At 57.4% G+C, this 113,419-nt stretch carries 108 protein-coding genes, 1 tRNA gene, 2 rRNA genes and 1 pseudogene (1 of these 112 cut by a window edge); 83 read left to right on the top strand and 29 right to left on the bottom strand.

All coding sequences use genetic code 11. The features are described 5' to 3' along the window. The 4 genes and pseudogenes from C4N22_RS00005 to C4N22_RS00020 form a co-directional block, all read left to right on the top strand. Positions 1-123, top strand: a 23S ribosomal RNA gene (locus tag C4N22_RS00005); the annotation flags it as partial. A gap of 126 nt (positions 124-249) precedes the next feature. Then, positions 250-366: ribosomal RNA gene (rrf, locus tag C4N22_RS00010) — 5S ribosomal RNA — on the top strand. Between the two features lie 64 nt (positions 367-430). Continuing rightward, a complete protein-coding gene (locus tag C4N22_RS00015; protein ID WP_112147523.1) occupies positions 431-949 on the top strand; it encodes a GrpB family protein in 519 nt (172 codons plus the stop codon). 108 nt (positions 950-1,057) lie between these two features. Then, positions 1,058-1,207, top strand: a pseudogene (locus C4N22_RS00020) (helix-turn-helix domain-containing protein); the annotation flags it as partial. Positions 1,208-1,271: 64 nt separating this feature from the next. On the opposite strand, the gene C4N22_RS00025 reads toward C4N22_RS00020, so the two are convergent. From C4N22_RS00025 to C4N22_RS00045, 5 genes are all read right to left on the bottom strand, one after another. Continuing rightward, positions 1,272-2,894: a recombinase family protein gene (locus C4N22_RS00025; RefSeq protein WP_097782878.1), complete on the bottom strand. Its 1,623-nt coding sequence runs from the start codon at positions 2,892-2,894 to the stop codon at positions 1,272-1,274. A gap of 96 nt (positions 2,895-2,990) precedes the next feature. Further along, on the bottom strand, positions 2,991-3,284 hold the full coding sequence (locus C4N22_RS00030; RefSeq protein WP_112147525.1) for a hypothetical protein: 294 nt from the start codon (positions 3,282-3,284) through the stop codon (positions 2,991-2,993). 17 nt (positions 3,285-3,301) lie between these two features. Then, positions 3,302-4,567, bottom strand: a complete 1,266-nt coding sequence (locus C4N22_RS00035; protein ID WP_112147526.1) for a plasmid recombination protein — start codon at positions 4,565-4,567, stop codon at positions 3,302-3,304. Positions 4,568-5,034: 467 nt separating this feature from the next. Continuing rightward, positions 5,035-6,351 (bottom strand): DNA primase family protein, encoded by a 1,317-nt coding sequence (locus tag C4N22_RS00040; protein WP_112147527.1) that lies wholly within the window; start codon positions 6,349-6,351, stop codon positions 5,035-5,037. A 73-nt stretch (positions 6,352-6,424) separates the two neighbouring features. Beyond that, positions 6,425-7,033, bottom strand: a complete 609-nt coding sequence (locus C4N22_RS00045; protein WP_112147528.1) for a CHC2 zinc finger domain-containing protein — start codon at positions 7,031-7,033, stop codon at positions 6,425-6,427. 248 nt (positions 7,034-7,281) lie between these two features. Between C4N22_RS00045 and C4N22_RS00050 the strand changes: the two genes are divergently transcribed. Together C4N22_RS00050 and C4N22_RS00055 are read left to right on the top strand one after the other, a co-directional pair. Continuing rightward, positions 7,282-8,112, top strand: coding sequence for a helix-turn-helix domain-containing protein (locus tag C4N22_RS00050; protein WP_112147529.1), 831 nt, complete (start codon positions 7,282-7,284; stop codon positions 8,110-8,112). Further along, entirely contained in the window at positions 8,096-8,761 is a 666-nt protein-coding gene (locus tag C4N22_RS00055) for a sigma-70 family RNA polymerase sigma factor (protein ID WP_112147530.1), read from the top strand. Before C4N22_RS00050 ends, C4N22_RS00055 begins: the two co-directional genes overlap by 17 nt. 51 nt (positions 8,762-8,812) lie before the next feature. Here the strand turns inward: C4N22_RS00055 and C4N22_RS00060 are convergent, their stop codons facing one another. Beyond that, positions 8,813-9,400, bottom strand: a complete 588-nt coding sequence (locus C4N22_RS00060; RefSeq protein ID WP_112147531.1) for a DUF2812 domain-containing protein — start codon at positions 9,398-9,400, stop codon at positions 8,813-8,815. Position 9,401: 1 nt separating this feature from the next. Next, entirely contained in the window at positions 9,402-9,725 is a 324-nt protein-coding gene (locus C4N22_RS00065; RefSeq protein ID WP_097782885.1) for a PadR family transcriptional regulator, read from the bottom strand. A 450-nt stretch (positions 9,726-10,175) separates the two neighbouring features. Between C4N22_RS00065 and C4N22_RS00070 the strand changes: the two genes are divergently transcribed. The 5 genes from C4N22_RS00070 (at position 10,176) to C4N22_RS00090 (ending at position 14,641) form a co-directional block, all read left to right on the top strand. Continuing rightward, entirely contained in the window at positions 10,176-10,772 is a 597-nt protein-coding gene (locus tag C4N22_RS00070) for an XRE family transcriptional regulator (protein WP_146746496.1), read from the top strand. 90 nt (positions 10,773-10,862) lie between these two features. Continuing rightward, complete coding sequence (locus C4N22_RS00075) at positions 10,863-11,600, top strand: YkgJ family cysteine cluster protein (RefSeq protein WP_112147533.1); 738 nt, start codon at positions 10,863-10,865, stop codon at positions 11,598-11,600. A gap of 166 nt (positions 11,601-11,766) precedes the next feature. Then, positions 11,767-12,798, top strand: a complete 1,032-nt coding sequence (locus tag C4N22_RS00080; RefSeq protein WP_112114960.1) for an ABC transporter substrate-binding protein — start codon at positions 11,767-11,769, stop codon at positions 12,796-12,798. 108 nt (positions 12,799-12,906) lie between these two features. Beyond that, positions 12,907-13,854, top strand: coding sequence for an ABC transporter permease (locus C4N22_RS00085; RefSeq protein WP_112147534.1), 948 nt, complete (start codon positions 12,907-12,909; stop codon positions 13,852-13,854). Then, positions 13,847-14,641: an ABC transporter ATP-binding protein gene (locus tag C4N22_RS00090; RefSeq protein ID WP_022256764.1), complete on the top strand. Its 795-nt coding sequence runs from the start codon at positions 13,847-13,849 to the stop codon at positions 14,639-14,641. Before C4N22_RS00085 ends, C4N22_RS00090 begins: the two co-directional genes overlap by 8 nt. Positions 14,642-14,722: 81 nt before the next feature. Here the strand turns inward: C4N22_RS00090 and C4N22_RS00095 are convergent, their stop codons facing one another. Both C4N22_RS00095 and C4N22_RS00100 read right to left on the bottom strand, forming a co-directional pair. Beyond that, on the bottom strand, positions 14,723-15,811 hold the full coding sequence (locus C4N22_RS00095; RefSeq protein WP_112147535.1) for a sugar kinase: 1,089 nt from the start codon (positions 15,809-15,811) through the stop codon (positions 14,723-14,725). Between the two features lie 295 nt (positions 15,812-16,106). Continuing rightward, the gene (locus C4N22_RS00100; protein WP_112147536.1) at positions 16,107-17,027 is read right to left on the bottom strand and encodes a radical SAM protein; all 921 of its coding nucleotides are present in this window, start codon (positions 17,025-17,027) and stop codon (positions 16,107-16,109) included. A gap of 138 nt (positions 17,028-17,165) precedes the next feature. Here C4N22_RS00100 and C4N22_RS00105 point away from each other — a divergent pair, with 138 nt between their 5' ends. The 3 genes from C4N22_RS00105 (at position 17,166) to C4N22_RS00115 (ending at position 21,553) form a co-directional block, all read left to right on the top strand. Next, positions 17,166-19,172: a fructose-1,6-bisphosphatase gene (locus tag C4N22_RS00105; RefSeq protein WP_112147537.1), complete on the top strand. Its 2,007-nt coding sequence runs from the start codon at positions 17,166-17,168 to the stop codon at positions 19,170-19,172. A gap of 302 nt (positions 19,173-19,474) precedes the next feature. After that, complete coding sequence (locus C4N22_RS00110; protein ID WP_112147538.1) at positions 19,475-20,758, top strand: UDP-N-acetylglucosamine 1-carboxyvinyltransferase; 1,284 nt, start codon at positions 19,475-19,477, stop codon at positions 20,756-20,758. Positions 20,759-20,764: 6 nt separating this feature from the next. After that, positions 20,765-21,553: an MBL fold metallo-hydrolase gene (locus C4N22_RS00115; protein WP_022256770.1), complete on the top strand. Its 789-nt coding sequence runs from the start codon at positions 20,765-20,767 to the stop codon at positions 21,551-21,553. An 89-nt stretch (positions 21,554-21,642) separates the two neighbouring features. On the opposite strand, the gene C4N22_RS00120 is transcribed toward C4N22_RS00115, so the two are convergent. The 4 genes from C4N22_RS00120 to C4N22_RS00135 all read right to left on the bottom strand — a co-directional run bounded on the left by C4N22_RS00120 (position 21,643) and on the right by C4N22_RS00135 (position 24,099). After that, positions 21,643-22,617, bottom strand: coding sequence for an ATP-binding protein (locus C4N22_RS00120; protein ID WP_112147539.1), 975 nt, complete (start codon positions 22,615-22,617; stop codon positions 21,643-21,645). Between the two features lie 21 nt (positions 22,618-22,638). Beyond that, a complete protein-coding gene (locus C4N22_RS00125; protein WP_112114954.1) occupies positions 22,639-23,565 on the bottom strand; it encodes a DnaD domain protein in 927 nt (308 codons plus the stop codon). A 16-nt stretch (positions 23,566-23,581) separates the two neighbouring features. Continuing rightward, positions 23,582-23,956, bottom strand: coding sequence for a hypothetical protein (locus tag C4N22_RS00130; RefSeq protein WP_112147540.1), 375 nt, complete (start codon positions 23,954-23,956; stop codon positions 23,582-23,584). Positions 23,957-24,023: 67 nt separating this feature from the next. After that, positions 24,024-24,099: transfer RNA gene (locus C4N22_RS00135), tRNA-Gly, on the bottom strand. A 161-nt stretch (positions 24,100-24,260) separates the two neighbouring features. On the opposite strand from C4N22_RS00135, the gene C4N22_RS00140 reads away from it, so the two are divergent. From C4N22_RS00140 to C4N22_RS00190, 11 genes are all read left to right on the top strand, one after another. After that, positions 24,261-25,112, top strand: a complete 852-nt coding sequence (locus tag C4N22_RS00140; protein ID WP_112147541.1) for a PHP domain-containing protein — start codon at positions 24,261-24,263, stop codon at positions 25,110-25,112. A 254-nt stretch (positions 25,113-25,366) separates the two neighbouring features. Further along, the gene (locus C4N22_RS00145; protein ID WP_112114952.1) at positions 25,367-25,627 is read left to right on the top strand and encodes a TIGR03905 family TSCPD domain-containing protein; all 261 of its coding nucleotides are present in this window, start codon (positions 25,367-25,369) and stop codon (positions 25,625-25,627) included. 143 nt (positions 25,628-25,770) lie between these two features. Next, positions 25,771-28,077: an ATP-dependent Clp protease ATP-binding subunit gene (locus tag C4N22_RS00150; protein ID WP_112147542.1), complete on the top strand. Its 2,307-nt coding sequence runs from the start codon at positions 25,771-25,773 to the stop codon at positions 28,075-28,077. 71 nt (positions 28,078-28,148) lie between these two features. Next, positions 28,149-29,147 (top strand): diacylglycerol/lipid kinase family protein, encoded by a 999-nt coding sequence (locus C4N22_RS00155; protein ID WP_112147543.1) that lies wholly within the window; start codon positions 28,149-28,151, stop codon positions 29,145-29,147. Between the two features lie 276 nt (positions 29,148-29,423). Next, positions 29,424-29,711 (top strand): co-chaperone GroES, encoded by a 288-nt coding sequence (locus C4N22_RS00160; RefSeq protein WP_022256782.1) that lies wholly within the window; start codon positions 29,424-29,426, stop codon positions 29,709-29,711. Positions 29,712-29,768: 57 nt separating this feature from the next. Next, on the top strand, positions 29,769-31,409 hold the full coding sequence (gene groL, locus C4N22_RS00165) for a chaperonin GroEL (RefSeq protein ID WP_022256783.1): 1,641 nt from the start codon (positions 29,769-29,771) through the stop codon (positions 31,407-31,409). A 166-nt stretch (positions 31,410-31,575) separates the two neighbouring features. Next, the gene (locus tag C4N22_RS00170) at positions 31,576-33,174 is read left to right on the top strand and encodes a peptidoglycan D,D-transpeptidase FtsI family protein (protein WP_112147544.1); all 1,599 of its coding nucleotides are present in this window, start codon (positions 31,576-31,578) and stop codon (positions 33,172-33,174) included. A gap of 101 nt (positions 33,175-33,275) precedes the next feature. Continuing rightward, positions 33,276-33,524, top strand: a complete 249-nt coding sequence (gene secG, locus C4N22_RS00175) for a preprotein translocase subunit SecG (protein WP_112147545.1) — start codon at positions 33,276-33,278, stop codon at positions 33,522-33,524. 199 nt (positions 33,525-33,723) lie between these two features. After that, the gene (gene rnr / locus C4N22_RS00180) at positions 33,724-35,841 is read left to right on the top strand and encodes a ribonuclease R (protein ID WP_112147546.1); all 2,118 of its coding nucleotides are present in this window, start codon (positions 33,724-33,726) and stop codon (positions 35,839-35,841) included. Between the two features lie 226 nt (positions 35,842-36,067). Further along, positions 36,068-37,840: an oleate hydratase gene (locus C4N22_RS00185; protein ID WP_112147547.1), complete on the top strand. Its 1,773-nt coding sequence runs from the start codon at positions 36,068-36,070 to the stop codon at positions 37,838-37,840. Positions 37,841-38,105: 265 nt separating this feature from the next. Next, positions 38,106-39,878, top strand: a complete 1,773-nt coding sequence (locus C4N22_RS00190; RefSeq protein WP_112147548.1) for a bifunctional metallophosphatase/5'-nucleotidase — start codon at positions 38,106-38,108, stop codon at positions 39,876-39,878. 94 nt (positions 39,879-39,972) lie between these two features. On the opposite strand, the gene C4N22_RS00195 is transcribed toward C4N22_RS00190, so the two are convergent. The 4 genes from C4N22_RS00195 to rpmB form a co-directional block, all read right to left on the bottom strand. Beyond that, complete coding sequence (locus C4N22_RS00195) at positions 39,973-40,809, bottom strand: sugar phosphate isomerase/epimerase family protein (RefSeq protein ID WP_112147549.1); 837 nt, start codon at positions 40,807-40,809, stop codon at positions 39,973-39,975. Positions 40,810-40,838: 29 nt separating this feature from the next. Next, positions 40,839-41,627: a hypothetical protein gene (locus tag C4N22_RS00200; protein WP_112147550.1), complete on the bottom strand. Its 789-nt coding sequence runs from the start codon at positions 41,625-41,627 to the stop codon at positions 40,839-40,841. 15 nt (positions 41,628-41,642) lie between these two features. Next, on the bottom strand, positions 41,643-41,819 hold the full coding sequence (locus tag C4N22_RS00205) for a DUF4250 domain-containing protein (protein WP_112147551.1): 177 nt from the start codon (positions 41,817-41,819) through the stop codon (positions 41,643-41,645). 74 nt (positions 41,820-41,893) lie between these two features. Then, the gene (gene rpmB / locus C4N22_RS00210; RefSeq protein ID WP_005932647.1) at positions 41,894-42,082 is read right to left on the bottom strand and encodes a 50S ribosomal protein L28; all 189 of its coding nucleotides are present in this window, start codon (positions 42,080-42,082) and stop codon (positions 41,894-41,896) included. Between the two features lie 195 nt (positions 42,083-42,277). On the opposite strand from rpmB, the gene C4N22_RS00215 reads away from it, so the two are divergent. From C4N22_RS00215 to C4N22_RS00255, 9 genes are all read left to right on the top strand, one after another. Further along, a complete protein-coding gene (locus tag C4N22_RS00215; protein ID WP_022257259.1) occupies positions 42,278-42,952 on the top strand; it encodes a site-2 protease family protein in 675 nt (224 codons plus the stop codon). After that, positions 42,952-43,677, top strand: coding sequence for a segregation and condensation protein A (locus C4N22_RS00220; RefSeq protein ID WP_112147552.1), 726 nt, complete (start codon positions 42,952-42,954; stop codon positions 43,675-43,677). Before C4N22_RS00215 ends, C4N22_RS00220 begins: the two co-directional genes overlap by 1 nt. Further along, positions 43,674-44,222 (top strand): SMC-Scp complex subunit ScpB, encoded by a 549-nt coding sequence (scpB, locus tag C4N22_RS00225; RefSeq protein ID WP_022257257.1) that lies wholly within the window; start codon positions 43,674-43,676, stop codon positions 44,220-44,222. The genes C4N22_RS00220 and scpB overlap by 4 nt, the downstream gene beginning before the upstream one ends. Next, positions 44,219-44,953: a DUF2953 domain-containing protein gene (locus C4N22_RS00230; RefSeq protein WP_112147553.1), complete on the top strand. Its 735-nt coding sequence runs from the start codon at positions 44,219-44,221 to the stop codon at positions 44,951-44,953. Before scpB ends, C4N22_RS00230 begins: the two co-directional genes overlap by 4 nt. 113 nt (positions 44,954-45,066) lie before the next feature. Next, positions 45,067-45,477, top strand: a complete 411-nt coding sequence (ytfJ, locus tag C4N22_RS00235) for a GerW family sporulation protein (RefSeq protein WP_112147554.1) — start codon at positions 45,067-45,069, stop codon at positions 45,475-45,477. Between the two features lie 123 nt (positions 45,478-45,600). Continuing rightward, positions 45,601-46,434 carry a pseudouridine synthase gene (locus C4N22_RS00240; RefSeq protein ID WP_022257254.1) on the top strand — a complete coding sequence of 278 codons (834 nt, stop codon included), beginning with the start codon at positions 45,601-45,603 and terminating at the stop codon, positions 46,432-46,434. Between the two features lie 146 nt (positions 46,435-46,580). Then, on the top strand, positions 46,581-47,900 hold the full coding sequence (locus tag C4N22_RS00245; RefSeq protein ID WP_112114929.1) for a carboxyl transferase domain-containing protein: 1,320 nt from the start codon (positions 46,581-46,583) through the stop codon (positions 47,898-47,900). A 57-nt stretch (positions 47,901-47,957) separates the two neighbouring features. Beyond that, a complete protein-coding gene (locus C4N22_RS00250) occupies positions 47,958-48,338 on the top strand; it encodes a biotin/lipoyl-containing protein (RefSeq protein WP_022257252.1) in 381 nt (126 codons plus the stop codon). Between the two features lie 16 nt (positions 48,339-48,354). Then, a complete protein-coding gene (locus C4N22_RS00255; RefSeq protein ID WP_112114928.1) occupies positions 48,355-49,758 on the top strand; it encodes an oxaloacetate decarboxylase subunit alpha in 1,404 nt (467 codons plus the stop codon). 81 nt (positions 49,759-49,839) lie between these two features. Here C4N22_RS00255 and C4N22_RS00260 read toward each other — a convergent pair whose 3' ends face one another. Both C4N22_RS00260 and C4N22_RS00265 read right to left on the bottom strand, forming a co-directional pair. Continuing rightward, positions 49,840-50,514, bottom strand: a complete 675-nt coding sequence (locus tag C4N22_RS00260) for a hypothetical protein (RefSeq protein WP_112147555.1) — start codon at positions 50,512-50,514, stop codon at positions 49,840-49,842. A gap of 74 nt (positions 50,515-50,588) precedes the next feature. After that, positions 50,589-51,152, bottom strand: a complete 564-nt coding sequence (locus C4N22_RS00265; RefSeq protein WP_112147556.1) for a TetR/AcrR family transcriptional regulator — start codon at positions 51,150-51,152, stop codon at positions 50,589-50,591. Between the two features lie 227 nt (positions 51,153-51,379). Between C4N22_RS00265 and C4N22_RS00270 the strand changes: the two genes are divergently transcribed. The 14 genes from C4N22_RS00270 to C4N22_RS00335 all read left to right on the top strand — a co-directional run bounded on the left by C4N22_RS00270 (position 51,380) and on the right by C4N22_RS00335 (position 66,945). Further along, on the top strand, positions 51,380-52,258 hold the full coding sequence (locus C4N22_RS00270) for a YicC/YloC family endoribonuclease (protein WP_112114925.1): 879 nt from the start codon (positions 51,380-51,382) through the stop codon (positions 52,256-52,258). Positions 52,259-52,282: 24 nt separating this feature from the next. Next, entirely contained in the window at positions 52,283-52,549 is a 267-nt protein-coding gene (locus C4N22_RS00275) for a DUF370 domain-containing protein (RefSeq protein WP_022257247.1), read from the top strand. A 4-nt stretch (positions 52,550-52,553) separates the two neighbouring features. After that, complete coding sequence (gene gmk / locus C4N22_RS00280) at positions 52,554-53,126, top strand: guanylate kinase (protein ID WP_022257246.1); 573 nt, start codon at positions 52,554-52,556, stop codon at positions 53,124-53,126. 13 nt (positions 53,127-53,139) lie between these two features. Further along, positions 53,140-55,401: a replication restart helicase PriA gene (priA, locus tag C4N22_RS00285; RefSeq protein ID WP_112147557.1), complete on the top strand. Its 2,262-nt coding sequence runs from the start codon at positions 53,140-53,142 to the stop codon at positions 55,399-55,401. A 36-nt stretch (positions 55,402-55,437) separates the two neighbouring features. Beyond that, positions 55,438-55,974: a peptide deformylase gene (gene def / locus C4N22_RS00290; RefSeq protein WP_022257244.1), complete on the top strand. Its 537-nt coding sequence runs from the start codon at positions 55,438-55,440 to the stop codon at positions 55,972-55,974. Further along, entirely contained in the window at positions 55,974-56,894 is a 921-nt protein-coding gene (gene fmt, locus C4N22_RS00295) for a methionyl-tRNA formyltransferase (protein WP_112114922.1), read from the top strand. Before def ends, fmt begins: the two co-directional genes overlap by 1 nt. Further along, entirely contained in the window at positions 56,894-58,216 is a 1,323-nt protein-coding gene (rsmB, locus tag C4N22_RS00300) for a 16S rRNA (cytosine(967)-C(5))-methyltransferase RsmB (RefSeq protein WP_112147558.1), read from the top strand. Before fmt ends, rsmB begins: the two co-directional genes overlap by 1 nt. Positions 58,217-58,259: 43 nt before the next feature. Beyond that, positions 58,260-59,300 (top strand): 23S rRNA (adenine(2503)-C(2))-methyltransferase RlmN, encoded by a 1,041-nt coding sequence (rlmN, locus tag C4N22_RS00305; RefSeq protein WP_112147559.1) that lies wholly within the window; start codon positions 58,260-58,262, stop codon positions 59,298-59,300. A 10-nt stretch (positions 59,301-59,310) separates the two neighbouring features. Then, the gene (locus C4N22_RS00310) at positions 59,311-60,060 is read left to right on the top strand and encodes a Stp1/IreP family PP2C-type Ser/Thr phosphatase (RefSeq protein WP_112147560.1); all 750 of its coding nucleotides are present in this window, start codon (positions 59,311-59,313) and stop codon (positions 60,058-60,060) included. After that, positions 60,053-61,939, top strand: coding sequence for a Stk1 family PASTA domain-containing Ser/Thr kinase (gene pknB, locus C4N22_RS00315; protein ID WP_112147561.1), 1,887 nt, complete (start codon positions 60,053-60,055; stop codon positions 61,937-61,939). Before C4N22_RS00310 ends, pknB begins: the two co-directional genes overlap by 8 nt. A 12-nt stretch (positions 61,940-61,951) precedes the next feature. After that, positions 61,952-62,830 (top strand): ribosome small subunit-dependent GTPase A, encoded by an 879-nt coding sequence (gene rsgA, locus C4N22_RS00320; protein WP_112114918.1) that lies wholly within the window; start codon positions 61,952-61,954, stop codon positions 62,828-62,830. A gap of 95 nt (positions 62,831-62,925) precedes the next feature. Further along, on the top strand, positions 62,926-63,573 hold the full coding sequence (locus C4N22_RS00325; protein ID WP_112147562.1) for a thiamine diphosphokinase: 648 nt from the start codon (positions 62,926-62,928) through the stop codon (positions 63,571-63,573). 266 nt (positions 63,574-63,839) lie between these two features. Then, positions 63,840-65,366 (top strand): DUF3794 and LysM peptidoglycan-binding domain-containing protein, encoded by a 1,527-nt coding sequence (locus C4N22_RS00330; RefSeq protein WP_112147563.1) that lies wholly within the window; start codon positions 63,840-63,842, stop codon positions 65,364-65,366. A gap of 178 nt (positions 65,367-65,544) precedes the next feature. Then, on the top strand, positions 65,545-66,945 hold the full coding sequence (locus tag C4N22_RS00335) for a uracil-xanthine permease family protein (protein ID WP_112147564.1): 1,401 nt from the start codon (positions 65,545-65,547) through the stop codon (positions 66,943-66,945). On the opposite strand, the gene C4N22_RS00340 is transcribed toward C4N22_RS00335, so the two are convergent. After that, a complete protein-coding gene (locus tag C4N22_RS00340) occupies positions 66,946-67,593 on the bottom strand; it encodes a nucleotidyltransferase family protein (RefSeq protein WP_242980904.1) in 648 nt (215 codons plus the stop codon). A gap of 107 nt (positions 67,594-67,700) precedes the next feature. Between C4N22_RS00340 and C4N22_RS00345 the strand changes: the two genes are divergently transcribed. Genes C4N22_RS00345 through yqeB form a run of 10 tightly spaced genes read left to right on the top strand, consistent with a single transcriptional unit; the run spans position 67,701 to position 76,879 of the window. Further along, on the top strand, positions 67,701-68,480 hold the full coding sequence (locus tag C4N22_RS00345) for an FAD binding domain-containing protein (protein ID WP_112147565.1): 780 nt from the start codon (positions 67,701-67,703) through the stop codon (positions 68,478-68,480). A 19-nt stretch (positions 68,481-68,499) separates the two neighbouring features. After that, a complete protein-coding gene (locus C4N22_RS00350; protein WP_112147566.1) occupies positions 68,500-68,973 on the top strand; it encodes a (2Fe-2S)-binding protein in 474 nt (157 codons plus the stop codon). After that, entirely contained in the window at positions 68,970-71,258 is a 2,289-nt protein-coding gene (locus C4N22_RS00355) for a xanthine dehydrogenase family protein molybdopterin-binding subunit (RefSeq protein WP_112147567.1), read from the top strand. Before C4N22_RS00350 ends, C4N22_RS00355 begins: the two co-directional genes overlap by 4 nt. Position 71,259: 1 nt before the next feature. Further along, a complete protein-coding gene (yqeC, locus tag C4N22_RS00360) occupies positions 71,260-71,961 on the top strand; it encodes a selenium cofactor biosynthesis protein YqeC (RefSeq protein WP_112147568.1) in 702 nt (233 codons plus the stop codon). After that, entirely contained in the window at positions 71,962-73,002 is a 1,041-nt protein-coding gene (selD, locus tag C4N22_RS00365) for a selenide, water dikinase SelD (protein WP_112147569.1), read from the top strand. An 18-nt stretch (positions 73,003-73,020) separates the two neighbouring features. Further along, positions 73,021-73,626 carry a sulfurtransferase-like selenium metabolism protein YedF gene (gene yedF, locus C4N22_RS00370; RefSeq protein ID WP_112147570.1) on the top strand — a complete coding sequence of 202 codons (606 nt, stop codon included), beginning with the start codon at positions 73,021-73,023 and terminating at the stop codon, positions 73,624-73,626. Beyond that, positions 73,623-74,762: an aminotransferase class V-fold PLP-dependent enzyme gene (locus C4N22_RS00375; protein WP_112147571.1), complete on the top strand. Its 1,140-nt coding sequence runs from the start codon at positions 73,623-73,625 to the stop codon at positions 74,760-74,762. Before yedF ends, C4N22_RS00375 begins: the two co-directional genes overlap by 4 nt. A gap of 1 nt (position 74,763) precedes the next feature. Then, on the top strand, positions 74,764-74,994 hold the full coding sequence (locus tag C4N22_RS00380) for a DUF3343 domain-containing protein (protein ID WP_022257225.1): 231 nt from the start codon (positions 74,764-74,766) through the stop codon (positions 74,992-74,994). Between the two features lie 17 nt (positions 74,995-75,011). After that, positions 75,012-76,067: an XdhC family protein gene (locus tag C4N22_RS00385; protein ID WP_112147572.1), complete on the top strand. Its 1,056-nt coding sequence runs from the start codon at positions 75,012-75,014 to the stop codon at positions 76,065-76,067. Then, positions 76,064-76,879, top strand: coding sequence for a selenium-dependent molybdenum cofactor biosynthesis protein YqeB (yqeB, locus tag C4N22_RS00390; RefSeq protein ID WP_112114906.1), 816 nt, complete (start codon positions 76,064-76,066; stop codon positions 76,877-76,879). The genes C4N22_RS00385 and yqeB overlap by 4 nt, the downstream gene beginning before the upstream one ends. A 55-nt stretch (positions 76,880-76,934) precedes the next feature. On the opposite strand, the gene C4N22_RS00395 is transcribed toward yqeB, so the two are convergent. The 5 genes from C4N22_RS00395 to C4N22_RS00415 all read right to left on the bottom strand — a co-directional run bounded on the left by C4N22_RS00395 (position 76,935) and on the right by C4N22_RS00415 (position 79,946). Further along, the gene (locus C4N22_RS00395) at positions 76,935-77,780 is read right to left on the bottom strand and encodes an SDR family oxidoreductase (protein ID WP_112147573.1); all 846 of its coding nucleotides are present in this window, start codon (positions 77,778-77,780) and stop codon (positions 76,935-76,937) included. Between the two features lie 13 nt (positions 77,781-77,793). Then, positions 77,794-78,099, bottom strand: coding sequence for an AzlD domain-containing protein (locus tag C4N22_RS00400; protein ID WP_112147574.1), 306 nt, complete (start codon positions 78,097-78,099; stop codon positions 77,794-77,796). Beyond that, positions 78,096-78,833 (bottom strand): AzlC family ABC transporter permease, encoded by a 738-nt coding sequence (locus C4N22_RS00405; protein WP_022257220.1) that lies wholly within the window; start codon positions 78,831-78,833, stop codon positions 78,096-78,098. The genes C4N22_RS00400 and C4N22_RS00405 overlap by 4 nt, the downstream gene beginning before the upstream one ends. Positions 78,834-78,962: 129 nt before the next feature. After that, entirely contained in the window at positions 78,963-79,202 is a 240-nt protein-coding gene (locus C4N22_RS00410) for a GlsB/YeaQ/YmgE family stress response membrane protein (protein ID WP_112147575.1), read from the bottom strand. Between the two features lie 66 nt (positions 79,203-79,268). Further along, positions 79,269-79,946, bottom strand: a complete 678-nt coding sequence (locus C4N22_RS00415) for an endonuclease III domain-containing protein (RefSeq protein ID WP_112147576.1) — start codon at positions 79,944-79,946, stop codon at positions 79,269-79,271. 189 nt (positions 79,947-80,135) lie between these two features. On the opposite strand from C4N22_RS00415, the gene C4N22_RS00420 reads away from it, so the two are divergent. The 25 genes from C4N22_RS00420 (at position 80,136) to C4N22_RS00540 (ending at position 108,971) form a co-directional block, all read left to right on the top strand. After that, positions 80,136-81,410 carry a replication-associated recombination protein A gene (locus tag C4N22_RS00420; RefSeq protein WP_112147577.1) on the top strand — a complete coding sequence of 425 codons (1,275 nt, stop codon included), beginning with the start codon at positions 80,136-80,138 and terminating at the stop codon, positions 81,408-81,410. Positions 81,411-81,439: 29 nt separating this feature from the next. Next, the gene (locus C4N22_RS00425; RefSeq protein ID WP_112114901.1) at positions 81,440-81,823 is read left to right on the top strand and encodes a Fur family transcriptional regulator; all 384 of its coding nucleotides are present in this window, start codon (positions 81,440-81,442) and stop codon (positions 81,821-81,823) included. Between the two features lie 131 nt (positions 81,824-81,954). Then, complete coding sequence (gene miaB / locus C4N22_RS00430; RefSeq protein WP_112147578.1) at positions 81,955-83,346, top strand: tRNA (N6-isopentenyl adenosine(37)-C2)-methylthiotransferase MiaB; 1,392 nt, start codon at positions 81,955-81,957, stop codon at positions 83,344-83,346. A gap of 40 nt (positions 83,347-83,386) precedes the next feature. After that, on the top strand, positions 83,387-83,794 hold the full coding sequence (locus C4N22_RS00435) for a YlbF family regulator (RefSeq protein WP_022257214.1): 408 nt from the start codon (positions 83,387-83,389) through the stop codon (positions 83,792-83,794). A 132-nt stretch (positions 83,795-83,926) separates the two neighbouring features. Beyond that, positions 83,927-86,542 (top strand): DNA mismatch repair protein MutS, encoded by a 2,616-nt coding sequence (gene mutS / locus C4N22_RS00440; protein WP_112147579.1) that lies wholly within the window; start codon positions 83,927-83,929, stop codon positions 86,540-86,542. Between the two features lie 39 nt (positions 86,543-86,581). Next, positions 86,582-88,777 (top strand): DNA mismatch repair endonuclease MutL, encoded by a 2,196-nt coding sequence (mutL, locus tag C4N22_RS00445; protein ID WP_112147580.1) that lies wholly within the window; start codon positions 86,582-86,584, stop codon positions 88,775-88,777. A gap of 19 nt (positions 88,778-88,796) precedes the next feature. Continuing rightward, on the top strand, positions 88,797-89,717 hold the full coding sequence (miaA, locus tag C4N22_RS00450) for a tRNA (adenosine(37)-N6)-dimethylallyltransferase MiaA (protein ID WP_112148000.1): 921 nt from the start codon (positions 88,797-88,799) through the stop codon (positions 89,715-89,717). A 5-nt stretch (positions 89,718-89,722) separates the two neighbouring features. Further along, positions 89,723-91,036, top strand: coding sequence for an HlyD family efflux transporter periplasmic adaptor subunit (locus tag C4N22_RS00455; RefSeq protein ID WP_112147581.1), 1,314 nt, complete (start codon positions 89,723-89,725; stop codon positions 91,034-91,036). Between the two features lie 108 nt (positions 91,037-91,144). Further along, the gene (locus C4N22_RS00460; RefSeq protein WP_022257209.1) at positions 91,145-91,606 is read left to right on the top strand and encodes a cell division protein SepF; all 462 of its coding nucleotides are present in this window, start codon (positions 91,145-91,147) and stop codon (positions 91,604-91,606) included. Continuing rightward, positions 91,590-92,411 carry an RNA-binding protein gene (locus tag C4N22_RS00465; protein ID WP_112114896.1) on the top strand — a complete coding sequence of 274 codons (822 nt, stop codon included), beginning with the start codon at positions 91,590-91,592 and terminating at the stop codon, positions 92,409-92,411. Before C4N22_RS00460 ends, C4N22_RS00465 begins: the two co-directional genes overlap by 17 nt. Positions 92,412-92,441: 30 nt before the next feature. Next, complete coding sequence (locus C4N22_RS00470) at positions 92,442-93,242, top strand: DivIVA domain-containing protein (protein ID WP_242980907.1); 801 nt, start codon at positions 92,442-92,444, stop codon at positions 93,240-93,242. A 37-nt stretch (positions 93,243-93,279) separates the two neighbouring features. Continuing rightward, positions 93,280-96,075, top strand: coding sequence for an isoleucine--tRNA ligase (gene ileS, locus C4N22_RS00475; RefSeq protein ID WP_112147583.1), 2,796 nt, complete (start codon positions 93,280-93,282; stop codon positions 96,073-96,075). Positions 96,076-96,194: 119 nt separating this feature from the next. Continuing rightward, complete coding sequence (gene lspA, locus C4N22_RS00480; protein ID WP_112147584.1) at positions 96,195-96,665, top strand: signal peptidase II; 471 nt, start codon at positions 96,195-96,197, stop codon at positions 96,663-96,665. 3 nt (positions 96,666-96,668) lie between these two features. Then, complete coding sequence (locus C4N22_RS00485) at positions 96,669-97,604, top strand: RluA family pseudouridine synthase (protein WP_022257204.1); 936 nt, start codon at positions 96,669-96,671, stop codon at positions 97,602-97,604. Beyond that, positions 97,597-98,430 carry an HAD hydrolase family protein gene (locus tag C4N22_RS00490; protein WP_112147585.1) on the top strand — a complete coding sequence of 278 codons (834 nt, stop codon included), beginning with the start codon at positions 97,597-97,599 and terminating at the stop codon, positions 98,428-98,430. The genes C4N22_RS00485 and C4N22_RS00490 overlap by 8 nt, the downstream gene beginning before the upstream one ends. A 66-nt stretch (positions 98,431-98,496) precedes the next feature. Continuing rightward, a complete protein-coding gene (locus C4N22_RS00495) occupies positions 98,497-98,844 on the top strand; it encodes a ComEA family DNA-binding protein (RefSeq protein ID WP_112114892.1) in 348 nt (115 codons plus the stop codon). Between the two features lie 39 nt (positions 98,845-98,883). Continuing rightward, entirely contained in the window at positions 98,884-101,184 is a 2,301-nt protein-coding gene (gene ppk1, locus C4N22_RS00500) for a polyphosphate kinase 1 (RefSeq protein ID WP_112147586.1), read from the top strand. Positions 101,185-101,303: 119 nt separating this feature from the next. Beyond that, positions 101,304-101,858 carry a M23 family metallopeptidase gene (locus C4N22_RS00505; RefSeq protein ID WP_112147587.1) on the top strand — a complete coding sequence of 185 codons (555 nt, stop codon included), beginning with the start codon at positions 101,304-101,306 and terminating at the stop codon, positions 101,856-101,858. Continuing rightward, positions 101,855-102,307, top strand: coding sequence for a site-2 protease family protein (locus C4N22_RS00510; protein ID WP_112147588.1), 453 nt, complete (start codon positions 101,855-101,857; stop codon positions 102,305-102,307). Before C4N22_RS00505 ends, C4N22_RS00510 begins: the two co-directional genes overlap by 4 nt. 120 nt (positions 102,308-102,427) lie before the next feature. Next, positions 102,428-103,390: a PhoH family protein gene (locus C4N22_RS00515; protein ID WP_022257199.1), complete on the top strand. Its 963-nt coding sequence runs from the start codon at positions 102,428-102,430 to the stop codon at positions 103,388-103,390. A 50-nt stretch (positions 103,391-103,440) separates the two neighbouring features. After that, on the top strand, positions 103,441-103,932 hold the full coding sequence (gene ybeY, locus C4N22_RS00520; RefSeq protein WP_022257198.1) for an rRNA maturation RNase YbeY: 492 nt from the start codon (positions 103,441-103,443) through the stop codon (positions 103,930-103,932). Between the two features lie 25 nt (positions 103,933-103,957). Continuing rightward, positions 103,958-104,896: a GTPase Era gene (era, locus tag C4N22_RS00525; protein ID WP_242980909.1), complete on the top strand. Its 939-nt coding sequence runs from the start codon at positions 103,958-103,960 to the stop codon at positions 104,894-104,896. Positions 104,897-104,927: 31 nt separating this feature from the next. Continuing rightward, positions 104,928-105,674, top strand: a complete 747-nt coding sequence (gene recO / locus C4N22_RS00530; RefSeq protein WP_022257196.1) for a DNA repair protein RecO — start codon at positions 104,928-104,930, stop codon at positions 105,672-105,674. A 15-nt stretch (positions 105,675-105,689) separates the two neighbouring features. Further along, a complete protein-coding gene (locus C4N22_RS00535; protein WP_112147589.1) occupies positions 105,690-108,101 on the top strand; it encodes an endonuclease MutS2 in 2,412 nt (803 codons plus the stop codon). 6 nt (positions 108,102-108,107) lie between these two features. After that, positions 108,108-108,971 carry an N-acetylmuramoyl-L-alanine amidase family protein gene (locus C4N22_RS00540; protein ID WP_112147590.1) on the top strand — a complete coding sequence of 288 codons (864 nt, stop codon included), beginning with the start codon at positions 108,108-108,110 and terminating at the stop codon, positions 108,969-108,971. A gap of 618 nt (positions 108,972-109,589) precedes the next feature. On the opposite strand, the gene C4N22_RS00545 is transcribed toward C4N22_RS00540, so the two are convergent. From C4N22_RS00545 to C4N22_RS00560, 4 genes are all read right to left on the bottom strand, one after another. Further along, the gene (locus C4N22_RS00545; RefSeq protein ID WP_112147591.1) at positions 109,590-110,777 is read right to left on the bottom strand and encodes a tyrosine-type recombinase/integrase; all 1,188 of its coding nucleotides are present in this window, start codon (positions 110,775-110,777) and stop codon (positions 109,590-109,592) included. 12 nt (positions 110,778-110,789) lie between these two features. Beyond that, positions 110,790-112,202 carry a DNA repair protein RadA gene (gene radA / locus C4N22_RS00550; RefSeq protein WP_112147592.1) on the bottom strand — a complete coding sequence of 471 codons (1,413 nt, stop codon included), beginning with the start codon at positions 112,200-112,202 and terminating at the stop codon, positions 110,790-110,792. A gap of 76 nt (positions 112,203-112,278) precedes the next feature. Continuing rightward, entirely contained in the window at positions 112,279-113,058 is a 780-nt protein-coding gene (locus C4N22_RS12710; protein ID WP_146746497.1) for a hypothetical protein, read from the bottom strand. 70 nt (positions 113,059-113,128) lie between these two features. After that, positions 113,129-113,419: the 3' portion of a TIGR04086 family membrane protein gene (locus C4N22_RS00560; RefSeq protein ID WP_112147594.1), read on the bottom strand. 111 nt of this gene lie beyond the right edge of the window; the window shows 291 of its 402 coding nt (coding positions 112-402); its start codon lies beyond the right edge, outside the window — the gene reads right to left on this strand; its stop codon occupies positions 113,129-113,131.

Genomic DNA, 113,419 nt, shown 5'->3' on the forward strand with positions numbered 1-113,419 from the left:
ATAAGATATCCCACTGATTAGATCAGGTAAGATCCCTTGAAGACTACAAGGTTGATAGGCACGATGTGTAAGTGGAGCGATCCATTCAGCAAGAGTGTACTAATAGATCGAGGGCTTGACCACAATTCGCTTGAGACTCTGAGAGTCAACGAAAAAATGTAAGCAGTGATTATTCAGTTTTGAAGGCACGTCCTTCTAAGAAACACTGGACAAACAGTAGACCATATGGTATACTGAGCCAGTCATATGGTCGGTGACGATGACGGTGAGGTTCCACCTGTTCCCATTCCGAACACAGAAGTTAAGCTCACTCGTGCCCAAGATAGTTCGCTGGAAACGGCGCGTGAAAATAGGTAGTCGCCGACTTATAGGAAGCCCCTGAGGAAGAAATTCTTCAGGGGTTTGTTTTTGCAGCGAAAGGGATGAAGATATGAGAACGACACATGTTGTGGTACTGCCCTACGACCCTGCGTGGAAGGCGGATTTTGCGGCCATCCGGCAGGAACTCGCGTCTGCCCTTGGCGAGCTGGCCATTGCCATTGAGCACGTGGGCAGCACTTCGGTAGAGGGGCTTTCCGCTAAGCCCTGCATCGACATTGATGTGGTGATGCCGGATCGCGCCGTCTTTCCGCAGATCGTGGAGCGGCTGGCAGCCATCGGTTACACCCATGAGGGAGATCTTGGCATCCCGGGCCGGGAGGCCTTCTGCTACACCGACAAGCCCCATTTGCGGCTGCACCATCTGTACGTTTGCCCGGCAGATTCCGAGGAGCTGCACCGCCATCTGGTGTTTCGGGATTTTCTGCGCACCCACCCGGAGGCTGTGGCGCGCTACAGCGCCTGTAAGGAGGACGCTGCGCGCCGTTTCCCGGAGGATATCGAGGGCTATATGGCGTGCAAGGGCCCCTGCATCGAGGTACTTTACAAGCTGTGCGGCTTGAGCGAGTGACCGTGAAAATCCGGCGTAAGAGAGCGGATTCTACTCCCCGTCGGTTGCGCAATGGGCGGGGGTGCGGTACACTCAGGGTGCCGAAGGGCAGAAAGAGAGGACACCGATATGAGCGAAACGACGGAAGTGAACCGCGCAGCCTTTGGACAGTTTTTGAACCAGCTGCGCCGGGAGAAGGGCTGGACCCAGAAAGACCTTGCCGAGCGGCTCTATGTCTCCGACAAGGCGGTCAGCAAGTGGGAGCGGGGAGAATCCCTCACTTAAAGATATTGGTTATGTACTAGGTGTGCAACCGTTCGATTGCACACCCTTTTATAATGCGTCACTCGACTTTGCCGATAAAACGGTAAAAAATTTCAACTTCCTGTTCTCTGGTGCCATCTTCATGCTTGACAGCTTCGTGAATGAGAATCTTTTCAATCAGAGCATTTAGAAGTTCGGCGGTCAATTGTGTGGGGTTGACGTACTTTTTCATCAACTCAATCCACTTTTCAGCGTCAACAGCGGTCTGAACGGCTGCATCAAGTTCGGCTTGAAGTTCTTGAATCTTTTCGTCCAGTTCATGCTGTTCTGCCTGATACTTTTCGGACAGCATATTGAAATTGTACTCCGTAATGCGTCCAACAGACCAGTCCTCATACATTTTGGCGAACAGGTTGTCCACCTCTGCCTTACGCTTTGTGGCCTTTTTGAGTTCGGCAGTCTGTTTTTTCTTGGCGGTGTTGCGTTCTTTGTCGCTGGCATTCAGTAAACGCTGCAAGAGTTTATCTCCATCCTGCTGTGCTTGCTGCGACCAATACTGCACTCTTGCCAGAATATAGGTGTACAGCACATCATATCGAATATAGTGCATGGAACATTGGTGAAGGCCCTGTCCGTTTTTGCTGCAATGGTAATAGCCGTAGGGCTTTTTGTTCTGCTTATTCATACCATAGGCCATCGACCAGCCGCAATCCGCACATTTTACAAGCCCGGAAAAGATTTGCGTTGTTCCGTCTTTCTGTTTTCTACGGCGATGAGCAATCTGCTCCTGCACCTGTCGGAACACATCCGCAGAGATAATAGCTTCGTGGGTGTTCTCCACACGATACCATTCCTCCTGCGGCTTCCGCACCTTTTTCTTGTTCTTGAAAGAGATGTTGCTCTGCTTATTGTGAACGCTGTGACCGATATAGGTTTCTTCTTTCAGGATACTTTTGACCTGCGCTACCGTCCATGCGTAGGACTTCTCTTCCGACGCTCCTGCATAGATGTTAGCAAATGTGCCATACCGCTGAAAATTCAACCAGCCGGGAGTGGGAACCTTTTCATCTACTAAAATATGGGTGATGCTGGCCGCACCGTGTCCATGCACCGCAAGATCAAAGATTTTCTCAATGATCCACTTCGTTTCCGGGTCTACCAGAAGATGCCCTGACTTGTCGGGGTCTTTGATATATCCCAGAGGAGCGTATGCACCATAGTGCGCACCGTTCGCAAATCTTGTCCGCATAGCGGCCTTGACTTTTTTGCTGGTCTGGCGAGCGTGCATCTCATTCAGGATGTTCAGGAACGGAGCGAGTTCGCTTTCGCCGTTGAGAGTGTCCACATTATCGTTGACAGCAATATAGCGGACACCTTTACTCGGAAAGTAGATCTCCGTGTACTGACCTGTCAGAATATAGTTTCGACCTAAACGGGATAAATCCTTTGTTACAACGCAGTTGATTTTGCCTTCCTCAATATCGTCGATCATCCGTTGAAAGCCCGGTCTGTCAAAGTTGGTGCCAGACCAACCATCATCGATATATTCGCCAACAACGGTCAACCCGTGTTCCTCTGCATACTGACGAAGCATCATGCGCTGGGTCTGGATGCTGCCGCTTTCACCCTGCAATTCATCGTCACGGCTTAGTCTAAGGTACAGTGCAGTGTTATAGATCATCGTATTGTTAGGCTGTTTCATAGTAGAGCCTCCTTCTTAAAAGAAACAGCCCACGCTTACAATACTTCTGCTTCCATTATACCGTAAGTGTGGGCTGGATTCAATTCGTTTTTATCATCAGGCGCATCGGTTAGCTGAATACTGAATCACATCTTCCAGCAGTGTGCCGACTGATTTTCCATTTTCTGCGAAATGTTCGGTCATTTTGATTTTGGTGTTGCCACAGTAAAAATAGAGCGTACCGTCTGGCTCTTTAACATAGTAAGACGTGTTCTCAAGAGTAGGTTCGGGACCCGCGTACTCCGAATCCTGCCATTCTTCGAGTAAATTGACAGGTAGTTCACAAATAGGCTCATAACAGGAGCAAAGGTCAATCGCATCGTTCATCATATCAGTACTTCTATTATCCATTCAGTATCCTCCGAAAATCAAAGTTCCATATCCTGCCCATGCCTGCGGTTTCGCTGTGGCACATTCATGGTGCACTCCTGCTTGGGGGCAAGAATCTTTTCCAGAAAACCGCGCACCAGTTCTGGCGCACGGCGCATAGCATCCAGATAGGGTTTCACGTCGTACCACAGGTCGTGGTACTTGTTGCTCCAACGAACGGCCTCCTTCTTGGCCGTGGAAAGTTCTTCTTTCAGGCGACGGTTCTCCACGTCCATCATATAGCCGTGGTCGGCTTGCTTTTTCAGCTTGGAAAATTCTTCTTCGGTCAGCGAGTAGTTACCGAGAAAGGTGCGCTTGCCGATATAATCCAGATCGCGCGCATGAATGAGGGCTTCTTTCGTGAGCGTGGCCTTTTTCTGCACAGCGGCAAGTTCCTTCTCCTTTTTGGAGAGGGTCTGACTGGTTTTGGCAAGCGACTGCGCCTTTTGGTCGGCTTGGGCGGTCAGGCTGTCCAGCCGCTCCTGCTCCCGTTGGACTTTGAACTGGGTGACGGTTAGGTGTTCTTCGGTGCTGCCACGCTCGCCGCGCTCTACATCCGTGTACCCGGCGTTGCGCATATAGTTGAAGAAATCGTCTTGCAGGACACTGTACGACTTCTTCAGGACGGGCTTGCCATTCTTTTGCAGGACAGGCTTTCCGGCATCGTCCAGCAAGGGCTTGGATGCCCACTTCTTGCTTCGGCTGACCTGCATGACGGTCTCCTTGATTGTGCCGACCAACGCCTTGTCCTTGCAGCGTTTCGACCAGAGGATCTGCTTTTCAACCACAGGCACATAGACCACATGGAGGTGGTAGTGGTAGACCTCCCGGCCTAGTGCTTCGGTCATGGCACGGTTGATCTCATCGGAGTGCATGACTGCCGAAAGGATATACTGCTCACCACCAACGATCTGAACGGCTGCTCTGTAGGCATCCTCATAGAACTGTTTGGCGAACTCATAGCCGCCGTGGTTGTCAAAGTAGGCTGAGTTGACATCAAAGACAAGTTCGCAGTAATGGGTGGCATCCGGCTTCAGGCCGCGCGTGGAGATGGTTCCATCGGCTTCCAGTTGGGCGAACAGGTCAGTATAGCTGGCGGTTGGCTTCTTGAAGTGGACGTTCCATGCAGCGCGCTGGGGGATAATGTCGGGGTTCCGATAGCTGTCCTTTTCGCGCTCGTTGTGCTGCTGGGTGTTGCCAACGGCCTTGTCCGAAACGGCAAGATTTCGGACACTGGTGCGGTCAATACCATCATTTCTTGCCAAAGGGCATCCCTCCTTTCAGGGTTCAGAGGAAGGTGACGGGGGACGGAGGTGCACTTCTTCGGAAGTGTAATAACCCACTATAACACTTTCATCCCTATGGGCTGCAAAGTGTAGTGGGCTCTTCGAGGACTCTCCGAGGGGGAACGTCTCCTGCGGGAGAGTTAATCGAGTTCACGTTTGCGAAGCAATGAAAGCCCCAGTGGGGCTTTTAAGTGACCGAACGGTCTTGCGCCAGCAAGATGGAGGGGCCTCGCCCCGACAAGTTCGCACAATGCGAACTTGATTGCTCCGTACGCATCTGAAAAAATTGCGTACGGACTTCAAATAACCTGTACGGTTCGTACGACGTACGGAAATCCGAAATATAAACGATAATTCGTTTTAATTTACTTCAATCCGCCGTACAGATGCGTACAAGTACAGACCGTACAGGTTGTACGAATTTCTTCCGTGAAAAAATGCACTTTTTACGGACAGGGGTGGACAAGCGGCTCGATGCCTACAAAATCCCGCACCCTGCGGCCACCGGGCAGATAGATGTTGTTGGTGGCTTCAAGATTGTAGCGGCGGTCATTCTGGCGCAGCTCTGCGCTGAAACGGATCGCAGATACGCTGTGACAGGCGTTGTCCTCACACCACTGCTTATAAATGTCGTAGAACTCCTTGGAGCTGATGGAGTAGTCCGCCTTGAAACGGAAGTAGCCCTCGGACTCCATAAAGTCGATGACATTGTTGCTGCTGCGTTTGATGGTGTCCACGTTGGCGGCGGCTCGTTCGCTGACCGTGAAGCGGAAATCGTTCTGCACCAGCCGGTGCAGCCCTTCCAGACACCAGAGCAGGATGCCCTCCAATTCGGCGCACATCTTCTCCACAAGGAAAGGGTCATCCGTGCGGTCGGCAGGCTTGTCCTTGGTGGTCAGGATGAGCTGGCGGCGGAAGAAGCCATCCGAATGGTCGTACAGCGAGGTCAGCGTACCATTGCCGAAGCAGAGGAACCGGGCGTAGATGTCTCGCTGGTAGCTCTGGACACCCTTGCGCTCCAAGTCCAGCTTGGCTTCGGCGGTCACGATGGTCTTGATATAATTCGTCTTGGGCAGGGCGTTCATATCCATATCATCGTCGATCATCAGCAGGCGGCGTTCCAGATCGGCGCGGGCAAAACGGTTATTCTCCACTTTCTGGACGCTGCCGTTGCTGGCGGCATCTCCCATGAGCCGCTTCAGCACCAGCCCGATGCGGGACTTGCCCTCGCCGCCCTTGCCGACAATGAGCATCATCTTCTGCCTCTTGGTGCTGGGGATCAGGCAGTAGCCCAGATACTCCTGCAAGGTGGGAATGTCAGCATCGTCCAGCAGCTCGTGCAGGAAGGTCAGCCAACGGTCAGGGGTGGCGGCTTTGGAGTCATACTTCACAGGCAGGCGGTTCTGGCAGAACAGGCGGCTCTCCTGAAAAGAGCCGTCCGGCAGATGGTACACGCCGTTCTGGAGATGGATGCAGTCCTGCTCGATGGGGAACGGGTCGGAAAAGGCCAGCAGCTTGATGGTCTCCAGAATGTTGGTGACCTTTTTGGACAGGCCGGAGGTGACATATTCCTCGATGTTCTCCAAGATGCGCTGCTTGATCTCGCTTTCGTCCTCTACCGGGCCGTCCAGCGTGTACAGCGTACCGTTGACGCATTTCAGCGGCCACTGTTCCAGAAAGGCACGGCCAAACTGGACTTCATCGATCTTCTTGCCGTTGTACCAGTCCGGCCATAAGGGGTTGCGGGAAATGTTTTTCTTCATAGGGTGGTTCTCCTTTAGAAAAGTGAAGTGGTGGGTCTCACGGTGAGACCCACCACTTCAGGTGAATAAACTATTAGGCGCACTTTGCCAGAGCAAGGCGGTCGGTGCGCTCCTCCAGCATCAGCAGGTACGACCCGGACAGCAGCTGTGCGGCGGCAGCGGCCTTCTGCTGGGGCGTCCCAAATGCAACGCAGTCCGTCAGGTGCTCGATGGTCTCGGTCATGTGGAGGGCTTCCACGAACCGCTCGTCCAGCGGTTCTTCCGGGCTGGCGGGCTTGTAACGCTCTCGCCAGTCGTGCAGCAGGTCGAGATAATCGGTCAGCACCCGCAGGCAGTAGGCGATGTCTGCCCACTGCTCGTCCGTCAGGCCACGCTTGGGCGGCGGCAGGGCGATGGCATTGGCGGGCGGCTTATCCGGGTCAAGCCCGAAGTCACTTGCGAGCTTCTTGGCGGCTTGCCGGGGGTTCAGGTCGAACAGCTTGGCGGTGAGGTCGATGGCATCTCCATTGGCTCCGCAGCCAAAGCAGTAATAATAGGTGTCGTTCAGCATCATACTGGGGTGGTTGTCGGAGTGGAACGGACAGCACACCATGCCATGGCGGTCGGGTCCCATGCCGTACATCTCTCCCACCTGCCGAACGGTGATGGCAGACTTGACAGTTTGATACAGACTCAAGGGCATTCCTCCTTTGTTTCGTGCGCTGCACCAGAGTCCCCAGCGTGGGAAATCTGGTGTTTTTGGCTTCCTGCCTGAATATACGGAGAATTTTGTGGAAAGGGCGAAAAAGCGGCAGAACTGCAACGGAAAAAGAAAAAAGCCCTCACTGGTTGCAGGGCTGCAACAGCAAGGGTGGAGAATAAACCGTATATTGAACAAAACGGCAGAGCGTATTATAATGAGGAAAAAGATCAAAAAGGAGGGCCGACCACATGGCACAGGAATATCTGCCCGCACCGTCCAACGTCCGTCTTGCGGACTTGATGAAAGAGCACAACATCAGCCAACCAGAACTCGCCAAGGAGATCGGCTGCTCCAAGAGCACCATCAACCGTTTTATCAGTGGCGCAAAAGGAACCCTGACCCATGAGCAGTTGCTGAAGATTGCAAGGCTGTTCAACGTGTCTACGGATTTTCTGCTGGGAGAAACCAACATCCCCGACCGCAAGAACTACGACATTGCCGAACTTGGCCTGTCCGTAGAAGCCGCAAAGAGCCTCTACACAGGGCGTGTCAATACAGAGGTGGTCAATCTGCTGCTGGAAAACGCCCGGTTTGCAGAGCTTACTTACCGCATAGCGCAGTATTTTGATGATACCTTTGCTTCCGGCATCGCAGCACAGAACGCCATGCTCACGACATTGAGCACCCTGCTGCGCACAAAGGTCAAGACCCCGGAGGCAGCCAAAGCCGCAAAGGACATCAGCCTTCGGAGAAAGCCGGTGTATCAAGGTGATCTTGATGACATTGAAATGTACTTCATGGCGGCGGTCAAGGAAATCAAAAAGGGTATCGGGAGCCATTACGCCGAACAGGAAGCCATGAGCAAGAAAGTGGCAGAGAAGATGTTCACCGAATTGACTAAAGGGCAGGATGTGCAGCACCCAACGATTACGGCAGAGCAGTTGACAGATGCAATGTTGGACAGTGTTTCGGGCATGGAAGGAGCCACGCCGGAAGCACTGGAACAGCTGCGGAACGGTCTGCTGGGAATCTTGCAGTCTGCCGCAGAGCAGGAAAACGCCCATGAAGCAGACGAATGAACGGCTTTGTGCGCTGGCACAGAAAGGCGATGCTGCCGCGCTGGACAGCCTGATTGAAAACAACAAGTCCTTTATCGGCAAGGTGGCAAATGACCTTTTCCGCAGTATGAATCTGGCACAGTCCGGTCTGAATCTTGACACGGACGATTTGAAACAGGCGGGCAATCTGGGCTTGTGGAAGGCCGTGCCGAAGTTCGATGCAGCGCGCGGCATGAAGTTCCTGACCTATGCGGCTCCTGCCATCCGCAACGCCATGATGGACATGGTGCGGGATGCCTTTGCCGCTTTTGAGCAGCGGATGGTAACGGAGGACAAGGACGGTATCTGCTACCAGCACGTTTCGCTGGACGATGTTCTGCCGGGAGAGGAACAACTGCGGCGCATCGAAGCCATAGCCGACCCTTTTGCCATGCAACCGCAGACTATTATGGAAGAACAGGAATCGCGCCGGGAACTGTACAGCGGTCTGCAACGCCTGACCGACCGGGAGCAGACCTATCTGCTGTACCGCTATGGCTTCACCGATGGCGAGGAACATCCGCTGATCGGCACGGCGATATACTTTCACCTGACAAAAGGCCGCGCCAAAAAGACGGAGGAACAGGCTATGGATAACCTGTGGTTGGAACTGCCGTGGTGGTTTATATGAATAGGCAGAGAGATTGTATTAAATTGAGTGAATTACGATAGAGAACAAAAGCTAATCTTCCCTTGTTCGACGCTCTTTAATAATCTTATAAATTGGAAACCAATAGACAATAACGATGATAAGGCATGTGATTGCTAACGCACTATAGATGAAAGATTTCATAAGCACAGCCATAATCATAAAGATGAAAAAAAAGAATATCCACGGCGACTGTGCTGATTTATACAAAGCTAGTTTATCTTCAAGGGTAGTATATAATTCAAATGGCTTTCCATCATTCTTTTTTTCGACAATCAATAATTCTTTGTTAAGTGTCGTCTTAGGCGTTGATAGCTTTCCACCTGATTCAGCCCACGGACGAAATTGTACTTTGGCAAGAGAGTAGTTTAGATTAATGTTCTTGAAAAAAACAACGTATCCTAAGCTTTGAAGAAATTCAACATACTTGTCTGAGCTTTCACGACTCCTGTGACCAATATAATCAATCTTATATTGATATTCCCCCGGAGTGCATGTTTCAAACTCATAGATAGCCCGTGATGTATTTATTAAGTGATACCCTTGTTGGGACATTCTATTAAGCCATTTCTCTTGTAAGGATAATAGACAACCAAAAAAACGTACCTTTTTGTAGCGCATATTAAATCTCCTTTGAAATCCTTTCCGCTAAGTCGATTAATTGATGAAGTCGATCTATTTCGGTTTGGACAGCCTCCTTTCCAGAAGGTGTTATTAAATATACTTTTTTTCTGCTTGTACTTTCAGTGCTTTGTAATTTAATCCATCCTTTTTGTTCTAACGAGGATAGAGCACCATATAATGTCCCTGCTCCTAATAATACCCTTCCGTTTGTTACTTCCTCAACAAATTGAATGATTGCATATCCATGCCTTGGTTCATAAAGGGACAAAAGTATTAAATCTGTAACTTCTGTAAGGGTTCCCCCTTGCACATAGTCTTTCATAGAACCTCCGCTTCGAATATGTGCCCTTTATCCAAATTGATTGTCACATCGGCTAAATACGCATTACCAAGGTATTCAGTTTCCATGAGAAATCTCCTTTTTTTGTGCGTGAAACTATTCATAGGAAGCAGCTATGCTATGTGGCTTAGTCACTATGAAAGCTCATTTACGATGAGGTTGATGCTTCACGAAACCGTTCGGCATGGAGAATCGTACACATTGATTCGTCCAAGCTAATTATATCGTTAACCGTAATAGTAATCAAGAGTTTATAAAGCGTGTCTTTGAATTTTGTGACATTGAACAGGTTATAGAAAAGCTTTTTGTGAAATATCATGTCAAATATTGTAAGCGTGGGTTACACTTAGTAAGTGGTATCTTTAATTAAGGGAAACGGGCCTCAGTCTGCCGGACGTGGCCTTACTGCTGCCGCTGGCAGGGGCATTGGGCGTGTCGGTGACAGAACTGCTGGAGGGGCGCCGGGCCGTGCAGGAGCAGCGCTACAGTGCCGCAGAGGTGGAGGCGCTCATCCGCAGGGCGCTGGCGTTCCCGGTGGAGCCGCCCGAGCGCCAACAGGCCCGGGTGAAGCGGTATCTGCCCGTATACCTCATCTGCTGCGTGCTGGGCGTGGCAGAGGCGCTGGCGGTCTGGATGCTGGGGCTGGCCCCCACCGAGATGGGGCAGACCTGCCTCGTGCTGGGCGTGGGGTTTGGCGTGATCTACGGGGCGTATGCCTTTTTCTGGATGGCAGAGACCCTGCCCCGCTACTACGACGAAAACCGCATTGCGCAGTTTGCACAGGGGGCCATGCACATCCACATCCCGGGCGTCTACTACAACAACCGCAACTGGCGGTATGTGCTGCGGGCCTTCCGGGCCTGGTCCATGGCATCCATGCTGCTGCTGCCACCCTCTCTGGCGGTGGCGGGGCAGCTGGACCCGCACTTGGGCGGCAAGGCGACCGTTGCAGCATTTGCAGTGTACATCCTGAGCCTGTTCGGATGCATCGTCGTGCCCGCCAAGCGGCATGAAAAAGACGAAGAATGATCCAAAAACGAAGGGAGCGGAAACGCTCTCTTTTTTGCTGGCCTTTTTTGTGCTACAATGGAGCAAAACCATTGGAAAAGAGGAAACACTATGCTCAAGGATTCCCAGATCGACCTGTGCGGACAGGTGGATTTTACCCGCACGCAGCCACTCCTTGGCCGGGACGAGGCGTTTTCCTTTGCCTGCAATGGCTGCGGAAACTGCTGCCGTGGTCGGGAGGACATCGTCCTCTCCGGGTTTGATCTGTGGCGGATCGCGGCCCGTCTCCGTCTGCCGCCCCGCATTGTAGCGCATGGCTACTGCCGGGAGAGCATCGGGCAGGTGAGCCGTCTGCCGGTTCTCCGGTTGGCCCCGTTGAAAGCACAGCACAACAACTGCCCGTTTTTAACGGAGAACCACTGCGCCATCCACGATGCCGAGCCGCTGGTCTGTGCCCTTTATCCGCTGGCGCAGGAGATCAGTGGGGAAGGGGCAGTGAGCTATTTCTTGCAGCCGACCTCCTGCGGCGGGCCGATGTTTTCTGCCAAGGTCGAGGATTATCTTGCCCGATACGATGTCCCTGCCCGGGAGGCTGTGGATGTCTGCTGGGCACAGACCTGCATGACGCTGGAGGACACTGTGGAGGAGCTGAATACGATCCTCTCGCCGGTATTGGCGCGGCGGCTGGAAGCAAAGCTCTGGCAGGCGCTTTATTACGATTATGAATTTGCCCAGCCATTTCTGCCCCAGCTGGAGCGGAATCTCCGCTGGCTGGAGGGTGAGTGCGCCAAACTCCGGGGGTATCAGGAGCAGCTGAGCGCAAAACGCATCGAAAAAAATGATAGATAAATTCACTTTGATTGATAATTGGGGCCGAACACGGGTTGTTTTTGAGAGTAAAGTGTGCTATACTTCACGCATGTGAAGCGGAGCTCGCACAGCCCGCTTCCTCAAACGCAAACAAGCGCGGCAACCTGTTGAGCCGCGGAATTTAAATTGAGGGAGAGAATCTATCATGCGTAAAATTTCTCGTCGTTCGTTCCTGGCTGGCGCTGCGCTCTGCGGCGCGGCTGCTGCCTTGACCGCCTGCGGCGGCTCCTCTGCATCCTCCACGGCTGCTTCTTCTGTGGCCGCCTCCTCCGCGGCAGCTGGTTCTGCTGCTGCCGCTGGCGACAGCTACACCGTTGGCATCTGCCAGCTGGTGGAGCACGCAGCCCTGGATGCCGCTACCCAGGGCTTTGAGGATGCTCTGAGCGCGGAATTCGGCGAGAATGTCACGTTTGATTTCCAGAACGCACAGAACGATTCCGCTACCTGCGCTACCATCGCCAACGGCTTTGTTTCCGCAGGCGTAGACCTCATCATGGCCAATGCAACGCCCGCTCTGCAGGCGGCACAGGCTGCTACCAATGAGATCCCCATTCTGGGCACCTCTGTTACCGAGTACGGCGTGGCGCTGGGCCTGACGGATTTCACCGGCACTGTGGGCGGCAATGTTTCTGGTACTTCTGACCTGGCTCCGCTGGATCAGCAGGCTGAGATGATCACGGAGTGGCTGCCGGAGGCTACCAAGGTCGGCCTGCTGTACTGCTCCGCTGAGGCAAACAGTCAGTATCAGGTAGATGAAGTCAAGAAGTATCTGGAGGACAAGGGCATCACTGCTACCCAATACTCTTTCTCTGACTCCAACGATCTGGCTTCTGTCTGCCAGAAAGCTGCTGACGAGAACGACGCCGTGTATGTTCCCACCGATAATACCGTTGCGGCCAACACCGGCATTGTGGACGGTATCTGCCGCCCGGCCAAGAAGCCTGTCTTCGCGGGCGAGGAGGGCATCTGCTCCGGCTGCGGTGTGGCTACCCTGTCCATCAGCTACTACGATCTGGGCTACACCACCGGTGAGATGGCGGTCAAGATCCTGAAAGGCGAGGCCGATATTGCTACCATGCCCATTGAGTACACCACTGTGACCAAGAAGTACAACAAGACCATCTGCGATGATCTGGGCCTGACGGTTCCCGAGGGATACGAAGCCATCGAGGGCTAACCTCTTACGGAAATGAGAAATATGGCGGAGGAGGGCTGAAAAGGCTCTTCTCCGCCTTTCCCGTATAAAACGGGATGTGAAAAAAGTGCACGTTTAGGAGGAATTATTTTGGAAACACTTGCAAGACTGGCAAACCTGCCCGGTGCGCTGCCCGGCGCCTGTGCGCAGGGCCTTATCTGGGGCATTATGGCCATTGGCGTTTACCTGACCTATCGCATCCTGGATGTGGCTGACCTGACCGTGGATGGCTCCTTTGGCACGGGCGGCGCGGTTTGCGTCATGTGCCTGCTCTCGGGCCAGAACGTCTGGGTCTCTCTGCTGGCGGCTCTGGTAGCAGGCCTGGCAACGGGCTTTGTCACCGGCCTGCTCCACACTTTCATGGGGATCCCGGCCATCCTGGCAGGCATCCTGACCCAGCTGGCCCTCTACTCCATCAACCTGAAGATCATGGGCAAGGCAAACCAGTCCATCAATGTGGATAAATATGGCCTTCTCATCTCCCTGCGCTGGGTCAAAGAGACTGCCCTCCACAACCCCATCATTATGGTGCTCATCGTCACGGCCGTGGTCATCGGCATCCTGTATTGGTTCTTCGGTACCGAGCTGGGCTGCGGCATCCGCGCCACCGGCTCCAACCCCGCAATGTCCCGGGCACAGGGCATCAACACCAACTTTAACATCGTGCTGGGTCTGGCCGTTTCCAATGGTCTGGTGGCCCTGTCCGGCGCGCTGCTGAGCCAGTATCAGGGCTTCTCGGATGTCAGCATGGGTCGTGGTGCCATCGTCATTGGTCTGGCTGCTGTCATCATCGGCGAGGCGCTGTTTGGCCGGATCTTCCACAACTTTGCCCTTAAGCTATTGGCAGTCTCGCTGGGTGCCATCATCTATTACATCGTCATCCAGCTGGTGCTGACCCTTGGCTTTGACGCAAACCTGCTCAAACTGCTCAGCGCTTCCGTCGTTGCCGTCTTCCTGGCGGTGCCGTATTGGAAAGGGAAATACTTTGCAAAACCCGCAGCCAAGAAAGCACAGAAAGAGGGTGCCAAGAATGCTTGAGATCCAGAATGTTTCCAAAACCTTTAATGCCGGGACCGTCAATGAGAAGACTGCACTGAACGGCCTGAACCTGAAACTGAACGAGGGCGATTTTGTCACCGTCATCGGCGGCAATGGCGCCGGTAAATCCACCATGCTGAACGCTGTGGCCGGTGTCTGGCCCGTGGACGAGGGCAAGATCCTCATTGACGGCGTGGACGTCACCAAACTGGGCGAGCATCAGCGCGCTGCCTACATCGGCCGCGTGTTCCAGGACCCCATGACCGGCACGGCGGCCACCATGCAGATCGAAGAGAATCTGGCACTGGCTGCCCGCCGTGGCAAGCACCGCACCCTCCGCATCGGCATCACCAAGGCGGAGCGGGAGCAGTACCGTGAGCTGCTCAAGACGCTGGATCTGGGCCTGGAAGACCGCCTCACGGCCCGCGTAGGCCTGCTGTCCGGCGGCCAGCGTCAGGCGCTGACCCTGCTTATGGCTACGATGAACAATCCCAAGCTCCTGCTGCTGGATGAGCACACCGCTGCACTGGACCCCAAGACGGCCCTCAAAGTGCTGACCCTTTCGGCCAGGATCGTGGAGGAAAACCACCTGACCACCATGATGATCACCCACAACATGAAAGACGCCATCAAGTACGGCAACCGTCTGATCATGATGCATGAGGGTCACATCATCTATGATGTGGCAGGGGAGGAGAAGAAGAATCTGCAGGTCTCTGACCTGCTGGCGAAGTTCCAGATCGCATCCGGTGGCGAGTTTGCCAACGACCGGATGATCCTCTCTTAAAAAATTCTGATGCATAACAGAAAAGCTCCTGTCCGGCCGGACAGGAGCTTTTCTCGTATCAGTTCTTGTACACCAAAAGCATCAGCGTTTGATGTCGTAGTTCATGTTCATCAGGTTGCGGATGGAGCTCACATCGTCGGTGATGTTGGCATCGCCGTGGATGGTGTGCTTGATGGCGCTGCTGGCTACGGCAAAGTTGATCATATCCATGGCACGGTAGTTGTGGAGCATGGCGTAGATCAGGCCGCTGGCAAAAGCGTCACCGCCGCCCACACGGTCCAGGATGTTAAAGGTGAACAGCTTGCTCTCAAAGGTGTGGCCGTCGTACCACATAAAGGCTTTCAGGCTGTTTTCGCTGCCGCTATGGGCATAGCGGACATGGCGGGCGATGCACTTGAGGCTGGGGTAACGCTCAATAAAGTGCTGGAAGATCTCGTCCTGCTGTTCGTAGCTGGGCTGCAGAGGCACGCCGTCTTTCCAGTCGCCCTTGGAGTGGTCGTTCTCGTCTTTCCACAGGTGGTAAGGCTCAATGCCCAGCAGCACGTCCACATAGGGCAGACACTCGGTGCAGAAATCCCGGGCCTCGTCCCAGGTCCACAGGGTGGAGCGGAAGTTGCCATCAAAGCTGACGGTCAGGCCTTTTTTCTTGGCTACTTTCAGCATGTCGATGATGAGGCCGCGGCAGTTGGGGGCCAGTGCCGGGGTAATGCCGCTCAGGTGCAGCCAGTCAAAGCCCTCCAGCAGTGCATCCAGATCCACCTGCGAGAAATCATACTCCGTGATGGCGCTGTGCTTGCGGTCATAGATGACCTTGGAGGGGCGGATGCCGTAGCCCGTCTCCAGATAGTAAGTACCCAGACGGTTCGAGGGAGTCTCGTCCGGCTCGGTGAGGATCATCGGGGTGCAGTGCACATCGTTGGAGCGCAGCCAGCGCACGGCGCTCTTGCCCAGGCTGTTGTTGGGTACCACGCTGAAGAACGTGCTGTCCACGCCCAGGTTTGCCAGTGCCAGCGCGATGTTGGCCTCGCTGCCGCCGTAGCTGGCCTCAAAGTTGGAAGCCATGCGCAGCTTTTCGTAGTTCGGCGGGGTCAGGCGCAGCATGATCTCGCCGCAGGTGATAAACTTCTGTCCGGCGGTCTCCTTGCCAAGGATCGGATTGAAATGTTCCATAACGCTCCTCCTAAAAGACGGTTTTGGATCAAAGGCCCGGACAGCTTCTTCACGGGAAAGCTCCCTGAGCACACATTGTTGTATCCATTATAGTGCGATTCCCGTCGGAATGCAAGGTGAAACCAGAAGTTGCGAGAGAAAATAACAGAGGATTTTTGTGCAGTTTGCTAAAGAACTCCTTCCGGCATCGCTTGCGCGATGCCACCTCCCTCACGGAGGGAGGCTTTTCCTCCCGGAAGCAGCAAAAGGCTCCCTCTTTGAGGGGGCTGTCGAGCGAATGCGAGACTGGGGGAGTTCACACCCCCGTCAAATCAAAGCTGGGTGTATACTCCTCTTTTGCACTGCTCTTCTGCTGCATGTAACCCATTGTGAGGCCTTTGTCCATCGCGTAATTGACCACCCGGCGGTACTCGTAGGTGGTAATGCGCCGCCCGATGCCGTGCTCTGCTGCCTTGTAGAACGGCGTGTACTGGCTCATGACGCTGGGCAGGAAACACCCGGGGTCGGCCTCGTTCCAGGCAGCCATCTGGTCCAGGACGGCAAAGCTGTCGTCCATGTGGCCGGGCAGAGCCAGATGGCGCAGGATGACGCCCTTTTGCAGGATGCCCTCAGCGTCAAATACCGGATGGCCGGCCTGCGCCATCATGGCCTCAATGGCGGGCCTGGCCTGGGCAAAGTAATCCGGTGCAGCGGAAAGCTCTGCCGAGAGGGCGGCGGAGACGTATTTCAGGTCAGCCAGCCAGATGTCAATGGAACCCCGCCAGGCCGCCACACTCTCCACCGTCTCGTAGCCGCCCGTGTTGCAGACGATGGGCAAATGCAGCCCCTGCGCCCGGGCCAGATCCAGCGCGGCAATGATCCAGGGCCGCCATTGCCCGGGGGTGACCAGATTGATGTTGTGGGCTCCCTGGGCCTGTAAGTTGAGGAAAATTTCAGCCAGATGCTCCACGGTGATCTCCTTGCCCAGGCCCTCGGCGCTGATGGGATAGTTCTGGCAGAAGCAGCACTTGAGGGTGCAGCCGGAGAAAAAGACTGTGCCGCTGCCTTTGGTGCCGCTGATGCAGGGCTCTTCCCAGAAATGCAGGGCCGCCCGGGCGACTTTTAAAGTATTGCCTGCCCCACAGAAACCGCACTGTCCGGCGGCGCGGTCAGCTTTGCACCGCCGGGGGCAGAGAGTGCAGACGTCCGGCGGGGTGACAACGATGTTTTTGGGCATATTATCCAAGTCCTTTGCAAAATCTTTTACGCTTTTCTAAACGCTATTATACCATTTCCAGAAGCAAAAGTGGTATACTAAGAAATAATATTGCATGTGATGCAAGAATACTACATATTTGGACATCTGGAGGACATCATGCGCACCGAAACCGAAGAGATCCGGGACAATCTGAAATATTTATCCCTGCTTGCACGGGATTACCCCTCGCAGGCTGCGGCGGCCAGCGAGATCATCAGCACCGAGGCTCTGCTCAAGCTGCCCAAGGGTACCGAGCATTTTATGAGCGATCTGCACGGCGAAAACGAAGCCTTTGTACATATCCTGAACTCTGCCTCCGGTGTCATCCGCGAAAAAGTGGATATCGTGCTGGGGGATACGGTCCCTGAGTCTGACCGCGCCGAGCTGGCAACGCTGATCTATTACCCCAATGAGAAACTGCCCCAGCTCAAGGCCAAGTGCGCGGACGAGGAGACGCTGGAGCAGTGGTATACCGAGACGCTGCTCCGCCTCATTGATCTCTGCCGTCTGGTTTCTTCCAAGCACACCCGGGAGCATGTGCGTGCCTGCCTGCCCTCCAGCTGCGGTTATATTCTGGACGAGCTGCTCCACGCCCATTTTGAGGACCACGATAAAGACCTCTATTATGGCCAGATCGTGGGCAGTATTATTGAAAATGGCCGCGCGGACCGTTTCATTGTCCGCCTGTGTGAGCTCATCAAGCGGCTGGCCGTGGATAAGCTGCACATTGTGGGCGACCTGTTTGACCGCGGCCCCCGCCCGGATATCATCCTGGACCTGCTCATGCGCCACCATAACGTCGATATCCAGTGGGGCAACCATGATGTGGTCTGGATGGGCGCCGCCGCCGGCAGCCCCATCTGCATCTGCACTGTCCTCAAGACCACGCTGGCCTACCACAACCATGCCATGCTGGAGGACTGCTATGGCATCAACCTGCGCCATCTGCAGCGGATGGCCGAGCAGTTCTACGGCAACGATGACCTGACCATCTGGATGCCCCACACCGATTTGGAGCGCGGCCCCTATACACCGGGAATGCTCCACCGGTGCGCGGTCATGCACAAGGCTGTCACCATCCTGATGCTCAAGATGGAGTGCAAGGTCATTGACCGCAACCCGGATTTCAAGATGCAGGGCCGCGATTACCTCCGCTGCATCGACTGGGAGAAGAAGACCGTCCGGATCGGGGATAAGGAGTATCCTCTGCGGGACACTTCGTTCCCCACGGTGGACCCCAAAGACCCCGCCGCCCTCAACGACGATGAGCGGCTGGTGCTGCACAAACTGGTAGAGTCGTTTCGCCAGAGCCAGAAGCTGCAGGAGCATGTGGAGTTCCTCTACGCCAAGGGCAGCGTTTACCACATTGAAAACGGCAACCTGCTCTACCATGGGGTGGTGCCCATGACCCAGAAAGGCACCTTTGCGGTGGAGCGGTTCGAGGGACACACCTATTCCGGCCGGGCCCTCATGGATTACTGCGATGAGCGGGCCCGCCGCGGCTACTTTGCCCCGGAGGGAAGCGTCGCCCGCCGCAGCGGACAGGACTTTTTGTGGTATCTGTGGTGCGGCAAGCTTTCGCCGCTGTTTGGCCGCAGTGCCATGACGACATTCGAGCGGCTGTATGTGGAGGATAAAAGCACCCACACCGAAAAGAAAGACCCCTATTATACATGGTATAATGAGGAAGCCGTCTGCCGCCGCATTCTGGCGGAGTTTGGCCTGCCCGGCACCAGCCACATCGTCAACGGCCATGTCCCCGTGCAGGAGAAAAACGGTGAGAGCCCCATCAAGGGCGGGGGACGTCTCGTGGTCATCGACGGCGGCTTCTGCCGTGCCTATCATGAGAAGACGGGCATTGCGGGCTATACACTGGTCTACTCCAGCCGCACCATGTCCCTGCGTACCCATCAGCCGTTCGTCAGCGCGGAAAAGGCCGTGAATGAGAACATCGACATTATCTCCCAGAAGAACATTCTGGAAACGGAGAATCATCGCATCCTCGTGGAGGAGACCGATGAGGGAGAAAACCTCCGGGAGCGGGTGCACGACCTCAAACAGCTGGTCCGCGCCTACCAGCTGGGCTGGATCAAGGAGACCCGCAGCGAGGATCAGGTCTGGTAAAACACAGTCTCTGTCCGGCGGAACCGGCCCGGGCAATTGTAAAATTTTTGAAAAAAGAGACAAAAAAACGGAATATCTTCATGGATTCTGGGCAAAACAGAAAATAACGGACAGAATGGCGCGGGGGCTTTGCTTTTTCTGTATTCTCGTGTATAATAGGGTAGCTGCAGTTGTTGCGGCTTTATTTTCCTGCCTGAAAACTCGCGGCACGCGGGTCCTCGGAAGAAACTGCGGCATGTACTTTGGAAATGCACCTTATAGGGCCTGTCACGAAGCGGGCCCACGACAAGGAGATCATAAAATTGGAAAAATTTGTTGTTACGGGCGGCAAAGCCCTGCATGGTGAGGTTACCATCTCCGGCGCAAAGAACGCGGCAGTGGGCATCCTGCCCGCCACCATTCTGGCAGCCGATGTCTGCGTCATTGAAAACCTGCCGGATATCAGCGATGTGGCCGTCAGCCTCAAGATCCTGAGCACCCTGGGCGCACAGGTCAAGATGCTGAACAAGAACACCTATGAGATCGACACCACCCACCTGACGAGCACCAATGTCCCGGATGACCTGTCCCGCCAGATGCGCGCCAGCTATTACTTCCTGGGTGCACTGCTGTCCCGTTTCGGCAAGGCACAGGTGGCCATGCCCGGCGGCTGCAACCTGGGCCCCCGCCCCATCGACCAGCACCTGAAAGTTTTCAGCGCCCTGGGCGCAGAGGACAGCGTGGATTACGGCATGATCACCGTCCGCGCCAAGGAGCTCAACGGAGCGCATATCTTCTTTGATAAGGTCAGCGTGGGCGCTACCATGAACGGGATGCTCTCCGCTGTCATGGCCAAGGGCCAGACCATTCTGGAAAACTGCGCCAAGGAGCCCCATGTGGTCGATCTGGCCAACTTCCTGAATATGTGCGGTGCGGATGTCCGTGGCGCCGGTACCGATGTCATCAAGGTGCGCGGCGTGGAGAAGATGCACGGCTGCACCTACAGCATCATCCCGGATCAGATCGAGGCCGGCAGCTATATGGTGGCTGCCGCTGCCACCGGCGGCGATGTCCTCATCAAGAACGTCACTCCCAAGCATCTGGAGCCGATCACCGCAAAGCTCCGCCGTGCAGGCGTGGAAGTGGAGGAATTTGACGATTCCGTCCGCGTCCGCCGCACCGGCGATATCCTGCCTTTGAAGATCAACACCATGCCGCACCCCGGTTTCCCCACCGACATGCAGCCGCTCATGGGCGTGCTGCTCAGCGTGGCGAAGGGAACTTCTACCGTGACGGAAAGTGTCTGGGACAACCGCTTCCGCTATGTGGACGAGCTGCGCAAGATGGGCGCGAATGTCCAGGTGGATGGCCAGGTGGCCGTGTTTGAGGGTGTCGAGAAGCTCAGCCCGGCCCCCCTCCGTGCGACCGACCTGCGCGCGGGCGCTGCCATGGTGGTGGCTGCCCTGATGGCCGACGGCACCAGCGAGGTGGAAGAGATCGGCTATATCGAGCGCGGCTACGAGAATATCGTGGAAAAGCTGCGCGCGCTGGGTGCTGATATCGAGAAAGTGGAGCGGGTGCCCGCTGCACTGGAACAGGCCATGTGATCCGCAATGTCTGAATTTATCTCGTTGTATTCCGGCTCTTCCGGCAACAGCAGCGTGGTGCGCTGCGGCGACCATTACCTTATCATTGATATGGGCAAAGGCGTGCGCACCACCGGCGCTGCCCTCAAATCGCTGGGGCTGAACATTGCGGACTGTGACGGCATCCTCGTCACCCACGAGCACAGTGACCACGTCAAGGGCCTTTCCACGTTCCTCAAAAAGAATCCGCTCCCGGTCTACGGCGGTGCGGATACACTGGATTTTCTGGACGCCAACGGCATCGTCCCGCCTACCTGTGAGCTGAACACCCTGTCCAGCCGGGAAGAGGACATTGGTGCCTTTGGGGTGCAGGCATTCCCCACCAGCCACGATGTGCCCTGTGTGGGCTACCGCATTCATACCCCGGACGGAAAGACCATGACCCTTGCTACCGACCTGGGCGTCCTGACGCCACCGGTGCATGAGGCGCTGTCTGGCTGTGACCTGGTTGCACTGGAGAGCAATTACGATCTCCACATGCTCCGCAGCGGCCCGTATCCCTATTACTTACGCGCCCGGATCGAATCGGCCCGGGGACACCTCTCCAACGATGAGTGCTCCGCCAAGCTGCTGGAGCTCGTTCAGGAGGGCTGTAAAAAGTTTGCCCTGTGTCATCTCTCGCAGGAGAACAACACCCCGATGCTGGCGTTACAGACCGTTTTCAACACCCTTGGTGCCGCGGGTGTCGTGCCCGAGAAAGACTGTGTTGTGCAGGCCCAGCGCCGCAACGAAGTCAGCCCGGTGCTGGAATTTTAAATAGGATCAAAGAACCCCGCCAAAGCAGGTTTTACACTTGCCGTGGCGGGGTTTTCTGCATCTTGTTTGTCCGGGAGTTTGTGCCGGAATTACTCGCTGGCTTTCTGCGCCCGGATGTCTTCGCCCACAAAGTTGAACGGGACAAAGGCGGACAGGCGGCTGGAGATCTTCTCGGTGTAACGCTTTTCCAGCAGGGAACCGTCGGTGATATTGGTCGTCACAATGGTAGGCAGGCCTGCCCCCAGGCGGTTGTTGAGCAGGCTGTAAAATGTGGTGATGAAATAGGGTGTGACAAACTCGGTGCCCAGATCATCCAGGATCAATAAATCGGCAGTGGCGGCGGTGCGCAACAGGGTATCGGCATCGCCGGAGGGGTCAAAGCGGGAAGCCTCCATCTTGCCAAAAAAGTCCGGGCTGGAAACATAAATGACATCGTAGCCCTTGTCCAGCACGATGCCGGCAATGGCAAGGGCCGCATGCGTTTTGCCAAGGCCTGCATTGCCCACCAGCATCAGGCTTTCATTCTCAGCAGGGGAGAAGTCCTCCGCATAATTTTTCAGGCCTGCCAGCAGCTGGCCCATGTAAGTACGGACATTCAGCCCCAGAGCGGGGTCAATGACATTGGGGTAATAGCTTAGCTTCATGGTATCAAAGCTGGAAATAGACAGGCTGGAAAGCCCCTCGATCTCTTTCCGGCGGAGGGTCTGCATCACCTTGTGGACACAGCTGCAGGTGCGCCCGTCTACCACGCCAGTGTCCTGGCACTTTCTGCAGGTGAATTTTGGCTCCAGCGCATCGGCCGGGCGTCCGCTGGCGGCCAGCAAGGCGGCCAGTTTCTGCTTTGCCTCCGTCAGGGCGGCGTTGGCGGCGGTGCGGTCTTTGCCGGAAGCACCGGCCAGCGCACAGCGGATGCCGCGCACCCGCACTTCTTCCTCCGCGTGGCGCAAAGCCGGGATCACGGCCTCCGCCTCCGCGCGGGCGTCTTCCGCCAGTGCCCGGGCGGTCTGCCGCCGGGCTGCAATGGTGCGCAGGGCTTCCTGATACAGTTCGTTTTTGGTACGCATAGAGTGACCTCGTTTCCGCGCTTACGGCGTGGATTTCTTTTTCAGGCGGTTGAGCGACGCGGTGAGGGAAGAATTCTTGAGAAAATCGTTTCCGCTGGGGGCGGTACGGTCCACCCGGATGTTCCGGCTGGCACCGATCTCCGCCACCGGGCCGCGCACATCGTGGATGGTGCGCAGACCTTTGGCATTCCAGGTCTTGAGGATGCTGTTCCAGTACCACAGGTCCCGCTTGGGGCCGGCCTGCACGGCCACTTCCTGCACCATGGCGTCATCGTAGCCGTAGACCTCATACCAGCGGGCAATGGCTTTCCGTCCGCCCAGGGTGAGCTCGCTGTCCGGGATGCCCAGCAATCCGCTGACATACTGCTCCCGCTGGGCCCGGAGGGCCAGCAGTTTCAGGTGGGCATCCGCCTGTTCGCCGGTCTCCACGCCCTCAGCCCGCCAGACTTTCAACTCGTGGGTCACAGCGGCCATAGTCCGCTTGCCCTTGCTGGCCACATAGGCCACGCAGAGCATGACGGTTTCCGGGGCAAAGCCATCCTGCAAATACAGGTGGACGATCTTTTCCATCTCGCTGTGGGTCAGCGGCCGGGCAAAGCCGGTCTGTGCACAGTCGATGAGGCTGGAGATCATCGGGTCGGTGCGGGAAGCCGCGGCGATCTCCTGCCAGGTCATGGGGGCGGGGGCGCTGGGCTCCTCGCCCGGGGCAGCGTTCTCCTCGTACCGTTCCAGCAGGCCGGCACCCGCCCAGAACGAAAGGGCGCTCTCTGCCGTCATCCGGCTGCGGAGTTTCAGGTCTGAACACAGCTTGTCCGGGTCTGTGATACCCGTTGCCAGCACATACAGCGCCACGCGGACGTTATATTCCTCCGCGATGCCCAGCTTGGAAAATACCAGCTGCGGCACCGGAATGGTATCGCCTTTGAGCTCTTTTAAACGATAGATCATGGGTCCCTCACAGTCATCAGGATTGGCCGGAGGCTTCTTCCTCCGGTGTCGGCGGCGTCCAGGGTTCACAGTCCAGCAGAGAGGGGTGCTGTTTCCAGCGCTCCAGGTCGGCTTCGTAAGTCTCTGCCAGATATTTGGCTGCCGCAGCCCGGCCCTCGTCGGAGAGAGGGTAGACCTCCCGGCGGCGGAGGGCAGGGTCGGTGAATTCCAGCGCCCAGGGGTCCGGCCAGACGTCCACCGTGAGGATGCTCTCTTCTTTTTCGGCTCCCTCGCCGCCCTCCGGGTCCGGCACCTTGCGCTTGCCGGGGGTCAGCAGGTAGCGCATCCCATCCTCGTTGCCGCTGAACGAGTTTTTGTTTTTAAAGTAGTGCAGCAGAGGAACAAAAATCATACAAAACGCCTTTCCGCGAAATGCCAAAAAGAAAACCGCGCTGTTCAACACGAATCAGCGCGGTGATTGGAGCAGGATACGGGACTCGAACCCGCCGCCTACTGCTTGGGAAGCAGTCGCTCTACCGGATGAGCTAACCCTGCGAGTGCTTATTTAGTTTAGCAAAGCACAGCGGATTTGTCAACTGTTTTTCTGCTCGATTTTTGTCAGCAGGAAAAACTCTTGCACTTTTGGGTGCAAACGGGTATGATATGGGGTGAACAAACGAACCAAATTTGTAGGCTTCTTTAAAGGAGTGGAAAACATGCCTGGCGATCTTCACAATCATTCAACCTGTTCGGATGGCTCGGTGCCCATCCACTGCCTGCCCCTTATGGCAGCACGGGTGGGGCTGGACACCATGGCTCTTTCGGACCACGATACCCTCCTCAGCGTCCAGTACTGCTATGACCATCCCACACAGGATGGCGTGCGGCTCATCCCGGCCACGGAGCTGACGGGCTACGACTACGAGCGCAGCCACCGGGTGCACCTGTTGGCGTTCTGGCCCGACCCGGAGAGCAAAGCCCTGCGGGAACACTGCGACATCATGCGCCAGCGCCGCAACGAGTGCTGCCTGCAGAGCGCTCGGGAGATCGAGGCGCTTTACCCGCAGTTCCGCACCGAGCAGGCGCTGGAGTATGCCAAGGACAGCGGCGTGCTCTACAAGAGCGGCATCATGCAGGCCCTGCATGAGCTGGGCCTGTGTGACGGGATCTATACCAGCCTGTACCACTATCTCTTCGGGTGGAACCCCCGGGGCATCGTGCTCCACTCGCCGGAATACCGCCCGGTGCGGGATGTACTGGCTACGGCCAAAGCAGCCGGGGCAGTCGTCGTTTTTGCTCACCCGACGGTCTACCAGAGTATGCCGCTGGTGCGGGAGCTGGTCAAAGAGGGGATGATCGATGGCATTGAGGTGGAGCACCCCCGCAACAGCCCGGAGGACAAAGCCGAGTGCGCCGCCCTCTGTGAACAGTACGGTCTCATCCACACCGGCGGCAGCGATTTCCACGGAGCCAACCACGGCCATCCAAACCCTGTGGGGGCCTGCATCACATCCGATGACCAGATAGCCCGCATTGAGGAGCTGGCCCATCAGAGAAAACAGCGATAATCGCTCGGAGAGTTGACTGTTTCTGTGAGTGAGCGGGAGTTTGCCAAAGCAAGTGTCCGGAGGGTGGGGCCCGACTGCCGCAGGCAGTTGGGAGGGGGATGGAATGCCCCTCACTTGCGTGGCAAAGCTCCCCGAACGAACCTGCTTTAAATGTCAGTTGTTGACCTTTTTAGCGGCTTATAGTATACTACTTTGTAAACGACACCATGGCAGGGTCAAGCCATGTGGATTTGAAAAAGAGAGGATATTTTGCAATGAGCAAATCGTTTAGCTTCCCCAACGTGGGCACCTGTTCCAAGCAGACCAACATCGTCCTGAACGACGACCACACCATTGAGTCCATCGAGGTCGTTGGCGGCTGCAACGGCAACCTGAAAGGTATCAGCCGCCTGCTCAAGGGCATGAAAGCAGAAGACGCCATCGCCCGTATGGAGGGCACTACCTGCGGCCCCCGTCCCACCAGCTGCCCGGATCAGATTGCCAAGAATCTGAAAAAGGCTCTGGCCGAGATGTGATCTCAAATTTTCATCAATGGATAAACGCACGGTGCACCTGCTGCATGGTGCGTTTTTTGCTGTTACGACAGGAATGACTGATTTTTTCTCTGGAAATGGGGCTATACTTCTGCTGGATACCAAAATGGAGGCAGAGGGAGCACATGAGCATTTGGGAAGCATTCGGCAAGGGCAGATACAAAGGGTTCTCCCGGGAGGCGGGGCTGCTGCTGGACGAGGCGGTAGAGCTGGCCGGGGGGCTTGGCTGCAAAAAAGCGGATACTGGCCACCTGCTGCTGGCAATGCTCCAGACCGACCACGGCCCGGCGGCGAAGTTCCTGGCCGGGAAAAATATCTCGGAGCTGGCCGTCCGGCGTCAGCTGGGGGCCGACCGGGAGGGCCCGGCGCTGCATCTGGACCGCAAAGCGCTGGCGCCGGACCTCAAACGCGCCATGGATTACGCGCTCATCGGGGCACAGAATGCTCATCTGGCGAAAGCGGAACCGGAGCACCTGCTCTGCGCCATGTTGGAGGATACCGATTGCGCGGCCGGGGTGCTGCTGGCTTCCATGGGGGTCCAGCTTGCGGAGGCGGTGCGGGAATGCCGCCAGCTGTCCGGCCAGTTCATCCTGCCTCTGCAGCCTCGCGCGGCTTCGGCCATGCCGCGGGGCAGCCGCGCCAGCGATAAATACTGCCGTGACCTGACCCGCCGGGCGGCAGATGGGGAGCTGGACCCGGTGTTCTGCCGGGAAAAAGAGCTGGACCGGATGGTGGAGATCCTGTGCCGCCGCCAGAAAAATAACCCCTGCCTCGTGGGGGAGCCCGGCGTGGGGAAGACCGCGCTGGCAGAGGGGCTGGCCCAGCGCATTGCCAACAAAAATGTGCCCCGGATGCTGCAGGGGAGGCGGCTGCTGGCGCTGGATATGGCCAGCCTGGTGGCAGGCACCAAGTACCGGGGCGATTTTGAAGAGCGCTTTAAAAACCTGCTGGAGGAACTTGTCCGGGATGGCAGCGCGATTCTGTTTGTGGACGAGTTCCACACCATCGTTGGGGCAGGAGCTGCCGAGGGAGCCATTGATGCGGCCAGCATCCTGAAACCGGTGCTGGCCCGGGGCGAGCTGCAGCTCATCGGGGCCACCACCAATCAGGAATTTCGCACCCATATCCAGAAAGACGCCGCCCTCGAACGCCGCTTTGGAAAGGTGCAGATCGAAGAGCCTACTCCGGAGCAGGCTGTTGGCATTCTGGAGGGGCTGGCACCCCGCTATGAGCGGTATCACAGTGTCAAGCTGCCGCCTGAGACCCTGCGGGAAGCCGTGGAGCTCTCCGTGCGGTATCTGCCGGGGCGCTGCCTGCCGGATAAGGCCATTGACCTTGTGGATGAGGCCTGCGCTGCCGCCCGCATCCGGGCAGAACGGGAGCACCAGCCCAGCCCGGTGCTTACCCGGGAAGAGGTGGCCCAGGTGGTGGCACGGGCCAGCGGCATCCCCGCCGAGCGGGTGGGCGAGAAAGAACGGGAGCGCCTTGCCCGGCTGGAAGCCCGACTCAATGAGGAGATCGTGGGCCAGCAGCGGGCTGTGGCCGCCGTGGCCGGAGCCATCCGCCGTAGCCGCACCGGGCTGGGGGAGCCGGGCCGCCCCATCGGAGCCATGCTGTTTCTGGGGCCCACCGGCGTGGGCAAAACAGCCCTTGCCAAGGCACTGGCTTCCAGCTGGTTCGGCAGCGAGAAAGCGCTCCTCAAGTTCGATATGTCAGAGTATCAGGAGCAGCACACCGTGGCCCGCCTGCTGGGCGCGCCTCCGGGCTATCTGGGCCACGACGAAGGCGGACAGCTGACCGAGGCCGTCCGCCGACGCCCCTACAGCGTCGTGCTGTTTGATGAGATCGAAAAGGCACACCCGGATATCCAGAATATCCTGCTGCAATTGCTGGAAGATGGCCAGCTGACCGACTCCATGGGCCGCAAGGCGGATTTCCGGAATACCATCGTGCTGCTGACTTCCAACCTTGGTGCACGCTTTCTGGCCGGGCAGAGCGCGCCGCTGGGTTTTGCGGCGGGGAGTGAGGCAGCCTTTGAAAAGCAGTCGGAGCAGGCCGTGGCAGAGGCAAAAAAGTGGCTCCGCCCGGAGCTCATCGGGCGGCTGGATGAGATCATCGTGTTCCGCCCTCTGGGAGAAGACAGTCTGTGCACCATTGCGGAAAAGCTGCTGGGCCAGCTGGAAACCCGTGCGGCCCGCAGCGGCTATCAGTTGACCCATACCGCCCGGGTAGGCCCGGCGCTGGCGGCAAAAGCCCGCTCACCCTACGGAGCGCGAGAGCTGCGGCGGCAGGTGGACCGGGCAGTAGAACAGGCCCTTGCCAACGAGATCGCCTCGGGGACAGCAGCTCCTGGCCAGCACTGGACGGCGGACTGTACCGCTGACGGCTGTGTAACTCTTCAGGAAACGGATCCCGTGAGTGCGGTTTTGTAAAGGCTGCCTCTTGCAATTGTGTGCGGTTTTGGCTATCATAAAAGAAGCTTTTACGCACACAGGAGGAAGCCATGCGTTATCTGTTTATCTTGAATCCTGCCGCTGGGAAGCAGGACTGTACCGTCCAGCTCATTCCGCAATTGCAGCAGGCTGCTGTCCGGGCAGGCATCCCGGTGGATGCGGTTGCCACCTGCAAAACAGAGTATGCAGGCCATGCCAAGGCACTGGCTCGCGCCGCGGCGGAAGAGGCCGCGAAAGCAGGGGAGCAGCTGCACATCTGGACGGCAGGCGGCGATGGTACTCTGGTGGAGGCACTGACAGGCGTGCAGGGCTTTGCCAACGCCGCCGTGGGCTGCCTGCCCTACGGCAGCGGCAACGACTTCCTGCGCACCTACGGCACCCGGGAGGAGTTTACCGACCTCGACGCCCAGCTGGCGGGCGGGGAAGTGACCATCGACACGATGCAGACCAATCTGGGCCTTTCCGCCACCATCTGCGCGGCGGGGCTGGACGCCCAGGTGGCCTATGGCATCCCGAAGTTTCGGCGTATCCCCCTGTGCGGCGGCGAGATGGCCTACGCTCTCTCCATTGTGGAGCAGCTCTGTGGGCAGATTGGCCGCAAGATCGAGTATGATATCGACGGCGAAAAACTGACCGTCGATTGCCTCATGTGCGCGGTCTGCAATGGCAAGGCCTACGGCGGCGGTTTCCTTGCGGCCCCGGAGGCCGTCCCGGACGACGGTTGGATGGATGTCGTCATCATCCGCAAGGTGGGGCGGCTGACCATTGCAAAGCTGCTGGGGATGTATAAGCGGGGCGGGCATTTCGTCCACGGCCAGCTCACCGAGCAGGCAAAGCCCTATTTCATCTACCGCCGGGCAAAACAGGTGGCCCTCCGCCCTGTGGATGGCCGCGGGCCCATCGTTGCCACCGCCGACGGTGAGTGCGCCCCCTGTGACCGGGTGGAGATCGCCCTCCACCCGCAGAGCGCCCGCATCCTGCTGCCCAAAGCAGCGTATGAGCGGTTCTGTGCTCAGAGAGAAAACGCTGCCTCGGCGGGAACGCGGTAAAGCGTTCCGAACGAAAATAGAGAACAGTCCCTGTCCTGCGGAAAAGAACTTTCTGCCAGGACGGGGACTGATTTTTTACGCTGAAAAGAAGCTTTTTGAGAGGACACAAAAACTTAACAAAAAAATGCCCCAAACTACTTGATTTTTACCCCGGAGATGAGTACAATACACTTAGCACTCATAGAAATGGAGTGCTAAAGAGCCGGACGACATGCAAAGAAGCGCCCGGAGTGCTAAATTGTTTTCATTATATTTTACTATAGGAGGGCAAGAACTATGAAGATCATTCCTCTTGCAGACCGCGTTGTTATCAAGACTGTTGAGGCCGAGGAGACCACCAAGAGCGGCATCATCCTGACCGGTAGTGCCAAAGAGAAGCCCCAGGTGGCTGAGGTCGTTGCGGTTGGCCCCGGCGGCGTCGTGGATGGCAAGGAAGTCAAGATGACTGTCAAGGTGGGCGATAAGGTGCTCACCAGCAAGTACTCCGGTACTGAGGTCAAGGTGGACGGTGAGGAGTGCACCATCGTGCGCCAGGGCGATATCCTGGCCGTGGTGGAAGACTGAGCAGTTTCCCCTCATCAATAAAAGAAATTCGAGCTTTATAAAAGGAGCGATTTGATTATGGCTAAGCAGATTAAGCAGGGCGAGGATGCCCGCAAGGCACTGTGCGCTGGCATTGATACGCTGGCAAACACCGTGAAGATCACCCTGGGCCCCAAGGGCCGCAACGTGGTGCTGAGCAAGAAGTTTGGCGCCCCGGTCATCACCAATGATGGCGTGACCATTGCAAAAGAGATCGAGCTGAAAGACGAGTTCGAGAACATGGGTGCACAGCTGGTGCGTGAGGTCGCTACCAAGACCAACGACGCGGCAGGCGACGGTACCACTACTGCAACCGTTCTGGCACAGGCGATGGTCACCGAGGGCATGAAGAATGTCACCGCCGGTGCAAACCCGATGGACATCCGCCGCGGCATGAGCAAGGCTGTTGCCAAGGCTGTTGAGACCATCAAGGCACACAGCCAGAAAGTCAAGGATGCCAACGACATCGCTCGTGTCGGCACCATTTCTGCTGGCGACCCTGAGATCGGCCGCCTGATCGCTGAGGCAATGGAGAAAGTCACCTCTGATGGCGTCATCACCATTGAGGAGAACAAGACCACCGCTGAGACCTACAACGAGATCGTCGAGGGTATGCAGTTTGACCGCGGCTACCTGACCCCGTATATGGTTACCGATACCGAGAAGATGGAGGCTGTCCTGGATGACGCCGCTGTCCTCATCACCGATAAGAAGATCAGCGTCATTCAGGATCTGCTGCCCCTGCTGGAGCAGGTGGTTCAGAACGGCATGAAGCTGCTCATCATTGCAGAGGACATCGAGGGCGAGGCCCTGTCCACCCTGATCGTCAACCGTCTGCGTGGCACCTTTACCGTGGTTGCTGTCAAGGCTCCCGGCTTCGGTGACCGCCGCAAGGAGATGCTGCAGGATATCGCAACCCTGACCGGCGGCACCGTCATCTCCTCTGATTTGGGCTATGAGCTGAAAGATGCAACCCTGCAGATGCTGGGCCATGCACGTCAGGTCAAGGTCACCAAGGAGAACACCACCATTGTCGGCGGTGCAGGCGACAAAGAAGCCATCCACAACCGTGTGGCTCAGATCCGCAACCAGATCGAGGCTTCTACCAGCGATTTCGACCGCGAGAAGCTGCAGGAGCGTCTGGCAAAGCTGGCCGGCGGTGTGGCTGTCATCAAGGTCGGTGCTGCTACCGAAGTCGAGATGAAAGATAAGAAGCTCCGCATTGAGGACGCTCTGAACGCAACCAAGGCTGCTGTTCAGGAAGGCGTTGTGGCCGGCGGCGGTACCGCTCCCATCAACGCCATCCCCGCTGTCCGTGAGCTGTGTGATACCCTGGAGGGTGACGAGCGCACCGGTGCCCGCATCGTCCTCAAGGCTCTGGAAGCTCCTCTGCGCCAGATCGCCAAGAACGCCGGCCTCGAGGGCAGCGTCATCATCGACAAGATCATCACTGCCAACAAGCCCAACTACGGCTTCGACGCTCAGAACGAGGTCTTCGTGGACGATATGATCGCCGCTGGCATTGTGGACCCGACCAAGGTCACTCGTTCCGCTCTGGAGAACGCAGCCTCTGTTGCTGAGATGGTCCTGACCACTGAGAGCCTGGTCGCTGACCTGCCGGAACCCCCGGCACCCGCAGCACCTGCTGGTGATATGGGCGGCATGGGCGGCATGTACTAAGGCGCAGTCGCTCCCTAAAACTGCAAATACGGTTAAGCGCACTTTTGAGGCGGAGTCTCTTCGGAGGCTCCGCCTCTTTTGCGTCTTTCTTTAAGAGCTTGACGAATGCACCCTTTCTTTTTCGTCCATACTGTAACCGGATATGGAACGGGAGAGGGGGCTTTTGATGTCGGGCCGTCGGGTGCTGGTGCTATATGGCTCACTGCTGCTTGGCTTTGCAGTGGTGCTGTGCAGGCTGTTCTGGCTTTGCTCCAACACGGCCTATGCAGCCCGGGCGGAAGCGCAGAGCACAGCCACGCTAACGTTCCCGGCCCGGCGGGGCAATTTTTACGATTGCAATGGTCACCTGCTCACCGGGCTTGGAGAGCAGTGGCTGGCGCTTAGTCTGCCCGGGGAGGGAAGCTACACAAAACTTTACCCGTATGCCAGCAAGGCCGGTCAGGCAATGCTCTACCAGAAACGGAACGCCTCCCGGCCGTTTCTGGTGGAGGTGACGCGGGATGTCTCTGCAATGGGCGCGTGGTGCTATGCCGTCCCGCGCCGCTATGGGGATGCACCTTTGGCGTCGGCCCTGCTGGGCTATCTCGATGGCGAGGGGCACGGCGTCGCAGGGCTGGAGGCAGCGCTGGAGGATCTGCTCTCCGGCACCGGGGCACAGGACAAGTTGGTCTGTGCGGTCAACGCACAGGGAAAGCTCCGGAGCGGGACAGAGCCGGAGCTTGTAAAATCGGACAGCGGCGCAGTGGGGGTTCAACTGACTCTCTCCCGGTCCATCCAGCGCGCGGCAGAAGCCGTGGCGGTTCAGACGATGCAGAGCGGCTGCATTCTGGTACTGGATGCGGCCAGTGCAAAAGTGCGGGCCTGTGCCAGTACACCGGGCTTTGACCCGGAAAATGTCTCCGCCAGCCTGAATGCTCCGGACAGCCCGCTTGTGAACCGGGCATTTCAGGCCTATGCGGTGGGTTCTGTTTTCAAGCCGGTGTTGGCTGCCGCAGCGCTGGAAGCGGGGAAGATGGGCCTTGTGTGGGATTGCCCGGGCTATTGCGTTGTGGATGGGCAGGTGTTCCGCTGTGCCGGAGGTGTCCCTCACGGAGAAGTGGATCTGGCAGCCGCCCTGCAGAAAAGCTGCAACGGATATTTTATCCGGCTGGGGCAGGAGCTTGGCCCGGAGCGGGTGCGGGAAATGGCTGTCCGCCTCGGCTTTGGCCGGGCGCTGAATTTGGCAGACACCCTGAGCACGGCTGCCGGTCAGCTGCCGGAGGCGGAAACACTCACATCCAGCGGGGCTTTTGCCAATTTCTGCTTTGGGCAGGGGGAGCTGTTGGCTACACCGATCCAAATTGCCGCCATGATAAACACCATTGCGGCGGGCGGTATCTGGCGGGAGCCACTCTTTCTGGAATGCACATTGGATGAAACGACCGGTGAACCGCTGACCGCACTGGCTCACCGCGGCGCCCGGCGGGTATTCTCTGCACAGACTGCACGGGCATTGCGGGAGCTGCTGGCAAGTGTTGTCACGGAGGGCACGGGCCATGAGGCGGCCCCCACAGAGGGCAACGCCGCCGGGAAGACGGGCACCGCCCAGACCGGCCAGTTTGCGGCGGGGAAAGAGCTGAAAAATTACTGGTTTGCAGGCTTCTATCCGGCCCGGAACCCACGCTATACCATTGTGGTGCTGCAGGACGGCCAGACAGGCCTATCGCGGACCAGTGCGGCCGTCTTCGCGCGGGTGTGTGACGCTTTGGACGCTGCAGGGAAGTAAAATTCAATTTTGCTTGCAATTTCACACGGAGTATGATACTATATACTTGTATTTGTATGGTTGATCTTAAATTTTTGATAAATCAAAGGAGCGTTTCATCCATGTCTGTCATTGAAATCGTCGGCGGCGTCATCCTGCTCATCGTTTCTGCCGCTATCGTGTTCCTCACTCTGATGCAGCACACCCATGGTCAGGGCCTGTCCGGCGCCATCAACGGGAGTGCCTACGGCGCGAACAATGCTCGCCTGACCCCGGCCGACCAGATGCTGGCAAAGGTGACCCGCATTGCAGGCATCGTCTTCTTTGTGGTGGCGATCCTGGCCTGTGTGTTTGCAAGCCGTCAGGCCTGAGCACGCGTATGCAGCCCCGTGTAGGACGGGGCTGTTTTTCTGCCCGGAAATCCCCAAAATCATTTGATGACTCGTTAGGAGAAGCTGCTGCCTCGGGAATGTGCCGCGGGCGGCAGGAGGGAAGTGCGGGAGTGTGCCCGCTGTGTGAAAAGGCTCGCAGCCCGGTGGAGGCAGAGCCGTTGGAAGTAAGGAGAAAATTATGCCGTTACGCGATAAAATTGAACATGCGATCCAAAACCAGCCCTGCACCGTCAAGGATCTGAAAGCGAAGTTTGGCGGAGACCGCGGTGCGGACCGCAAGGTGATGGAAGCACTGGACCAGCTGGTGCATGAGGCGGTCATCTGCCAGAAGCAGGGCGTGTTCTTCACCGTCCGCTCGGGCCGCGCGGAGAAAGCCCTGCTGTGCAAGGTGGTCAAGCTTGGGAAGAACTTTGCCTTTGTTATGCTGGACGATGGCACCAGTGATATCTTTATTCCGGGCCGCTTTACCCGCGGTGCCATGCCGGGCGATGAGGTGCTGGTGGAAAAGTTTGCCCACCCCCGTGTGGAGGGCAGTGATGAGGGCGAGATCCTTGCCATCCTCACCGAGAAAAATGACCTGGTGGGCACGGCCCGCCGGGTGGATGGCCGTTTGAAATTCGTCCCGGACGACTGCCCGGCCATTTCCATGCAGCTCATGCGGGATTGCGAGGGCGGTGCCAAGGACGGCGACAAGGTCGCTGTGGAGATCCTCATGCGCGGCAACCGTCAGGAAGACCACCGCGTGGGTGTTGCCATGCGGTTTGGCAGCTCGGACGAGGCCAAGCGCTGCGCCAAGGCTCTGCTCTACGCCAAGGACATCCGCAGCCGTTTCCCGGATAAGGTGCGGGAAGAAGCCAAAAAGTTTGAGGACATGGCGGTTTCCGGGGCCGACTGTGAGGGTCGCATGGACCTGCGTGCCCTGCCCATCTTCACCATCGACAGCGCCGAGACCAAGGACATCGACGATGCCATCAGCCTGACCAAGACTTCTGACGGCGGCTTTGAGCTGGGCGTCCACATTGCGGATGTTTCCAATTATGTCAAGCCTGGCAGTGAGCTGGACAATGAAGCATTCAGCCGTGCTACCAGTGTTTACTATGCCGACCAGGTCGTCCCCATGCTGCCGAAGCAGCTCTCCAATGGCATCTGCTCTCTGAATGAGAAAGAGCTGCGTCTGGCGTTCTCCTGCCTCATGCGGCTGGATCAAGAAGGGAACCTGACCGATTACCGTTTTGTCAAGTCCATCATCTGCAGCCGGGTCAAGGGCGTGTACTCTGAGATCAATGCCCTGCTGGCCGGGACCGCGGATGCTGAGATCAAAGCCAAGTATGCCGAGGTGCTGAGCCAGCTGCCTGCCATGAAAGAGCTGTACGGCCACCGTGCCCGCCTGCGCAAGGAGCGCGGATGCATGGACATTGAGAGCGGTGAAGTCAAGCTCATCCTTGACGAGGACGGCCACTGCATCGACGTCAAGAAGCGCACCTCCGGTGAGAGCGAGTCCATGATCGAGGAATTCATGCTGCTGGCCAACCAGTGCGCGGCCCACTTTGCCCGCGTCAAGCAGATCCCCTTTGTCTACCGTGTGCACGAGGAGCCCAACGCCGAGAAGCTGGAGCGTCTGCACGCTCTGCTGCAGGCCTGCGGGATCAATGACCACTTTGCAAAAGAGGTGCCCACCCCCAAGGAGCTGAGCGCCATCCTCGAGGGCGTGCGCGGCACTCCCTATGAGCAGATCATCAACACCGGAATGCTCCGCTGCATGTCCAAGGCTGTGTACGAGGAAAAGCCCAAGGGCCACTATGGTCTGGTCCTCAAGGACTACGCCCACTTTACCAGCCCCATCCGCCGTTACCCTGATCTGGCCATCCATCGCATCATGACGGATCTGCTGCAGGGCACGGACAAAGAGACCATGATCCTCCGCTACAGCGATTTTGCGGAGAAAGCCAGCAAGCAGTCCAGCGAGCGGGAGATCATTGCCATGCAGATCGAGCGCAAGGCCGAGGATTGCTATAAGGCTGAATATGCCCGCCGCCATCTGGGCGAGTGCTATGAGGGCACCATTTCCGGCGTGACCCAGCGCGGCCTGTTTGTGGAGCTGGAAAATGGTGTGGAGGGCTTTGTGCCTGCTTCCAGCCTGACCCCCTCCGGCACCAACCTCACCGAGGGCATCCGCCTCTCGGATCCCGTCTCCGGCAAGAGCTGGAGCCTGGGCGACAGCATGATGATCACCATTGTGCGTGCCGATGTCAACCTGGGCAAGGTCGATTTTGAGGTCGCCCCGGAAAAGAAATAATTACAGAAACCATCAAACACGATCAAGTGGTAAAAGCATCGGTTCCCGGCAGCATGGGAGCCGGTGCTTTTTTACTATCAAAGGCGGCGGAATGTAAAAACTTCTTACACTGCCGCCCTTTTGCTTGTTGTAGGGCGGCCCTGAGCCGGGTATACTAAGGCTACAACGATGGTGCGCGTACCGGAGAAGAGCGCACAGTTCCTACCATGCTCAGGAGGTTGATCTGATGTATTATTCCAGTGGCAATTATGAGGCATTCGCGCATCCCCGCAAACCGGAGGGGGTCGATCATAAATCGGCCTATCTCATTGGCTCGGGCCTGGCCGCTCTGACCGCGGCCTGCTATCTGGTGCGGGATGGCCAGATGAAAGGCGAGCGCATCCACATCTTTGAAAAAGACCCCATCCCCGGCGGTGCCTGCGATGGCTATAAATATGATATCGGCTATGTCATGCGGGGCGGCCGCGAGATGGACAACCACTTTGAGGTCATGTGGGATCTGCTTCGCTCGATCCCGTCGCTGGAAACCGAGGGTGCCAGCGTGCTGGATGAATATTACTGGCTGAACAAGGCAGACCCCAATTCCTCCCTTTGCCGCGCGACGGAGAAACAGGGCCAGGACGCCCACACGGATGGCAAATTTGCCATCTCGGATCAGGGCGCGCTGGAGATCATGAAACTCTTCTTCACCCCGGACGAGCAATTGCAGGATAAAAAGATCACCGATGTTTTTGACGAGGAGGTTTTCTCCTCCAACTTCTGGCTTTACTGGCGCACCATGTTTGCCTTTGAAAACTGGCACAGTGCTCTGGAAATGAAACTCTACCTCAAGCGTTATATCCACCACATCGGCGGTCTGCCGGATTTCACGGCCCTGCGTTTTACCCGGTATAACCAGTATGAGTCCATCATCCTGCCCATGACCTGTTACCTGAAAGACCACGGCGTCCAGTTCTTTTATGAGACAAAGGTAACGGATGTGCAGTTCAACATTGAAATCGGCCGCAAGCAGGCCAGCTCCATCACGGTAGACCATAAGGGCCAGGTGGAGACCATCGACCTGACCGAGAACGACCTGCTTTTCATGACCAACGGCGGCTGTGTGGAGAGCTGTACCGTGGGTGCGCAGGACAAGGCGGCGGGCTTTGACCCCACCATCAAACCGGGCAATGGCTGGGATCTCTGGCGGCGGGTCGCGACGCAGGACCCCTCGTTCGGCAACCCGGATAAGTTCTGCTCCAAACCCGAGGAATCCAACTGGGAGAGTGCGACCATCACCACGCTGGACGATACCATCCCGCAGTATATCGAAAAAATTTGCAAGCGGGATCCGTTCAGCGGCCATACCGTCACGGGCGGCATTGTCACGGTCAAGGATTCCAGCTGGCTCCTCAGCTGGACGCTCAATCGCCAACAGCAGTTCCGGGATCAGCCCAAAAACCAGCTCTGCGTCTGGGTCTACGGCCTGTTCAGCGATAAGCCCGGCGATTATGTCAAGAAATCCATGAGGGATTGCACCGGCAAGGAGATCTGCATGGAGTGGCTGTACCATCTGGGCGTGCCGACGGACAAGATCGAGGAACTGGCCGAGCACAGCGCCAACACAGTGCCGGTCATGATGCCCTATATTGATGCGTTCTTCATGCCCCGCGCTATTGGTGACCGGCCCGACGTGGTGCCGAAAGACGCTGTCAACTTCGCATTTTTGGGCCAGTTTGCCGAGACGCCGCGGGATACCATCTTCACCACGGAGTATTCCATGCGCACCGGTATGGTGGCGGTGTACAGCCTGCTCAGCATTGACCGCGGCGTGCCCGAGGTCTGGGGCAGCACCTACGATGTCCGCTGCCTGATTGATGCCGCGGTCAAGCTCCGGGACGGCAGAAAGCTCACGGATATGGAGCTGCCGTTTGTAAAGAAACTTGCCCTGAAAGAAGCGCTGCGGAAGATCGAGGGCACCGACCTTGAAAAATTCCTCAAGAAATATAACGCGATCTGATGTTTCCCAGACCTGTTTTGGGTCGTTCCTCTTTTCGGAAAAACCGGGTTCTACTCTCCTGAGGCAGGAGGCAGGGCCCGGCTTTTCTTTGTTTTTTCAAGAAAGTTTCTAAAAAGAACGACTTTTTGTGAATGAATTTTACGCATATTTGACATTTTGCTCTTGCCGGAAGCTGCATTTTGTGTTAAGCTTAACTCAACAGTGCAGCGCAGGGGAGAGAGCCCGTCGCTGCCAAAACCGGAAAAACAAAAGGAGGTCGTTCTTCGTGAAACGATTTATCTCTCGCCGCAGCTTTCTGAAAACCGCTGGTGTCACTACGGCTGCCGCCGCTGTGGCCGTAGGAGCTCCCTCGGCGTCTGCCTGCTTTGGCAAAGGCAAGCTGCCGGAAATCACCATCCTTTATACCAACGATGTCCATACTTACATCGACCACAAATCCCCAGAGCTGACCTATGCTTCCATCGCAGCCCTCAAGAAGAGCTATGAGGAGCAGGGCAAGAATGTGCTGCTGGTGGATGCTGGCGACCATATCCAGGGCACGGCATACGGCTCCATGGACGATGGCGCCACCATCATCCGGCTGATGAATGAGGCAGGCTATGATCTGGCCACGCCGGGCAACCATGAGTTTGACTACGGCATGGACCGCGCAAAAATGGTCCTCAAGGAAGCGGATTTTCCGTACGTTTCCTGCAACTGGATCGACCTGCGCAGCGGTCTGCGGGTCCTGCCCAGCATCAAGCTTTTTAATATCAAGGGTGCCTTTGTGGCCTTTGTGGGCATTACCACACCGGAAACCTTTACCAAGTCCACTCCGGCCTACTTCATGAACGCCAAGCAGACCCGTTACATCTACGATATCCTCGGCGGTGACGACGGTGCCAAGCTGTACAATGCCGTCCAGAAAGCCATCGATAAGGCAAAGACCCTTGGCGCGGATTATATCATCGGCCTGGGCCATCTGGGTGTCGATCCCTCGTCCGCTCCCTGGACCAGCAAGGATGTCATTGCCCACACCACCGGCTTCAACGCGTTCATCGACGGCCATTCCCACACGGTGATGGCGGGTGAGACGGTTGCCGATGCCGCAGGTACCCCGGTGTTACTGACCCAGACCGGCTCCTACTTTAAGAATATCGGCTGCATGACCATCAACCCCGAGAGTGCTGTAGGCACCATTACCACCACGCTCCTCTCCACCTATGAGGGCGCGGACCCGGTGGTGGATGCCATTGCCAAAGAGTGGGTCGCCGATGTGGACGATATGCTGGGCGAGGAGATCGCAGTGGGCGACGGCGAGTTCTATATCAGCGATGCAGAGACCGGCAAGCGCCGCATCCGCTCGGCAGAGACCAACCTCGGCGACTTTGTGGCTGACGGCATCTACGCCTACTTCAATGAGATCGAAGAGCTGCACTGCGATATCGCAGTCATGAACGGCGGCGGCATCCGTGCTGATGTCCCGGCAGGTGCCTGGAGCTTCAAGACCTGCAAGATGGTCAGCCCCTTTGGCAACGTGGCCTGTCTGATGTCCGTGACAGGCAAGCAGATCCAGGACGCTCTGGAGTTTGCCGCCCGCTTTGCAGGCTCCGGCCAGGAGAACGGCGGCTTCCTGCATGTGGCAGGCGCGACCTATGAGATCCACACCGAGATCCCCAATACCGTCCTCACCGACGAGAAGAACGTCTGGCTGGGCAGCGCCACCGGCACACCGCGCGTCCAGAACGTCAAGATCTATGACAAGGTCCTGGGTGATTATGTCCCGTTGGATCCGGAGCGGAAATACGCTCTGGCCGGCATGAACTACACTCTGCGCAATCTGGGCGACGGTTTTGCCATGTTCGATGGCGCAGAGCTCATCAAGGACTATGTCTCCGAGGATTATCTGGTCATGTCCAGCTATGCCATGATGTTTGGCGGCGCGGATGGCGATGGTTTGCCGCACCTCACCAGCGCCAACAGCCCGCTGGCCGATTACCCGGGCTACCTGCTGGATTATGAGAATCCCTATGGTGCAGGCCGCATCACGATCCTCTGAGCCTCTGTAAAATCAGAAAATTCAAGATAAGATAGCATAAGGCCCCTGCTTCCGCGAAACCGGAGGCAGGGGCCTTTGCATGTGCAGGTTGGATTTAGGAGACGAACTGTTTCATAAATGCAATATCGCTGGCCGCGCGGGCAGGCACGGCTTCCTCCCGCAGTACCGGGAGCGATGCCTGCGGCATCTGGCGCAGCATTTCAAAACCGCCTGCATAGTCCACGCAGGAGTCTTCGAGGCTGGTGGAGTAGAGGGTGCCGTCCGGCTGGAAATTCTGGCCCTTGAAATGGACCGCCACGATTTTATCGCCGTACCAGCTGCCCACTTTGTCCCACAGGCGGCGCTGGGCGTCCACGGAAGCATTCTCCGGGCCGACATAGTTGGCAAAATCGCAGATGACCCGCAGGTTGGGGCTTGCCATCGTGTCCAGCACCATCTTGACGGCTTCCGGGGTGTTCATGGCGTGGTAGTAAACGCACTCCACGGCAAACAGCACGCCCTGCTCTTCGCAGGCGGGCAGAATTTCACCCAGGCTCCGCAGCAGTGCTTCCTGGGCCTCTTTCCGGCTGATACCCGGCTGTTTTGCCATATTGGTGGTCTCGCTGCCCATGCAGCCAGCGCCCAGTGCTTTTGCTACGGGGATCTGGCTCAACACTTTGGCCACTTCCGCTTTGCGTTTCTCCTCATCGGCATAGCTCAGCTCCACATAGGTGCCGTCTACAGCAATGCCGACGTTGGAAGCTTTGGACGCCGCGCGGGCAGCTTCTACCAGGGAGGGGGTCACATCGGCATAGCTTTTAACGCCCTCAATGGCCTTGGGAAACGCCAGCTGTGTGCAGCGGAAACCTGCCTGTCCGATGGCAGAAAACAGCGCTTCCGGGGCCTGACGGCCAAAATCATGGCCGCGTGCTCCAATGATAAATTCCGGCATGGTCGTTCCTCCTTAACAGGGTGTTCTGCTTACCCAAAAATACGCTGGGCAAACATGCCCAGCTCTTTGCCCCACCAGTACCAGTCGTGGGAGACATCATTGCCCCACAGCTCTACATGGCAGGGGAGGACGGCAGCTTCCAGCGCGGCCTGCAGCGCTTTGGTGTCCGCGCGGGCATCGTCTTCGTAAGCGCCCTGCCCGGCACAGAGCAACAGGCTGTTTTCCCCAGCCTTGGAAAGGGCAGCGGCGTTGTAAATGCCCTTTTCGGCCAGTGCGTTCAGCGGGCTGTTGCGCAGGATGAGGTCATCGGCCTCACTGCCCATAAAACGGCTCATGTCATACAGGCCGGAGAGGCCGATGGCACCCGCAAACAGCTCCGGGCGGCGCAGACGGCAGTTGACGGCCTGATAAGCACCCGTGTCCACGCCTGCGCACCAGAGCACCGGGGTGGATGCGGCCTTAGCCGCTTTCTCGTCCGCTTCTGCCTTGGGTTCGTCGGCGGTCAGGGCCAGGACACGGGGAGCCAGCTCGGTGGTCAGGTAGAGGAAATACTTCTCCTGCATCTCGGCCCGGCGGCGGGGAGCGGAATTTCCGGCCAGAAGGCTCTCGCCGTCAATGCTGTCGGCACAAAAAAGCTGTACCTTGCCCGCGTGGAGCAGGCTGGCCACGGCTTCGGGCATCCCGTTGTTCTCCCAATCGTAAAAGCGGCCGCCCCGGGCAGGCAGTGCCAGCACCGGCACGCCGCTGTGGCCGTAGCGCTTAAACTCCATGGCGCGGTCCAGCACCGCGCTCCATTCCTTATAATAAATACCATCCATGGTGGCATCCTCCTGTTACACAAACTGATTCCGTGCTGCGTCGTATTCGTACCCCACAGCGGCAAGGCTGGCGCAGAGCGCTGACTGATCCGCATCCAGGTCGTCACACAGCGCATCCAGGCTGGGGTAAAAATCCCGCAGTTTCAAATTGACCACGCTCAACAGCATGATGGGGTCGCTGGGCAATGCCATTTGGTGTCCCTCCCTGTAAAAATTATAACAAAAAAGCCGGCCACTCGACAAAGTGACCGGCAACATGCATCAACTTAGACAGCGCGGGTAACTTTGCCAGCGCGCAGGCAGCGGGAGCATGCGTAGATATACTTGGGAGAACCCTCCACGACCGCCTTGACACGACGGACATTCGGCTTCCAGGTACGGTTGGAACGGCGATGGGAGTGGGAAACCTTGATACCAAAGGTAACGCCCTTGCCGCAGCATTCACATTTTGCCATGGTAGTTGCACCTCCTAGCAGTGAAATAAGGAATTCAAAATAATCAGCTTGACTATTTTACCAGAGAACGCCGCAAAAAGCAAGTCCCTTTTTGATTTTTTTGCGGCTTTTTTTCAAGAGGCTCCAAATGCTTGCCGAAACGGCAAAAAAATAGTACAATAAAACTGTATATTATTTTGCTGATTGGAGAAAGACATGACGGCACAGGGACTCTATTACCTCATCCGTACACTGGTGGCGTTGGTGGCCATCCCGTTCCACGAGGCCGGGCACGCACTGGCGGCCTGGCTGCTGGGGGATGATACCGCCAAGCGGGAGGGGCGGCTCTCGCTCAACCCGCTCAAACATTTTGACCTGCTGGGCACGCTGTGCATGGTGTTTGCCGGAGTGGGCTGGGCAAAGCCCGTTTCTACCGACCCGCGCAATTTTAAAAATCCGAAGTGGGGCATGGCTCTTACCGCGCTGGCCGGCCCGGTGGCAAATCTGCTGCTGGCGTATCTGGCCATGGTGGCCTGGAAGCTTCTGTATTATTGGGCCCCGATCACGGAAGGGACGGTTCTCGTGGCACGCTTCCTCCAATCCTTGGTGTATATGGATGTAGGGCTGGCCGTGTTCAACCTCATTCCGGTGCCTCCGCTGGATGGCAGCCGCATCCTGCTGGCAGTGCTGCCTCAGCGCGTTTATTTTGGGGTGATGAAGTATGAGCGGGTCATCCTTATCATTGTACTGGCCGCCGTGTGGGGCGGTTTTCTGGACGGCCCTCTCAGTGTGCTGAACGATTTGGTCTGGAACCTGCTGGACCTGGGCACGTTCTACATTGACCGCATCGCATACGCCGCTTATTATGCCAGCCTTGGGGCGGTGATCTGATGGCCGACGAACTGACGTTCCACCTCGAAGATTTCGATGGCCCGCTGGAGCTGCTGCTGGCACTGGTGGCCAAGCACAAGATGGACCTGCACAATATTCCGATCCTGACCCTCATTGACCAGTACACCCGCACGGTAGAAGCAGCACAGGCGGCTGACCCGGAGATCGCCAGCGCGTTCATTGAGATGGCGGCCCATCTGGTGGAGATGAAAAGCTATCTGCTCCTGCCCCGCAGCGAAGAGGGTGAGCGGATGAAGCAGGAGCTTACCGGGCAGCTCATTGAGTACGAGCAGTGCCGCCGGATGGCCGCGCGGCTGCGGGAGCGGGGAGAGGCAGTGATGGTCTTTGTCCGCTGCCCGGTCCAGCTGGAGTGGGACCAGACCTACCTGCTGCATCACTCTCCGCAGGTGCTGGCAGACTGCTGGCAGGCCCTGATGGGGCGTACCGCTCTGCGCCGGATGCCCACGCGGGAGCAGTTTGAGCCGCTGGTGTCCGCGCCGCAGGTGTCGGTCAGCAGCAGGGTGGTGTATATCCTGCGCCAGCTCATTGCGGGCGGCGCGGCAAGGATGAACCAGCTGTTCTCCCGCCGCCAGACCCGCGGCACCAACGTGGCAACCTTTCTGGCCTTGCTGGAACTGGTGCGCGGCGGGCGGGTACAGCTGGGCCCGACGGGCGAAATGACCATGCACCGCGGCCATCTGAGCCGCAAAAAGGAGATCAAATGAACCAGAAACAGATCCGGGCGGCAGTAGAGGCCATGCTGTTTGCAGCAGCTGATCCCATCAGCGCGGACAAACTGGCACAGGCAGTGCAGCTGCCTCAGGCCAGTGTGGAAGCGGCACTGGAAGACCTGCGCACCCGCTACCAGCGGGAGGACAGCGGCTTGTGCCTGCTCCATCTGGATACCCGCTGGCAGCTCTCGACCAAAGCGGAATGGGCCGATTGCATCCGCCGCCTGCTGGATGCCCGCCGCGCGGTACCGCTGGGGCCCGCCGCAATGGAAACTCTGACCGTCATTGCCTATAACCAGCCTGTCTCTCGTGCATTCATCGAGCAGGTGCGCGGCGTGGATTCATCGTCCAGTGTGACCAGCCTGCTGGAAAAGGGCTTGATCGAAGAGGCGGGCCGTCTGGACCTGCCGGGCCGCCCGGTCAGCTTCCGTACGACCGATGTCTTCCTGCGGTGCTTTGGCCTGTCCAGCCTGGCGGACCTGCCTCCGGTGCACAGCGCGGAGGACGAAACAACAAAAACAGAGGAGGCAAACGAATGAGTGTACTGCTGGCGCTCTGTTCCGCACTGGGGGCGGTGCTGCTTTTTCTATTAAAGTTGGTTGGCATCCTGCTGCTGATCGGGATGGTTTTATTGGCGCTGGTACTGTTCTGCCCGTTCTGTGCCGATGTGCAGTGGGAGCAGGGCGTCTTCACCGTAAAGGCAGGGGCACTGGGCCTTACATTTCCGGTGTTCCAGTATCCAAAACCTCAGCCCACGGAACCAGAAGAACCCAAGGGCCCGCTTGGCAAACTGAAAGCAAAATTCCGCGCCTGGCGTGCGGAACGCAAAGCGAAAAAGGCGGCGGCAAAGGCAGCAAAACCCGCAAAGCCCAAAAAAGAAACGCCTCCCCGCAAAAAGGCAAAACTTACCCTCAACATCATCTGTACGATGCTGCGGGGAGCCGGGCGGCTGACCCGGGCGATCTTCGGGGCGCTGCGGTTTACCAAAATCCGCATCTGCCTTGGTGTCCGGGGAGAAGACCCCGCGCAGGCGGCCCGCACCTATGGCAAGCTGAACGCCTGGCTCTACACCTCACTGGGTGTTCTGGATCGCTTTCTCTTCCTGGATTTTGAGGAGCTGCGCCTCCTGCCGGATTTCGGCAGTGCGGAGCCCACCGTGGAAGACCGGGTCTCGTTCCGGGTATCGGCGCGGCTGTTTTTCATCGTTTGTGCCGCCGTGCGCGTTCTTTACGAGTTCTGGCGCGAAAAAGTGCTGGACGTATTCATCTGATTTATGTTACAATAGCACTGTATGGTGAATACTGTAGGGTGCATTTGTTCCCGTGCACTGCCGCAGGCGGGGCAGGGGAGATATCCCACAAGAAATAAGAGGAGGCCGATTTTATGGCTGAGCATCCGATTCAAGGTTTAATGAACGTGACGATGGATAAGATCCGCCAGATGGCAGATTCCAACACCATCATCGGCAAACCCATCCAGACCGAGGATGGCACCACCATCCTCCCGGTGTCCAAGGTGTCGTTTGGTTTCGCTTCCGCAGGAACGGATTTTGACGGCAAGAATGCCGCGAACAAGGATCTGTTTGGCGGCGGAGCCGGTGCGGGCGTCAACATCCAGCCCGTGGCGTTCCTCATCGTCAAGGATGGCTGCGTCCGCACCATCCAGCTGTCCGATGGCACCAATACTGTGGACCGCGCCTTGACCATGATCCCCGAGCTGGTGGAAAAGGTCAGCGCTCTGCTGAAGAAAGACGAAGTGCCCGCTGTAGCAGAAGAAACCAAACCGGCACAGTAACCCGCCGTGCCTGCGGAGGTTTCCTGATGATAGAAATGATAGGAACCCCCCGCAGCCGTAACCACCGCGCACTCGCAGCAGAGTGCGCTTTTGAGCGCCGGGAGGCGCACAAGGAGAACTACTATGGCAGAAGAACGTATTCAGAAGATCATGAGCGAGCAGGGGCTGTGCTCCCGCCGTGCGGCCGAGCAGATCATTGCCGAGGGCCGCGTCAAGGTCAACGGCCACCCCGTCAAGGTGGGCGACAAGATGGACCCCAACCGTGACGTGCTGCATGTGGATGATGAGCGCATCTACATCCAGAAAAATCAGCAGCTCTATTATCTGGCCCTGTACAAGCCCCGCGGCTATGTCACCACCGCCAGCGATGAGCTGGGCCGCAAGACCGTCATGGAGCTGGTAAGCGATATCCCGGCCCGCCTGTACCCGGTGGGCCGCCTGGATAAGGACAGCGAGGGCCTGCTGCTGATGACCAACGACGGTGCCTTTGCACAGGCGGTCACCCACCCATCGGGCGGCATCTCCAAGCTGTACCGCGTGACCGTCCAGCCCCGCGCCGATGAGGCACAGCTCCTGAAAATGAGCTCCGGCGTCGTGCTGGACGATGGCACCAAGACCATGCCCTGTGCCATCAATGTCGTCACCGATGAGCCGGGCCGCACCGTCATGGAAATGACCCTGAAAGAGGGCAAAAACCGTGAGATCCGCCGGATGTGCGAGGCTGTGGGCCTTGAAGTCGTCCGCCTCAAGCGGAACGCCGAGGGCGTTGTCAAGCTGGGAATGCTCAAGCCGGGCACTTACCGTGAGCTGACCAAGGCGGAAGTCAATGGTCTGCGTGCCGCGGCGGCCAAGGGCCGTGCCCAGACCCGCTCGGCCGCCCTGCAGTCCAGAGCTGCAGAGCGCCGCCCCCGCGGCCCGGTCGGCCGGGGCCCGGCAGCTGGCAAAAAGCGCAAGTAAGCAATATGCCCGAAATTTCTGGCTATTTGCTGAAAATATAACATTTCCGGAAAAATCGGAATGGAATAACCCTTGTGCAACTGGGAAAAGTAGGGTATAATATAGCTAATTTTGAAAGTTCACACAGAAAAGCAGGAGGTCTTACCATGGCTTCAAAGAGTACCAAAGGAGAAATCCTCGCCAAGTTTTTCGATGACGGGGAGTACACCGCGCTGTTTGCAGACGGCGCAGTGAGCGCTGCCAGCGGCTATGCGGCTGGCCAGCAGGCTTACGCTGTTTTCCAGAACGGCGAGGCTGTCACCGTCAAAGATGTAGAGAAGAACATCAAAGTCCTGGAGCTGGCTGCCCAGACGGGCTGCCCGGTGGTCACGTTCTATGATTCCGTCGGCGCAAAGCTGGCCGAGGGCCTGGATGTGCTGACTGCCAGCGCCAAGCTGAATGCCACCATCGCAAAGGTGTCCGGCGTTGTGCCGCAGGTCGCCGTTGTGCTGGGCGTGTGCGGCGGCACCAGCGCTCTGAGCGCTGCCAATGCAGACGTCTGCGTGATGGCAGAGGATGCAGAGCTGTTCTTCACCGCTCCCTTTACCGCTGCCGCCAAGGGCGATAAGGTCGCCAATGCCGGTTCTGCCGCTGCCGCTGCCAAGGCTGGTGTGGCTGCCATCGTGGTGCCCACCGCTGAGGAAGCTGCCGAGAAAGCTGCCCACATCGTGGGCCTGCTGCCTGCCAACAACCTGACCGGCCCGGCCATCTTCGAGTTTGAGCAGCCCACCGCTGCCCTGACTGTGGGTGCTGCCCCTGAGAAAGCAGCCGCCGCCTTGATCGATAAGGACAGCGCTGTGGAGATGTACGCAGGCTTCGGCAAGAGCGTCTACACTGCGTTTGCTACCATCGGCGGCAACGCTGTGGGTGTTGTGGCAACCGGCGAGCAGCTGTGCCACAACTGCGTGGCTAAGGCTTCCCGCTTTGTCCGCCTGTGCGACGCGTTCAGCGTCCCCGTGCTGACCATCGTCAACACCAACGGCTTCGTGCCCAGCACCACCGATGACATCGCTGGCGGCATCCGCGAGGCTGCCCGTCTGGCTGCCACTTATGCCGATGCTACCACCGCGAAGGTCTGCGTGCTGGCTGGCAAGGCTGTGGGTCCTGTCTACACTGCTCTGGCCAATGCCGATCTCAAGATCGCGGTCAACGGCTGCACCGTCAGCGCCCTGGAGCCCAACGCCGCTGTCTCTGTGCTGTATAAGGACGAGATCGATGCTTCCGATAACATCATTGCCGCTACCAATGCCAAGGCCGCTGCCTATGCCGCTGAGGTGTGCAGTGCTGCCAATGCCGTTGCCTGCGGCGCTGCCGATATGACCTGCGAGGCTGCCAATGCCCGCGCCAGCGTCGTGGCTGCCTTTGAGCTGCTGAGCACCAAGCGTGCTGCCCGCCTGCCCAAGAAGCACGGCAACATGGCTCTGTAAGAAATGTACATCGAATCAAAACGAGATTGAACTGATTTTGTTCAGGAGGATTCTTCCATGAAGTACTACAATATTACCGTCAATGGCGTTGCTTACAGCGTCTCTGTTGAGGAGACTGCCGCTGGCGCTGCTCCCGTTGCTGCCGCTCCTGTGGCTGCTCCTGCCGCTCCCGCTGCCCCCAAGGCTCCGGCTGCTGCTCCTGCCGCTCCCGCTGGTGCTGCCGGTGCTGTTGCTGTTAAGGCTCCCATGCCCGGCAACATTCTGGACGTCAAGGTCAAGGCTGGCGATTCCGTCAAGGCTGGCGACGTGCTGGCCATCCTCGAGGCTATGAAGATGGAGAACGAGATCGTTGCTCCTCAGGACGGCACGGTTGCTTCCGTCAACGTCAACAAGGGCGACACCGTCAACTCCGGTGACACTCTGGTTTCCATGAACTAAGAGAGAGGTGACAACCATGGCCAAAAAGCCGATCAAGATCACGGAAGTCGTCCTGCGCGATGCTCACCAGTCTCTGCTGGCTACCCGTATGACGATGGATGAAATGCGCCCGATCCTGCCCGAGATGGACAAGATCCCTTACTTCTCTGTGGAGTGCTGGGGCGGCGCTACGTTCGATAGCTGCATCCGTTTCCTGGATGAGGACCCCTGGGAGCGTCTGCGCATCCTGCGCAAGGAGCTGCCCCACCAGAAGCTGCAGATGCTGTTCCGCGGCCAGAACATGCTGGGCTACCGCCCCTATGCAGATGACGCCGTCGAGTACTTCGTCCAGAAGTCCGTTGCCAACGGCATCGATGTCATCCGTATTTTCGACGCGCTGAACGATCCCCGCAACCTGCAGACTGCCATCAAGGCAGCCAATAAGGAAGGCGCTCATGTTCAGGGCTGCATCAGCTACACCCTGAGCCCCGTGCACAACAACGAGTATTATGTCAAGTACGCCAAGACCCTCCAGGACATGGGTGCAAACTCCATCTGCGTCAAGGATATGGCTGGTCTGCTGACTCCCTATACCTGCTACGACCTGATCTCTGAGCTCAAGAAAGAGCTGAATATCCCTGTGGACATCCACAGCCACTACACCGCAGGCCTGGCTTCCATGTCCCTGCTCAAGGGCATTGAGGCGGGTGCTGACATCGTCGATACCGCGATGAGCCCCCTGAGCGGCGGTACCAGCCACATGGCTACCGAGAGTCTGGTCGCCGCCCTGCAGGGCACTGATTACGACACCGGCCTCGACCTCAAGCAGCTGAATATTGTCCGCGCGTACTTTGCAAAGCTGCGCGAGAAGTACATCGCCAACGGCCAGATCAGCCCCAAGTCTCTGGGCGTGGATGCAAACACCCTGCTGTATCAGGTGCCGGGCGGCATGTTCTCCAACATGCTCAAGCAGCTGAAAGATGCTGGCAAGGAAGACAAGCTGGATGATGTGCTGGCTGAGATCCCCCGCGTGCGTGAGGATGCCGGTTATCCTCCGCTGGTCACCCCCACCAGCCAGATCGTTGGCACGCAGGCTGTCTTCAACGTTATCCTGGGCGAGCGCTACAAGATGGTTACCAAGGAGTTCAAGGGCCTGGTCCATGGCGATTACGGCAAGACTCCCGCTCCCATCAAGCCCGAGTTCACCAAGAAGATCCTGGGCGACGAGCAGCCCATCACCTGCCGCTTTGCAGATACCCTTGCTCCTGAGATGGACAAGCTGAAGGCGGAAGCTGCCAAGTGGGCTACTCAGGAAGAGGACGTGCTGACCTACGCAATGTTCCCGCAGGTCGCACCCAAGTTCTTCGAGAAGCGCAACGCAAAGCTGCAGGGCGTCGATGCCGACCATGCGGATTTTGCAAACAAGTCTCACCCGGTCTAAATCATAATACCAGAAAGGGCAGCTGCACCATTTGATGCAGCTGCCCCTTTTTTGTTTTTATTCTTTACGTTTCAGAAGTTCTCAGTTGTTCTTGCCGTTCTCGGCTTTCATGGCGTTGTAGCCGATCAGCACGGTCCAGACGTAAGCGCAGGTCTTGGGGATCATCAGCATACCGATCAGGGGGTTGACATCTGCCCACAGCACCACCGGGGTATAGAAGCCGAAGCTCAGCACGATGGTCAGCCACATCCAGCGGAAGGCCTGATCCCTGTGTTCCTTGGCGCTGTGGTAGAACAGCACGATGATCAGCAGGCCCAGCAGTGCAAAGGGGATGTTGCGCAGGATGCCCCAGGTCAGCGGGGTGTGGTTGGTCAGCCACTGGTTCTGCGGCATCATGCACAGCACGATGCGCACGGCAGAAAGAGCGTACACGGCAATGGTCAGGTCTTTCTGGCCCTTGATCTGGTAGCGCTTGCGCCAGACGTAGTACAGCAGCACATAGAACACGGTCATAGTCACAGAGGTGATCCACTTGCCCAGACCCAGAGGCACAGCGTAGTTCTCCAGGCCGGTGGTGCACAGTGCCAGCGCACGGGGCACCAGATGGAAGGAATCGCCTGCGCCCAGCACCACGGCCATCAGGCCGAACAGGCGAAACTGGGGGTTGTTCTTGCTGCCGCGGATCATGCGGATGCCCACGGTCAGCACGGTGACCAGATAGAAGATGTCGAATACGGTCTCAATGATTGCTCTCATAAAAATATTGCTCCTTTTGTGAACGATGTTCACTTTTGGCCGTAAAAAACTCCCACAAGACGGTGGGATGTTTTTTACCTTTCATAAATGGTCCTGCGGATGATCTCCAGTACCGCTGTGGGGTCAAAATCCTGCTGCACCACGGCAGAAAGCATGAGGGAGAACAGGATGCCCGCAAATTTCTGGCGGCTGAACTCCTCCGTAAATGCGTCCGGCCGGATCTTTTTGTCCCTGGTCAGCACCATGGTCAGCGCATCCAGGATGTGCTGCCAGGTCTGCCGCATCTGCTGCTTGCCATCAGCGGTGTCCTGCCGCACAAAGCCGAGCGCGTGATGGGTGAAGAAGCCGGGGTACTGCTCAGAGCCGTACTCCATCTGCCGGTACATCCAGCGGATGCAGGAGAGAGTATCCTCAAACACCGCCGGGTCGTCCGGGTGGCGGAAGATATCGCTCCAGATGCTTTCCACCGCCGCGCTCACCAGCTCGGTCTTGGAACCAAAGTAGTTGTAGATGCACCCCACGGATACCCCGCAGGCTGCTGCCACCGCACGGATGTTGACAGCTTCCCATCCATTCTTCTGGATGAGGACCCGGCTCGTTTTCAGGATCTCCTCCTTGGACGTTGCCATCGGATTCATGTGACCACCTCCTCAACGTGAACGTTGTTCATGAAGCGTAGTATAGCGCTCTTTCTGCTCTTTGTCAAGGTGGTAAAATAGATTTTTTTGCTGCATTGCTTGCAAAAAAAGGGGCAGCAGAGTAGAATATATAGTATATGTATCGTAACATGGGTCTGTGTGCCCCAAAGCGGATACATATACGAAGAATGTCCGCAGAAAACCCTTTGGAATACGAGGAAAAAAGCATGATTTTGAGCATGACCGGTTTTGGCCGGGGAACTGCTGTGCGCAATGGCCGCGAGATCACGGTGGAGCTGCGCAGCGTCAATTCCCGGTACTTTGAGTATTCTTCCCGGATGCCGCGCACCTGCAGCTATCTGGACAGCCGCCTGAAAAAGCAGCTCAACGAGCGTGTCACCCGCGGCAAGCTGGAGCTGAGCCTGACGGTGCAGAATGTGGAGGCTGCCGACACGGTCGTCACAGTGAATATGGAGCTGGCCCGCAGCTATCAGCAGGCTCTCCGCACCCTGTCCGAGGAGCTCTGCATCAAGAACGACATCACCACCAGCCTGCTGACCCGGTTCCCGGATGTGCTGGCGACCCGCCACGCTGATGTGGACGAAGAACAGTTGTGGGAGGATGTTTCCGCCGTGACAGCTCAGGCACTGGACCGCTTTGTGGAGATGCGTGCCGCCGAGGGCGCCAAGATGAAAGCGGACGTGGAAAACCGCCTCAACTTCCTGGAGGAGTGCGTCGGCAAAGTGGAAACCCTGAGCGCAGGCCGGGTGGAGGCTTATACCAACCGTCTGTATGAAAAGCTCAAGGTCATTCTGGAAGACCGCAACATTGACGATGCCCGTGTCCTGACCGAGGCCGCCATCTTTGGCGATAAGACCGCGGTGGATGAAGAGACCGTCCGCCTGCGCAGCCACATTGCCCAGTACCGCTCCATTCTGGAGCAGAACGAGCCGGTTGGCCGCAAGCTGGACTTCCTGACGCAGGAGCTCAACCGTGAGACGAACACCATTGGCTCCAAGTGCCAGGATCTGGACATCACCCGCATTGTGGTGGATATGAAAGCGGAGATCGAGAAGATCCGCGAGCAGATCCAGAATCTGGAGTGATCCTCCAAGAAAAGAGGGAACAGGATGAAGCTCATCAACATCGGCTTTGGCAACCTTGTCAGTGCCGGGCGGGTCGTGGCCGTTGTCAGCCCGGATTCCGCCCCGGTCAAGCGTCTGGTCAAAGAGGCGCGGGAGCGTGGAATGCTGATCGACGCATCCTATGGCCGGAGCACCCGCGCAGTGCTCATCATGGATTCCGACCATGTCGTCCTTTCGGCCTTGCAGCCGGAAACGGTGGCCAGCCGTGCCGCCGGGCAGCCGGAGGGCAAAGTGATAGAAGAGGAGCAGTAAAATCATGGAAAATGAAAAATATCTGTTTGTAGTCTCGGGTGCAGCCGGTACGGGTAAGGACAGCGTTGTCAAAGCCCTGCGGGAGGCCCACCCTGAAATCGAAAAGACGGTCTCCGCCACCACCCGTTCGCCCCGCCCCGGGGAGCAGGAGGGTGTGGATTATTACTACCGCACCCGGGAGCAGTTCCAGAAGCTCATTGAGGACGATGAAGTAGTGGAGCACAACTTCTATAACGGCAACTACTATGGTACCCTGAAAGAAGAGGTCAACAAGCGCCTCAACGCAGGCAAGCTGGTGGTGCTGGTCATCGACGTGCACGGCGCGGCCAATATCCGCCGGATGTATCCCGGTGCAACCACGGTCTTCCTGCTGCCTCCCTCGGAGGAGGAGCTGGAGCGCCGTCTGCGGGGCCGTGGTACCGAGACGGAAGAAAGCATCCGGGAGCGTCTTGCCACGGCAAAGCAGGAACTGGCCCAGCAGGACCACTTTGCCGTCAAGCTGGTCAACAACGAGATCGGCCCCTGTGCCGAAGAGCTGTACCAGGTCATCTGCCAGCGTGCAGGACTGAACGCATAAAGGAGCCGCGCGAATGCCAAAAACGGTGGGCGTTGCCGTCAGCAATGCAACCTTTCATTTCGACAAACTCTATACCTACGCCGTCATGCCGGCCCAGCAGGACGCTGTCCGCCTGGGCAGCATGGTGCTGGTGCCATTTGGGCGGGGGAGCCGTGCCCGGATGGGGGTGGTGCTGGCCTGCGACGCCGAGCCGGAAAGCTCCAAGCTCAAGTACCTGTTTGACGTCGCCCCGGCCTCGGCTTGCCTGACGCCGGAGCTGCTCAAGCTGGTCTACTTTTTAAAAGAACGGACGTTCTGCACCTATTACGAGGCCGTCAAGGCGGTCATCCCGTATGGGGCACAGTACAAGCCCGCCGTGGCTGCCGATGGTGTGACGCCGGTACTGCAAAAACAGCTCACCCGCCACACGGAGAATTCTTACCAGCTGGCCGGGGAGCTGCCCACAAAGCCGAAACCGACCGCCAAACAGCTGGCGGCAGTGGCGCTGCTCAGTGGAGGCCCCCGCACGCAGGGAGAACTGGAAGAAAAAGGCATCAGCCGGGCGGTGCTGGACAATCTCTGCACCAAAGGCGTGCTGGCCTGTACGAGGGTCAACCGTTCCATCGACCTTTACGCCAGCATCCCGTTTCAAAATGAGCCGATCGTTCTGACGGAGGAGCAGCAGGCTGCCTATGGTGCCCTGCTGCCTCACCTGGAAGATACCGCCCCGCACTCGGCGCTGCTTTACGGTGTCACAGGCAGCGGAAAAACGCTGGTCTTTTTAAAGCTCATTGAGCGGTGCTTACAGCTGGGCCGCAAGGCGCTGGTGCTGGTGCCGGAGATCAGCCTGACACCTCAGATGATCCTGCGGCTCAAGAGCCAGTTTGGCCGCCGGGTGGCCGTGCAGCACTCCGCCCTCAACCACACCGAACGGCTGCTCCAGTGGCAGATGATCCAGGATGGCGGGGCGGATATCGTGGTAGGCACCCGCAGCGCGATTTTTTCGCCGCTGGAAAACATCGGCCTTGTCATCATTGACGAGGAGCAGGAGCATACCTACCGCTCTGAGTCCGCACCCCGGTACTCCGCCCATGAGGTGGCCCGCCAGCGCGCGGCGGAAAACGGTGCACTGCTCCTGCTGGCCAGTGCCACCCCCAGCACCGAAAGCTACTTTGCGGCTCAGAAAGGCCGCACCCAGCTGGTCAGGCTGACCAAACGCTATGGAGGCAACCCGCTGCCCAGTGTCCAGATCGTGGATATGCGGGCGGAGCTGGCTTCCGGCAACCCGCGGGAGATCAGCCTTGCGCTGGAAGACGCCATCCGCCGCAACCTTGAAGTTCACAAGCAGACCATCCTTCTCCTCAACCGCCGGGGTTACCAGACGGTGGCTCAGTGCGAGGACTGCCGCGAGGTGCTCAAGTGCCCCAAATGCAGTGTCCCCATGGTCTACCACAAGGCCAGCCACAAACTGCTCTGCCACTACTGTGGCAGCCAGATGGACCCACCCCCCAAAAACTGTCCCGCCTGCGGTGGAAAGCTGCAATACCGGGGCTTTGGCACACAGAAAGCAGAGGAAGAGCTTGCAAAGCTCTTCCCGGAAGCCCGCATCCTGCGGATGGATCAGGACTCCACCGCCGCAAAAGACGCCCACGAGAAGCTGCTGGCCCGGTTTGCCGATCATGAGTATGACATCATGGTGGGCACCCAGATGGTGGCCAAAGGGCTGGATTTTGAGGACGTGACCCTTGTAGGTGTCCTCGGCATTGACTCGCTGCTGTTTGCACAGGGCTTCCGGGCCTATGAAACGGTCTTCAGCCTCATCACTCAGGTGGTGGGCCGGAGCGGCAGGGCCAAAGACCCTGGTTTTGCCATCATCCAGACCACCGACCCGGATAACCCGGTTCTGAACCTCGCCGCCGCGCAGGATTACGATGCTTTCTTCGAGCAGGAGATCGCATACCGCAGGCTGGGCCTTTACCCGCCGTTCTGCGGGCTCTGCGTCATTGGCTTTGCGGGTGGCAAAGAGACCGAGGTGGCCCGGGCGGCGGCCCGTTTTTCCGCATTACTGGGCCAACAGGCGGCCAAACAGCCGGACCTGCCTCTGCGGGTGCTGGGCCCGACCCCCGGCAACATTGAAAAAATCAACGACACCTACCGCTATAAGCTCACCATCAAGTGCCGCAATGACCGCCGTTTCCGGGATCTTGTCCGGGAAACGCTGGGCCTCTACGAGCAGGAAAAGCTGCCCTCTAAGGCCTCGGTCGTTGTAGACCTGCACTCGGATGGCGATATTTGATGATAACACAATACAAACTTTTGGAGGTTTCGATTTATGGCGATCCGTAACATTGTAAAAGAGGGCGACCCCATCCTGAACAAGGTCTGCCGCCCTGTGACCAATTTTGATGACCGTCTGGCTACCCTGCTGGACGATATGCGCGAGACGATGATCGCAGCTGATGGCGTGGGCCTGGCCGGCCCTCAGGTTGGCATGCTCCGCCGCCTGTTCGTGGTGTGGGACACCACCGATGCTCCGGACGAGATCCCCGAGGATTACGAGTACAAGTTCATTGATTTCGTCAACCCCGAGATCCTGGCTGTTTCCGAGGATGAAGAGACTGCCTACGAGGGCTGCCTCTCGTTCCCTGGCCATAACGGTGCAGTGACCCGCCCGGCGGCTGTCAAAGTCCGTGCACAGGACCGCAACGGTAACTGGTTTGAGCTGGAGGCCGAGGGCCTGCTGGCCCGCTGCATCCAGCATGAGAACGACCACCTGGACGGCATCACCATCATGCAGTCCAGCGAGTATTTCTATGAGGATACGGAAGAGGGCCGCGCTGCAGCCCGCAAAGCGAAAGGAAACAACTGATGCGCATTCTGTTCATGGGCACGCCGGATATTGCTGCCGAGTGCCTCAAGGCTCTGTACGCTGCAGGGCATGATATCTGCGCCGTCTACACCCGCCGGGATAAGCCGGTGGGTCGCAAGCAGGTGCTCACGGCTCCTCCGGTCAAAGAGGTTGCTCTGGAGCATGGCACGCCCGTCTTCCAGCCCCGCACCCTGCGGGACGGAGGCGAGGACGCCAACATTCAGGCGCTGGCCCCGGAGCTCATCGTGGTGGTGGCCTATGGCTGCATCCTGCCCGCCAGCGTGCTGAACATCCCGAAATACGGCTGCGTCAACCTGCATGTCTCTCTGCTGCCCAAGTACCGTGGCAGCGCCCCGGTGCAGTGGGCAGTCCTCAATGGGGATACAGAGACGGGTGTCTCCATCATGCAGATGGATGAGGGCCTCGACACCGGCGATGTGCTGGTCTGTGAGAAGATGCCCGTTGACCCCGAGGAGACCAGCGGCGAGCTGTTTGACCGTGTGACGGCTGTGGGGGCCCGCGTCCTCTGTGAGACCATCCCGGCCATTGCGGCAGGGACGCTCAAGCCCCAGAAGCAAGACCACGAAAACGCCACCCTGGCCCCCATGCTGGACAAGGCCATGGCCGAGTTCAAACTGTCGGAGTCTGCCGCACACATCCACAACTGGGTGCGGGGCATGAACCCCTGGCCCGGTGCCTGGTTTATGACGGCAGGCGGGAAGAAAGTCAAAGTCATGGAGTGCCGTGTGGCCCCCTCCCATGGAGAAGCGCCCGGCACGGTGCTGGCCACCAAGCCTCTGACGGTTGCCTGCGGTGAGGGTGCTGTTCAGCTGCTGCATGTGGTGCCGGAGGGCAAAAAGCCCATGGACGGCACCTCGTTTGCAGCGGGCCTCCGCCTGAAAACGGGGGACAGCCTCTGATGGCGGCCAATCCCCGCGCGGCGGCGGTAGCGGCTCTGGTCCGGCAGGAGCAGGATGGCTTTTCCAACCTGATTCTGGATGCCGAGCTCCGGCGCCGGGAGCTGGATGGCCGCGATAAAGCCTTTGCCAGCGCCATTTTTTACACGGTGCTGGAGCATCGCGGAACGATCGATTTTATTTTGGAGCAGTTTCTGCCCAAGGGCCTTGCCAAACTGGACGCCCCGGTGCGGGAGATCTTGCGGGCGGCAGTGGCGCAGGCACGTTATATGCAGGTGCCTGTCTCGGCGGCTGTCAATGAGGCCGTCAAGCTGACCCGGAGTTTCAAAAAATCCAGTGCGTCGGGCCTGGTCAATGCGGTCCTGCGCAAGGCCTGTGTCTATGACCTGGACAAAGCCGTTTTCAAGGATGAAATCGAAAAGCTCATGGTTCTCGGCTCCGCCAGCCGGGAGGTCGCGGAGTTTCTGCACCGCCATTACCCGGAGGAGGCACTTGGCATCCTGACCCATACGGCAGACGGCGGTATGACCAGCCTGCGGGCAAACCCGCTCAAGGCCAGCGCGGCACAGCTGTGTGAGCTGCTGATGCAAAATGGTGCCAAGAGCGCGGAACCGGGGATCGTCCCGGGCAGTGTGCTGGCCCGTTTTGAGGGCAGCCCGGCGGAACAGGAGCTCTTCCGGCGGGGGTACTACCATGTGGAGGGACAGGCCAGCCAGCTGGCGGCCCTCTGTGTGGAGGCAAAGCCGGGCGATACCGTGCTGGACCTCTGTGCAGCCCCCGGCGGCAAAACGCTGCTGCTGGCTGAGGAAATGCAGGGCACCGGGCGGCTCATCAGCTGCGACGTGACCGAAAACCGCGTCCAGCTCATTGCCAAGGCCGTGGAACGGATGGGATTTACCGCCTGCGTCGAGACGCTTTGCAATGATGCCTCCAGACCAAACCCCAAGTTGCCGCAGGCAGACCGAATCCTGGTGGACGCACCCTGCAGTGGGCTGGGAATCCTGGCCAAAAAGCCGGATATCCGCTATAAGAGCCTGCTCAAAGCCCGCCACGATGAATTATTGGCCACCCAATCGGCCATTCTGGACACAGCAGCCTCTCTGCTCAAAGCAGGCGGGCGGCTGGTCTACTCCACCTGTACCATTGACCCGGCCGAAAATGAGGAACAGGTGGCGGCATTTTTAAACCGCCATCCGGAGTTCCGGGTCGTCACGCCGGAGGTGCCGTTCCCGCAGGGGATGACGGTGGGGGAGCATGGAGCTCTCTCCGTACCTACCCGCACCGGGATGGACGGCTTTTTCCTCTGCGCGATGCAGAAACAATGACCAAATCCCGGTGTGTTGCACCGGGAAGCAATAGGAGAACGCAATGGAACAAAAACGTTGTATATCCTCCCTGACGCTGGAGGAGCTGGCCGCAGAGCTTAAAGCGCTGGGCCAGCCGGGGTTCCGGGCAAAACAGATCTTCCACTGGGTGCATCAGAAGCTGGTCACGGAGTTTTCCGCCATGACCGATCAGCCCAAGACCCTGCTGGCCAAGCTGGAAGAGCGGTTTTATATCGCGGCCCCGCAGATCGAGCGTCGGCAGGAGGCCAAAGACGGCACCGTGAAATATCTGCTGCGGATGGAGGACGGCAACTGCATTGAGACCGTCGTCATGCGCTACCACTATGGCAATACAGTCTGTGTCTCCACCCAGGTGGGCTGCCGGATGGGCTGCCGCTTCTGCGCCTCCACCCAGGCGGGCCGGGTGCGCAACCTGGAAGCAGGGGAGATCTGCTCTGAAATTTATACCGCTCAAAAGGACATCGGGGAGCGCATCTCCCACATCGTCCTCATGGGCATTGGCGAGCCGCTGGATAATTTTGACGAGGTGATGCGCTTCCTCGAGAACATCACCTCGCCGGAGGGCGTCAATATCGGGATGCGGAATATCAGCCTTTCCACCTGCGGTCTGGTGCCCAAGATCGACCAGCTGGCGGAGAAAAAGCTGCAGCTGACCCTTTCCGTCTCATTGCACGCACCCAACAATGAGATCCGCAGCGGGATGATGCCCGTCAACGACGCCTACCCGGTGGAGCAGCTGATGCAGGCCGTCCGCCGCTATCAGGATACCACGGGCCGCCGCGTCAGCTTTGAGTATTCCATGGTGCGGGGCGTCAATGATTCCGATGCCTGCGCAAAACAGCTGGCAAACCTCATCCGGGGCATGGGAGCCCATGTCAACCTCATCCCCATCAATCCGGTGGACGGCAGCCCCTACTCCGCCACCGATGCCGCAAACGTCCGCCGTTTCCAGCAGAAGCTGGAAAGTCTGGGCGTCAACGCCACGGTCCGCCGCCGTTTGGGCAGTGAGATCAGCGCCGCCTGCGGGCAGCTCCGCCGTGACGAGATGAATGGGAAAGCATAAGGAGAAACCTATGAAACTAGCAGGAAAAACGGACGTTGGCCGCGTCCGCCAGGAAAACCAGGACGATTACCGTGCCGGGGAGCTCCCCGGCGATGCGGCTTGGGTGCTTGTGTGCGACGGTATGGGCGGTGCACGGGGCGGACGCGAAGCTTCGCAAAGCGCATGCAACGTCATTGAGCGCTGCTTTCAGGAGCAGTATGCCCAGTGTATGCCCGGCGAGGAGGAAGCGTTTTTAAAGCGTGCCCTCATCAGTGCCAACCGTTTCATTTTCCAGAAAGCGATGCACGAGGAAGCCTTTGCCGGCATGGGCACCACCGCGGTCTGCGCGCTGGTGCGGGCCGGGCAGGCATTCCTGTGCCATGCGGGGGATTCCCGCGCCTATCTCTACCGGGATGGCAAGCTCACTCAGCTCACCCACGATCACTCCTATGTGCAGGAGCTGGTGGACTGCGGCACCATCACGGTGGAAGAGGCCGAGCACCATCCCCAGAAAAACATCATTACCAAGGCTCTTGGCGTGGATTACCGGCTGGAGCCGGAGTGCACCATCGTCAAGGTGCAGCCCGGGGATCTGCTGCTGCTCTGCTCGGACGGCCTGACCAACGCCGTCCCGCGGGAAGACATCGAGCAGCTGCTGGGCAAGGGCTCGTTCTACGACCTGCCGGACCGCCTGGTGGATACCGCCGATGAAAACGGCGGGCCGGATAATATCACCGCCCTGCTGCTGGGCGTAGAGCCGCTGGAGGTACGCCATGGATAATCTCATTGGCCGGACGCTGGACGGCCTGTATGCAGTCCGGGAGCTCATTGGCACGGGCGGTATGGCAAATGTTTATAAGGCAGTCGTGGTGGGGGAAAACGGCCCTGTCCCGGTGGGAACGGTGGTGGCCGTCAAGGTCCTGCGCCAGGAGCTGATGCACGACCCGGACCTTGTCCGCCGCTTTAAAAATGAATCCAAAGCCATTTCGCTGCTCAACCATCCCAACATCGTCAAGGTGTATGATGTCTCGGTCAGCGAAACGCTGCAATATATCGTGATGGAGTATGTGGACGGTATGACGCTGCGGGAGTACCTCAACGAACGCGGCGGCAAGCTGACCAGTCGGGAAACGGTGCATTTCATCTCCCAGATCTTAAAGGCTCTTGACCATGCCCACCGCAACGGCGTGGTGCACCGGGACATCAAGCCCCAGAACATCATGCTGCTGGACAATGGCCAGCTCCGGATGATGGATTTTGGCATCGCGCGGGTTTCCCGGGCCGAAAATCAGCTGGGCGGCGGCAAGGCCATGGGCAGTGTTCATTATATCAGCCCGGAACAGGCCAAGGGTGACGAAACAGACCGCAAGAGCGATCTTTATTCGGTGGGCGTCATGATGTACGAGATGCTCTCGGGCAAGCTGCCCTTTGACGCCGACGATGTAGTGGCCGTGGCCATGAAGCAGATCACCGATGAGCCCCGCTCCCTGCAGGAGCTGGCTCCCACTGTGCCGCATGGTCTTGTGGAGATCACGGAACGTGCCATGGCAAAGCTGCCAGCCAACCGCTACAGCAGCGCGGCGGAGATGCTGGAAGCGCTCAATGCCTATGTGGAGAACCCGGCCATCGTCTTCAACTACACGTATCTCCCGGAAGAAGTTCCTGAAAAGGTGGTGACACCCTCTATGAGTCAAAAACGTGAGGCAGGCACTGTCCGCGGCAGTGCCAAAAATACCCGCAAAAAAGGCAAGAAGCGGAGCTCGGCCTTTCTCCCGGTGCTGTTTGGCATCACGGTGGCCTTTGCGCTGGCCTGTGCCGCTTTGTGCTGGAGCATCCTCAACGATTCCAGCAATCTGATGAACCAGAAAGCCGATGTTGTTCTGGGCGATTACAGCGGCATGACGCAGGATGAAGTCAACGCTTCTCAACAGGTGGCCTCCGGCCAGATCACCGTCAACTGGGAGCAGGAGTATTCCAACGACTACGCCGCAGGCTATGTTTACAAGCAGTCTCCCGTGGCGGGCCGTACCGTCCGCGAGGGCCAGAGCGTGACACTGACCGTCAGCCTGGGCATCCAGTATGTCACGGTGCCGGACCTGACCAACTACCTGCAGGCCGATGGCGAGCAGCAGCTCAAAGATCTGGGCGTGTCCGTTCTGGTCACCCAGGCGGTGGATGAATCGGTGGCCGCAGGCTCCATCATCCGCACCGACCCGGCCGCCGGCAGTCAGGTGGCCGCCGGGACTACGGTGGTCGTCTATGTCAGCCGCCCGCAGGTGAGCACCACCACCAAGGTGCCCTCTCTGGTGGGCATGAGTGTGGACGATGCCCGCACCCTGCTGGTGCAGAATAAACTGGGCCTCGGCAGTCAGTCGGAGGAGTACAGTGACCAGCCCGTGGGCACCATCATCAGCCAGAACCCCGGTGCAGGGGCATCCATCAAGCTGAACAGCCGTGTCAGTGTGGTCGTCAGTGCAGGCCCGGAGCCCGCACCGGAACCGGAAGCCCCCAGCAGCTCGGATGGCGGCAGTGATGGCAGCTGGTGGGGCGGCCTGTGGGGCAGCGGCGCTTCTTCTTCCAGCAGCACGGAGGGCGGCGAGAGTGCATCGTCCTCTGGCGGTGCCACTCTGGGGGACTGGTGGCAGTCCTGGCTGTCATAAGGGAGGCCGCAGATGAACGGTTATATCGTGAAAGGCATCGGCGGGTTCTATTACGTCAAAACAGCGGAGGGAATCGTGGAGTGCAAGCCCCGCGGCATCTTCCGTAAACAAAAAATCACCCCGGTGGCAGGCGACGAAGTGACGCTGGAAACCGAGAACGGCGCAGCTGTCATTGCACAGATCGCGCCCCGCAAAAACGTTTTTGTCCGTCCGCCGGTGGCAAATCTGGATGTGCTGTTCCTGGTGGCCAGCACCACACAGCCTACCCCCAGCACACTGGTGCTGGATAAACTCTCGGCCATTGCAGTGGATAAAGGTGTTCAGCCCGTCATCGTCTGTACCAAAGGCGACTTGGCCGAAGCAGAGTTCCTGCGCTCGGCTTATGAAAAATCCACCCTGCCTTTCATCCGGATCGATTATGAGACCGGAGCCGGGCTGGACGAGGTCAAGCAGTGGATCACAGGCCGCCTGTGCGCGTTCTGCGGAAACTCCGGCGTGGGCAAATCCACGCTGCTCAATGCGTTGCTGCCAGACGTGGAGCGGGAAACGGGTGCCATCAGCCAGAAGCTGGGCCGTGGCCGCCACACCACCCGGGAAGTGACCATTTTTGAGGCGTTTGGCGGGCGCATTGCCGATACGCCCGGCTTTGCCAGCCTGGAAGCCAACCGTGCCGGGTTTATCCCGAAAGAGAATCTGGAACACGCGTTCCCGGAGTTTGGGCCTTATCTGGGAGAGTGCCAGTTTACCGGCTGTTCCCACCGTGCAGAAAAAGGCTGCGCCGTCCGTGCCGCATTGGCCGAGGGGAAACTCTCCCAGACCCGGTACGACAGCTATTGCGCCATGTACGACGAAGTAAAAGACGTCAAAGACTGGCAGCGGCCCAAAGTTTAAAAACCTCTCACCCGTTCCGTCCCCCTACGGGGGCGCGTCCGGGAGCTCCCCTAACAGGGGAGCCAGGAATCGAGGAAGAAAGAAGAATCAGTTTTATGTCCCGTTGTGTGATCCTTTCCGCCTGCCCGGTTTCGCCGGAACTGGCAAAGCTGCTGCGCCCGGATGATTTCATCATCGCCTGTGACGCAGGCTACCGCAATTGCACTCCGCTGGGCTGCAAGCCCAATATCATAGTGGGCGATTTTGATACGGCTCCCTGCCCGGAGCAGCAGGATGACGACATTGTTGTTCTGCCCCATGTCAAGGATGATACCGATACCGAGTATGCCGCCAAGCTGGTCTCTCAAAAAGGCTTTACGGAGGTGTTGCTGCTGGGTGCTCTGGGCGGCAAGCGGCTGGAGCATACACTGGCAAACCTTTGCACCGGCCTTGGGCTGGAGCAGCGCGGCGTGCGGGTCACCATTCAGGATGAGCGCAGCCGCGTCAGCTATGTACTCCCCGGTGAGACCCGCAGCTACCACAAGGAAGATTATTTCTTCTTTTCTGTCTTCCCGTTGGAGGGAAAGGCCGAGGGTGTGTGCGAGAGCGGTTCGTTCTATGAACTGACGGATGCGATCTTGACAGCAACCTATCCGCTGGGCGTCAGCAATGAATATGCTGAGGGCTCTGACTGCATCACCGTCAGTACCCGCACCGGAGCACTGGTGGTCGTTGAAACGCTGGCAGACGGTCCTGTTTGCTGAAGCGCCTGCACATTTTGTGCGCAAACCGCCTATACTGGGGCAAAACCAGTGAAAGGCGGGGTGCATCCATGCAGGTGGTTGTGGTAAAAAGTCCGAAACTTCTCCGGGGGCTGCTGTGCCGGTTGTTCGGCATCAAAAAGAGCCCCAAAGAGAACCTGTAACAAAAATCTGCCGGATGGCTGTGTGCTGTCCGGCAGATTTTTTGCGCATACCGTTTCATTACAGGGCATAAAATGTGCCAAGCGGACAGGAAAGGAGCGCGTTGCATGGAACTGAAGATTTTCCGGGATGCTTTGCCCGCTGCAGGTGCCAGCTGCACCCTCAAGGCGGAGCTCCCGTTGGAAACAGAGATTTTGATTTCCGATTACCTGCCCCCGGTCTTTAAACTGGTCAAGTGTTTTGTGCGGCCGGTGGTGCTGCAAAAACAGCTGCAGCCCGGGCGGCTGACGCTGGACGGCTACCTGCGCTGTACGGTCTATTATCAGGGCGAGGACGGCGCGGGCCTCTGCCAGACCGAGCAGAAGCTGCCCTTTACCAAAACGCTGGAGCTGCCGGAATTCCCATTTACGGCGTGGGCGGCACAGGTGGAGGGACAGACGGAATATGTCAATTGCCGGGTGGTCAACCCCCACCGTATCGAGGCACGGGGCGCGTTCGGGCTGGTGGTATCGGTTCATGCGCAGAACAAAACAGAGCTCATCACTGCACTCTCGGAGGGGGGCATTGAGCAGAAGTTTACCACCATCACGGGCGTGCGGCGTGCCGCTGCGCTGGAAAAGCTGATCACCGTGGAGGGGGAGCTTGCACTGGAAACAGCCCCGGCGGCAGTTCTGGACTTCTCCGGCACGGCAGAGGTCCGGGAGCTGAAAGTCTTGCGGGGAAAGGCTGTTGCCAAGGGAGAAATCAAAGGACAGTGTGCCTGGCGTGCTGAGGGAGAGACGAGCCTGCGGAGCACCAGCATCACACTGCCGTTCAACCAGGTGCTGGACGCGGAGGGACTGAGTGAGGACTGCCGCTGCCTGTGTGTGGTGGAGCCCACAGGGTTCACACTGGCACAGGGCGAGGGGGACACTTCCGGCCCCGGCACACTGACCGTGACCGCCATGCTCCGGCTGCGGGGTTGGCGGCCTTACCAGCTCCAGTGCGTGACCGACGCGTTCTCAACGAAATTTGAGACGACACAGACCATGCAGAACATCTTATCCGAGCGGATCGTCTGCCCGCTGAGTGCATCTGCTGCCCTCAAAGGTTCCGGTGCGCTGCCGGATGCCGGGGCAAAGGTGCTGGCCTGTTTTGCCTCTTTTGGCCCGGCTCAGCTGGCATTCCAGAATGGCCGCTGGAATCTGACGGCCCGGGTAACCGTCACGGCCTTTGCGGAAAACACGCTGGCCGAGTTGGAAAGCTATGAAAAAACGTTGGAAATGGATCTTGCGCTGGATACCACGCTGCCGGAAACAGCGGATCTCTACCCGGAGTGCTGGCTGAGTGTGGAAGATCTGCAATGCACGGCACAGGGCGGTGCACTGGAAGTAACGGTGACGGCCCGGGTGGAGGGGACGATCCTGGAGCGCTGCACAACAGCCTGCGTGGAGAGCATTGCACTGGGAGAACCGCTGACTCCAGCCGACCCGGAGATCTCGCTGCGGGTCTATTATGCACAGGCAGGGGAGCAGCTGTTTGAGATCGCCCGGAGATTCTCCGTCTCCCCAGGGCAGATGCTGGCTGCCAATGACCTGCCCGAGGGCACAGAGACCCTTGCAGCGCCTCGCAGACTGCTGGTACCCGGCGGGTAATATTTGCCAAACAACCCGAGTCTTGTCTGTAAAAACTGCACAAAGCCCGATTTAAGTATGACTTATGAAAGAAACGGGAACAAAAACTTGCGGAACCCTCTGGTAAAGTGCCGCTGGCGCTGTTATAATTTGAATCGTCTGTTAAAAGAGAACCCCAAAAGAGGGAAGGAGCAAGGATATGTTAAAAAATACGGAGCTGGAAAGCGCAGCTTACCAGTTTGAAGCAAAAATGCCCCTCAAGCACGCCATCCCGCTGGGTCTGCAGCATGTGTTTGCCATGTTTGTGGGCAACCTGACCCCGCTGCTGATCATCACCAGCGCCTGCGGCCTGGCAGGCGGCGAGTTTGCCGACCTGCAGGTCAGCCTGCTGCAGAACGCCATGTTTGTGGCCGGCATCGTCACGCTGGTTCAGCTGTATGCAGTGGGCCCCGTCGGCGGCAAAGTGCCCATCATTATGGGCACCAGCTCAGGCTTCCTGGGCGTGTTCAACAGTGTGGCGGCTACCATGGGCGGCGGCGTCACGGCCTATGGTGCCATTATGGGCGCGTCCATTCTGGGCGGCATCTTTGAGAGTGTCCTGGGCGTCTTCCTCAAGCCTCTGCGCAAGCTGTTCCCCTCGGTCGTTACCGGCACGGTCGTGCTGTCCATCGGCCTGTCGCTGATCTCCGTCGGTATCAACTCGTTCGGCGGTGGCAACGGTGCAAAGGACTTTGGCTCTGTGGAAAACCTGCTGCTGGCAATTTTCGTGCTGGTGGTCATCCTGTTCCTCAAGCACTGGACCACAGGCTTTCTGAGCTCTTCTTCCATCCTCATCGGCATCATCGTGGGTTATGTTGCTGCCATCATGATGGGCTTTGTGCTGCCCACCACTGGTGTCACCGCTGACGGCGTGGAGTTCACCAAGGCATGGGTCCTCAACTGGGACAAAGTAGCGCAGGCCAGCTGGTTTGCCATTCCCAAGCTGGTGCCCGTTAAGATCGTGTTTGATCTGCGCGCCATCCTGCCCGTGATGGTCATGTTCATCGTCACCGCTGTGGAGACGGTGGGCGATATCTCCGGTGTGATGGAGGGCGGTATGAACCGCGAGCCCAGCGATAAAGAGCTGTCCGGCGGTGTCATCTGCGACGGCCTGGGCTCCACCTTTGCCGCCTGCTTTGGCGTGCTGCCCAACACCTCGTTCAGCCAGAACGTCGGTCTGGTGGCCATGACCAAGGTGGTCAACCGTGGTGCACTGGCTACCGGTGCAGTCTTCCTGATCCTCTGCGGCCTCATCCCCAAGCTGGGCGCACTGGTCTCCATTATGCCTCAGGCTGTTCTGGGCGGTGCGGCTGTCATGATGTTCTCTTCCATCGTGGTGTCTGGTATCCAGCTCATCACCAAAGAGAAGATGACCCCGCGCACCCTGACCATCGTTTCCGTGGCTCTGGGCGTCGGTTATGGCATGGGTGCAAACTCCAGCATTCTGGCACACACCCCGCAGGCCATCCAGCTCATCTGCGGTGAGTCCGGCATCGTCCCGGCAGCTTTTGTGGCCATCGTGCTCAACCTGCTGCTGCCGAAAGACGACAAAGCGGAATAATTACAGCATCGCTTCCAGTTTCTGCAGGGCTTCCGGGGTGTCGGCATCCCACAGCTCTTCGTGGTGAGCGGTATAAAAACAATGTACCTGTTCCGGATACTGCCGGAGCAGAAAACTGCCACCCCTGCCCTCGGGCAGAGTGCGCAGGGCGGGGAAATACCCGCTGTCAAACAGAACGGGACTTCCGACCAGGGGTGTCGGGTCATCTTTGGCCCGATATGCCAGCCGGAAGATCATCCGTTCTGTTTCTTTTTGTGTCTGGAGGTGCTCTGCAAAGGCGCGGAGCAATGATTCTACGCTCTCCCGCCGCAGCAGAGGCTGATCTCCGGGCAGGAACATGCAGCCCGCAAGGTCAGGCCGCTCTGCCAGCAGCGCTTCCAGTCCCAGCCGCACCGTGTCGTTCCGGCCTGGCAGAGCGTGGAGCAGGCAGGGAACGCTGACTTCTCTGCAGAGCGTTTCTACCTCCGGGGAGCGGGCCACTACTACCCGTGAAGCCAGAAGCGGCGTGTCCGTAGCGGCAAAAGCGCGGCGGAGCATGGGCTCTCTGCCGGGGCCAAAGGGTGTCAGCAGCTTGTTGGAGCCAAAACGGGTGGAAAGCCCCGACGCCATGATGACACACCCGACGGGCAAGGTCTTGTTTTCTGCCATAAAAAGTCTCCCTTACAATCGCGGCAAAATTGCTGTCTTATCAATAGCATTATAAAATAAATTGTGTTAAAATAAAAGTAATCACCGAAAAAAGAGAGGAACTGCGTATGATGACGATTCGGGAATATAAAAAAGCCGAGAGCCTGGAAGAAGCATGGCAGCTCAACCAGAAAAAACCCAACCGTGTTCTGGGTGGAATGATCTGGCTCAAGATGGAGAAGATCAACGTTGGTACTGCCATTGATCTGTCCGGCTTGGGGCTGGACACCATTGAGGAGACGGACGAGGGCTTCTCCATTGGTGCCATGGTCACGCTGCGCCAGCTGGAGCTGCACCCCGGCCTCGCTGCCTATACGGACGGTGCCGTGCGGGAATCGGTGCGGCACATCGTGGGCGTGCAGCTGCGAAACCTCGCCACGGTGGGCGGCAGCATTTACAGCCGCTTTGGCTTTTCCGATGTTCTTACCATGTTCCTGGCGCTGAATGCTTCGGTGGAACTGTATAAAGGCGGCATCGTCCCGCTGGCGGAGTATGCCCAGCGCCCCTATGACCGGGATATTCTGGTGCGGGTCATTGTGCCAAAAGAAGACGCAAAATTCTGCTACCAGTCGGTGCGCAATAGTCAGACAGATATTCCGGTGCTGACCTGTGCGGCCGCAAAGAACGCCGCCGGGGAGTATCGCTTTGCCATCGGGGCCCGCCCGGGCAAAGCCGTGCTCTATACCCTGCCGGCCGATGCAGGGGAGACGCCGGAGCTCACGAGCGCCCGGTTTGCTGCCTCCATCCGGAGCAGGATCAAGACCGAGAGCAACATGCGCGGCAGTGCGGAATACCGCAACCATCTGGCAGGTGTGCTGGTCAAGCGCGCCGTCAAGCAGCTGGGCTGAGAGAGGAGACGACCATATTATGCAGATCAATCTTATCTTAAACGGCACCAAGGTGTCGGTCGATGTGGCCGCGGACACCCTGCTGCTGGATCTTGTGCGCAGCCAGGGCTGTGCCAGTGTCAAGCGCGGCTGTGAGACCTCCAACTGCGGTTTGTGCACGGTGTTCCTGGAGGACAAGCCCGTCCTTTCCTGCTCCGTTCTGGCTGCCCGTGCCGATGGCAAACGGGTCACGACACTGGAGGGCCTGCAGGAAGAAGCCGCGGAGTTTGGTGCATTCATTGCGGACCAGGGCGCAGAGCAGTGCGGCTTCTGCAACCCGGGCTTTATCATGAACGCCCTCGCCCTTTTCCGGGAAAAAGAATCCCCCACGGAAGAGGAAATCAAAGAATATCTTTCCGGCAACCTCTGCCGCTGCTCGGGCTATGAGGGCCAGCTGCGGGGTATTTTGAATTTCCTTGCCTGGAAAAAACAGAAACAGGAGGCCGCCGAATGAAAACCGTCAGCAAAGCATACCGCAAAAAAGATGCCATGCAGCTGGTAACGGGCCAGCCAGTTTACATGGACGATCTCGTTCCGGCCAACTGCCTCATCGTCAAGCTGCTCCGCTCGCCCCACGCCAACGCGATTGTCAAGACCATCAATACGGCGGTGGCCAAAAAGGTGCCGGGCATTGAGGCGATTTTTACCTGGGAAGACGTCCCGCAGGATGCTCCCCGGTATACCCAGGCAGGCCAGACGTTCCCGGAGGCCAGTCCCCGTGACCGCCTGCTCATCGACCGCCATGTCCGTTTTGTGGGCGATGTCGTTGCCATTGTGGCCGGCAAAGACGAAAAATGCGTGGACAAGGCCCTCCGGCTCATCAAAGTGGAGTACGAGGTGCTGGACGCTGTTTTGGATTACCACACGGCCAAAGATAACCCCGTTCTGGTCCATCCGGAGGAAAACTGGGAGGCCCTCTGCCCGGTTGGAGCCGACAACAAACGCAACCTTTGTGCCCATGGTGAGGAGGGAGACGGCGACATTGAAGCTGTGCTGGCAAACAGCGATATCGTCATTGAACACACCTACCATACCAAGGCCTGCCAGCAGGCCATGATGGAAACATTCCGCACGTATTGCTCCATTGATTTGTATGGACGTCTGAACATTCTCAGCTCGACGCAGATCGTCTTCCATACCCGCCGCAATGTGGCCAATGCCCTGCATATTCCCAAATCCATGATCCGGGTCATCAAACCCCGCGTCGGCGGCGGTTTTGGGGCCAAGCAGACCAACGTCTGCGAGGTTTACCCGGCTTTTGTGACCTGGAAGACCAAGAAACCCTCCAAGATCATTTTCAGCCGGGTAGAAAGCCAGATCGCTTCTTCGCCCCGCCATGAGATGGAGATCCATCTCCGGCTGGGTGCTACCAAAGAGGGCATCGTCAAAGGCATTGATATGCATACGCTCTCCAATACGGGCGCTTACGGCGAGCACGGCCCCACCACGGTGGGCCTGTCCGGCCACAAATCCATCCCGCTTTATGCCAAGGCAGAAGCATTCCGCTTTACCTATGATGTGGTCTACACCAACCACATGTCGGCGGGTGCTTACCGCGGTTACGGCGCAACGCAGGGCCTGTTTGCGGTGGAATCCGCAGTCAATGAGCTGGCGGCAAAACTCCATATGGATCCGTTTGAAATCCGCCAAAAGAACATCGTCAAAGAGGGCGACTACATGCCCGCGTACTATGGGGCCACCAACACCAGTTGCGCGCTGGACCGTTGCCTGGCCAAAGTGCATGAGATGATCCGCTGGGACGAGAAATACCCGGCCCGCGACCTGGGCAACGGTAAAGTCCGTGCCGTCGGTATGGGCATGGCAATGCAGGGCTCTGGTATTTCCGGCATGGATGTGGGCAGTGCGACCCTCAAAGTCAACGACGAGGGCTTCTACAGCCTCGTCATCGGTGCAGCCGATATGGGGACGGGCTGTGACACCACGCTGGCACAGATCGCAGCTGAGGTGCTGGACTGTGAGCTGGATGACATTACCGTTTTTGGTGCCGATACCGATACTTCACCTTATGATTCCGGTTCCTATGCCTCCAGTACAACGTATGTCACCGGCAAGGCTGTGGAAAAATGCGCCCTCAAGCTCCGGGAGCAGATCAGCAAGCTGGGCGCTGAGATGTTGGAATGTGCCCCGGATGAAGTGACCTTTGACGGAAGAAAAGTCTATGTGGACGCTGCACCGGAGCGCGGCGTTTCGCTGGCGGAGATCGTGAGCGCTTCCCAGTTCGGCCACATGGTCCCGCTGGAAGTTACCGAGACCCATACCTCTCCGCTGTCGCCTCCGCCGTACATGGTGGGTGCTGCGGAAATCGAGCTGGACAAAGAGACCGGCGAAGTCAAGGTTCTGGAATTTGACGCCTGTGTGGACTGCGGCACGCCCATCAACCCCAACCTGACCCGGGTACAGGCGGAGGGCGGTATCCTGCAGGGCATCGGCATGACCCTGACCGAGAACATTACCTATGATGCCAAGGGATACCCGATGGAAAATTCGCTCTTCCAGTATAAGATCCCGGCCCGTGTGGATATTGGACACATCCACGTGGAGTTTGAGAACAGCTATGAGCCAAACGGCCCGTTTGGTGCGAAATCCATCGGTGAAGTTGTCATTAACACACCGCTGCCGGCAATCTCGGACGCTATTTACAACGCCATCGGCACCCGCTTCTATGAGCTGCCCATTACACCGGAGCAGGTGGCCATGGCGGCAGCGGAAAAAGAATAAGATGCTGGACGAAACACAATTTCCATTCTTGGCTGAGAAAGGCCATATCGTTTCACTGGTGGGCGGTGGCGGGAAAACCACCCTGCTGCACGCCATGGCGGCGCACGGTGCCCGCAAAGGCTGGCGGGTGCTGGCTTCCACTACCACTCACATCCAACGCCCGAAAGAACCACTTTTGGCCAGGACGAACGCGGAGCTTGCAGCTCTCTGGACGAGTGGCAACTATGCGGTAGCAGGAGCCCCGGCCCCGGACAACAAACTGACACAGCCGCCGCAGCTGGAACGCTGGATGGCGCAGGCAGACGCGGTCTTTCTGGAAGCAGATGGCGCAAAGCATCTGCCCTGCAAGGCCCCGGCGGCTCATGAACCAGTGCTGCTGCCTCAAAGTGATATTGTGCTGGCAGTGGCAGGGCTCTCCGCAGTGGGAAAGCCGCTGCAGGAAGTCTGCTTCCGGCTGGAAACGGCCTGCACATTGCTGGGCGTTCCGCCGGAGACGATCCTGACGCCGGAATTGCTGGCGAAGCTGCTGGCCGATGAACAGGGCGGGCGCAAGGCTGTTGGAGCGCGCCATTTTTATGCGGTACTCAACCAGGCCGATACGCCGCAGCGCCAGGCCGCAGGCGAGAAAACCAAAGAACTGCTGCGGGCGCGGTATGGCGTCTCGGTGGTACTGACAACATTTTCGGAAAAGGAGCGTGCCTAAATGCCAGACGGAGAGAAGATCGTTTTCTGTACAGGCGGCGGCTGTACCGCAAAGCTTGGGGCAGGAGTGCTGAGCCGTATCCTGGAAAAGCTGCCCCGGGGCGAGAAAGACCCGAATCTGCTGGTCGGCTACGACAGCCGGGACGATGCCGCCGTTTATAAAATCACGGAGGATATCGCACTGGTACAGACCGTGGACTTCTTTCCGCCGATGGTAGATGACCCTTACACATTCGGGCAGATCGCGGCCGCTAACGCCCTCAGTGATGTTTATGCAATGGGCGGCGAAGTGAAGACGGCGCTGAACCTTGTCTGTTTCCCGGAGAGCATGGATCTGAACGTTCTGGGAGAGATCCTGTGCGGCGGTGCGGAAAAAGTCGCCGAAGCGGGCGGGATCCTTGCAGGAGGGCATTCCATTGCAGACACGGGAGTCAAGTACGGCCTCTCGGTCACGGGCCTGGTAGATCCGCACCACCTCTATGCCAATGACGCCGGGCGGCCCGGAGACAAGCTCATCCTGACCAAAGCACTGGGCGTGGGGCTCATCTGTACCGCCAATCGGGTGGGGGAAGCTGCCCCGGAGCATCTGGCAGGGGCGATCCAGTCCATGACGACACTGAATAAAACGGCGGCTCAGATCAGCCGGAAATATGCTGTCCATGCCGCGACAGATGTGACGGGATTCAGCTTCCTCGGCCATCTGCACGAGATGATGGGCGGGAAACTTGCCTGCCGGGTGGATGCCCGGCGGGTCCCGGTTTTGCTGGGTGCATGGGAAGCGGCCGATGCTTTCCTGTACACAGCGGCGGGCCAGCGCAACCGCAATCACACCGGGCCCTTTGTCCGGTTTGAGAATGTGCCGTTTGCGATGGAAGAAATTTTATTTGACCCACAGACTTCCGGCGGTTTGCTGCTGGCTGTGGCACCGCAGGATGCCGATGCACTGGAAGCTGAACTGAAAGAGGTTGGTCTGCCTGCAGCCATTGTAGGCAAAATTTTGGAAAAAGAAGAGAAACAGCCGGAAATCACGGTTATATTCTGATATTAGGGGGGAACACTTATGGTAAAAGTAGACGCGCGCGGGGATGCCTGCCCGCTGCCCGTTGTCAAGGCGAAAAAGGCCATTGCAGAGCTGAATGGAGCCGGTGAGGTGGAAATTCTGGTCGATAATGAGATCGCAGTCCAGAACCTGACCAAAATGGCCCAGCAGAAAGGCCTTGTTTACAGTGCTGAGAAGCTGGCAGAACGGGAGTATTCGGTCCGCTTTACGGTTGGTAAAGCGGTACCGGAGCGTGAGGAAAAAACAGAAGCCTGTGCACCGGATACCCGTACCGATACAGTGGTTGTCATCGCCTCGGATCAGATGGGCGAGGGGGCCGAGGAACTGGGCAAAACCCTGCTCAAAGCCTTTGTGTTCTCGCTCACCCAGCAGGATAAACTGCCCAAGACGATACTGCTCTATAACGGCGGCGCATACCTGACTTGTGAGGGTTCGCCCATGCTGGAAGACCTCAAGGCACTGGAGGCCGAGGGCGTGGAGATTCTGACCTGCGGCACCTGCCTGAATTTCTACGGCCTGACGGAAAAGCTTGCGGTGGGCGGTGTGACCAACATGTATGTCATTGCCGAAAAGATGCTTGGCGCCGGGAACGTGGTCAAGCCGTGATTTATCTGGACAATGCCGCGACGACTCTTCATAAACCGCCGCAGGTAGGGCAGGCTATGCTGGAAGCTCTGCAGACAGCGGGCAACCCGGGCCGCGGAGCACACGAGCCGACTCTCCATGCGGCACGGCTGGTCTATGGAACGCGGGAGGCACTGGCAGAACTATTCCATGCCGAAAGTCCCGCCTGTATTGCCTTTGCTTCCAATGCGACGCAGGCCCTCAATACGGCGATCAACGGTTTGATCCGCCCGGGCGACCATGTCATTACAACGGTGTGTGAGCACAATTCAGTCCTCCGCCCGCTGTACCGTTTGCGGCAGCAGGGGGCAGAATTAAGCTTTCTGGGAGTCGATGCCCGCGGTGTGCTGCAGTGCGACCAGTTGGAAACGCTGCTGCGCCCCAATACCAAGGCGATCGTAGTCACCCATGCTTCCAATGTGACCGGAAATAGAACCGATCTGGCGCGGGTATCTACCTTTGCCAAAAGGCATGGACTCTTGTTCATCGTAGATGCCGCGCAGACGGCGGGAGTCCACTCCATTGATGTGCAGGCGCTCGGCATGGACGTGCTCTGCTTTACCGGTCACAAAGGCCTGCTGGGCCCGCAGGGTACGGGCGGTTTCTATGTCCGCCCGGGGCTGCGGATCGCACCGCTGGTGGTGGGCGGAAGCGGGGTTCACAGCTTTGACGAAAACCATCCGGCCGAAATGCCAACGGCGCTGGAAGCCGGGACGCTCAACGTTCCGGGTATTGCGGGTCTGGGCGCTGGGGTGCGGTGGATTCTGGAGCAGGGAGTGGAACTGCTTCATGCCCGGGAAACCGCGCTGGCCTGCCTGTTTTATGAGCAGGTGCGCAGCCTGCCCGATGTAACGCTTTATGGCGATTTTGCAGCACAGGAGCGTGCGCCCATTGTCTCGCTGAATCTGGCTGGAGAAGACTCCGCCCGGGTGGCAGACATTCTATGGGAAGATTACGGCATCTGCGTGCGGGCCGGTGCGCACTGTGCTCCGTTGATGCACAAGGTATTGGGGACCGTAGAGCAGGGTGTGGTGCGGTTCAGCTTTTCACACACGAACACCGAGCAGGAAGTGCTGCAGGCCGCAGCTGCGGTCCGCCAGCTGGCGCAGGAGGAATAAGATGCGTGCAAAACGGCCTTATATCGTCCTTTCATTCCATGCGACCGTGGAAGCCATGGCTTGGGAAAAGCACTGCACGGAAGCCAATATCCCGGGCCGTTTGATTCCGCTGCCACGGGAGCTCTCGGCAGGGTGCGGCCTTGCGTGGCGGATGCTGCCGGGGGACTGGCAGCAGTGGCAGTCAAAGCTTGACCGAAATGCCTTTGATGCAATTGCAACGGTAGAACAATAAACACAAGGAGAAACCAGATGGAACACCGCACATTTTTGGATGCGCTCGACGCCCAAAAAGATGCACAGGATTTTTTGCTGGCCACGGTTCTGGAGGGCCAGCAACAGGGGACCGCATTGCTGCTCTGCGATGGACAAGTGGCATGGACGTCCGCACCGGAAACGCTTCTAACCCAAAATCTTTCTGCATTGAAAAAATGCACGACTTCCGGCGTGTTTACGCTGGGAGATACGCGCGTTTTTGCCGAGCGTTTTGGTGCCGGGGCACGTTTGGTCATCTGCGGAGGCGGACATGTAGCAGCGGCGGCGGTCCGGCTGGCAAAGCTGCTGGATCTGCCCGTTACCGGGCTGGAAGATCGTCCGGAATATGCAGATGCACTGCGGGAAACAGGGGCGGATCGAGTGCTCTGCGCGCCATTTGAAACATCTCTGGCGCAGATACCGGGCAGTGCAGAGACATACTTTTGTGTGCTGACCCGTGCCCATGCGTATGACGTCACCTGCCTGAAGCAGATCTTGCAAAAACCGGCGGCCTATGTGGGCATGATGGGCAGCCGGGGACGTTCGGAACTGGTGCGCCGCCAGCTGGCAGAGGCAGGCCTGGACCCGGCACGGGTAGCGCGGCTCCATGCCCCCATCGGCCTTGCCATCGGGGCAAAAACGGCGCAGGAGATCGCGCTGTCCATTTTGGCGCAGATCGTGGAGATCAAAAGCCATCGCCAACTGACAGAGGGGTTTACGCCAGAAATCCGGGCAGCCTGGGCACAGTGCCGTCAGGAGCAAACGGATGCTGTGCTGGCAACCATCGTTTCCCGCCACGGCTCCATGCCCCGAGAGGTGGGCACCAAGATGCTCATTCTCCCGGATGGCAGTACGGCGGGCAGCGTGGGCGGCGGCATTATGGAATACCGTGCCCGGCAGCTGGCAGGAAAAATGCTGGCAGGTACGGAAGCTCCGCAGCAGCTGGCGTCGTTTGCCACGGGACTGGAAGACGATGAGAAAGCGCTGGCAGCCTGCGGCGGCTCGATGGAACTTTTCTTACAGGTTTTAGCGGGAGGCACAGAGGCAAAATGAAACGAGATTCCCTGATTATCGTGCGGGGCGGCGGCGACCTTGCCACGGGCACCATCCACCGGCTGTGGTCCGCTGGCCTGCGGGTTCTGGTACTGGAAACCGAGCATCCCGCCGCCATCCGTCGGCAGGTCTCTCTCTGTGAGGCGGTTTACGAGGGCGAGACGACGGTGGAGGGGCTGCGTGCTGTCCGCATTTCCAAACAGGAAGAGGCGGAGGCTGTCTGGGCACAGAATGCGGTCCCTGTTTTGATCGACCCCAAAGGGGAGAGCATCCGCACTTTAAAACCGGACGTGGTAGTGGATGCGATTCTCGCCAAGAAAAACCTTGGCACTACCCGTGAAATGGCTTCGCTGACCATTGCCCTTGGCCCGGGCTTTACAGCCGGGCAGGATGTGGACGTGGTGGTGGAGACCAAACGCGGCCACAAGCTGGGCCGGATCATCCGGGAGGGCGCGGCGACCCCCAACACTGGCGTTCCGGGTGTCATTGGCGGCTATGCCGCCGAGCGGGTGCTCCATTCGTCGGCACAGGGTATTTTCCGCGACCTGCACGCCATCGGTGATTTTGTCGAGGCCGGGGAGGCCATTGCCAAGGTGGAAACACCGGCGGGCGAAGAAGTGCTTGTAAAAACGCAGATCGCGGGGATCCTGCGCGGCCTGCTGCGGGACGGTTACCCTGTGGTTCCGGGTTTCAAAGTGGCAGATGTGGACCCGCGCAAAACAGAACTGGAAAACTGTTTCCTCATCTCGGATAAAGCTCGCTGCATTGCGGGCAGTGTGCTGGAGCTTGTAGTTGCGCAGCTCTGGAAATAAGAGAATCAATCAAAAGGCCCTGCTCCGTAGTTGGAACAGGGCCTTTTATGCGCTGTCATTCAAAATGACCGAAACCGTAATCATCGAGACACTGTTGGAATGCCTGAATGGTAGAATCAAACCGGATGCCAAAATCTTTCAACTTTTCGCCGCTCATGGCAAGGTTTCGCTCCCAATGGTCTTTTTCAAGCGGGACTTCCACCCCCAGAAGCCGGGCGAAGCGGGAAACAGTCTCAAACATGTCGCAGTCGTTTCCACTGCCAAAATTGTAAACACCACCGGGCAGCTCCATGGCCGGGATGAGTTTGTCAATGACTTCCCGTACATAGCTGACGCCGCGGAAATCCTGTTCTGAAAAATGCAAGGCAGTGCCTGTTTTGGCGGCACTCAGCAGGTTTAGCGGCAGGTTGCCCCGGATAGGGAGCCGATAGCCCGGGAAATCATACATCCAGGCTGCCCGCAGCAATACGGCGTCCGAGGTGATGGCAAGCACCCGCTGCTCGGCTTCCAGCTTGTGGCAGCCATAGACATTGGCCGGGGCAAGAGAAAGCGTTTCGGGCAGAGGGCCGCTTCTCTTACAGCCAGCGTATACCTGATCGGAGCTGAACGCCAGCAGCTTTGCTCCGGTTTCAGCAGCCGCTTTTGCAATCCATTCGGGCAGCAGGACATTCGCCCGGAGTGATTCTTCCGGATGGCTGGCACAATAGGCTGTATTGGAAAGAGCTGCGGTATGGACGATGACGTCCGGCTTTTCCCGGGCAATCAGAGCACGCACAGCGGCTTCATCAGAATCGGCGGAAAATCCATGGGGAAACGCGCAGAGCTCGTACCTCTCACGCCACTGGTCGAGGATACGAGCCCCTACAAAACCACCGGCACCCGTTACCAAAATCTTCCTCATACAGAGTTTCCCTTTAGTGGACAAGGAAGAACTCCAGCACCATCACCACTGCACAGCAGAGCACCGAGACGGGGAAGAGTCCGGCACCCATCCAGGCGGCAATGATGCCGACTACCAACGCGGCAGCACCGGCAAGAGGGCTCTGGGTGGCGTTGACAATGGCAGGGAACGTCATGACTGCCAGTGTGACATAGGGCACATAGTACAGGAACGACTGAATGAACTGGTTTTCAATCGGCTTGCGGATGAGTGTCAGCGGCAGGATGCGGATGGCATAAGACACTGCAAACATGACAGCAATGTAGATCCAGTTGTTCATTGGTTGCCCTCCTCTTGCTTAACCGGGAAGAGAATCGCGGCAGCGCAGGAGATGGCCACCGTGAGCAGAATGGTGCGGGTGCCATCGGAGAGTGCCGAGATGCCCGGCAGATAGGTGCAGACAAAGCTCAGTGCAAAACTGATGGCCACCAGCGCGGCCACCACCTTGCTCTTGCGGGCAGGGGGAATGATGATGGCCAGGAACATGCCGTAGAGTGCCACACTCAGCGCGCTGACGGCCCGCAGGGGCAGCAGGTTGCCGGCAATGATGCCGCAGGCTGTGCCAGCTGCCCAGGCAGGAGCTGCCAGCGCAATGGCACCATAAGTGTAAAACGGGTTCAGCCAGCCGGGCCGGGCAATGGTGATGCCAAAAAGTTCATCCGTGACATCGTAACCAATGATGAGCCGGTGGAAAAACGGCGTGCCGGGTGCAAACCGCTGGGCCAGTGCACAGCTCATCAACAGATACCGCGCGTTGGCGATCAGGGTAATGATGGCAACTTCCAGGTAAGTGGCCCCGCTGGCGATCAACGCAAAAGCAGCATACTCACCTGCGGAGGCATTGTTGAGCAGACTGGCAAAAAAGCCCTGTACCGGGGTCAGACCCGCTTTCCGGGCGGCAATGCCCAGCGAGAACGATACAGCAAAATAACCCAGTGCAATGGGCACACCATCGCGCATTCCCTCGCAGAACACCTTTCGGCTGAACGCGTAGGGTCTGGTTGCAGTTTCCATGAGTTTCAAACTCCTTTCCTATTCCAAGACACAAAATAATTATAGCACACTCCACAGTCGTTGACAAAAGAAAATACCTCAGTTTTCGAAACGAAAGCTGAGGTACTTTTGATCGTTGTGTTCAAACGCTTACTGGAACAGTTTGCGGCCGATCCAGATACAGACACAGGCACCGACCACAGAGACAAGAATCTCGCCCACAAGGCCCGTGGCACTCAGGCCGATCAGACTGAACAGGATGTTGCCAACAAAACCGCCCAAGATACCCAGCACGATGTTGCGCACGGCAGATGTCTCACTGCCCATGATGCGGCCAGCAATGTAACCGGCCAGAGCACCGATCAGCAGACTGAAAATAAGACCAAGCATTGTAATGCCTCCTAAAAATAACATGAAGCTTCCACTTCTTTCTTACGATCATGGGGCTGCGAACCGTCAGGTTGCCGCATTCTCCCTGGCGTAGCGGCAGATATCACGCAGGCAGCATTTTTCGCACTCCGGCTTGCGGGCATTGCAGACGGCCCGGCCATGCATAACAAAGCGGTGGCACAGATCACTGCCCTCTTCCGGCGGAATGATCTTCCACAGGGCCATCTCCACTTTCTGCGGTTCCTTAATGCCATCCACAAGGCCAATTTTGTTGCACAGCCGGATGCAATGGGTGTCTGTTACAATGGCGGGCTTGCCGAAGACATCCCCCATGATAAGGTTGGCGCTCTTGCGGCCAACGCCGGGCAGGGAAAGCAGCTCCTCAAAGGTGGTGGGGACTTTACAGTCGTATTTGTCCCGCAGCATCCGCATACAGGCAGAGATATCCCGGGCTTTGGAGTGGCCTAGGCCGCAGGGCTTGACGATGGCTTCAATTTCTTCCGGCTCCGCAGCTGCCAGTGCGGCGACGCTGGGGTACTTGGCAAACAGATCTTCCACCACGATGTTGACCCGTGCATCGGTGCACTGTGCGGCCAGCCGGACACTGACCAGAAGCTGCCACGCATGGTCGTAATCCAGCGTGCAGGCAGCATCGGGGTATTCCTTTTTCAGCCGGGCGATGACTTCCAGCGCAAGGGTTTTCTTGGCAGAAAGGTCTTCCGGGGCGGCTGGTTTCCTGGGCATGTTGCTCCCCTCGATTCCAGTAAAATGTGCTTTTATGATAACATGTTTTGCAAAGATTGTAAATCCTTTGGAGATTATCTGAGAATCATTTTCAGAAATTGTCTTGTCCTCCGTGCAAAAATGCGTTATAATATTTAAGAAGAAGTATCACTTGCGGGCGCATGATGCTGCCTAAGGAGGAAACGACCAATGAATGAACCGCTGGCGCAGCGTCTGCGCCCCAAAACTCTGGCTGATGTCTGCGGCCAGCAGCATCTTCTGGCTCCGGGCCGAGTCTTCCGCCGCACCATCGAGAGCGGCAAGATTCCCAACATGATTTTTTATGGCCCCTCCGGCACGGGCAAAACCACGGTGGCCCGCATTATCGCTGAGAACAGCGGCATGACCCTGCATAAGCTCAACGGTACTTCCTGCGGGACGGGGGATATCAAGGCCGTGCTGAAAGACATCGGCACCCTAGCCGGGGCGGGAGGCATCCTGCTCTATCTGGATGAGATCCAGTACCTGAACAAAAAGCAGCAGCAGAGCCTGCTGGAATGTATTGAAGACGGCACAGTCACCCTCATTGCCTCGACTACGGAAAACCCGTATTTTTACATCTATAATGCACTGCTGTCCCGCTGCACGGTATTTGAATTCAAATCGCTGTCTGCAGCGGATGTGGAGCGCGGGCTGCACAATGCCATCGCCAAACTTTCGGAAGCCGAGGGGCAGAATATCATTCTGGAAGAAGATGCCTGCCAGTATCTGGCCGAGAGTGCGGGCGGCGACCTGCGCAAGGCGCTGGGCTGTTTGGACTTTGCGGTTACGGCGGCCCCGATTACAGAAAACTGCAAGCGCGTCACCCTTGAGATGATCCAGCAGGTGACAAAGCGGACGGCCATGCGGTACGACCGGGACGGCGATGACCACTACGACATCGTATCTGCTTACCAGAAATCCATGCGTGGTTCCGACCCGGACGCGGCGCTCCATTATCTGGCGAGGCTTCTGGAAGCTGGGGATCTGCCCTCGGCCTGCCGTCGGCTCATGGTCTGTGCCTGTGAGGATGTAGGCCTTGCCTACCCGCAGATCATTCCCATCGTCAAGGCGGCTGTAGATATCGCCAATGCGGTGGGCCTGCCGGAAGCCTGTCTCCCACTGGCCGATGCGGTGGTTCTGGTGGCCACCAGCCCAAAATCCAACAGCGCACACAATGCCATCCATGCGGCGCTTGCGGATGTACAGGCCGGGCGGACCGGGCCCATCCCGCGCCAATTGCAAAATAAACATTATGATGGCGAGGACGCGCTGGTAAAAGGGCAGAATTACAAATATGCACACGACTATGAAAACCACTGGGTGGAGCAACAGTACCTGCCGGATGCCATCAAGGACGTCAAATACTATACCTTTGGCGATAACAAAACAGAGCAGGCGGCCCGTGCCTACTGGGCAAAGATCAAAGGTGAAAAGAATATTTGAAACAAGGAAGCAGCGAAGGAGAGAAGAACATGCGATACTCAAAACAGCGTGAACTGGTGCTGCAGAAAGTGGAGCAGTTGTGCGACCACCCCACTGCGGAAGAAATTTACGATGAAGCCATTAAGGAGTGCCCGGGCCTGAGCCTTGGCACAGTATACCGCAACCTGAACAGTCTTGTGGATGCCGGGCGGGTGCGCCGGGTGTGCATCCCGGGCAAGGCGGACCGCTTTGACCACACGCTGTGCTGGCACAGCCACATGTACTGCACGGTCTGCGGCGGCGTGGTCGATGCGGATGTGGATGAAAAACAGGTGATGAAGCTGGTCAAGAACCAGAAAGGTGCCGTGCAGGACTGTGCCGTGGTGCTGTTCGGCGTCTGTGAGGAGTGCTTGAAGAAACAGGCGGCACAGTAAGGGCAATCCGACGCAAAAAGTTGTGCGTTTCCTCTTGCCCTCTGCAGGCAAACAGGGTATACTAAAAAGAGCTTTTCAGAAAATAAAAAGAGAAACCGCGGTACAGCCTTTCAAAGCGGCCGCGGATAAGGATGGTACGATTGGAATATCTAGCATTTGAACATAACACTGCCGCCGCAGAGCTTGTCCGGCAGGCATACGATACGCCGCCGCTGGCATTTGTTCACAGTTACGGCTGCCAGCAGAATGTCAACGACGGTGAGCGCATCAAGGGCGTGCTGGTGGATATCGGCTACGGCCTGTGTGAGAAACCCGAGGATGCAGACCTCATCCTCTTCAACACCTGCGCGGTACGGGAACACGCCGAGCAGCGAGTGTTCGGCAACGTGGGTGCCCTCAAGGGCCTGAAAGAAAAAAAGCCCGGTCTCATCATCGGCCTCTGCGGCTGTATGGCCAACCAGAAGCATGTGGTGGAAAAGCTGCGCCAGAGCTACCCCTATGTAGATCTTGTGTTTGGTGTGGATGGCATTGATACGCTGCCTCAGCTGGTGGCCCAGAAGCTGCAAAAGCACAAGCGTGTGCTGCTGGAACCGGCACAGCGCCCGGTCATTGTGGAGAACATCCCCATCCGGCGTGAGAGCGAGTTCCGTGCCTGGCTGCCCATCATGTATGGCTGCGATAATTTCTGCACCTACTGCATCGTGCCCTATGTGCGCGGCCGCGAAAAAAGCCGCAAGCCCGGCGATATCCTTGCGGAATTCAAGGGCCTTGTGGAGGCAGGTTATAAGGAGATCACCCTGCTGGGGCAGAACGTGAACAGCTACGGCAAGGGTCTGGAGGAGAAAATCGATTTCTCCGATCTGCTCAACCTGCTCTGCACGGTGCCGGGTGATTATCACATCCGGTTCATGACCAGCCACCCGAAAGATGCCAGCTTCAAGCTCATTGACACGATTGCGGCACAGCCCAAGATCTGCAAGCACCTGCATCTTCCGGTGCAGTGTGGTTCGGATCGGCTGCTGGTGCAGATGAATCGCCACTATACCATTGAGCATTATCTGGAGCTCATCGAGTATGCCCGCAAAAAGGTGCCCGGCATCACGTTCTCCAGCGACATTATCATCGGTTTCCCTGGTGAGACAGAAGAAGATTTCCAGCAGACGCTGAGCCTCATCCGCAAGGTTGGCTACATGCAGCTGTTCACGTTCATCTATTCCAAGCGCACGGGCACGAAAGCGGCGGAAATGCCGGACCCGACCCCCCGCAAGGAGAAGACGGATCGGATGAGCCGCCTGCTGGCCGTGCAGGACGAGATCGCAATGGCGTTGGTCAAAGCACAGGTCGGGCAGACCGTCCGGGTGCTGGTCGAGGGCTATGGCCGTGCGGAGGGGACTCTCTCCGGCCGCCTGGACAACAACCTGACCGTCGAGTTTGCCGCGGACGACAGCCTCATGGGCAGTTATGCCATGGTGCACCTGACGGGTGCCCGGGCCACTGTTCTGCTGGGTGAGCTGGCCCAATAACGTACATTCCATCATATTTTTAAATAAGGAGATTTTTACAATGGATTGCATTGATCTTTTCAAGCGTGCTGCGATGGCACTTCAGACCGACCCCCGTTACCTGGTTCTCGACCAGGCCCGGAAAGCAAACGATAAGGATGAAGAACTCCAGAACATGATCGGGGAGTTCAACCTCGCCCGGATGGATCTGAACAATGAGATCGGAAAGAGCGAGCGCAACGATGCCCGCATTGCAGAGCTCAATGAGAAAGTCAACGACCTGTACGGCAAGATCATGGCCGATGAGGGGATGGTGGCTTACAATGAGGCCAAGCGTGATTGCGAAAACCTCGTCAACTACATCGACGCGATCATCAACACTGCCATGAACGGCGGCGACCCCATGACGGTGCAGGAGCCCTCTACATCCTGCACGGGCAGCTGCTCCACCTGCGGCGGCTGCCACTAAGGCGGAACGATAAAATCAGAAACGCGGCTGTGCTTTGCAGGCCGCGTTTTGCTTGCAAAAGGCGGTTTTTGCCCACAAACCGGGCGAGATTGCAGCAGGCAATGCAGAAAACGGGGAGGACGGTGAACGGCCATGGCGGAGCTTTCGCCCATGATGCAGCAATACCTTGAAATCAAAAAGCAGCACAAAGACGAGATTCTTTTTTACCGCATCGGCGATTTTTACGAGATGTTTTTTGACGATGCACTGACAGCCTCCAAAGAGCTGGACTTGACCCTGACGGGCAAGCAGTGCGGTCTGGAGGAGCGTGCCCCCATGTGCGGCGTGCCATTCCACAGCTATGAGGGCTATGTGGCCCGCCTCATTGCCAAGGGTTACAAAGTCGCCATCTGTGAGCAGGTGGAAGACCCGGCCAAGGCAAAAGGTCTTGTCAAACGTGATATTATCCGGGTGGTTACACCTGGAACGGTCATTGAGAGCAGTATGCTGCAGGACGACCGCAACAACTACATTGCCAGCATCTTCCTCAAAGATGGTGCGGCTGGCCTCTGCTTTGCGGATGTTTCTACCGGTACGGCCCACATCACCGAGCTCAAGCAGAGCAAAATTGCCCCGGCTGTTATTACGGAGCTCTGCCGTTATCACCCGAGCGAAGTACTGATGAACCCGGGGCTGCTGGACTGCCGTGAGATCACAACCTACATCAAGAAAAATATGACCTGCTCCGTGGAACTGGTGGAAGAGGAACGCTACGCACCGGGTCTTGTCTCCATTGCACTGGAAAATCAGTTTGGCCGTGATTGGGCGGCGCAGACGGGCATTGCCCCGAAAGGTTTGGTTCGCTTTGCCATGGCGGCACTGCTGGAATATCTCCATGATACCCAGATCAAAGGCGTGGAGCGTCTGAAAACCGTCATCAGCTACAATGAGGCACAGTTTATGCGTCTTTCCCCGGTCACCCGGGCAAATCTCGAACTGACGGAGACGCTGCGCGGCCGTGAAAAGCGGGGAACACTGCTTTGGGTGCTGGATAAAACCAGCACTGCCATGGGCAAACGGATGCTCCGCAGTTGGATCGAGCAGCCGTTGGTGTCCAGTGCGGCGATCAACCGCCGCCTGAATGCGGTGGAGAGTCTGGTGCACCAGACGGTGCAGCGTGGCGATCTGATCGAAGAGCTGCACTATATTTCGGACCTGGAGCGCCTGATGACCCGCACGGTCTATGGCTCTGCCACCCCCAAAGAGATCTACGCGATGGCGCAGACCTGTGACCGCCTGCCCAGCCTCAAGCAGCAGGCGGAGAGCTGCAACTGTCCGGAGCTGGCAGAGCTGTCCGCACAAATTGATGCACTGGACGATATCAAGCAGAAAATTTATGCAGCCGTGGACCCGGAAGCCCCCTCGACCCTCAAGGATGGCGGTGTCATTGCCAAGGGCTACCACCCGGAAGTGGACGAGCTGCGTTCCATCCGGGATAATACCAAGGGCGTCCTGGCCCAGCTGGAGACCCGCCTGCGGCAGGAGACCGGTATCCCCAAGCTGAAGATCGGCTATAACCATGTGTTTGGTTACTTCATTGAGGTGAGCAACTCTTATAAGAGCATGGTGCCGGAAACGTATATCCGCAAACAGACCCTCACCAGCGGCGAGCGCTACATCACGCAGGAACTCAAGGAACTGGAAAGTAAAATTCTGGGCGCCCACGAGCGGTTGATTGCGCTGGAGCACCGGCTGTTCAGTGAGCTGCTGGAAACCATTGGCGGCCAGCTGGACCGCATCCAGCGCACGGCCAATGCAGTGGCAGAGTTGGATGTGCTGGCAGCACTGGCACAGGTAGCGGCTGAAAACAACTACTGCCGCCCTGTTGTAGACGATAGCGATGAGCTGTACATTGTGGAGGGCCGCCACCCGGTGGTGGAACAGGTGCTCAAAGGCAGCCTGTTTGTGCCCAATGATACCACCCTCAATTGCGGGGAAGACCGCTGCCTCATCATTACCGGCCCCAATATGGCAGGTAAATCCACTTACATGCGCCAGAACGCACTGATTGCCCTGATGGCACAGATTGGCTCGTTTGTCCCGGCGGCAGAGTGCCATGTGGGCGTGGTGGATGCTATTTTTACCCGCATTGGTGCCTCGGACGACCTCTCGGCAGGCCAGTCTACCTTTATGGTGGAGATGACCGAGGTGGCTGAAATTTTGAAAAATGCCACTTCCAAGAGCCTTGTGGTGTTGGATGAGATCGGGCGCGGCACTTCCACGTTTGATGGCATGAGCATTGCCCGTGCTGTGGTGGAGCACATCTCCGATCCCGGCAAGGGGCTGGGCTGCAAGACTCTGTTTGCGACCCATTACCATGAGCTGACGGATCTGGAGGGCACCATTGCAGGCGTGAAAAACTATAACATCGCCGTCAAAAAGCGGGGAGAAGATATCACATTCCTGCGCCGCATTATTCGCGGCCCGGCTGACGACAGCTATGGCATTGAGGTGGCAAAGCTGGCTGGCCTGCCCGGCAGTGTGACCCGCCGGGCCCATGAGGTGCTGCGCGCACTGGAAGCCAGCGCACCCAAGAACAAAGTAGAGCAGATGGATTTTGATGCCCTGCAGGAATATGCCTCGCCTGCGGTGCCCAGCGAGATGATGGAGCAGCTGGAAGCGCTGGATGTGGAAACACTGACGCCGATCGAGGCACTGAATTTCCTGTATGAGCTGAAAAAGACCCTGAAAGGCAGCCTGAACAGCTGACCGGAAGAACGAATCAACGGGTAAAGGAGGGAAAATTCGATGGCAGAAATTCGAGTTTTGGACAAACACACGGCTGAACTGATCGCGGCAGGTGAAGTGGTCGAGCGCCCGGCCTCTGTTGTGAAAGAGCTGCTGGAAAACGCCATTGATGCCGGTTCCACGCAAGTGACCGTCACGATCGAATCGGGCGGCATTCGCCTCATTGAGATCAGCGATAATGGCTCCGGCATTGAAGCGAAATATATCCCCACAGCTTTCATCCGGCACGCAACCAGTAAAATCCGGACCGAAGATGACCTGACCCACATCCATACGCTGGGCTTTCGCGGCGAGGCGCTGGCTTCCATTGCCAGTGTGGCCCGTGTGGAGGTGCTGACCCGGACGGCGGATGCGGAGTGCGCTTCCGTCTACCATATTGAGGGCGGGGAAGAGCAGCCCATGGAGCCGGGTGCCCGCGGTGTGGGTACCACCATCCGGGTACGGGACCTGTTTTATAACACGCCAGCCCGGATGAAGTTCCTGAAAAAAGATTCCAGCGAGGGTACCTTTGTGGCCGATATCGTGGCGCATGTGGCTCTGAGCCACCCGGAAGTCAGCTTCAAATTTGTCCGTGAGGGCAAACTGCAGTACGTCACCCCCGGCGATGGGCAGCTGCGCAGTGCCGCTTACGCGGTTCTGGGCCGGGAATTCAGCCGTGACCTTGTGGAAGTGGATAACCAGGAGGGTGTCTACCGGGTTCGAGGCCTCATCACTCAGCCCAAGAGCTGCAGGGCCAGCCGGAGTATGCAGTATTTTTACATCAATGGCCGCTATGTCCGTAACCGCACCATGATGGCGGGTATGGAAATGGCCTATAAGGGCACTATGATGCAGGGAAAATTTCCTGGAGGAATCTTGCTTCTGGAAATGCCTGCGGATCTTGTGGACGTCAACGTTCACCCGGCGAAGATCGAGGTCCGCTTTGCCCGTGAAAATGATATCTTTGACCTCGTTTACCATGCTGTCAAGCTCTCTCTGAGCCAGCCTGGAACGGGCGAACGGCTTTTCACTTTTGATGAACCGAAAAACAATGAAAAATCCAAGAGCGAAGAATCGAACGATATGATAGAAGAAAATACTGTAAAGAAAAACAGCTTTACAGGACTTTCTGCGATTTTATCGGGCCAGGCAGCGCCCGGAACGCTCCCGCATCACACTGCACAGCCTGCAAAACCGGTGGTTCTTTCTATCCAGGCAATGCCGACTGCTTCTGCAGGGCAAACGGCAGCTTTTCAAAAAACAGAAACAGAGCTTTCGGCCGGAGAAACGGGCAAAGAAGAACCGGAACACAGCTGGACAACGGTTGCATCGGATACGCCGCTCCAACAGGGCGTGAGCCTGCACAGCCCAGAGCCTGAAGAAGGAACTTCAACAGAAGAACCGGATGCAGAACAGCTGGCGGAGACCGAGCGGGAGGCCCTGGAGCCGCCTACATTCCGTGCGGCCGCTAACGAAGCACAGCTGGATGTGGAGCCGGAGGGAGATGAACAGACTTCCGGTAAGGACCATATGGCGGCTTGGAATCCGGCACCGCCCGCAAAACCGCAGAAGTCGGTTTCCAGCGGCTTTGCGGGCGGCCTGCCAGGCACACCGGAGCAGATGGGATTTGACGTACAGGACGGCCCGGAGCCGCTGCGGTATGTAGGAGAACTCTTTAAAACTTATATCCTCGCAGAGCGTGGGGATGAGATCTGCATTATTGATAAGCATGCTGCCCACGAGCGCCAGCTGTTTGAAAAGCTGGCCGCCGATTATGGCGATGTCCCCAGTCAGCTGCTGCTGGAACCGGTCGTGGTAGAGCTTTCGGCTGAGGAGAAGACGGCATTGCTCAACAATCTCCCGTTGTTGGAGAGTGCCGGCCTTGAAATGGATGATTTTGGCGGCAACAGCGTGTTCCTCCGCTCTGTCCCTGCTGACGTGGAGCAGAGCAATGCGGAAGACCTGCTGGTGGAACTGGCCGCAAAGCTTGCCAGAGGCAGCCGTGATGCATTGAATGAGAAGACTGAATGGGTGCTGCACTCCATTTCCTGTCGCGCGGCCATCAAGGCGGGGGATAAGACCTCCCCGCAGGAACTGATGGCACTGGCTGAGAAGATCCTCTCGGGTGAAGTGCCGCCGTTCTGCCCCCATGGGCGCCCCTGCGTCCTCAAATTGACCCGGAAGGAGCTGGAAAAGCAGTTTGGCCGCATTGTGTAATGATAAAACCAGACATCCGGTGCTGGCTGTTGTAGGGCCGACCGCCACCGGAAAAACTGCACTGGGCGTCGCATTGGCGGAGCGCATTAGCGGCGAAGTCATCAGCGCAGACTCCATGCAGATCTATAAAGGGCTGGATGTGGGTACGGCCAAGGTGACGCCGGAAGAGACCCACGGCATCCCGCACCACGGGGTGGATATCCGGACACCGGATCAGTTGTTCAGTGTGGCGGATTTCTGCGCAATGGCCGGAGAGCTGGAACAGGAACTCTTTACCCGGAATACGCTGCCCATTCTGGTGGGCGGTACCGGCCTTTATGTCCAGAGCTTTTTGTATGGAGTCCGCTTTACAAAAGAAAAAGCACCGGACGGCCTGCGGGAACAGCTGGCGGCAGAGCTGGCCGAAAAAGGCCCGGAAGCCATGTACGCCCAATTGCAGGCTGTGGACCCGGAAGCGGCTGCTGCCATCCACCCGAACAATCAGGTGCGGGTGCTGCGGGCCCTGGAACACTACCGTGCGACCGGGAAACGCCTCAGCGAGCAGAAAGCGGAATCTCTCCCCACAGAGCGGCCTTATCGTTCGCTGGTATTGGGACTGGATTTCCCGGAGCGGGCACAGCTTTACCGCCGCATTGACCTGCGGGTGGATAAGATGATGGAAAATGGTCTGCTGCCGGAAGCGGAGCTGGTCTACCAGAACCGGGAACGCTTTAAAACGGCGGCACAGGCCATCGGATATAAGGAATTCTTCCCGTACTTTGAGGGGAATGCAGCGCTTGAAGATTGTGTGGAGAAGCTGAAACAGGCTTCCCGCAACTACGCAAAACGCCAGTTGACCTGGTTCCGTCATATGGACGGCGTGGTCTGGCTGGATGCCGCTGCTCCGGATGTGACGGAACAGGCGGTTCGCCTGACCCAAGACTTTTTAGCGAAAGGATGAGCATTATGAGCGATACGCCGGAAACACCTCGCCGCGCCCCCCGTGCGCTGACCGTTCTGGCCGGGATTGCCATTGTATTTCTGCTGCTGGCAGGGCTGTATGTCGGGTACCAGACGATGCACATTCTCTTCCCACCAAATACTTATGAAACGGCTATGCTGGCGACGGTCTCGGATACAGTGGATGCCGAGGGCGTGCTGCTGTTCAACGAGAGCTATGTGGCAGGTGGTGGGACGCTCGGGTATCTGGCAGCCGATGGAGAACGTGTTTCGGCGGGCACCGCTGTGGCAGAAGTTTACAGCGATGCTTCCCAGGCGGCGCTCCGCCAGCAGCTCACCCAGCTGGGCGACCAGATCGACCTGCTGCAAAAATCGCAGAATGTTTCCGCAACCCAGCTGGACACCATGCGGAAAGAGCGTTCCTCCGCCCTGTATGACCTGATGGACGCACTGGACAGCGGGGAGTATGATGAAACGGAAAAAGGTACAGAGGAGTATCTGCTGGCGCAAAATAAGCTCTGGGTCATCACCGGGGAGGTGACGGATTTCTCGGGGCAGATCGCGGCGCTGGCGGATCAGGAGGCCTCTGTGCAGGCGCAGCTGGGTACGCCAACGCAGATCACAGCCCCGCAGACCGGATACTTTATCCGCAGCGCAAGCTCTGGCCGCCTCAACGCCGGGGCAGGAGACATTCTGGCCCTGAGCGCCACAGACCTGAAAGCCTATATAGAGTCAGAGCCGGAAACGGCACTGGATGGTTGTGTGGGCAAGATCGTCTCGGGCTTTTCCTGGCAGTATGCAGGGGTCTGCTCCGCCAAAGAGGGGCAGAAACTGCTGGGTCAGGATGGCAAACCGCTGAAAAAATCGGTGCAGATCCGTTTCCCCGGCCAGGTGGAGACGCCGCTGAAAGCTTCTGTTACCGAAGTGAGCATCGACGAGGAAAGCGGCCTGACCCGTTTTGTGATCACCTGCGAGGTCATCAATGGAGACGTGCTGCGGCTGAACAAGGCCAATGCGCAGATCATTGTGGGGGAGAGCACCGGGCTTCTGGTCCCGGCTGCGGCAGTCCATTATTTAAAAGAAGATGGCTCTGAGGCCGAGACGCAGGGCGAAAATTATATCCCTGGTGTGTATGTCAAGTACGGCAACCTGGCCCGTTTCTGCAAAATTGATCCGGTGGACGATGCACACCCGCTGGTAACCGAGGGAGATCATATCCTCGTTTTGCCCAGTGGAACCGCCAATTCGGTCAGTCAGGTCCGTCTTTATGACGAGATTATCGTCTCCGGACAAAATTTGTATGATGGAAAGCTTTTGTAGTTATTGACATCTGGTGCAAAAAATCCGATAATAGAAAAAGCTATTTGCAACTCTTCTTGCAAAGGTTGCCAGGCAGCGGATGCTGCCCGAATGAAAGGAGCAAGTTCTATGTCTTTAGTGGATAGCCTGAAAAAGGGACTTTTCGGCAGTGAGGACGACTACGACGACCAGTACATGGACGACGGCCCTCAGATGGTAAACAATAACAACGGTGTCGGCATTGAGGACGATGAGGAGGGCGACGTAGACGCTGCCCCCAAGAAGAATGGCAAGGTGGTCAACATCCATGCCACCACCCAGCTCAAGGTCGTTCTGGTCAAGCCCGAGCGCTTTGAGGATGCAAGCACCATTGCGGACCACCTGAACAACAAGCGCACGGTCGTGCTCAACCTGGAGTCTACCAACAAAGAGGTCTCCCGCCGTCTGGTGGATTTTCTCTCCGGCGTAGCCTATGCAAACAACGGCCAGATCAAGCGCGTTGCAAACAGCACTTTCATCATTACTCCCTACAATGTTGATATTATGGGAGACCTGCTGGACGAGCTGGAGAACAATGGCGCGTTCTATTGATCCTGCCCCCAAAGCGGTGCGGGGTTTTGTGCCCGCCCGCAATGATGAAGAACGGTATCTGATGCGGCACATTGAGGACTTGGCCCGCACGGCTTCCTCACGCGGCATTGCCCGGTACTCCGGCTTTTTGAGCGACCGGGAGCAGCAGCTGGCGCAGGCCGCGCTCAACCGCACCGACATGCCGGAGGACGAGATTCGTTTTGACGGCGGGTGGCCCGGGGCGGAACGCAAACTGCTCTGCCTGGAACCTGTGGACAGTTACCCTGCGAGCCCATTGTGTTGTGTGCGGCTGCAGTGCCGGGCTCTGCCCGGTGCGCAGCTGCCAGTGCACAAGGATTATCTTGGCAGCCTGATGGGTCTGGAGCTGCGCCGGGAGGCGCTGGGAGACATCGTTCTCCCGGAAGACCAGCTGGGGGTGGCCTATGTGTTTGCGCTGGAGCCTGCCGCGGAGCTGATCTGTCAGGAACTGCGTCAGGCGGGCCACACCGACCTGACGGCAGAAATGCAGCCGCTGGAGACGCTTCCGGCGTTCCCGCAGGCAGAGCGGCCCCGCCAGACGGCGACAGTCTCTTCCCTGCGGCTGGACGCGGTGCTCGCTGCCATGCTGCGGTGCAGCCGTGGAATGGCGGCAGAGCTGGTCACGGCCGGACGGGTGGAGATCAACCATCTGCCTGCCGAGAGTGTCCATGCCCCGGTGTACGAGGACGATGTGTTCACAGTGCGCGGCAAGGGCCGCTTTCAGCTGACGGCATTGCCCGGAAAAAGCAAGAAAGACCGTTTGATCATTGAATATTTCCAGTATTGATGATGAATGAAGATAAGGGAGGAAACCACTATGCTGACCCCGCAGGACGTGCGCTCTGTGCAATTTGAGAAAAACCTCCGCGGCTACCGTACCGAGGAGGTGGACCGTTTTCTGGATAAAGTGGAGGAACAGCTGACTCAGAGCGAAAACGAGGCCGAGGCGCTGCGCAAGCAGATCGCCGACCTGACCGCCGAGAACCAGAAGCTCCGCCAGAAAATGAAAGATTATGAGGCCGACGGCGATATGCTGAAGAGCGCTCTGATCAATGCCCAGCGGATGGGTGAGAATGTCATCCGTGAGGCAAACCAGAAAGCGGAGGAGATCCTGCACCGTGCAAATCTCCGCGGTGATGATGTCATCCGTGATGCCAACGAGCTGCTGCAGAAAGCCAGTGACCGCGCGGACGAGATCATCAACGAGGCAAACGAGAAAAAGCTGGCCGAGGAGCGGGAGTACGACCGGGTGCGCCTGGAAGTGACCCGCTTCAAGTCGGATGTGCTCAACCTTTACCGCAGCCATGTGGAATCGCTGAGCCGTCTGCCCGAGTTCCAGAAAGAAGAAGCTCCGGCAGAAGAGCCGGAGGAGTCCGCAGCGGAAGATGAAGTGGAAGAGACCACTGCTGAGCTGAATGAGAAGCTGGACAATGCCGCGGATGCCAAAGCACCGGAAACTGCTGAGGCGGATGATGCCGCAGAGGATGGCGATGCGGAGAAATCCGAGGATTTCTGGGAAAAAGACGAGAGTCAGCTCAAGCTTGACCCGCCCCCTGCAGATGCAGCCCCCACTGCGCCGGACTACGCCGCGTTTCAGGGCGTAAAGTTCAGCGAGTAAGTGTGCAATAGGAAAAATTTAGAGGAGTGTGTAACCATTGGCAAAGAATAAGTCTCAGTACGACAGTACTTTGAATCTGCCCAAGACCCTGTTTGAGATGCGCGCAGGCCTGCCCAAGAAAGAGCCCGCCATGCTCAAGGACTGGGAAGAGAACGACCTGTACAACAACCTGATGAAGCATAACGAGGGGAAGCCTCAGTTCATCCTGCACGACGGCCCTCCGTACGCAAACGGCAATATCCACATGGGTACTGCCCTGAACAAGATCATCAAGGACATCATTATCCGCGAGAAGAACATGGAGGGCTTCCAGGCTCCTTATGTGCCCGGTTTTGATACTCACGGCCTGCCCATTGAGCTGAAAGCACTGTCTTCTGTCGGCGACAAGAAAAAGGACATCTCCAAGCTGGAGCTGCGCCAGATCTGTGAGAAATTCGCAACCGAACACATCGACATCATGAGCGACCAGTTCAAGCGTCTGGGCGTTATTGGTGACTTTGAGCACCCCTACCTGACTCTGAAGCCTGAGTTTGAGGCACGCCAGATCGAGATTTTTGGTGAGATGGCCAAGAAAGGCTACATTTACAAGGGCCTGAAGCCTGTGTACTGGTGCCCGGACTGCCGCACTGCTCTGGCAGAGGCCGAGATCGAGTACGGTGAGGACGACTGCGATTCCATCTTCGTCCGCTTCCATGTCTCTCAGGACCCCAACGGTGTGCTGGCAAAGTACGGCATTCCCATGGATAAGACCTACTTCGTGATCTGGACCACCACCACCTGGACCCTGCCCGCCAACGAGGCCATCTGCCTCAACGGCCAGTTTGAGTATTCGTTCGTCAAGATCGGCGACGAGTACCACATCATGGCCACCGAGCTGGTCAAGAGCGTGATGGATGCCTGCCACATCACCGAGTATGAAGTGGTCGGCGAGCCCGTCAGCGGTGCTGAGTTCGAGCTCATGCGCTATAACCACGTCTACCTGCCCAAGGAGGGCTGGGTCATCCTGGGCGACCATGTCACTCTGGAGAGCGGCTCTGGCTGTGTCCACACCGCCGGCGGCCACGGCGTCGATGACTTTAACGTCTGCCAGAAGTACCCCCAGGTGCCCATCACCGTCCCCGTGGACGATGGCGGCTATCTGACCGAGCTGGCTGGCAAGTATGCAGGCCAGCGCGTCTGGGCAGCCAACAAGACCATCCTGGCTGATCTGACCGCCTCCGGTGCTGTTATGGGTCAGGTGCACATCAAGCATCAGTACCCGCACTGCTGGCGCTGCCACAACCCCATCATCTTCCGTGCTACCGAGCAGTGGTTCTGCTCCATCTCCAAGTTCCGTGAGGATGTCTACAAGGCCATCGACACCGTGACCTGGATGCCGGATTGGGGCCATGACCGCATGAAAGGCATGGTACGTGACCGCAACGACTGGTGCATCAGCCGTCAGCGTACCTGGGGTGTGCCCATCCCCGCATTCTATTGCAAGAAGTGCGGCACCTACCACATCACCGATGCCACCATCAAGGCAGTCAGCGATCTGTTCCGCAAGGAGGGCTCGGACGCCTGGTATAAGTACGACGCCGAGAAGATCATCCCCGCAGGCGAGGTCTGTGAGAAGTGCGGCGCTTCCGAGTGGACCAAGGACACCGACATCATGGATGTCTGGTTCGATTCCGGTTCTACCCATGCAGCTGTTTTGGAAGAGCGCCCCGAGCTGCATTTCCCCGCTGACATGTATATGGAGGGCGGCGATCAGTTCCGCGGCTGGTTCCAGTCCAGCCTGCTGACCAGCGTGGCAAGCAAGGGTTGTGCACCGTATAAGTCTGTTCTGTGCCACGGCTGGGTCGTGGATGAGCAGGGCAAGCAGATGCACAAGAGCGCTGGTAATGGCGTGGAGCCCAGCGAGATCATTAAGGACTACGGTGCGGATATCATCCGCCTGTGGGTTGCTTCTTCTGATTACACTGTCGATGTCCGCGCCGGTAAGAATATCTTCAAGCAGCTGAGCGAGGCTTACCGTAAGATCCGCAACACCGCCCGCTTTATCCTGGGCAATCTGGATGGTTTTGACCCCAACACCGATTGTGTGGCAGACGACCAGCTGCAGGAGATCGACCGCTGGGCACTGGCTGCTCTGGATGACCTGATCGTTAACACCAATGCAGGCTATGCCGTGTATGACTTCAACAAGGTCTATCACGCTGTGTACAACTTCTGCGTCGTGGCAATGTCCAACTTCTATCTGGATGTGACGAAAGATCGTCTGTACTGCACCAACGGTGTGGCTCGTCAGGCTGCTCAGACGGCCATGTACAAGATCCTCGTGGCTCTGGACAAGATCATTGCTCCTATCCTGTGCTTCACCAGCCAGGAGATCTGGGACTTCCTGCCCAAGACCGAGGGGATGAACAAGTACGTTGTCTTTGAGGATATGCCCAAGGCTGGTCAGTATGCGGCCGATGAGGCATTCAAGGCCAAGTGGGCACAGCTCATCGCCGTGCGTGATGAGGTCAAGAAAGTGCTGGAGCAGGCCCGTGCCGAGAAGACCATTGGTGCTTCTCTGGAGGCTGCTGTCACCCTGTACTGCAACGATGCCGTCTACGACCTGCTGAACAGCATCCCCATGGACGAGCTGGCTGACCTGATGATCGTTTCCCATGTGGAGCTGGTCAAGGGTGAGGGCGGTTCTGCCTCTGCCGTTGAGGGTCTTGGCGTTGCTGCTGCTCACGCTGTTGGCGAGAAGTGCGAGCGCTGCTGGAAGTACTCTGATACCATCGGCAGCCACTCTGCTCATCCCACCCTGTGCGCACGCTGTGCCAGCGTTGTGGAAGCATAATTTTCCAAACCAGAAACAAACTTGTTTTTGAGGGCGGCGCTCCCGGCTCGAAAGGGAGCGCCGTTTTTTAGTAAAAATCGCGGGCGGCTTTTACAAAGGGCTGCCCATGGGAGAAAACTATGGCGTTTGTCATTTTTAATCTGCTCTGCGTGGCCGCACTGGTCGGGGCCGACCAGGCCATCAAGTTCTGGGCGGTACAGGTTTTGGAACCGGTAGGCTCCATGCCGCTCATTCCGCATGTGGTGGAGCTGCGCTTTGTGCTCAACCAGGGCATGGCGTTCAGCCTGCTCAGCGGCAAGCAGCTGTTTCTCATTGTTGCCACCAGTGCAGCACTGCTTTTGGTGGCTTACTGGCTGTTTTTCCGCAGCCGTGGCAAGTACCTGCAGCAGGCGGCCCTCATCCTCGTGCTGGGCGGCGGGATCGGAAACTTGATTGACCGTGTGCTCAACGGTGAGGTGGTGGACTATATCAACGTGCTGTTCATGCGGTTTGCCGTCTTCAATTTTGCGGACATCTGTGTCTGTGTGGGTGTGGCCCTGTGGGTGCTGGTCATCTTCCTGGAAGAAGTCCAGGAGCAAAAGGAGTCCTGACCGATGGAACAGCGTGAGTTTATGGTAGAGGCGGAAGCCGCCGGGCAGCGCATTGACCGCTTTCTGAGCGGCGAGGATACCGGCCTTTCCCGCAGTGCTTTGCAGGCTCTTGTAGCAGAGGGCCATGTGCTCTGCAACGGAAAACAGATCGCCAAAAGCCTCAAGCTGAAAGCAGGCGATACCATTTTGCTGGAGATCCCGGATGCAAAGCCCATTGAGGCAGTGCCGCAGGATATCCCGCTGGATATCGTCTATGAAGACGAGCACCTGTTGGTGGTCAATAAGCCCAAAGGAATGGTCGTTCACCCAGCCCCCGGCAACCCGGACGGGACACTGGTCAACGCCCTGCTGTGGCACTGCAAGGGCAGTCTTTCCGGCATTGGCGGTGAGATTCGGCCCGGCATCGTCCACCGCATTGATAAGGACACCAGCGGCCTGCTGGTGGTGGCCAAAGACGATGCCACGCACATCGGCCTCTCGCAGCAGATGGCGGTCCACAGTGTGGAACGAGCCTACAATACCATTGTTTACGGCGGCTTTGCACAGGACGAAGGCTTTGTGGAAACGAACCTTGGCCGCAGCAAGACGGATCGCAAAAAAATGGCGGTTTACCCGGCCAGTGAGCCTCACACCAAGTATGCCTACACGGGCTATCGGGTATTGGAGCGCTTTGGTGAGTTTACCATGCTGGAGTGCCGCCTGAAAACCGGCCGAACCCATCAGATTCGTGTGCACATGGCCTCCATCCATCATCCGGTGGCAGGCGACCCGGTCTATGGGCCGCACAACTGCATCACCAGCCTCCATGGCCAGTGCCTGCATGCCAAAACGCTGGGCTTTATTCACCCCATTACCGGGGAGCAGCTGCGGTTTGACTCTGAGCTGCCGGAATATTTTACCCATTTTATTGCAACGCTCAGGAGGGGAAAGCATGAATAACACGTTAAAGACATCCCTCGTGCTCTGTGACCTCGACCATCTTCTGTTGGGAACAGACGGCAACCTGCCCCAGGTGCTCCGGGATGTAATGCAGCTGTTCAGCAGCCGCGGCGGTCGGCTGACGGTCTTTTCGCAGCGCTCGCCCAAGGCGGTACGCACCATTCTGGGCAGTGTGCGCCTGGCTGCACCGGCACTGGTCTGCGGTGGTACACTGGCCTACCAGTTTGCCACGGGCACCGGGCAGCCACTGTGCAGCTTTGCCGGACGGGAAGAAGCCGTGTTGCAGAAGCTGCCCTCAGCCGTGGGCCTTGGCATCGCACTGCAGATGACAGACGGTTCTACCCGTGTGCTGCGGATGAGCGAGGCGCTGGAAGCTCACCTGCAGCAGGAGTGGACGCCCTATGTCCTCAGCAGCGCTGCCGATGTGCGGGGCGAGGATGTGCTGCGCATCCTGCTCTATCAGGACAAAAAGCAGATGCCGCTGGTTCCTTTGCTGGATAAGGCACTGGGGGAGGCAGCCGATTCTCTGCTGGCGGAGCGTGTCGCGCCGGATCTGCTGGTGTTGACTCCGGGTGCTGTTTCGGGGACGGCAATGTTCAATGCGGTCTGCCCGCCTGTTGGCTGTGCAGCTGAGGAATTGACCGTCGTAGCCAACTGCACCCAGATGCTGGAGCTGATGCATCTTGCGGGCCACAGTGTGGTCCCGGCTGACGCTGCGGCAGAACTGCGCCTTGCGGCAGCGCAGACGACGCTGACAGACCATGATACGGGTGCGGCAGCAGAATATCTGTACAATCTTGTGCGTGGCGCAGAGGCAACGGCGTAAAATTCAAGTAAAGTCTCCTGCAAATTTTCCGCAGGGGACTTTCTTTTTTGGGAGGTTTATACTACAATGAAAGAACACACTTCCACACAGAAAGAAAAGCGCTTTGTTTTGCTCACGCTTCTTACCGCGGCGGCCTGTGCCGCACTGGTGTTCTGGTTTGCAGTCCCGCTCAAGGGGCACACAGGGCAAACAGCCAAGCCCGAACCGATGATCCAGGCCGCCCGGGTCGATCTGAATACAGCCGGGCTGGACGCGCTCTGCACTCTGCCCGGCATCGGGGAGAAAAAGGCGCGGGCGATCCTGGACTACCGGCGGCAGAACGGTGCATTCCGGCATGTGGAAGATGCGGTCTATGTTCCGGGGATTACCTCCCGGATCGTGGAGTCCTGGCAAAACCTTGCATATGTTAGTTGATAACGGCAGCCGCCGCTGCTGGAGAAAAGGGGAAACAACATGAATGAGGAGAACATCTTTATCAACCGGGAACTGAGCTGGTTGGATTTTAACCGCCGGGTCCTGGTCCTTGGCAAGGATAAAAATGTCCCGCTGGCCGAGCAGGTAAAGTTTTTGGCCATTTACGGCTCCAACCTGGATGAGTTTTTCATGGTGCGCGTCGGCTCTCTGCAGGAGCGGGCCAACCTGATGCGAGGCAAAAAGGAAAAGCGGGAAAACAAGACGAATATGACCTCCGAGGAGCAACTGACGGCCATTATGCCCAAAACGGCCCAGCTGCAGGAAGACTGCGATAAATACTATGCCCGCGCACTGGAAAATCTGGCGGCCTGCGGCTACCAGAAAGTGGATTTTGACCACCTGAGCAAGGAAGAAGAGCATTTCTGGAAAAAGTATTTCCAGAGCGAGCTGTTTCCGATTCTGAGCCCGCAGGTGGTCGATAACCGCCACCCGTTCCCGTTCCTGCGCAATAAAGAGATCTATCTGGGCGTTCTGCTCAAGGAGAAGCACTCCAATGAGCAGAGCCTTGGCATCGTGCCCATTTCCAGCCAGATGGAGCGGATGCACATTGTTAAGAAAGATGGCCGGACTCTGTTTGCTCTGGTGGAAGAGCTGGTGCTGCATTACGCCTCCATGATCTTCGGCAAGGAAACCATTCAGGAAAAATGCCTTTTTCGTGTAACTCGCAATGCGGATATCGACGTCAAAGAGGGTATGATGGATCATGACATTGATTACCGCGAGATCATGGCCGACCTGCTCAAGCGCCGCCGCAAACTGGCCGCTGTCCGCCTGCAGGTCACGCCGACGGCCCCGCAGGAAGTGGTGCGCATTCTCTGCAGCCGTCTGGAACTGAGCCACAGGCGGGTGTTTGCGCAGAACAGCCCTCTGGATCTGAGTTTCTTTTATAAGCTGACTTCCCGCATGGAAGCCGATGGCCACCCGGAGCTGTTCTACCCGGCGGCCCGCCCCATGCTTCCGCCGCCGGAGTATGACCTGGCTGCAGAAGTGGAAAAGCACGATGTGCTCCTCAGCTATCCGTATCAGTCCATCCGGCCTTTTATTACCATGCTGAAAAAAGCGGCGCAGGACCCGGAGGTCATTTCCATCAAGATGACGCTCTACCGGATGGCGCGGGAATCGCAGATCGTGCAGGCGCTGATGGAAGCCGCCGAAAACGGCAAGGAAGTGGTTGCTCTTGTGGAGCTGCGTGCCCGCTTTGACGAGCAGAACAATATCGACTGGTCCAAGCAGCTGGAAGAGGCAGGCTGTACCGTCATTTATGGCTTTGATGATTACAAGGTCCACTCCAAGCTGACCCTCATTACCAAAAAGAATCAGGATGGCTATGCCTACATCACCCAGATCGGCACTGGGAACTACAACGAAAAAACCAGTGAACTCTATACGGATTACTCGTTCATTACGGCAGACCCGGAGATCGGTGAAGAAGCCTCCAATGTCTTCCAGAATCTTGCCGTTCAGAAGCTGACCGAAACCAGCGAAAAGATGCTGGTGGCCCCGCTGCGGTTCAAGAGCGTGTTGCTGGACGAGATGGATCATGTCATCACCGCAGCACGGCTGGGCCGTCCGGCGTCGATGATCCTGAAAAACAACTCCATCTCGGACCGCGATATCATTCTCAAGTTGCAGGAAGCCAGCTGCGCCGGTGTCCGCATTGATATGATCGTCCGTGGTATCTGCTGTGTCCGCGCAGAGGTGCCTGGCAAGACCGAAAACCTGCACATCCGCAGTCTGGTGGGCCGATATCTGGAGCATGGCCGCATTTACAGCTTCTATGATGGACAGAAGACCCGCATTTATATTGCGTCTGGTGATTTTCTCACACGCAACACGGAGTGCCGTGTGGAAGTCGGTGTGCGGATCGAAGACCCTGTTCTGGTGGAAAAACTCAGCAGGATCTTACAGCTGCAGCTTCATGATAATGTCAACGCCCGGGAGATGCGGGCCGATGGCAGTTACCAGAAAGTGAAACCCGCTCCGGGTGAGCCAATCGTCAACGGTCAGATGGGAATGTATGAGCTTCTGAAAGACGATTGGGGGAAAGCTGCACCAGCCCCGAAGAAGACGCCCGCCTCTGCGGAAACATCGAATATCAAAACACACCAGGAGCCTGTGCGCGAGGCACCGAAAGCTGTGTTTACACCGATTGAACCACCGCGGAAAAAGACTGCACCTGCGACCACAAAGCCAATAGAAGAAATGCCCATTGTGATCACAGAATCCAAACCGAAGAAGCAGGGGCTGCTTTCTCGTATCTTCAGTATCTTTGGGAAATAAGAGAGGATAAACTTTTGCTGAATGCCGCTGGCCGAAAGGGCTGGCGGTATTTTTGTTCTTTCGGCAGGAGGGTGTGCATATCTTTTTCTGATAGCGGGAAGCAACGATGGAGGGAAAAGATGCGGAGAAAATGGATTCGGAATCGCCATTCCGGTTGTCAAGTGGCTGTTTGTTTGTGGATGTTGGTGGCCTGTCTGATGATGGCATGCTGTGTTTCCGCCCGGGCATTGAACACGCCCCCGGCGGGGTGCTCCCTCCGTACAAAAGTCACAAAGGAGCAGTATCAGTTTCCTCTGGGAACGATGGCCTGGCGTATCTCAGAGGAATATGGGTGGCGGAAAGACCCGCTTAACGGAAAAGAAGCATTTCATAAAGGGGTAGACCTTGCCTGTGCTTCCGGAACCATCGTTCTGGCGGGGGCGGACGGCATTGTTGCAGCGGCACGCCACAGCCAGAGTTATGGCAATTACCTGCGCCTTTCTCATGCGAAGGGAGAAGAAACGCTTTATGCTCACATGCAGTATCTTTATGTCCGGACGGGGGAAGTCGTCAAAGCAGGCGAGCCGATTGGGACAGTTGGGCAGACCGGACGGGCCACCGGGGCACATCTCCATCTGGAATGGCTTTGCAACGGCATCCGCTATGACCCAGCCGGGATATTTCATTTCTTATGAAACAACGTTTCCGTATCGGGAAGATTTCTTTTCAGGACCCGCTCATTCTGTGCGGAGCCTTCGCAATTTTGCTTTATTTTGACGCAAGCGGATTTCTGCGCGTTGGGTTGTTGGCAGCAGCTCTCCACGAGATGGGGCACATTATGGCTTATCTTTTTCTGCGCCATCGGTTTCCACACATTGAAGTGACCATGACGGGATTTTGTATGAAGACAAGGAAAGAGCACTTTTCGGCAAACGAGCAGCTTTTACTGGCCGCTGCCGGGCCCGGGGTGAACATTTTGCTGGCGGTTTGGGCTGTTTTCTGCCTTTCCCGGCGGGCTACCATCTGGTGGAGTGCCTTTTTTGCGGCAAATTTGTTGACAGGGGCTTTTAACTTACTGCCCATTCCACCGTTGGATGGCGCGCAAATTTTACGCTGTCTCATGCAGAGTGTCCCCCGCAAATAGCTATATGGAAAAACCGATGGAATGGGTCTGAATATTTTGTGCAATTTTCATAGTTTTCTAAATGAAGTTTTGGTGGTACAATAAGGATGGAGTACGAGAAGATTCTTCAGGAGGAGCCACATGGCAGAAAAAAGCATTGAACTGGATAGCGTGGAGATTGCAGCCGCTGTCTTTGGAAACTGCGACCGAAACATTCGTCTTTTGGAAAAGGAATTCTCCGTTACGGCAGTCTGCCGCGGTACGATGCTTCGCCTTTCGGGCGAGGCAGCCAATGTTGCGGCAGCGACCCGGGCGGTGGAGGGAATGCTGCTCCTGATTGAAAACCATACGCCGCTGGAAGATCAGACCGTTCGCTACTGCCTGAGCCTCGCCCACGATGGGGAGGAGAAGCGGGTCAAGGAGCTGACGGAAGATTTTGTCACCGTTACCGTTAAGGGCCGCCCTATCCGCCCCAAGACGCTTGGACAGAAAGAATACCTGAATGCCATCCGGAAGAATGCCATTACATTCGGCGTTGGCCCGGCGGGTACCGGCAAAACTTATCTGGCTGTTGCCATGGCCGTCAAGGCGTTCAAAGCAAAGGACGTCTCCCGCATCGTGCTGACCCGCCCTGCCGTGGAAGCCGGTGAGAAACTGGGGTTCCTGCCCGGCGATCTGCAGCAAAAGGTAGACCCATACCTCCGCCCGCTGTATGATGGCCTGTTTGATATGCTGGGCGCAGAGACTTATGAACGTCTGGTAGAAAAACAGATCATTGAAGTAGCCCCGCTGGCCTATATGCGCGGCCGGACGCTGGATGATTCGTTCATCATTCTGGATGAGGCACAGAACACCACCCCGGAGCAGATGAAGATGTTTCTGACCCGTATGGGTGTGGGTTCCAAGGTGGTGGTTACCGGCGATGTAACTCAGATCGACCTGCCGGACCGGACCCGCAGCGGCCTTGTGGACGCGCTGCAGGTGCTGAAAGGCGTGGGCGGCATTGCGCAATGTTATTTTACAGAAAAAGATGTCGTGCGCCATCGTCTGGTACAGGAGATCATCAAAGCTTATGAGGCGGCAGCACATCCAGCAAAGCGCTGAGCGTTTGCCTCTCAAAAAAGGCAGCATAAAAAGAAAGGAGAGGACGAGTTATGTCCAATAAAGTTTTAATCACAAATTCTCAAAAAGCAGTCAAGGTGCCCTCTGGCCTCCGAATTTTGATCCGCCGTGCCTGCAACGCCGTGCTGGAGTACGAGCACTTTGATGCCCCGGCAGAGATCAGCGTCACGTTTGTGGACAACGCTGCCATTGCAGAGCTGAACAACCAGTATCGCAACAAGCCCATGCCTACGGATGTTCTCAGCTTCCCTCTGGGCGAGAACGGCGTCTACGATGTGGATGAGAACAACGGCTGCAAGATGCTGGGCGATATCGTCATCAGCATGGAGCGTGCACAGGAGCAGGCAACACTGTACGGCCACCCGCTGCAGCGCGAAGTGGCATTCCTGACGGTACATTCCATGCTGCATCTGCTGGGCTATGACCATGAGAACGGCGGCTTGGAAGCGATGCGGATGCGGGAAAAAGAGGAAGCTGTCCTGACCCAGCTGGGCCTGCCCCGCACCGTCAGCTATACGGAATAATGCAAAATAAGACAGGAGTGCTATTTTGAAAAAGGAAACACCCATCCAGGGACATTATGATACTTCGTCCGTCTTTGTGGCGGTCATTGGCCGCCCCAATGTGGGCAAATCCAGCCTGACCAACCTGCTGGTAGGGGAGAAAGTGGCCATTGTGACCTCTAAGCCCCAGACCACCCGCACCCGCATTACGGGTGTTATCACCCGCGGCCCGCTGCAGTATGTCCTGCTGGATACCCCTGGCGTGCACAAGGCACACAATAAGCTGGGCAAGCGGATGGACAAGACTGCCAGCGATTCCATCGCGGATGTGGATGTGTCCATGATGTTGTTTGAGCCCTACGGTGCCCTCAATGAGCCGGAAATGGTGCTGGTGGAGGCGCTGAAAAAGAGCGGCGGCCCTGCCATTGCCGTGATCAATAAGACCGATCTCGTCAAGGCACCGGAAGATCTGGAGGCCCGCAAGGCCGAGTTGAAAGCCCTGGGGGTGTTTGACGATATTTATACGGTCAGCGTCCGGCAGAATGACCACTGTGAGGAGCTGTTTGATGCCCTGAGCCGTTACGCGGTGGAGGGTCCTCACTACTTTGATGACGATGCTTATACGGACATGCCGGAAAAAGAGCTGGTGGCAGAGGTCATCCGCGAGAAAGCGCTGCTGTTTATGCGGGACGAGATCCCGCATGGCATTGCCGTGGTGGTCGAGCGGTTCAAAGAACGCCCGGGTACCGACCTTGTGGACATTGACGTCAATATTTACTGCGAGCGGGAGAGCCACAAAGGCATGGTCATTGGCAAGGGCGGTGCCATGCTGAAAAAAATCGCCAGTGCGGCCCGTGCCGACTGCGAGGAATTTCTTGGCTGCCGGGTCAACCTGCAGTGCTGGGTCAAGGTCAAGGCCGATTGGCGGGACAATGAATTTCTGCTGAACAACTTCGGCTTCAAGCAGAACCCGAACAACCGCTGAGAAAGTTTTGCTTTGGGAGGAGGACCTGCCAATGGAACCCATTGTAACGCCGGGACTTGTCCTCAAAGAGACCCGATACAAAGAATCGGACCGGATCATCACAATTTTAACGCCGGGGCTGGGGGTCATCTCCGCCTCGGCACAGAGCAGCCTGCGGCTGAAAAACAAATTGTTCAGCGCCTGCGGGCTTTTTTGCTACTCAGAATTTGTGCTGCTGCCGGGTCGGAATATGTACACTGTCCGGGAAGCGGAAAGTAAAAACGTTTTTCACGGCATCGCTTCCAGCATTGAGGGAATGAGTCTTGCCATGTATATGGCTGAGATGGCCGCAGCCCTTTCCCCAACGGGAGAAGAAGCGGAAAAAGAGCTGCGGCTGCTGCTCAACTGCCTTTATATGCTCAGCGAGAAAAAAGCAGACCTCCGGGTCATCAAGGCCGTGTTTGAGCTGCGCACCATGAGCGAGTGCGGCTTTTTGCCGCAGCTGGTATATTGCAGGGGCTGCGGCACTTACGACGGCCCGGCCTTTTATCTGGACCCGCAGGAGGGCTGTCTGCTTTGTGCCGCCTGTGCACAGAAAGCAGGGAAGACCTGCAATCTGGATGCCGGGGCATTGTTTGCCCTGCGGCATATCTGCCTTGTGGAAGACAAGAAAATTTTTGCATTTAAAATTTCGGTCGGGAGCCTTGCAAAGCTTGCCATTGCAGCGGAGCAGTATGCCCTGACCCATCTGGACAAACCGTTGAAGAGTTACGACTTTTTAAAATCGGTATTACCATAAACAAAGGAATCTACTATGGAAACAAGCTATTTAAAAACACTGGAGCTTGACAAGATCATTGCACGGGCGGCGGAGGGCTGTGTGTGCAAGGAAGCCCGGGAAAAAATGCTGGAACTGGAGCCCCAGTGTGACCCGGATGAGGTTCGCTATGCATTGGAGCAGACGGATGCGATCAACACCCTGCTCATCAAAAACGGTTCGCCCCGGTTTGGTGGGGTAGAGGGTGTCAGCCAGCTGACCACGCGTGCGGTCAAGGGCGGCGTGCTCTCCATGGGCGAACTGCTGATGGTGGCAGGTGCACTGCGTAATTTCCAGAATCTGAGCAGCTGGTACGGCTCCTCGGACCATGACGCACTGCCGACCGATGACCTGTTCTATGCGCTGGCCCCGGAACCAGGCCTGGAACAGCAGATCTCCAGTGCCATTCTGGCTCCGGATGCGATGGCGGATACGGCTTCCCGCACCTTGAACGAGCTGCGCAAGAAGATCCGTGCAACCGAAAACAGCATCCGTGACCGGCTGGAAAGCATGGTTCGCAACATGGATACTTCTAAATACCTGCAGGAGAGCGTGGTTTCCATGCGCAATGGCCGCTACGTTGTCCCGGTCAAGAGCGAGTACCGCGGCGAGGTCAGCGGCGTTATCCACGATGTTTCGTCCACGGGTGCAACTGTCTTTGTGGAGCCGCAGGCAGTCGTGGAAGCCAACGCCCGCATTTTGCAGTACCGTGCCCAGGAAGCACAGGAGATCGAGCGCATTCTGGTGGCCTTTACGGCCCAGGTGGCGGCCATTGAGCCGCAGTTCCAGTACAGCTATCAGGCAATGTTAGACATTGACGTTCTGCTGGCAAAGGCCCGCCTGGCGCTGGATATGAAAGCCTTTAAACCGGCTGTCCGTACGGATACGTCATTCTCCCTTGTCCGGGCGCGGCACCCGCTCATTGACCCGAAAAAATGTGTCCCGGTGGATATTGCGCTGGGGAAGGAGTATGATTCGCTCATCATTACCGGCCCCAATACGGGCGGTAAGACGGTCACGCTGAAAACAGCAGGCCTTTTGTGTGCCATGGCGCAGTGCGGCTTCCTTATCCCGGCTGATGAGCGGAGCGAGGTCTGTGTTTTTGATGAGTTCCTTGTGGACATTGGCGATGAGCAGAGCATTGAGCAGAGCCTTTCCACATTCTCTGGCCACATGAAAAAAATCACCGGCATTCTGGAGCTGGCCATGCCTCACACGCTGGTCCTGCTGGATGAGCTGGGTGCCGGTACGGACCCGGCCGAGGGTGCTGCGTTGGCAGTGGCCATCATTGAAGAGCTGCGCCGCCGTGGTGTGCTCCTGATGGCTACCACCCACTATGCAGAGCTCAAGGTCTTTGCGCTGGAAACGAAAGGCGTTGTCAATGCAAGCTGCGAGTTTGATCTGGAAACGCTGCGCCCCACCTATAAACTGAGCGTTGGCGTGCCAGGCAAATCCAACGCGTTCCTCATCAGTGAAAAGCTGGGCATCCCGGAGCGGGTCATTGAAGCTGCCCAGCAGCATCTTTCGGCGGAGGATAAGCGTCTGGATGCCGTTCTGGGCCAGCTGGACGATTTGAAGCTCCAGCTCAAAGAAAGCCAGAATGAGGTGGAGGAGCTGAAAAATGAGGCTGCCCACCAGCTGGACGCCGCCCGCAAAAAACGCGATGAGCTGATCCAGCAGGGCGAAAACGAGCTGGAAGCAGCCCGTGCCAAAGCCCGCAGACTGGCACAGGACGTGGAAAGCAAAGCCTACGCCCTGACCGACGAGCTGCGCCAGATTCAGAAAGATGAGCGGATGAGCACCCAGCAGAAAGCCCAGCGTGCCCGGGAAATCGCTAAAAAAGAATCGGAAAAGCTGCTGGTCGGCTCTGAGGTGGTGCACAATCCTGTCAAGGAGTTTGTGCCGCTGAAAGAGGTCAAGGTAGGGCAGGAGGTCTGCATTGCAGAACTGAATCAGCTGGCAACTGTGCTGGCGCTGCCGGACAAGAACAGCGATGTGCTGGTCCGTGCCGGTATCATTAAAACGAAAGTGCCGCTCAATGGGCTGAAGCAGCCGGAAAAATTGGTCAAGGAGGCAAAGCCCCTGACCAAAGCTCAGCAGCGTTACTCGCGCCTGACGGGCGATGCCAACCGCCCCAATGGCCGGGTCGAGCGGGTACAGCGCACCGCAAAAATGGAATGCAATCTGCTGGGCCTGACTGTGGACGAAGCGCTGCCGGAAGTGGATTCGTTCATCGACCGCGCGATTCTGAACGGCCAGACCGTTGTTTATCTGATCCATGGCAACGGTACCGGCGCGCTGCGCACAGCCATCCACAAGCACCTGCGCGGCAACCGGATGGTCAAGAGCTTCCGCCTGGGCCGCTATGGCGAGGGTGAAAGCGGTGTGACTGTAGTAGAGCTCAAGTGACCGGCGATGGCAGGACGTTCAAAACATGCCGCTCTGCGCAGACGGAAGAAGAACCGCAAGGGCCTTTCTATTGGGACGGTCGTTTCGCTTCTGGTTTGTCTGCTCTGTTTCAGCGCAACGTTTTTCCTCTGGAAAGCAGCACTGGCAGGCCCAAAACTGAACCGTGAGGCAGGGGAGGAAGAAGACTTCCGCCCAGTGGTTGGTAACCCGCCGTACCGGATCGCTGTAGATGCGGGCCATGGAGGATCAGACCCGGGCGCACAGGGCATTGTGACCGAAAGCGAAATGACAGCTCAAACAGCGCAGGATCTTCTGGCATGGCTGGAAGCGGACTCAAACTATATTCCGCTGATATCCCGTGAAAGCTACGATGTAACAGCCAAGCCCAGCGAACGGGCTGCGGCCATCCATGCGCAAAATCCAGACCTGATGTTATCCATTCATGGAAACTCTGCGCCGGAGGGTTCGACTGCTTCCGGATTTGAGTGCTATCCGTCTGTTCCTGGAAGAACCTGGCACAAAGAAAGCTATTACTTTGCCAGACAGCTGGCCGAAAAAATGCAGCAGGCGGGAGCAAAGCTGCGCGGCCATGGCGGCATTCGGTACATTTATTATCAGGGCGAGACGAAACAGCTGGTGGAATCGAACCACACCGAGGTACGGGAAGAACGGAGCTTTACATTGCTGGAAGATGTTGATTGTCCGGCCGTCTTGGCAGAACAGTGCTTTGTGACCAGCGAGGAAGACGTGGCGCAGTTTGGCAGTGAAACAGGCTGCAAGAAAACTGCACGGGCCTACTATGAAGCCATCTGTGCCTATTTTGATACAGAGCCTTTACCGGAAGCATTTGAAACCCGGCACAACGGATAAATAAAACCAAACATGAGTCCCAGGACAAATTGCTGTACTGCAAAATTGTCGTGGGATTTTTTATTATTGCAAAACGGAAGATGCTGTATTGAATTTATTACAGCCAGACTTTTGAAGCTGAGATACAGAAGAAGAGAGAGAAGTGCCCTATTTTTTGTTTGATAAAGTTTCGTATAATGCACGTTATATGAAAATTAGGGGAGTGAAAAATGCCTCTTTTCCGGGTTTTGGGCCTTTCAGGCTCCAGCGTCCAGTTTTCGCCAGTTCAGTCTGCTTGGTGTGCATTTGCGTGTTGTTGTGTTTTACACCTGTTTCATGCGTTTATTTTTATCTGGTTTTATTTTCTCTGGCTGCTGTTCGTGTTTGCTTTTTATTCTTATATTGCAGCTAAACCAAAAAGCGTTCCATCGGCTTGCAGTGGCTTTCCGTTGGAACGCTTTTCGTCTATTTAATACAAGGATTAAATACTTGTATCTTAACTTTAATGCTGCAATCATTTACAACTTATTACGGACACATGATTGCCGGATTTGAGTTTGCTGCTTTGGAAACCGCTTATTTTTCAAGCCGTCCTGGTAAACCCGCTAACATGGTCTTTGTTGGTGTTGGACCATGGGTTCAGTCATTCTCCGGTTTATCCAGCATCCCGGAAACGTCCACCCGGAAACCATCCTGCGCGGCTCCGTCAAAGGCTTCCATTGGGCCGGAGGGCATCTCTGCAGAGTCTTCTTCTGGAGGCAAAGTTTCCCTGTTCTCCCCTGTTTTTGCTTCTGTTGTATCCAACATTTTCTTTTTCGGCTCCACATTGCCGAGCGGATTCTGCTCAATGGCGGCACGCACCTGAAATTCTTGTAGATGCGTGTAAATTTGAGTAGTGCCAACACTGCTATGGCCTAAAAGCTGCTTGAGGGTCAGAATATCCACATTCCCGGTCTGATACATCAGCGTGGCAGCAGTATGGCGCAATTTATGGGTGGAAAAGCCCTTGAGCCCGGCCGCTTTCATGGCTCCGGTGATGAGCTGCTCTACCCTGCGGTTGGAGATGCGTTCTTTGCGCCGCCGGGTGATGAACACGGCACGTTCTTTGGGGCTCAGGCCCTCCATTGTATTGCGCTTGTTTAAATAGAGCTGCAAGGCCTCAATGCAGGCATCATTCAAGTAGATCATCCGCTCTTTATGGCCCTTGCCGAAAAGCCGGATCTGACGCTGTTCCAGATCAATGTCATCCAGATCCATCCCGACAAGCTCGGCCAGACGCATTCCGCAGTTCAAAAATAGAACAGTCATGCAGTAATCCCGCTCCGGGAAATCGCTCTGGGTCTGGGTGCTTTCCAACAGGTCCATGGACTGTTCTGCCGTCAGATATTTGGGCAAAACTTTATCCTGTTTTGGGGGGCGGATGGCTGCTGTGGGGTCCTGTGTGATCTTGTTGACCTGATTGACAAGGTAATCATAGAAGCCGTGCAGACTGGCCAGCCGCCGGGCGGTAGAAGACTTTTTGTTTCCGCATTCCCGGTTTAAAAAATACAGATATTCGTAAATATCTTCTTTGGTCACGCTGGACCAGAAAGTGGTATCCAACCCCTTTGGGTCAATTTCTTTGATCTCAGCGTCTTCCGGGACAAGTGCGCGGCGGCGCTTCATAAAGCGGCTGAAATTGCGCAGATCACAATAATAATTGAATGCCGTATGGGGGCTTTTGCCTGCAATGACTTCCAGATACCGCACATACTCCACGATATCCTGCGAGGCATCATCGAAAGGTTTGTGCTTTTCGGGGTTCTTTTCGTTCAGATAAATGGACATTGGCTTCCTCTTTTATAAGCGGTCAGATTTCAGTGCATGGATGGCATCCGAGATATAAGCGGCACCAACCAGTTTCATGCCGGGATAATCAGCGGCGTTCAGGTGAGGCAGACTGTGCTTTGGGATGACAGCCCGCTCAAAACCGATGCGTTCTGCTTCCCGCAGACGCTGCTCGAGATTTGGAACACTGCGAACCTCACCGCCGAGTCCGACTTCCCCAATGGCAATCAGCTTATCGCTGACCGGGCAGTCCAGCAGAGACGATACCATGCTCAGACAGACAGCCAAATCGCAGGCAGTGTCCCGCAGGGCAATGCCGCCTACGATGTTGATATAAACGTCCAGATTGCCGAAGAAATACCCGGCACGTTTTTCCAGCACGGCGATCAGCAGATTCATGCGGTTATAGTCGTAGCCGCTGCAGGCACGGCGCGGAGCCGGAAAATTTGTTTTGGTGGCAAGGGCTTGAATCTCGCTCAGGATGGGGCGGCTGCCCTCCATGGTACATGCTACACAGTTGCCGGAAACGCCCAGCGGACGGCCATCCAGCAGCATCTGCGAGGGGTTTTCGATCTCTTCCAGCCCCTGCCCGGTCATATCAAACATGCCGAGCTCATTGGTAGAGCCATAACGGTTTTTGGCTGCCCGCAGGATACGGTACGGGAGCATTTTGTCCCCCTCAAAGTAGAGCACGGTATCCACAATGTGCTCCATGACTTTAGGGCCTGCAATGGCACCGTCCTTGTTGACATGGCCAACGATGAACATGGGAATCTCCTGCTTTTTGGCCACCGCCAGCAGCCGGGCGGCACTCTCTTTTACCTGGCTGACCGTGCCGGAAGAAGAAGAGATATCCATGCAACGCATGGTTTGAATGGAGTCGATGACGACCAATTCCGGCTTTTCTTTCTCGATCAGGCCGCAGATCTCATCCACGTCGTTTTCTGCGGCGAGATAAATATTTTCCTGGGGTACTTTCAGGCGGGCTGCCCGCAGTTTGACTTGGCGCACGGATTCCTCGCCGGTAATATACAGCACAGTGTGCTGGTTGGAGATGGCACCGCAGAGCTGCAGCAGCATGGTGGACTTACCGACACCCGGCTCACCACTCAGCAGAACCACGCCGCCCAGTACGATACCGCCGCCCAGCACCCGATCAAGCTCTGAAATGCCGGTCAGAATACGACTTTTCTCTTCCGTTGTGCTGATATCCGCCAGCCGCTTTGCCGTCAGCGAGGTGACCCCCTCCTGCCGGGCAGGTGCGGCGCTTTTTCCGCCGGAAAGCCCGGCTTTGGGTGTTTCGGCAACCACATCTTCGTTCATGGTATTCCAGCTGCCGCAGCTGGGGCAGCGCCCCATCCAGCGGGGGCTTGTCTCCCCGCAGTTGGAACAGACATATACCGTTTTCAACTTTGGTTCTTTCATAAGAAGACTCCTGTGATTTCATTCGAGATACTTTGCATTTATCATACCACATTGCGCCGGTGCCCGCAAGGAACCGTTACGGAAATGCGGCCAGCTGACTGCCCAAATAAGCAAGACAGGTAGCGGCTCCGCAGAGCGGAAGCATCGCTGCGGCGGTCAGTGCAAATTGTCCCAATAGCAGCTGGGCATGGGCAGAGGGGCTCCTCCCCCGCCCAAGAGAAAAAGCATGGAGTCTTCCGCTGACTTCCAGCGCGCAGGAGCCAAACCAGCAAAGTGCACCTGCAGCCAGTGCCGCCGGGATGCCGGAAATAAAAAGAAAGAACAACGCCTGCGGAAGTGGTATGCCGGAAAACAGCTGGAATGTCAATAGCCCTGTTCCAGCGCCATACAACATGATAAAAAGATAGATGGGCACAGGCCCGATGGCGGATAACCCCAACAGCAACAGAACGCAGAGGACTCCCAAAATCGTAAGCAGTTCGGTGCCGAACAGCTGTGCAATCTGTGAAGCGCTCTGGACAGCAAACAGGCCGCGCCAACAGCGCAGGTAATAGGAAAGCATGTCCATCTCTGCTGTATCCAGAAGCGCCTGCAGAATTCCCGCTGTAAAGGCTCCTGAGAGATAAGAACCCGCAAGAAGCACGCATCCCTGATGAGGTGCAGAACGCTCTCTGTGGGACGCGGGAGCCGTTCTGGAAAGCACTTCTGTTTCTGGAATGTGTGGAACCGTTGTTTCCGGCGTGCTTTGGACGATAGCGGGCAGCGGTTCTTGTTCCGGAACGGGTGGCAGTGATGGAGGTGGTGTTATGGGGCCTTTTTCGATTGGTTGTATTTTAGGTTCCTGATAAACCCACATAAGGGCTGTCCCTCCTTTGAAAGATAAAAGCAGGTGCACCGAAGCGATGCACCCGATTTTCAGGAAAAGCTCAGACTCTGCGTTTCCGCTCCGAGCGCAGCATCCCGAGGACGCCGCCGATGCAGCCGAGCAGCAGCGTGACCCCGAACCGGACCAGCTGCATTTCCTGCAAAGGACTGCCGGAAAGCAGACCGAAGCAAAGCAGCAGAAAAACGAATAGAGCCCCCTGTACTACCCCACAGAGCAGCCCGCGGCTTTTCTGCCAGAAAGCCATCAGCCAGCCGCTGAACAGGCTGCCCGCACTGACCGCACAGGTCGCCATGGGCCAGGCCACATCCTGCGAAAGGCCCTGCTGTGCCAT

The organism is Faecalibacterium prausnitzii (assembly GCF_003287495.1).
Classification (GTDB): domain Bacteria; phylum Bacillota; class Clostridia; order Oscillospirales; family Ruminococcaceae; genus Faecalibacterium; species Faecalibacterium prausnitzii_I.

What these genes read in the sequence shown, in the direction of transcription:
- rsmB (WP_112147558.1), top strand. Translation starts at nt 56,894, where the DNA reads ATGGCGGCCAATCCCCGCGCGGCGGCGGTAGCGGCTCTGGTCCGGCAG.
- C4N22_RS00400 (WP_112147574.1), bottom strand. Translation starts at nt 78,099, where the DNA reads ATGAACAACTGGATCTACATTGCTGTCATGTTTGCAGTGTCTTATGCC.
- C4N22_RS00540 (WP_112147590.1), top strand. Translation starts at nt 108,108, where the DNA reads ATGGCAGGACGTTCAAAACATGCCGCTCTGCGCAGACGGAAGAAGAAC.
- C4N22_RS00215 (WP_022257259.1), top strand. Translation starts at nt 42,278, where the DNA reads ATGACGGCACAGGGACTCTATTACCTCATCCGTACACTGGTGGCGTTG.
- C4N22_RS00265 (WP_112147556.1), bottom strand. Translation starts at nt 51,152, where the DNA reads ATGAATCCGATGGCAACGTCCAAGGAGGAGATCCTGAAAACGAGCCGG.
- mutL (WP_112147580.1), top strand. Translation starts at nt 86,582, where the DNA reads ATGGCAGAAATTCGAGTTTTGGACAAACACACGGCTGAACTGATCGCG.
- C4N22_RS00275 (WP_022257247.1), top strand. Translation starts at nt 52,283, where the DNA reads ATGAAGCTCATCAACATCGGCTTTGGCAACCTTGTCAGTGCCGGGCGG.
- C4N22_RS00535 (WP_112147589.1), top strand. Translation starts at nt 105,690, where the DNA reads ATGGAAACAAGCTATTTAAAAACACTGGAGCTTGACAAGATCATTGCA.
- C4N22_RS00490 (WP_112147585.1), top strand. Translation starts at nt 97,597, where the DNA reads ATGAATAACACGTTAAAGACATCCCTCGTGCTCTGTGACCTCGACCAT.
- C4N22_RS00420 (WP_112147577.1), top strand. Translation starts at nt 80,136, where the DNA reads ATGAATGAACCGCTGGCGCAGCGTCTGCGCCCCAAAACTCTGGCTGAT.
- C4N22_RS00170 (WP_112147544.1), top strand. Translation starts at nt 31,576, where the DNA reads ATGTCGGGCCGTCGGGTGCTGGTGCTATATGGCTCACTGCTGCTTGGC.
- C4N22_RS00065 (WP_097782885.1), bottom strand. Translation starts at nt 9,725, where the DNA reads ATGAAAGACTATGTGCAAGGGGGAACCCTTACAGAAGTTACAGATTTA.
- C4N22_RS00495 (WP_112114892.1), top strand. Translation starts at nt 98,497, where the DNA reads ATGAAAGAACACACTTCCACACAGAAAGAAAAGCGCTTTGTTTTGCTC.
- C4N22_RS00510 (WP_112147588.1), top strand. Translation starts at nt 101,855, where the DNA reads ATGAAACAACGTTTCCGTATCGGGAAGATTTCTTTTCAGGACCCGCTC.
- recO (WP_022257196.1), top strand. Translation starts at nt 104,928, where the DNA reads ATGGAACCCATTGTAACGCCGGGACTTGTCCTCAAAGAGACCCGATAC.
- ppk1 (WP_112147586.1), top strand. Translation starts at nt 98,884, where the DNA reads ATGAATGAGGAGAACATCTTTATCAACCGGGAACTGAGCTGGTTGGAT.
- def (WP_022257244.1), top strand. Translation starts at nt 55,438, where the DNA reads ATGGCGATCCGTAACATTGTAAAAGAGGGCGACCCCATCCTGAACAAG.
- C4N22_RS00385 (WP_112147572.1), top strand. Translation starts at nt 75,012, where the DNA reads ATGGAACACCGCACATTTTTGGATGCGCTCGACGCCCAAAAAGATGCA.
- C4N22_RS00355 (WP_112147567.1), top strand. Translation starts at nt 68,970, where the DNA reads ATGAAAACCGTCAGCAAAGCATACCGCAAAAAAGATGCCATGCAGCTG.
- pknB (WP_112147561.1), top strand. Translation starts at nt 60,053, where the DNA reads ATGGATAATCTCATTGGCCGGACGCTGGACGGCCTGTATGCAGTCCGG.
- rnr (WP_112147546.1), top strand. Translation starts at nt 33,724, where the DNA reads ATGCCGTTACGCGATAAAATTGAACATGCGATCCAAAACCAGCCCTGC.
- fmt (WP_112114922.1), top strand. Translation starts at nt 55,974, where the DNA reads ATGCGCATTCTGTTCATGGGCACGCCGGATATTGCTGCCGAGTGCCTC.
- C4N22_RS00115 (WP_022256770.1), top strand. Translation starts at nt 20,765, where the DNA reads ATGTCTGAATTTATCTCGTTGTATTCCGGCTCTTCCGGCAACAGCAGC.
- secG (WP_112147545.1), top strand. Translation starts at nt 33,276, where the DNA reads ATGTCTGTCATTGAAATCGTCGGCGGCGTCATCCTGCTCATCGTTTCT.
- C4N22_RS00130 (WP_112147540.1), bottom strand. Translation starts at nt 23,956, where the DNA reads ATGATTTTTGTTCCTCTGCTGCACTACTTTAAAAACAAAAACTCGTTC.
- C4N22_RS00505 (WP_112147587.1), top strand. Translation starts at nt 101,304, where the DNA reads ATGCGGAGAAAATGGATTCGGAATCGCCATTCCGGTTGTCAAGTGGCT.
- rsgA (WP_112114918.1), top strand. Translation starts at nt 61,952, where the DNA reads ATGAACGGTTATATCGTGAAAGGCATCGGCGGGTTCTATTACGTCAAA.
- C4N22_RS00050 (WP_112147529.1), top strand. Translation starts at nt 7,282, where the DNA reads ATGGCACAGGAATATCTGCCCGCACCGTCCAACGTCCGTCTTGCGGAC.
- C4N22_RS00200 (WP_112147550.1), bottom strand. Translation starts at nt 41,627, where the DNA reads ATGGATGGTATTTATTATAAGGAATGGAGCGCGGTGCTGGACCGCGCC.
- C4N22_RS00095 (WP_112147535.1), bottom strand. Translation starts at nt 15,811, where the DNA reads ATGGAACATTTCAATCCGATCCTTGGCAAGGAGACCGCCGGACAGAAG.
- C4N22_RS00310 (WP_112147560.1), top strand. Translation starts at nt 59,311, where the DNA reads ATGAAACTAGCAGGAAAAACGGACGTTGGCCGCGTCCGCCAGGAAAAC.
- C4N22_RS00415 (WP_112147576.1), bottom strand. Translation starts at nt 79,946, where the DNA reads ATGCCCAGGAAACCAGCCGCCCCGGAAGACCTTTCTGCCAAGAAAACC.
- yqeB (WP_112114906.1), top strand. Translation starts at nt 76,064, where the DNA reads ATGAAACGAGATTCCCTGATTATCGTGCGGGGCGGCGGCGACCTTGCC.
- C4N22_RS00350 (WP_112147566.1), top strand. Translation starts at nt 68,500, where the DNA reads ATGCAGATCAATCTTATCTTAAACGGCACCAAGGTGTCGGTCGATGTG.
- C4N22_RS00405 (WP_022257220.1), bottom strand. Translation starts at nt 78,833, where the DNA reads ATGGAAACTGCAACCAGACCCTACGCGTTCAGCCGAAAGGTGTTCTGC.
- C4N22_RS00380 (WP_022257225.1), top strand. Translation starts at nt 74,764, where the DNA reads ATGCGTGCAAAACGGCCTTATATCGTCCTTTCATTCCATGCGACCGTG.
- C4N22_RS00410 (WP_112147575.1), bottom strand. Translation starts at nt 79,202, where the DNA reads ATGCTTGGTCTTATTTTCAGTCTGCTGATCGGTGCTCTGGCCGGTTAC.
- C4N22_RS00425 (WP_112114901.1), top strand. Translation starts at nt 81,440, where the DNA reads ATGCGATACTCAAAACAGCGTGAACTGGTGCTGCAGAAAGTGGAGCAG.
- C4N22_RS00105 (WP_112147537.1), top strand. Translation starts at nt 17,166, where the DNA reads ATGCGCACCGAAACCGAAGAGATCCGGGACAATCTGAAATATTTATCC.
- ytfJ (WP_112147554.1), top strand. Translation starts at nt 45,067, where the DNA reads ATGGCTGAGCATCCGATTCAAGGTTTAATGAACGTGACGATGGATAAG.
- C4N22_RS00485 (WP_022257204.1), top strand. Translation starts at nt 96,669, where the DNA reads ATGGAACAGCGTGAGTTTATGGTAGAGGCGGAAGCCGCCGGGCAGCGC.
- C4N22_RS00015 (WP_112147523.1), top strand. Translation starts at nt 431, where the DNA reads ATGAGAACGACACATGTTGTGGTACTGCCCTACGACCCTGCGTGGAAG.
- C4N22_RS00075 (WP_112147533.1), top strand. Translation starts at nt 10,863, where the DNA reads ATGCTCAAGGATTCCCAGATCGACCTGTGCGGACAGGTGGATTTTACC.
- C4N22_RS00245 (WP_112114929.1), top strand. Translation starts at nt 46,581, where the DNA reads ATGGCTTCAAAGAGTACCAAAGGAGAAATCCTCGCCAAGTTTTTCGAT.
- C4N22_RS00055 (WP_112147530.1), top strand. Translation starts at nt 8,096, where the DNA reads ATGAAGCAGACGAATGAACGGCTTTGTGCGCTGGCACAGAAAGGCGAT.
- C4N22_RS00220 (WP_112147552.1), top strand. Translation starts at nt 42,952, where the DNA reads ATGGCCGACGAACTGACGTTCCACCTCGAAGATTTCGATGGCCCGCTG.
- C4N22_RS00195 (WP_112147549.1), bottom strand. Translation starts at nt 40,809, where the DNA reads ATGCCGGAATTTATCATTGGAGCACGCGGCCATGATTTTGGCCGTCAG.
- ybeY (WP_022257198.1), top strand. Translation starts at nt 103,441, where the DNA reads ATGTCCAATAAAGTTTTAATCACAAATTCTCAAAAAGCAGTCAAGGTG.
- C4N22_RS00465 (WP_112114896.1), top strand. Translation starts at nt 91,590, where the DNA reads ATGGCGCGTTCTATTGATCCTGCCCCCAAAGCGGTGCGGGGTTTTGTG.
- rpmB (WP_005932647.1), bottom strand. Translation starts at nt 42,082, where the DNA reads ATGGCAAAATGTGAATGCTGCGGCAAGGGCGTTACCTTTGGTATCAAG.
- yqeC (WP_112147568.1), top strand. Translation starts at nt 71,260, where the DNA reads ATGCTGGACGAAACACAATTTCCATTCTTGGCTGAGAAAGGCCATATC.
- rlmN (WP_112147559.1), top strand. Translation starts at nt 58,260, where the DNA reads ATGGAACAAAAACGTTGTATATCCTCCCTGACGCTGGAGGAGCTGGCC.
- miaB (WP_112147578.1), top strand. Translation starts at nt 81,955, where the DNA reads ATGGTACGATTGGAATATCTAGCATTTGAACATAACACTGCCGCCGCA.
- yedF (WP_112147570.1), top strand. Translation starts at nt 73,021, where the DNA reads ATGGTAAAAGTAGACGCGCGCGGGGATGCCTGCCCGCTGCCCGTTGTC.
- C4N22_RS00025 (WP_097782878.1), bottom strand. Translation starts at nt 2,894, where the DNA reads ATGAAACAGCCTAACAATACGATGATCTATAACACTGCACTGTACCTT.
- C4N22_RS00470 (WP_242980907.1), top strand. Translation starts at nt 92,442, where the DNA reads ATGCTGACCCCGCAGGACGTGCGCTCTGTGCAATTTGAGAAAAACCTC.
- C4N22_RS00230 (WP_112147553.1), top strand. Translation starts at nt 44,219, where the DNA reads ATGAGTGTACTGCTGGCGCTCTGTTCCGCACTGGGGGCGGTGCTGCTT.
- C4N22_RS00435 (WP_022257214.1), top strand. Translation starts at nt 83,387, where the DNA reads ATGGATTGCATTGATCTTTTCAAGCGTGCTGCGATGGCACTTCAGACC.
- C4N22_RS00150 (WP_112147542.1), top strand. Translation starts at nt 25,771, where the DNA reads ATGAGCATTTGGGAAGCATTCGGCAAGGGCAGATACAAAGGGTTCTCC.
- mutS (WP_112147579.1), top strand. Translation starts at nt 83,927, where the DNA reads ATGGCGGAGCTTTCGCCCATGATGCAGCAATACCTTGAAATCAAAAAG.
- C4N22_RS00080 (WP_112114960.1), top strand. Translation starts at nt 11,767, where the DNA reads ATGCGTAAAATTTCTCGTCGTTCGTTCCTGGCTGGCGCTGCGCTCTGC.
- C4N22_RS00100 (WP_112147536.1), bottom strand. Translation starts at nt 17,027, where the DNA reads ATGCCCAAAAACATCGTTGTCACCCCGCCGGACGTCTGCACTCTCTGC.
- C4N22_RS00120 (WP_112147539.1), bottom strand. Translation starts at nt 22,617, where the DNA reads ATGCGTACCAAAAACGAACTGTATCAGGAAGCCCTGCGCACCATTGCA.
- C4N22_RS12710 (WP_146746497.1), bottom strand. Translation starts at nt 113,058, where the DNA reads ATGTGGGTTTATCAGGAACCTAAAATACAACCAATCGAAAAAGGCCCC.
- C4N22_RS00345 (WP_112147565.1), top strand. Translation starts at nt 67,701, where the DNA reads ATGATGACGATTCGGGAATATAAAAAAGCCGAGAGCCTGGAAGAAGCA.
- C4N22_RS00240 (WP_022257254.1), top strand. Translation starts at nt 45,601, where the DNA reads ATGGCAGAAGAACGTATTCAGAAGATCATGAGCGAGCAGGGGCTGTGC.
- C4N22_RS00030 (WP_112147525.1), bottom strand. Translation starts at nt 3,284, where the DNA reads ATGGATAATAGAAGTACTGATATGATGAACGATGCGATTGACCTTTGC.
- C4N22_RS00250 (WP_022257252.1), top strand. Translation starts at nt 47,958, where the DNA reads ATGAAGTACTACAATATTACCGTCAATGGCGTTGCTTACAGCGTCTCT.
- groL (WP_022256783.1), top strand. Translation starts at nt 29,769, where the DNA reads ATGGCTAAGCAGATTAAGCAGGGCGAGGATGCCCGCAAGGCACTGTGC.
- C4N22_RS00460 (WP_022257209.1), top strand. Translation starts at nt 91,145, where the DNA reads ATGTCTTTAGTGGATAGCCTGAAAAAGGGACTTTTCGGCAGTGAGGAC.
- priA (WP_112147557.1), top strand. Translation starts at nt 53,140, where the DNA reads ATGCCAAAAACGGTGGGCGTTGCCGTCAGCAATGCAACCTTTCATTTC.
- C4N22_RS00060 (WP_112147531.1), bottom strand. Translation starts at nt 9,400, where the DNA reads ATGCGCTACAAAAAGGTACGTTTTTTTGGTTGTCTATTATCCTTACAA.
- C4N22_RS00205 (WP_112147551.1), bottom strand. Translation starts at nt 41,819, where the DNA reads ATGGCATTGCCCAGCGACCCCATCATGCTGTTGAGCGTGGTCAATTTG.
- C4N22_RS00340 (WP_242980904.1), bottom strand. Translation starts at nt 67,593, where the DNA reads ATGGCAGAAAACAAGACCTTGCCCGTCGGGTGTGTCATCATGGCGTCG.
- gmk (WP_022257246.1), top strand. Translation starts at nt 52,554, where the DNA reads ATGGAAAATGAAAAATATCTGTTTGTAGTCTCGGGTGCAGCCGGTACG.
- C4N22_RS00260 (WP_112147555.1), bottom strand. Translation starts at nt 50,514, where the DNA reads ATGAGAGCAATCATTGAGACCGTATTCGACATCTTCTATCTGGTCACC.
- C4N22_RS00090 (WP_022256764.1), top strand. Translation starts at nt 13,847, where the DNA reads ATGCTTGAGATCCAGAATGTTTCCAAAACCTTTAATGCCGGGACCGTC.
- C4N22_RS00455 (WP_112147581.1), top strand. Translation starts at nt 89,723, where the DNA reads ATGAGCGATACGCCGGAAACACCTCGCCGCGCCCCCCGTGCGCTGACC.
- lspA (WP_112147584.1), top strand. Translation starts at nt 96,195, where the DNA reads ATGGCGTTTGTCATTTTTAATCTGCTCTGCGTGGCCGCACTGGTCGGG.
- C4N22_RS00335 (WP_112147564.1), top strand. Translation starts at nt 65,545, where the DNA reads ATGTTAAAAAATACGGAGCTGGAAAGCGCAGCTTACCAGTTTGAAGCA.
- C4N22_RS00515 (WP_022257199.1), top strand. Translation starts at nt 102,428, where the DNA reads ATGGCAGAAAAAAGCATTGAACTGGATAGCGTGGAGATTGCAGCCGCT.
- radA (WP_112147592.1), bottom strand. Translation starts at nt 112,202, where the DNA reads ATGAAAGAACCAAAGTTGAAAACGGTATATGTCTGTTCCAACTGCGGG.
- C4N22_RS00255 (WP_112114928.1), top strand. Translation starts at nt 48,355, where the DNA reads ATGGCCAAAAAGCCGATCAAGATCACGGAAGTCGTCCTGCGCGATGCT.
- C4N22_RS00145 (WP_112114952.1), top strand. Translation starts at nt 25,367, where the DNA reads ATGAGCAAATCGTTTAGCTTCCCCAACGTGGGCACCTGTTCCAAGCAG.
- C4N22_RS00125 (WP_112114954.1), bottom strand. Translation starts at nt 23,565, where the DNA reads ATGATCTATCGTTTAAAAGAGCTCAAAGGCGATACCATTCCGGTGCCG.
- scpB (WP_022257257.1), top strand. Translation starts at nt 43,674, where the DNA reads ATGAACCAGAAACAGATCCGGGCGGCAGTAGAGGCCATGCTGTTTGCA.
- C4N22_RS00395 (WP_112147573.1), bottom strand. Translation starts at nt 77,780, where the DNA reads ATGAGGAAGATTTTGGTAACGGGTGCCGGTGGTTTTGTAGGGGCTCGT.
- selD (WP_112147569.1), top strand. Translation starts at nt 71,962, where the DNA reads ATGCCAGACGGAGAGAAGATCGTTTTCTGTACAGGCGGCGGCTGTACC.
- C4N22_RS00155 (WP_112147543.1), top strand. Translation starts at nt 28,149, where the DNA reads ATGCGTTATCTGTTTATCTTGAATCCTGCCGCTGGGAAGCAGGACTGT.
- C4N22_RS00185 (WP_112147547.1), top strand. Translation starts at nt 36,068, where the DNA reads ATGTATTATTCCAGTGGCAATTATGAGGCATTCGCGCATCCCCGCAAA.
- C4N22_RS00160 (WP_022256782.1), top strand. Translation starts at nt 29,424, where the DNA reads ATGAAGATCATTCCTCTTGCAGACCGCGTTGTTATCAAGACTGTTGAG.
- C4N22_RS00040 (WP_112147527.1), bottom strand. Translation starts at nt 6,351, where the DNA reads ATGAAGAAAAACATTTCCCGCAACCCCTTATGGCCGGACTGGTACAAC.
- C4N22_RS00325 (WP_112147562.1), top strand. Translation starts at nt 62,926, where the DNA reads ATGTCCCGTTGTGTGATCCTTTCCGCCTGCCCGGTTTCGCCGGAACTG.
- C4N22_RS00270 (WP_112114925.1), top strand. Translation starts at nt 51,380, where the DNA reads ATGATTTTGAGCATGACCGGTTTTGGCCGGGGAACTGCTGTGCGCAAT.
- C4N22_RS00330 (WP_112147563.1), top strand. Translation starts at nt 63,840, where the DNA reads ATGGAACTGAAGATTTTCCGGGATGCTTTGCCCGCTGCAGGTGCCAGC.
- C4N22_RS00045 (WP_112147528.1), bottom strand. Translation starts at nt 7,033, where the DNA reads ATGCCCTTGAGTCTGTATCAAACTGTCAAGTCTGCCATCACCGTTCGG.
- C4N22_RS00545 (WP_112147591.1), bottom strand. Translation starts at nt 110,777, where the DNA reads ATGTCCATTTATCTGAACGAAAAGAACCCCGAAAAGCACAAACCTTTC.
- C4N22_RS00140 (WP_112147541.1), top strand. Translation starts at nt 24,261, where the DNA reads ATGCCTGGCGATCTTCACAATCATTCAACCTGTTCGGATGGCTCGGTG.